Annotated in this window: 89 protein-coding genes; 44 read left to right on the forward strand and 45 right to left on the reverse strand. The window is 60.3% G+C overall.

The genetic code is table 11. The features are described 5' to 3' along the window. Positions 1 to 223: 223 nt before the first annotated feature. On the reverse strand, positions 224 to 673 hold the full coding sequence (cadR, locus tag AACY50_RS21515; protein ID WP_008088440.1) for a Cd(II)/Pb(II)-responsive transcriptional regulator: 450 nt from the start codon (positions 671 to 673) through the stop codon (positions 224 to 226). 84 nt (positions 674 to 757) lie between these two features. Here cadR and AACY50_RS21520 point away from each other — a divergent pair, with 84 nt between their 5' ends. The 7 genes from AACY50_RS21520 to AACY50_RS21550 all read left to right on the forward strand — a co-directional run bounded on the left by AACY50_RS21520 (position 758) and on the right by AACY50_RS21550 (position 10,205). Further along, complete coding sequence (locus AACY50_RS21520) at positions 758 to 3,013, forward strand: heavy metal translocating P-type ATPase (protein WP_339464677.1); 2,256 nt, start codon at positions 758 to 760, stop codon at positions 3,011 to 3,013. 16 nt (positions 3,014 to 3,029) lie between these two features. Beyond that, positions 3,030 to 3,893: a LysR family transcriptional regulator gene (locus AACY50_RS21525; protein WP_339539156.1), complete on the forward strand. Its 864-nt coding sequence runs from the start codon at positions 3,030 to 3,032 to the stop codon at positions 3,891 to 3,893. Between the two features lie 507 nt (positions 3,894 to 4,400). Then, on the forward strand, positions 4,401 to 4,766 hold the full coding sequence (locus AACY50_RS21530; protein ID WP_339539157.1) for a DUF6124 family protein: 366 nt from the start codon (positions 4,401 to 4,403) through the stop codon (positions 4,764 to 4,766). 290 nt (positions 4,767 to 5,056) lie between these two features. Continuing rightward, a complete protein-coding gene (locus tag AACY50_RS21535) occupies positions 5,057 to 6,133 on the forward strand; it encodes a putative 2-aminoethylphosphonate ABC transporter ATP-binding protein (protein WP_339539158.1) in 1,077 nt (358 codons plus the stop codon). Beyond that, a complete protein-coding gene (locus AACY50_RS21540; protein ID WP_339430380.1) occupies positions 6,133 to 7,857 on the forward strand; it encodes a putative 2-aminoethylphosphonate ABC transporter permease subunit in 1,725 nt (574 codons plus the stop codon). Before AACY50_RS21535 ends, AACY50_RS21540 begins: the two co-directional genes overlap by 1 nt. 42 nt (positions 7,858 to 7,899) lie before the next feature. Next, a complete protein-coding gene (locus AACY50_RS21545; protein WP_133335856.1) occupies positions 7,900 to 8,925 on the forward strand; it encodes a putative 2-aminoethylphosphonate ABC transporter substrate-binding protein in 1,026 nt (341 codons plus the stop codon). 146 nt (positions 8,926 to 9,071) lie between these two features. Then, the gene (locus AACY50_RS21550) at positions 9,072 to 10,205 is read left to right on the forward strand and encodes a TIGR03364 family FAD-dependent oxidoreductase (RefSeq protein ID WP_339464679.1); all 1,134 of its coding nucleotides are present in this window, start codon (positions 9,072 to 9,074) and stop codon (positions 10,203 to 10,205) included. 93 nt (positions 10,206 to 10,298) lie between these two features. Here the strand turns inward: AACY50_RS21550 and AACY50_RS21555 are convergent, their stop codons facing one another. Next, on the reverse strand, positions 10,299 to 11,675 hold the full coding sequence (locus AACY50_RS21555) for a GTPase/DUF3482 domain-containing protein (RefSeq protein ID WP_339430378.1): 1,377 nt from the start codon (positions 11,673 to 11,675) through the stop codon (positions 10,299 to 10,301). Next, positions 11,668 to 13,047, reverse strand: a complete 1,380-nt coding sequence (locus tag AACY50_RS21560; RefSeq protein WP_339539159.1) for a DUF2868 domain-containing protein — start codon at positions 13,045 to 13,047, stop codon at positions 11,668 to 11,670. The genes AACY50_RS21555 and AACY50_RS21560 overlap by 8 nt, the downstream gene beginning before the upstream one ends. Before the next feature lie 85 nt (positions 13,048 to 13,132). Here AACY50_RS21560 and AACY50_RS21565 point away from each other — a divergent pair, with 85 nt between their 5' ends. After that, a complete protein-coding gene (locus tag AACY50_RS21565) occupies positions 13,133 to 13,645 on the forward strand; it encodes a dihydrofolate reductase (protein WP_339464682.1) in 513 nt (170 codons plus the stop codon). Positions 13,646 to 13,744: 99 nt separating this feature from the next. Here the strand turns inward: AACY50_RS21565 and AACY50_RS21570 are convergent, their stop codons facing one another. Next, the gene (locus tag AACY50_RS21570; RefSeq protein ID WP_339539160.1) at positions 13,745 to 15,136 is read right to left on the reverse strand and encodes an L-cystine transporter; all 1,392 of its coding nucleotides are present in this window, start codon (positions 15,134 to 15,136) and stop codon (positions 13,745 to 13,747) included. 239 nt (positions 15,137 to 15,375) lie between these two features. Here AACY50_RS21570 and AACY50_RS21575 point away from each other — a divergent pair, with 239 nt between their 5' ends. Further along, complete coding sequence (locus tag AACY50_RS21575) at positions 15,376 to 16,437, forward strand: haloacid dehalogenase-like hydrolase (RefSeq protein WP_339430374.1); 1,062 nt, start codon at positions 15,376 to 15,378, stop codon at positions 16,435 to 16,437. 137 nt (positions 16,438 to 16,574) lie between these two features. On the opposite strand, the gene ilvD is transcribed toward AACY50_RS21575, so the two are convergent. From ilvD to AACY50_RS21600, 5 genes are all read right to left on the reverse strand, one after another. Continuing rightward, positions 16,575 to 18,416, reverse strand: coding sequence for a dihydroxy-acid dehydratase (ilvD, locus tag AACY50_RS21580; RefSeq protein WP_339430373.1), 1,842 nt, complete (start codon positions 18,414 to 18,416; stop codon positions 16,575 to 16,577). Between the two features lie 258 nt (positions 18,417 to 18,674). Further along, positions 18,675 to 19,907 (reverse strand): MFS transporter, encoded by a 1,233-nt coding sequence (locus AACY50_RS21585; RefSeq protein WP_339430372.1) that lies wholly within the window; start codon positions 19,905 to 19,907, stop codon positions 18,675 to 18,677. Next, positions 19,900 to 20,877 carry a diiron oxygenase gene (locus AACY50_RS21590; RefSeq protein WP_339464683.1) on the reverse strand — a complete coding sequence of 326 codons (978 nt, stop codon included), beginning with the start codon at positions 20,875 to 20,877 and terminating at the stop codon, positions 19,900 to 19,902. The genes AACY50_RS21585 and AACY50_RS21590 overlap by 8 nt, the downstream gene beginning before the upstream one ends. After that, positions 20,874 to 21,947 carry a SagB family peptide dehydrogenase gene (locus AACY50_RS21595; protein WP_339464700.1) on the reverse strand — a complete coding sequence of 358 codons (1,074 nt, stop codon included), beginning with the start codon at positions 21,945 to 21,947 and terminating at the stop codon, positions 20,874 to 20,876. Before AACY50_RS21595 ends, AACY50_RS21590 begins: the two co-directional genes overlap by 4 nt. A gap of 453 nt (positions 21,948 to 22,400) precedes the next feature. Continuing rightward, entirely contained in the window at positions 22,401 to 23,597 is a 1,197-nt protein-coding gene (locus AACY50_RS21600) for a class I SAM-dependent rRNA methyltransferase (RefSeq protein WP_339430370.1), read from the reverse strand. Positions 23,598 to 23,897: 300 nt separating this feature from the next. On the opposite strand from AACY50_RS21600, the gene AACY50_RS21605 reads away from it, so the two are divergent. The 3 genes from AACY50_RS21605 (at position 23,898) to AACY50_RS21615 (ending at position 25,928) form a co-directional block, all read left to right on the forward strand. After that, positions 23,898 to 24,710, forward strand: coding sequence for an HDOD domain-containing protein (locus AACY50_RS21605; RefSeq protein WP_339430498.1), 813 nt, complete (start codon positions 23,898 to 23,900; stop codon positions 24,708 to 24,710). Between the two features lie 12 nt (positions 24,711 to 24,722). Then, the gene (mutM, locus tag AACY50_RS21610; protein ID WP_034153682.1) at positions 24,723 to 25,535 is read left to right on the forward strand and encodes a bifunctional DNA-formamidopyrimidine glycosylase/DNA-(apurinic or apyrimidinic site) lyase; all 813 of its coding nucleotides are present in this window, start codon (positions 24,723 to 24,725) and stop codon (positions 25,533 to 25,535) included. 69 nt (positions 25,536 to 25,604) lie between these two features. Then, the gene (locus AACY50_RS21615) at positions 25,605 to 25,928 is read left to right on the forward strand and encodes a multidrug transporter (RefSeq protein WP_339539161.1); all 324 of its coding nucleotides are present in this window, start codon (positions 25,605 to 25,607) and stop codon (positions 25,926 to 25,928) included. Positions 25,929 to 26,060: 132 nt separating this feature from the next. On the opposite strand, the gene AACY50_RS21620 is transcribed toward AACY50_RS21615, so the two are convergent. The 5 genes from AACY50_RS21620 to AACY50_RS21640 all read right to left on the reverse strand — a co-directional run bounded on the left by AACY50_RS21620 (position 26,061) and on the right by AACY50_RS21640 (position 30,731). Next, the gene (locus AACY50_RS21620) at positions 26,061 to 26,312 is read right to left on the reverse strand and encodes a YfhL family 4Fe-4S dicluster ferredoxin (RefSeq protein WP_221732411.1); all 252 of its coding nucleotides are present in this window, start codon (positions 26,310 to 26,312) and stop codon (positions 26,061 to 26,063) included. Between the two features lie 102 nt (positions 26,313 to 26,414). Further along, the gene (gene coaD / locus AACY50_RS21625; protein ID WP_221732410.1) at positions 26,415 to 26,894 is read right to left on the reverse strand and encodes a pantetheine-phosphate adenylyltransferase; all 480 of its coding nucleotides are present in this window, start codon (positions 26,892 to 26,894) and stop codon (positions 26,415 to 26,417) included. Between the two features lie 115 nt (positions 26,895 to 27,009). Continuing rightward, entirely contained in the window at positions 27,010 to 28,605 is a 1,596-nt protein-coding gene (locus AACY50_RS21630; protein WP_339430368.1) for a GMC family oxidoreductase, read from the reverse strand. Between the two features lie 117 nt (positions 28,606 to 28,722). Continuing rightward, positions 28,723 to 29,268 carry a twin-arginine translocation pathway signal protein gene (locus tag AACY50_RS21635; RefSeq protein WP_339430367.1) on the reverse strand — a complete coding sequence of 182 codons (546 nt, stop codon included), beginning with the start codon at positions 29,266 to 29,268 and terminating at the stop codon, positions 28,723 to 28,725. A gap of 32 nt (positions 29,269 to 29,300) precedes the next feature. Continuing rightward, on the reverse strand, positions 29,301 to 30,731 hold the full coding sequence (locus AACY50_RS21640; protein ID WP_339539162.1) for a coniferyl aldehyde dehydrogenase: 1,431 nt from the start codon (positions 30,729 to 30,731) through the stop codon (positions 29,301 to 29,303). A gap of 146 nt (positions 30,732 to 30,877) precedes the next feature. Here AACY50_RS21640 and AACY50_RS21645 point away from each other — a divergent pair, with 146 nt between their 5' ends. Together AACY50_RS21645 and AACY50_RS21650 are read left to right on the forward strand one after the other, a co-directional pair. Then, on the forward strand, positions 30,878 to 31,549 hold the full coding sequence (locus AACY50_RS21645) for a TetR/AcrR family transcriptional regulator (RefSeq protein ID WP_221732406.1): 672 nt from the start codon (positions 30,878 to 30,880) through the stop codon (positions 31,547 to 31,549). A gap of 31 nt (positions 31,550 to 31,580) precedes the next feature. Beyond that, entirely contained in the window at positions 31,581 to 32,435 is an 855-nt protein-coding gene (locus AACY50_RS21650) for a sulfurtransferase (protein ID WP_339464684.1), read from the forward strand. A gap of 37 nt (positions 32,436 to 32,472) precedes the next feature. Here the strand turns inward: AACY50_RS21650 and AACY50_RS21655 are convergent, their stop codons facing one another. The 6 genes from AACY50_RS21655 to AACY50_RS21680 form a co-directional block, all read right to left on the reverse strand. Continuing rightward, on the reverse strand, positions 32,473 to 33,480 hold the full coding sequence (locus tag AACY50_RS21655; RefSeq protein WP_339464685.1) for a hydrolase: 1,008 nt from the start codon (positions 33,478 to 33,480) through the stop codon (positions 32,473 to 32,475). Positions 33,481 to 33,568: 88 nt separating this feature from the next. Then, a complete protein-coding gene (locus tag AACY50_RS21660; RefSeq protein ID WP_339430363.1) occupies positions 33,569 to 35,053 on the reverse strand; it encodes a M16 family metallopeptidase in 1,485 nt (494 codons plus the stop codon). Then, positions 35,050 to 36,390: a M16 family metallopeptidase gene (locus AACY50_RS21665; RefSeq protein WP_339495459.1), complete on the reverse strand. Its 1,341-nt coding sequence runs from the start codon at positions 36,388 to 36,390 to the stop codon at positions 35,050 to 35,052. The genes AACY50_RS21660 and AACY50_RS21665 overlap by 4 nt, the downstream gene beginning before the upstream one ends. Before the next feature lie 113 nt (positions 36,391 to 36,503). Next, entirely contained in the window at positions 36,504 to 37,106 is a 603-nt protein-coding gene (gene rsmD / locus AACY50_RS21670; protein WP_221732401.1) for a 16S rRNA (guanine(966)-N(2))-methyltransferase RsmD, read from the reverse strand. Next, the gene (locus AACY50_RS21675) at positions 37,106 to 38,593 is read right to left on the reverse strand and encodes a M16 family metallopeptidase (protein WP_339430361.1); all 1,488 of its coding nucleotides are present in this window, start codon (positions 38,591 to 38,593) and stop codon (positions 37,106 to 37,108) included. Before AACY50_RS21675 ends, rsmD begins: the two co-directional genes overlap by 1 nt. Beyond that, the gene (locus tag AACY50_RS21680) at positions 38,586 to 39,941 is read right to left on the reverse strand and encodes a M16 family metallopeptidase (protein ID WP_339430360.1); all 1,356 of its coding nucleotides are present in this window, start codon (positions 39,939 to 39,941) and stop codon (positions 38,586 to 38,588) included. Before AACY50_RS21680 ends, AACY50_RS21675 begins: the two co-directional genes overlap by 8 nt. Positions 39,942 to 40,285: 344 nt before the next feature. Between AACY50_RS21680 and ftsY the strand changes: the two genes are divergently transcribed. The 4 genes from ftsY to rpoH all read left to right on the forward strand — a co-directional run bounded on the left by ftsY (position 40,286) and on the right by rpoH (position 44,453). After that, on the forward strand, positions 40,286 to 41,794 hold the full coding sequence (gene ftsY / locus AACY50_RS21685) for a signal recognition particle-docking protein FtsY (RefSeq protein WP_339430359.1): 1,509 nt from the start codon (positions 40,286 to 40,288) through the stop codon (positions 41,792 to 41,794). Beyond that, positions 41,791 to 42,462: a cell division ATP-binding protein FtsE gene (gene ftsE / locus AACY50_RS21690; protein WP_003229148.1), complete on the forward strand. Its 672-nt coding sequence runs from the start codon at positions 41,791 to 41,793 to the stop codon at positions 42,460 to 42,462. Before ftsY ends, ftsE begins: the two co-directional genes overlap by 4 nt. Further along, the gene (ftsX, locus tag AACY50_RS21695) at positions 42,459 to 43,484 is read left to right on the forward strand and encodes a permease-like cell division protein FtsX (protein ID WP_221732397.1); all 1,026 of its coding nucleotides are present in this window, start codon (positions 42,459 to 42,461) and stop codon (positions 43,482 to 43,484) included. Before ftsE ends, ftsX begins: the two co-directional genes overlap by 4 nt. A gap of 114 nt (positions 43,485 to 43,598) precedes the next feature. Beyond that, positions 43,599 to 44,453 carry an RNA polymerase sigma factor RpoH gene (rpoH, locus tag AACY50_RS21700; RefSeq protein ID WP_003229146.1) on the forward strand — a complete coding sequence of 285 codons (855 nt, stop codon included), beginning with the start codon at positions 43,599 to 43,601 and terminating at the stop codon, positions 44,451 to 44,453. Between the two features lie 184 nt (positions 44,454 to 44,637). On the opposite strand, the gene mtgA is transcribed toward rpoH, so the two are convergent. Beyond that, the gene (gene mtgA / locus AACY50_RS21705) at positions 44,638 to 45,360 is read right to left on the reverse strand and encodes a monofunctional biosynthetic peptidoglycan transglycosylase (RefSeq protein ID WP_339464689.1); all 723 of its coding nucleotides are present in this window, start codon (positions 45,358 to 45,360) and stop codon (positions 44,638 to 44,640) included. Between the two features lie 74 nt (positions 45,361 to 45,434). Here mtgA and AACY50_RS21710 point away from each other — a divergent pair, with 74 nt between their 5' ends. The 4 genes from AACY50_RS21710 (at position 45,435) to trmB (ending at position 47,677) form a co-directional block, all read left to right on the forward strand. Beyond that, entirely contained in the window at positions 45,435 to 45,815 is a 381-nt protein-coding gene (locus tag AACY50_RS21710) for a DUF423 domain-containing protein (protein WP_339430357.1), read from the forward strand. 71 nt (positions 45,816 to 45,886) lie between these two features. Further along, positions 45,887 to 46,087, forward strand: coding sequence for a sulfur carrier protein ThiS (thiS, locus tag AACY50_RS21715; RefSeq protein WP_122604433.1), 201 nt, complete (start codon positions 45,887 to 45,889; stop codon positions 46,085 to 46,087). A gap of 60 nt (positions 46,088 to 46,147) precedes the next feature. Beyond that, a complete protein-coding gene (locus tag AACY50_RS21720; protein ID WP_339464690.1) occupies positions 46,148 to 46,942 on the forward strand; it encodes a thiazole synthase in 795 nt (264 codons plus the stop codon). 9 nt (positions 46,943 to 46,951) lie between these two features. Next, a complete protein-coding gene (trmB, locus tag AACY50_RS21725; protein ID WP_007913622.1) occupies positions 46,952 to 47,677 on the forward strand; it encodes a tRNA (guanosine(46)-N7)-methyltransferase TrmB in 726 nt (241 codons plus the stop codon). 130 nt (positions 47,678 to 47,807) lie between these two features. On the opposite strand, the gene AACY50_RS21730 is transcribed toward trmB, so the two are convergent. From AACY50_RS21730 to AACY50_RS21775, 10 genes are all read right to left on the reverse strand, one after another. Beyond that, a complete protein-coding gene (locus AACY50_RS21730; RefSeq protein ID WP_095186985.1) occupies positions 47,808 to 48,131 on the reverse strand; it encodes a DUF3392 domain-containing protein in 324 nt (107 codons plus the stop codon). A gap of 22 nt (positions 48,132 to 48,153) precedes the next feature. Beyond that, on the reverse strand, positions 48,154 to 49,359 hold the full coding sequence (hemW, locus tag AACY50_RS21735; RefSeq protein ID WP_339539163.1) for a radical SAM family heme chaperone HemW: 1,206 nt from the start codon (positions 49,357 to 49,359) through the stop codon (positions 48,154 to 48,156). Further along, complete coding sequence (rdgB, locus tag AACY50_RS21740) at positions 49,356 to 49,952, reverse strand: RdgB/HAM1 family non-canonical purine NTP pyrophosphatase (RefSeq protein WP_339430354.1); 597 nt, start codon at positions 49,950 to 49,952, stop codon at positions 49,356 to 49,358. The genes hemW and rdgB overlap by 4 nt, the downstream gene beginning before the upstream one ends. Then, complete coding sequence (locus AACY50_RS21745) at positions 49,949 to 50,383, reverse strand: DUF4426 domain-containing protein (protein ID WP_221732391.1); 435 nt, start codon at positions 50,381 to 50,383, stop codon at positions 49,949 to 49,951. Before AACY50_RS21745 ends, rdgB begins: the two co-directional genes overlap by 4 nt. A gap of 26 nt (positions 50,384 to 50,409) precedes the next feature. Further along, the gene (metW, locus tag AACY50_RS21750) at positions 50,410 to 51,030 is read right to left on the reverse strand and encodes a methionine biosynthesis protein MetW (RefSeq protein ID WP_339430353.1); all 621 of its coding nucleotides are present in this window, start codon (positions 51,028 to 51,030) and stop codon (positions 50,410 to 50,412) included. Between the two features lie 7 nt (positions 51,031 to 51,037). Further along, a complete protein-coding gene (metX, locus tag AACY50_RS21755; RefSeq protein ID WP_339539164.1) occupies positions 51,038 to 52,177 on the reverse strand; it encodes a homoserine O-succinyltransferase MetX in 1,140 nt (379 codons plus the stop codon). 65 nt (positions 52,178 to 52,242) lie between these two features. Further along, positions 52,243 to 52,533: a DUF167 domain-containing protein gene (locus AACY50_RS21760; protein ID WP_169432301.1), complete on the reverse strand. Its 291-nt coding sequence runs from the start codon at positions 52,531 to 52,533 to the stop codon at positions 52,243 to 52,245. Continuing rightward, on the reverse strand, positions 52,530 to 53,120 hold the full coding sequence (locus AACY50_RS21765; protein ID WP_096817605.1) for a YggT family protein: 591 nt from the start codon (positions 53,118 to 53,120) through the stop codon (positions 52,530 to 52,532). Before AACY50_RS21765 ends, AACY50_RS21760 begins: the two co-directional genes overlap by 4 nt. A 10-nt stretch (positions 53,121 to 53,130) precedes the next feature. Continuing rightward, positions 53,131 to 53,949: a pyrroline-5-carboxylate reductase gene (gene proC / locus AACY50_RS21770; protein ID WP_339430350.1), complete on the reverse strand. Its 819-nt coding sequence runs from the start codon at positions 53,947 to 53,949 to the stop codon at positions 53,131 to 53,133. Between the two features lie 23 nt (positions 53,950 to 53,972). After that, positions 53,973 to 54,659, reverse strand: coding sequence for a YggS family pyridoxal phosphate-dependent enzyme (locus AACY50_RS21775; RefSeq protein ID WP_339495455.1), 687 nt, complete (start codon positions 54,657 to 54,659; stop codon positions 53,973 to 53,975). Between the two features lie 56 nt (positions 54,660 to 54,715). On the opposite strand from AACY50_RS21775, the gene AACY50_RS21780 reads away from it, so the two are divergent. Further along, positions 54,716 to 55,750 (forward strand): type IV pilus twitching motility protein PilT, encoded by a 1,035-nt coding sequence (locus AACY50_RS21780; RefSeq protein ID WP_339539165.1) that lies wholly within the window; start codon positions 54,716 to 54,718, stop codon positions 55,748 to 55,750. A gap of 144 nt (positions 55,751 to 55,894) precedes the next feature. Here AACY50_RS21780 and AACY50_RS21785 read toward each other — a convergent pair whose 3' ends face one another. Continuing rightward, positions 55,895 to 56,512 (reverse strand): C40 family peptidase, encoded by a 618-nt coding sequence (locus AACY50_RS21785; protein WP_339430347.1) that lies wholly within the window; start codon positions 56,510 to 56,512, stop codon positions 55,895 to 55,897. Positions 56,513 to 56,760: 248 nt separating this feature from the next. Here AACY50_RS21785 and AACY50_RS21790 point away from each other — a divergent pair, with 248 nt between their 5' ends. Then, positions 56,761 to 57,195 carry a TM2 domain-containing protein gene (locus AACY50_RS21790; protein ID WP_339430346.1) on the forward strand — a complete coding sequence of 145 codons (435 nt, stop codon included), beginning with the start codon at positions 56,761 to 56,763 and terminating at the stop codon, positions 57,193 to 57,195. 73 nt (positions 57,196 to 57,268) lie between these two features. On the opposite strand, the gene AACY50_RS21795 is transcribed toward AACY50_RS21790, so the two are convergent. The 7 genes from AACY50_RS21795 to gshB form a co-directional block, all read right to left on the reverse strand. Beyond that, a complete protein-coding gene (locus AACY50_RS21795) occupies positions 57,269 to 58,540 on the reverse strand; it encodes a dihydroorotase (RefSeq protein ID WP_339430345.1) in 1,272 nt (423 codons plus the stop codon). Next, positions 58,537 to 59,541: an aspartate carbamoyltransferase catalytic subunit gene (locus AACY50_RS21800; RefSeq protein WP_339430344.1), complete on the reverse strand. Its 1,005-nt coding sequence runs from the start codon at positions 59,539 to 59,541 to the stop codon at positions 58,537 to 58,539. The genes AACY50_RS21795 and AACY50_RS21800 overlap by 4 nt, the downstream gene beginning before the upstream one ends. 26 nt (positions 59,542 to 59,567) lie before the next feature. Beyond that, positions 59,568 to 60,074: a bifunctional pyr operon transcriptional regulator/uracil phosphoribosyltransferase PyrR gene (gene pyrR, locus AACY50_RS21805; protein WP_339464693.1), complete on the reverse strand. Its 507-nt coding sequence runs from the start codon at positions 60,072 to 60,074 to the stop codon at positions 59,568 to 59,570. 97 nt (positions 60,075 to 60,171) lie between these two features. After that, complete coding sequence (ruvX, locus tag AACY50_RS21810) at positions 60,172 to 60,609, reverse strand: Holliday junction resolvase RuvX (protein ID WP_008077844.1); 438 nt, start codon at positions 60,607 to 60,609, stop codon at positions 60,172 to 60,174. Then, on the reverse strand, positions 60,609 to 61,181 hold the full coding sequence (locus tag AACY50_RS21815; protein ID WP_339430342.1) for a YqgE/AlgH family protein: 573 nt from the start codon (positions 61,179 to 61,181) through the stop codon (positions 60,609 to 60,611). Before AACY50_RS21815 ends, ruvX begins: the two co-directional genes overlap by 1 nt. A gap of 86 nt (positions 61,182 to 61,267) precedes the next feature. Next, the gene (locus tag AACY50_RS21820) at positions 61,268 to 62,167 is read right to left on the reverse strand and encodes an energy transducer TonB (RefSeq protein WP_339430341.1); all 900 of its coding nucleotides are present in this window, start codon (positions 62,165 to 62,167) and stop codon (positions 61,268 to 61,270) included. Between the two features lie 77 nt (positions 62,168 to 62,244). Next, positions 62,245 to 63,198: a glutathione synthase gene (gshB, locus tag AACY50_RS21825; protein ID WP_339430340.1), complete on the reverse strand. Its 954-nt coding sequence runs from the start codon at positions 63,196 to 63,198 to the stop codon at positions 62,245 to 62,247. A gap of 225 nt (positions 63,199 to 63,423) precedes the next feature. Between gshB and pilG the strand changes: the two genes are divergently transcribed. From pilG to AACY50_RS21860, 7 genes are all read left to right on the forward strand, one after another. Then, a complete protein-coding gene (pilG, locus tag AACY50_RS21830; RefSeq protein WP_007913673.1) occupies positions 63,424 to 63,828 on the forward strand; it encodes a twitching motility response regulator PilG in 405 nt (134 codons plus the stop codon). A gap of 60 nt (positions 63,829 to 63,888) precedes the next feature. After that, entirely contained in the window at positions 63,889 to 64,254 is a 366-nt protein-coding gene (pilH, locus tag AACY50_RS21835; RefSeq protein ID WP_221732374.1) for a twitching motility response regulator PilH, read from the forward strand. A 10-nt stretch (positions 64,255 to 64,264) separates the two neighbouring features. Beyond that, positions 64,265 to 64,804 carry a chemotaxis protein CheW gene (locus tag AACY50_RS21840; protein ID WP_339430339.1) on the forward strand — a complete coding sequence of 180 codons (540 nt, stop codon included), beginning with the start codon at positions 64,265 to 64,267 and terminating at the stop codon, positions 64,802 to 64,804. Between the two features lie 141 nt (positions 64,805 to 64,945). Continuing rightward, complete coding sequence (locus AACY50_RS21845) at positions 64,946 to 67,006, forward strand: methyl-accepting chemotaxis protein (RefSeq protein WP_339430338.1); 2,061 nt, start codon at positions 64,946 to 64,948, stop codon at positions 67,004 to 67,006. An 11-nt stretch (positions 67,007 to 67,017) separates the two neighbouring features. Further along, the gene (locus AACY50_RS21850) at positions 67,018 to 72,927 is read left to right on the forward strand and encodes an Hpt domain-containing protein (RefSeq protein WP_339539166.1); all 5,910 of its coding nucleotides are present in this window, start codon (positions 67,018 to 67,020) and stop codon (positions 72,925 to 72,927) included. After that, positions 72,920 to 73,390: a chemotaxis protein CheW gene (locus tag AACY50_RS21855; RefSeq protein WP_339430336.1), complete on the forward strand. Its 471-nt coding sequence runs from the start codon at positions 72,920 to 72,922 to the stop codon at positions 73,388 to 73,390. Before AACY50_RS21850 ends, AACY50_RS21855 begins: the two co-directional genes overlap by 8 nt. A 527-nt stretch (positions 73,391 to 73,917) precedes the next feature. Further along, a complete protein-coding gene (locus tag AACY50_RS21860; RefSeq protein ID WP_339464501.1) occupies positions 73,918 to 74,283 on the forward strand; it encodes a DUF6124 family protein in 366 nt (121 codons plus the stop codon). A gap of 164 nt (positions 74,284 to 74,447) precedes the next feature. Here the strand turns inward: AACY50_RS21860 and AACY50_RS21865 are convergent, their stop codons facing one another. After that, on the reverse strand, positions 74,448 to 74,789 hold the full coding sequence (locus AACY50_RS21865; protein WP_339430335.1) for a hypothetical protein: 342 nt from the start codon (positions 74,787 to 74,789) through the stop codon (positions 74,448 to 74,450). Positions 74,790 to 75,214: 425 nt separating this feature from the next. Between AACY50_RS21865 and mdcA the strand changes: the two genes are divergently transcribed. The 9 genes from mdcA to madM all read left to right on the forward strand — a co-directional run bounded on the left by mdcA (position 75,215) and on the right by madM (position 82,441). After that, entirely contained in the window at positions 75,215 to 76,885 is a 1,671-nt protein-coding gene (mdcA, locus tag AACY50_RS21870; protein ID WP_339464500.1) for a malonate decarboxylase subunit alpha, read from the forward strand. Then, a complete protein-coding gene (locus AACY50_RS21875) occupies positions 76,885 to 77,757 on the forward strand; it encodes a triphosphoribosyl-dephospho-CoA synthase (protein WP_339539167.1) in 873 nt (290 codons plus the stop codon). Before mdcA ends, AACY50_RS21875 begins: the two co-directional genes overlap by 1 nt. Further along, a complete protein-coding gene (locus tag AACY50_RS21880; protein WP_339539168.1) occupies positions 77,757 to 78,056 on the forward strand; it encodes a malonate decarboxylase subunit delta in 300 nt (99 codons plus the stop codon). Before AACY50_RS21875 ends, AACY50_RS21880 begins: the two co-directional genes overlap by 1 nt. Further along, the gene (locus AACY50_RS21885; RefSeq protein ID WP_339464498.1) at positions 78,049 to 78,900 is read left to right on the forward strand and encodes a biotin-independent malonate decarboxylase subunit beta; all 852 of its coding nucleotides are present in this window, start codon (positions 78,049 to 78,051) and stop codon (positions 78,898 to 78,900) included. The genes AACY50_RS21880 and AACY50_RS21885 overlap by 8 nt, the downstream gene beginning before the upstream one ends. Beyond that, on the forward strand, positions 78,897 to 79,682 hold the full coding sequence (mdcE, locus tag AACY50_RS21890; RefSeq protein WP_339464496.1) for a biotin-independent malonate decarboxylase subunit gamma: 786 nt from the start codon (positions 78,897 to 78,899) through the stop codon (positions 79,680 to 79,682). Before AACY50_RS21885 ends, mdcE begins: the two co-directional genes overlap by 4 nt. Next, positions 79,676 to 80,296, forward strand: coding sequence for a malonate decarboxylase holo-ACP synthase (locus tag AACY50_RS21895; RefSeq protein WP_339430330.1), 621 nt, complete (start codon positions 79,676 to 79,678; stop codon positions 80,294 to 80,296). Before mdcE ends, AACY50_RS21895 begins: the two co-directional genes overlap by 7 nt. Next, on the forward strand, positions 80,293 to 81,213 hold the full coding sequence (mdcH, locus tag AACY50_RS21900) for a malonate decarboxylase subunit epsilon (RefSeq protein WP_339430329.1): 921 nt from the start codon (positions 80,293 to 80,295) through the stop codon (positions 81,211 to 81,213). The genes AACY50_RS21895 and mdcH overlap by 4 nt, the downstream gene beginning before the upstream one ends. Positions 81,214 to 81,278: 65 nt before the next feature. Then, positions 81,279 to 81,671: a malonate transporter subunit MadL gene (gene madL / locus AACY50_RS21905; protein ID WP_221732363.1), complete on the forward strand. Its 393-nt coding sequence runs from the start codon at positions 81,279 to 81,281 to the stop codon at positions 81,669 to 81,671. 5 nt (positions 81,672 to 81,676) lie between these two features. After that, the gene (gene madM, locus AACY50_RS21910) at positions 81,677 to 82,441 is read left to right on the forward strand and encodes a malonate transporter subunit MadM (protein WP_339430328.1); all 765 of its coding nucleotides are present in this window, start codon (positions 81,677 to 81,679) and stop codon (positions 82,439 to 82,441) included. A 106-nt stretch (positions 82,442 to 82,547) separates the two neighbouring features. Here madM and AACY50_RS21915 read toward each other — a convergent pair whose 3' ends face one another. Further along, positions 82,548 to 83,462 carry a LysR family transcriptional regulator gene (locus tag AACY50_RS21915; protein ID WP_339464494.1) on the reverse strand — a complete coding sequence of 305 codons (915 nt, stop codon included), beginning with the start codon at positions 83,460 to 83,462 and terminating at the stop codon, positions 82,548 to 82,550. A 141-nt stretch (positions 83,463 to 83,603) separates the two neighbouring features. Between AACY50_RS21915 and trhA the strand changes: the two genes are divergently transcribed. After that, the gene (gene trhA, locus AACY50_RS21920; protein ID WP_339430326.1) at positions 83,604 to 84,221 is read left to right on the forward strand and encodes a PAQR family membrane homeostasis protein TrhA; all 618 of its coding nucleotides are present in this window, start codon (positions 83,604 to 83,606) and stop codon (positions 84,219 to 84,221) included. 42 nt (positions 84,222 to 84,263) lie between these two features. On the opposite strand, the gene AACY50_RS21925 is transcribed toward trhA, so the two are convergent. After that, the gene (locus AACY50_RS21925) at positions 84,264 to 84,983 is read right to left on the reverse strand and encodes a 16S rRNA (uracil(1498)-N(3))-methyltransferase (RefSeq protein WP_339430325.1); all 720 of its coding nucleotides are present in this window, start codon (positions 84,981 to 84,983) and stop codon (positions 84,264 to 84,266) included. A gap of 153 nt (positions 84,984 to 85,136) precedes the next feature. Beyond that, a complete protein-coding gene (locus tag AACY50_RS21930; protein ID WP_339430324.1) occupies positions 85,137 to 86,543 on the reverse strand; it encodes an adenosylmethionine--8-amino-7-oxononanoate transaminase in 1,407 nt (468 codons plus the stop codon). A gap of 223 nt (positions 86,544 to 86,766) precedes the next feature. Between AACY50_RS21930 and AACY50_RS21935 the strand changes: the two genes are divergently transcribed. Further along, complete coding sequence (locus AACY50_RS21935; protein ID WP_339539169.1) at positions 86,767 to 88,542, forward strand: flavin monoamine oxidase family protein; 1,776 nt, start codon at positions 86,767 to 86,769, stop codon at positions 88,540 to 88,542. Positions 88,543 to 88,697: 155 nt separating this feature from the next. On the opposite strand, the gene AACY50_RS21940 is transcribed toward AACY50_RS21935, so the two are convergent. Both AACY50_RS21940 and AACY50_RS21945 read right to left on the reverse strand, forming a co-directional pair. Continuing rightward, positions 88,698 to 88,850 carry a hypothetical protein gene (locus AACY50_RS21940; RefSeq protein ID WP_339430322.1) on the reverse strand — a complete coding sequence of 51 codons (153 nt, stop codon included), beginning with the start codon at positions 88,848 to 88,850 and terminating at the stop codon, positions 88,698 to 88,700. Beyond that, entirely contained in the window at positions 88,837 to 90,609 is a 1,773-nt protein-coding gene (locus tag AACY50_RS21945; RefSeq protein ID WP_339539170.1) for an anti-phage dCTP deaminase, read from the reverse strand. The genes AACY50_RS21940 and AACY50_RS21945 overlap by 14 nt, the downstream gene beginning before the upstream one ends. Positions 90,610 to 91,025: 416 nt before the next feature. Between AACY50_RS21945 and AACY50_RS21950 the strand changes: the two genes are divergently transcribed. Further along, positions 91,026 to 91,577, forward strand: a complete 552-nt coding sequence (locus AACY50_RS21950) for a cytochrome b (RefSeq protein ID WP_339430320.1) — start codon at positions 91,026 to 91,028, stop codon at positions 91,575 to 91,577. Between the two features lie 31 nt (positions 91,578 to 91,608). Next, on the forward strand, positions 91,609 to 92,202 hold the full coding sequence (locus tag AACY50_RS21955; RefSeq protein WP_339430319.1) for a YceI family protein: 594 nt from the start codon (positions 91,609 to 91,611) through the stop codon (positions 92,200 to 92,202). Positions 92,203 to 92,404 lie beyond the last annotated feature (202 nt).

The raw sequence follows: 92,404 nt of genomic DNA on the forward strand, positions 1-92,404 counted from the left end.
CCAGATGCATTCTTTATCGGCGCTTGGGTGAAAGGAGGAGGGTGAAATCTCCCACGGTCTGTACTGCGCTAACAGTCAGAATCGAGCCTTGTCCCTCCTCCTCCCTTCAAGTCCTACCATACAAGCGGGCTTGCTCGCGAAGAGGGTGTGTCAGTCAATTATGTGTTGGCTGACACACCGCTTTCGCGAGCAAGCCCGCTCCCACTTTGGTTATCGGGTGTCTTTAGTGGCCATGACTACGGCCCACATGGGAATGCTCAACCTCCGTCGCCACCACCCCGCCACTCACTTCCAGCCGCTGCAAAATCCCGCATTGATCGGCTCCCGGCCCTTCGCCACAGCGTTGGCGCAGGTCGAGCAGTTGTGTCTGCAACGCCAATAACCCGTCAATTCGTGCCTTCACATGCTGGATGTGTTCATCGATCAGCGTGTTGACGCTTTCACACTGATCCTGCGGGCTGTCACGCATGGCCAACAGGCTGCGGATTTCTTCGAGGGTCATGTCGAGGGTGCGGCAGTTGCGGATGAAGGTCAGGCGTTCGGCGTGGGCCTGGGTGTAGACGCGGTAGTTGCCGTCGCTGCGGGCGGGCTCTGGCAGCAGGTTTTCGCGCTCGTAGTAACGAATGGTTTCGACGGCGCAATCGGTCAGCTTGGCCAGTTCTCCGATCTTCATGACGGCAATCTCCAAAAGGGTGCTTGACCCTATAGTGGCTACAGGGTCTTTACTTGGCAACAGGCACCTTCATGGACGCGACCAATGAGCGATTCCCTGCACTCCCACAAACCCCACGCGGGGCACGACCACAGCCATAAATTGCAGCCTGTGCATAAACATGACCACGGCGGCGACGCTTGCTGCGCATCGAAAGCCGCCGCACCTGCACGGGTGCTACTGAGCGAAAAGACCAGCGCCGACGCCCGGCTGAGCAGCTTTCGCATCGAGGCGATGGACTGCCCGACCGAACAGACGCTGATCCAGAACAAACTCGGCAAACTGGCCGGCGTCGAGCAACTGGAATTCAACCTGATCAACCGCGTGCTCGGTGTGACCCACACGCTGCCAGGCACCGAGCCCATCACTGAGGCAATCAAATCCCTCGGCATGCACGCCGAACCGCTGGAGGCGGGCGTCGAGTCGCCAGCCCCGGCCCCCGTGAAAAAACACTGGTGGCCATTGGCGCTGTCCGGCGTCGGTGCGCTCGCCGCCGAAGTGATCCACTTCACCAACGCCGCGCCGACCTGGGTGGTGGCGATCATCGCGCTGGTGTCGATCCTCAGCGGTGGCCTCGGCACCTACAAAAAGGGCTGGATTGCCCTGAAGAACCGCAACCTCAACATCAATGCGCTGATGAGCATCGCCGTGACCGGTGCCGTGTTGATCGGCCAATGGCCGGAAGCGGCGATGGTGATGTTCCTGTTCACCGTGGCCGAGTTGATCGAAGCACGTTCGCTGGATCGTGCGCGCAACGCGATCAGCGGTCTGATGCAAATGACCCCGGAGCAGGCGACCGTATTGCAGGCTGACGGTCGCTGGCTCGAACAGGAAGTGAAAAGCGTCGAACTCGGCGCCCGCGTGCGGGTAAAACCCGGCGAGCGTATTGCGCTGGACGGTGAAGTCGTCAGCGGCCGTTCGACCATCGATCAGGCGCCGATCACCGGGGAAAGCCTGCCGGTGGAGAAAACCGTGGGCGATAAAGTCTTCGCCGGCACCATCAATCAGGCCGGTTCGCTGGAATACGCGGTCACCGCAGCGGCGAACAACTCGACGCTGGCGCGGATCATTCACGCCGTCGAGCAAGCCCAGGGCGCACGCGCACCGACCCAGCGCTTCGTCGATCAATTCTCGACAATCTACACCCCTGCGGTGTTCGTCCTGGCCCTGGCCGTGGCGATCATTCCGCCGCTGTTCATGGGCGCGGTGTGGTTCGACTGGATCTACCGCGCGCTGGTGTTGCTGGTGGTCGCGTGCCCATGTGCCTTGGTGATTTCCACCCCGGTGACCATCGTCAGCGGCCTCGCGGCGGCGGCGCGCAAAGGCATTCTGGTCAAGGGCGGCGTGTACCTGGAGGGCGGTTTCAAGCTCGATTATCTGGCGCTGGATAAAACCGGAACCATCACCCACGGCAAACCGGTGCAGACCGATTACCTGTCCCTCGATCCGACGGCCGACGCCACCGCCCCGGCGATTGCTGCCGCGTTGGCCGGCCGTTCCGATCACCCGGTGTCGCTGGCCATCGCCAACGCCGCTGTGGATAAAAACCTCGCGGCGCAGATTGTGGATAACTTCGAAGCGCTGGCCGGCCGTGGCGTCAAAGGCGAGATCAACGGCCAGGTCTACTACTTGGGCAACCATCGTCTGGTTGAAGAGCTGAACCTGTGCTCCCCGGCGCTGGAAGAAAAACTCTTCGCGCTGGAGAAACAGGGCAAATCCGTGGTGCTGTTGCTCGACAAGTCCGGCCCGCTGGCGCTGTTTGCGGTGGCCGACACCGTCAAGGAGACCAGTCGCGAAGCGATCCGCCAGTTGCATGCGCTGGGCGTGAAAACCCTGATGCTCACGGGCGATAACGTCCACACCGCGCAGGCGATTGCCGCGCAGGTCGGCATCGATCAGGCTCAGGGCGATTTGTTGCCGACCGACAAGCTGCAAGCCATCGAAGCGCTTTACGCACAGGGCCACCGGGTCGGCATGGTCGGCGACGGTATCAACGATGCCCCGGCATTGGCCCGCGCCGAGATCGGTTTTGCCATGGCCGCAGCGGGCACCGACACGGCTATCGAAACTGCCGATGTCGCCCTGATGGACGACGATCTGCGCAAGATTCCGGCATTCATCAGCCTGTCTCGCGATACCGCCAGCATCCTGAAACAGAACATTGCATTGGCGTTGGTGATCAAGGCTATCTTTCTTGGGGTAACCTTCGCCGGGCTCGCCACCATGTGGATGGCGGTGTTTGCCGACATGGGCGTGAGCCTGCTGGTGGTGTTCAACGGTTTGCGCCTGTTGCGCAAATAGACGATGAGGGGCGGTTGTGCTGAGTGCCGAGCTGAAGGCGTTTTACATGGTGGCCCGTCTGGGCAGCATCACTTTGGCGGCGAAAAAACTCGGCCTCAGCCAACCGACCGTGACCACGCAGATTCGTAACCTCGAAAGCCACTATTCGGTAGAGCTGTTCTACCGTGGCGGTCGCCGATTGAGTGTCAGCGACGAAGGCGCGCGGCTGCTGCCGATGGTCAAGGCGTTGTTGCAGCAGGAAGCCGATATCGAGTTTTTCCTGCGCAACAGCGGCCAGGTGCAAGGCACGCTACGCATCGCCGCGACCGCGCCGTATTACATCCTCGATCTGGTGAAAACTTTTCGCGAACGCCTGCCGCAGGTGGACGTGTCGGTGGAAATCGGCAACTCCCAGCAGGTGCTCGAAGCGCTGGAGGATTACCGGGTCGATGTCGCCGCGTCGTCGCAGTTGCTGGATGATGCGCGGCTGATTCGTCGGGTACTCGGCACGGATCCGCTGGTATTGGCGGTGCATCGCAATCACCCGCTGGCGGTGCATGAGCATGTGTCGCTGAGTGCGTTGGTCGGGCATACGTTGCTGATGCGCGAGTCGGGTTCGACCACGCGGCGGTTGACCGAAGAGTTGCTGGCCAGCGCCGGGGTGAGTTTCGGGCCGCTGCTGGAGATCGGCAGCCGTGAATCGATTCGCGAGGCGGTGTTGCGCAACATTGGCATCAGCATCATTGCCCGCCAGGAAGTGCCGCATGATCCGCAGCTAAAGGTGCTGACCCTTGAGCATGCGCCGCAGATTCCCGAGTACCTGTACTGCCTCAAGGAGAGGAAGGGCGCGCGGTTGCCGGCGGCGTTTTTGGGGTTGGCGCAGGAAATGTCCCCGGCCTGAGATCTTTCAGTGCCTGTGCCGGCCTCTTCGCGAGCAAGCCCGCTCCCACATTGGAATGCGTTCCCCCTGTGGGAGCGGGCTGCTCGCGAAGGGGTCAGTCGCCGCAGCAAAATCCGACAGGTAAATCCCCAATCTCTGTAGGGCACTAAACCCTTTCCAGCGCAGGTGTTTAAAGACACTCGGTGTTACGCCCGGCAGCCTACAAATCCTTGCGCCGCTGCCTACGCATGCACCAGAATCCGCCGGCTTGTGCGCCTTGGGCTGGCTGCGTAACTTGGTTCGCATCACTGATTTCCAGTGATCGGGTTTAGTAGCCCGGATCAGTTGACTTACGGCTGCACAAGAATCATCCAGTCGGGCGCTTGCTTGCACTTGATGGTGGCTGTGCGCATGGCATCTTCGGGTGCGCCGGGTCTTGAGTCTTCTGCCGGTCTACTAACTTGCGCACAGCTGCCACCCCTTTCGTTTAGTAGCGAGATGGCTGCGGCTCTACTGGAGAAAGACTCAATGTTCAAACCAACGCCAAACCCGCCGATCTCCGATCCGGCATCCCCCTACGAATCGCCCGATTCAAAGAAATTCCACGAAGCCGCCGAGCGCGCCCTCGACCACTATCTCTGCCCACCGGTCGCCGCCATCATGGCCGCGTCCTACACCCTCAACACGCTCTACATGGCACACCCTGAGGCTGACACCGAATCCCTGCTGGCCGACGCCAGTGAAACGCTCGGCTCCGCCACCGTGATGCTCCACAACCACGCAGCAATGGTTGAAGGCTCGCACCGCAAAACCCTGCAAGGCATCGCCCAGGTGGTGATGCTGGCCGAGCTGGCGGTCAATCGTGTGCTGGACAGGTTAGTGCCGACCGAGTGATCAACGCGCTCAGCGGCGCATGCCCATGTGCCGCTGAGTGGAGGCTAGAGGTGTCGATCGCCTGAATCTTTTGGTGAATGTCTGGGCCTCTTCGCGAGCAAGCCCCACATTGGAATGCGTTCCCCCTGTGGGAGCGGGCTTGCTCGCGAAGGCGTCAGACCAGGCAATGCAGAACCTCAGCCCAAACCAAAATCCCCGAATACCACTATCAGCCGTTTTTGCCTCACTGCCACATGACGGACGCATTACAACGCTAGGATTTGCCTCATCTGCTTGATGAGGTCTGTCCCATGAATCCTGCCATCGCAACCACCCTGACTCACCCCGGCGCACCGATGAAAGTGCGTGGCGTGCAGAAGCGCTTTGGCGCGTTCACCGCACTGGATAACGTCTCCCTCGACGTCGCGGCCGGTGAACTGGTGTGCCTGCTCGGCCCGTCCGGGTGCGGCAAGACCACGTTGCTGCGTTGCATCGCCGGTCTGGAAAAGCAGGACAGCGGCGAGTTGTACCTCGGTGACCGCGATGTCTCGAATCTCGCCCCGCAGGCCCGGGACTACGGGATTCTGTTTCAGTCCTACGCACTGTTCCCCAATCTGACGGTGGAGGCGAACATTGCCTACGGCCTCGCCGGCAGCGGTCGCGATGAAGTGCGCCGCCGCGTCGGTGAGATGCTGGAACTGGTCGGCCTCACCGGCAGTGAGAAAAAGTACCCCGGCCAATTGTCCGGCGGCCAACAGCAACGGGTGGCACTGGCCCGCGCTCTGGCCCCGGCACCGTCGCTGCTGCTGCTCGACGAACCGATGTCGGCCCTTGACGCCCGGGTGCGTGAGCATTTGTGTACCGAACTGCGCCAACTGCAACGCAACCTCGGCATCACCACCCTGATGGTCACGCACAATCAGGACGAAGCCATGCTGATGGCCGACCGTATCGCCGTGATGAATAACGGCCGGGTCGAGCAGTACGCCACCCCGCAGGACATCTACAACCGCCCGGCCACACCGTTTGTGGCCGAGTTTGTCGGGCAGGGTAACTGGCTGCCGTTCCAGCGCAGCAGCGCCAGCCACGCCCGGGTGGGCGGGATGGATGTGCGTCTGGCGGATGGCAGCGTGAGCGGCGCCTCGGGCCGATTGTTCTGCCGCCCCGAAGCGATCAACGTCAATCCGCTGGTGCACGAAGAAAACCTGTTCCCGGCCAAAGTCCGCGAGATCACCTTCCTCGGCAACCGCTGCCGCATGAGCTTCGAACTCGATCAACTGCCCGGCCACGCGCTGCTCGCCGAACTGGCGCCGGAGGCCATGCCGCGCCTCGGCGCCCAGCAGATCATGGTTGCGTTGCCGCCGCGCAGCCTGCAGGTGTTTGCCTGATGAGCAGCCACCTCGCGCTGCCGCTCCCGCATAAGCAGGTGCGTCAGACGTCCCGTGCCGAGATCGGCGACCGCATCTTCGTCGTCGGCGGCAAACTCCTGCTGCTGGTACTGCTTGGCGTTGCGGTGCTGTTGCCGTTGCTGGCGATCTTCTGGCGCGGCTTCAGTAGCGAAGCCGGGCAGGGCGGTGGCTGGCTCGCTGCGAAAGAACTGGCGACCAGCGAGAATTTCCACTGGCTGCTCGGCAACAGCCTGAAAGTTTCCCTCAGCGTCGCAGCCATCGTCGTACCGCTGGCCTACCTGTTTGCCTACGCCCTGCAACGCACGTTGATTCCGGCCAAAGGCATCTGGCGCGGGATATCCCTGCTGCCGCTGATGGCGCCGTCGATGCTGCCGGGGATTGCGCTGGTCTATCTGTTCGGCAATCAAGGCCTGTTGCGCGGGCTGCTCTCGGACAACATCTACGGGTTCTGGGGGATTGTGCTGGGTGAGGTGATCTACACCTTTCCCCATGCGCTGATGATTCTGCTGTCGGCGCTGTCCCTGGCCGATGCGCGGCTGTTCGATGCGGCGTCGAGCATGGGCGCCAGTCCGGCCAAGGCGTTTCGCAGCATCACCTGGCCGGCGACCCGACAGGCTGTGTTCGCCGCGTTCTGTCTGGTGTTCACCCTGACCATCACCGATTTCGGTGTGCCGGTGGTGGTCGGTGGCGACTATCAAGTGTTGGCGCTGGAGGCTTATAAAGCCGTGGTCGGCCAGCAGCAATTCGGCCGTGGTGCGTTGATCGGCATGGTGCTGTTGCTGCCGGCGCTGCTGAGCTTTGGCGTCGATGCGTGGTTGCGTCGACGTCACGGCGACTCCATGAGTGGCCGCGCCCAGGTGTTCAAACCGGCGCCGTCGAAAGTGCGTGATGGCTGCTATCTGGTCATCGTCCTGCTGATCTGCGCGGCGTTGCTGCTGGTGTTCGGCATGGCGGTGTTCTCCTCGCTGGTGAAGTTCTGGCCGTACAACCTGTCGCTGTCGCTCAACCACTATCAGTTCAACGAAACCGCCGGCGGTGGCTGGCTGGCCTACAGCAACAGTTTGAAGATGGCGCTGGGTACGGCGCTGATCGGCAGCGTGCTGATCTTCACCGGCGCGTATCTGATGGAAAAAACACGCACGCAACGCGGCCTCAATCTGGCGTTGCGCATGCTCAGTTTCGTGCCGATGGCGGTGCCGGGGTTGGTGCTTGGTCTGGGTTACGTGTTCTTTTTCAACCTGACCGGCAACCCGCTGCATGTGCTCTACGGGACGATGACCCTGCTGATCGTCTGCACCATTGCGCACTATCTGACCACCGCACAAATGACCGCAACCACCGCGCTGCGCCAGCTCGATGCCGAGTTCGAAGCCGCCGCGCTGTCGCTCAAGGCGCCGCTGTATCGGCATTACCTGCGCGTGACCGTGCCGATCTGCCTGCCGGCGTTGCTGGACATCGTGCGTTACCTGTTCGTCTCGGCGATGACCACGGTGTCGGCGGCGATCTTCCTCTACAGCCCGGACACCATTCTTGCGGCGGTGGCGGTGCTGAACATGGATGACGCCGGCAACGTCGGCGGCGCGGCGGCGATGTCGACCCTGATTCTGTTCACCTCGGCGGGCGTGTCCTTGCTGCTGGCGTGGGCTTCGCGCGGTTTGCTGCGCCGTTCCCAGGCCTGGCGGCAAACCGCGCCCGGTCACTGATGTTTCCCGTAACCCTCAACTCAAAAAGACAGGAAAACGATCATGTTCAAGCCTATGGCCCTGGCCGCTGCTGTGCTCGCCACTTTCAGCCTGAATGCCTTCGCGGCGAAAACCGAGTTGACGGTGTACACCGCCCTCGAAGCCGAGCAACTGAAGTCCTACAAGGACGCCTTCGAAAAGGCCAACCCGGACGTCGAGATCAAATGGGTGCGCGATTCCACCGGGATCATCACCGCCAAACTGCTGGCCGAAAAGGCCCGTCCGCAGGCTGACGCCGTGTGGGGCCTGGCCGCCTCGAGCCTAGCGATCCTCGACCAGCAAGGCATGCTGCAAAGTTACGCACCGAAGGATCTGGGCAAGATCGGCGCGAACTACCGCGACGCCGCCAACCCGCCGGCCTGGGTCGGCATGGACGTGTGGGCCGCGACCATTTGCTTCAACACCGTCGAAGCCGAGAAGCAGGGCTTGAGCAAACCGGTGAGCTGGCAGGACCTGACCAAGCCTGAGTACAAAGGCAAGATTGTCATGCCCAACCCGGCGTCGTCCGGCACCGGTTTCCTCGACGTCAGCGCCTGGCTGCAAACCTTCGGCGAGAAGCAGGGATGGGCGTACATGGACGGCCTGCACCAGAACATCGGCCAGTACGTTCACTCCGGCTCCAAGCCTTGCAAACTGGCGGCGGCGGGCGAGTTCCCGATTGGTATTTCCTTCGAATACCCGGCCGTTCAGTTGAAGCGCCAGGGCGCGCCGCTGGACATCATCCTGCCGAAGGAAGGCCTGGGCTGGGAGATCGAGGCGACTGCCGTGATCAAAGGCACGCCGCATGAAGAAGCCGCGAAGAAACTCGCGGACTTCTCCGCCAGCGCCGAGGCGATGGACCTGTACAAGGAGAACTTCGCTGTTCTTGCCCAGCCGGGGATCGCCAAGCCGCAGACCGAACTGCCGGCCGACTACGAGCAGCGCCTGATCAAGAATGACTTTGCCTGGGCCTCGAAGAACCGCGACGAGATCCTGACCGAGTGGCGCAAGCGCTATGACGGCAAGTCCGAGAAAGTCGTCGCCAAGTAAGCTCTTTATCGACTGACAGGGCCGCTTCGCGAGCAAGCCCGCTCCCACATTGGATCTTCAGTGAACACACATTCTGTGGGCACCCAAAATCCCCTGTGGCAGCGGGCTTGCTCGCGAAGGCGGTCTCCCATTCAGGGAAAATTTCCATGACACAACACAACGACCTGCTGATCGTCGGCGCCGGCATCCTCGGCCTGTCCCACGCCTATGCCGCCGCCAAACGCGGTCTCAAAGTCACGGTTTTCGAACGCACGGCCACGCCCCTCGGCGCCTCGGTGCGCAACTTCGGCCAGGCACTGGTCACCGGCCAGCCACCCGGGCCAATGCTCGAACTGGCCAAGGCCAGCCGCGAGATCTGGGGCGACTGGGCGCAGCTCGCCGGCCTGCAAATCAAGCGTAACGGCTCGTACCTGTTTGCCCGCACTGAAGCTGAAGAACACCTGCTCGAAGCCTTTTGCGCCGGCCGCGCCGTGGAAAACGGTTACAACGTCGACTTGTTGCGCGGCGCCGCGTTGCGCGACCTCTACAGCGGTCAGTTCAGCCATCACCGTGCAGCCTTGCACGGGAGGGACGATCAACAGTTGTATTCGCGTGAAGCGATTCCAGCATTGATCGATTACCTGCGCCGCGACCTCGGCGTCGAATTTCATTTCTCGACGCTGGTGCGCGATGTGGAGCCGGGGCGTCTGCACAGCACGGCCGGTTCGTTCACCGCCAAACAGATCATCGTCTGCTCCGGCCATGATTATCAGACGCTGCTGGCCGAACCGATTGCCACGCTCGACCCGCAAATCTGCCGCCTGCAAATGCTCCGCGCCAAACCGCACGTCGACCTGAACCTGCAACACGCCTTGCTCACGGGGTTGAGCGGCGTGCACTACGGCGCCTTCGCCGACTTGCCGGAAGCGGCGGCGGTGCAGGCGCAGATCCTGCGCGAACAACCGCACCTGCATGAAAACGGCATTCACCTGTTGATCAGTCCGACACCGTATGGCGAGTTGATCATCGGCGATTCGCACCACTACGGCAGCGATCCGTCGCCGTTCAACGCCGAGCAAGTCGACACCTGGATGCTCGAACTGGCCGAACACACCCTCGGCTGCAAGGTGCAAGTGATCGAGCGCTGGCAGGGTGTCTATGGCGCCCGTGGGCCGGGGCCGTTTTCGTTCCTGCGCCCGGCACCGGGGCTGAGTGTGGCGCTGATGCACACCGGCGTCGGCATGAGCGTCGGTCCGGCCATGGCCGAGCGCAATGTCGCGCAGTTGCTGGGGGACATTTGATGGCAGGTCACAAGACCTTCATTCGCGAGCAAGCCCGGGGGAATGCGTTTTTCTGTGGGAGCGGGCTTGCTCGTGAAGAGGCCGGCTCAGGCGCTACAAATCCTCAGCCAAAGACTCAATTTGCTCCTGCCGCTGCGCCTGATTCAACTTCGCATGCGGGTTGAGCGACGACCATTGCGGATGCGCCCGCGCCTTGCTCAGCGCCTCCGGCAACTTGCCCTGTCGCCAGGTTTTGTCCTGCGGTGCGGCAACCTGAACCGCGTCCAGCGCCGCATGCCCGCGCTGATCCAGGGCCAGCAGCAACTGGCGCTGGCGCAACGCCAACAGCCGCAACACGGCATCATCCACCGTCAACTCGCGCTGGCCTTTGATCTTGCCGAGCAAGCGACTGCCATAACTGCGCGCCGTTTGCAGCGCACCGCCAGCAATTGCCCCGGCCAATGCCGCCGCGCCGAGGGTGATGCCGCCCACCAGCAAATCCACGCCAGCCCCGGCGGCTGCCCCGGCAGCGATCCCGCCCCCCACACGCACACCGAGTTGCTTCAAGGTTTCCGGGTTGAACAGGTCATCGCCCCAGCGGCCATCGAGCAACGGTAGATCACTCGCCGCCGCATCCTGCGGGCGAAACGCATACAGCTTGAGCAGCGCTTCGACGCACTTCTGTTCGCGCTGGCGCACAGCCTTGCGCAGTTCGCTGATGGCTTGCTGTTCCTGCTCGGCTTCGCTGACCACGCTGCGGCGGCACGCGGCGCAGTCGATCAGCAATTCGGCAATCAACCGCGCTGCACTGTGCTGCCGGGCGAGTCGCTGTGCCTGCTGATCTGCAATCAAGCGTTCCAGTTGCGGCCGGGCGTTTTCCAGCAACAAGGCGAGGCTTTCATACAGCCGTCGCGCACCATCCTCGGGTGGCGCCACGCTGTCGAAACGCACCAGCGCATGCAGACCAAGACGCGCCAACGCGTCACGCCAATCCGGTTCGCGGTGGTTGGCGCTGCTGACGAAATTGAGCACCGGCAGCAGCGGTTTGCCGCAACTGGCCAACACTTCCAGTTCATCGCGGTACTTGGCCAGCACCGGCTCGCGGGCGTCGATCACATACAAACCGGCGTCGGAGGCGAGCAGTTGCCGCAACACTTTGGCTTCCTGTTCGAAACGCTGGCGCGCCTCGCTGCCGTCGAGAAACCGCGCCAGCCGCGCCGGGCCGTCGAGGCGTTCGCCGGGGCGTTCCAGACGTTCGAGAAAATCCAGCAGGGCGATGGCGTCTTCCAGCCCCGGCGTGTCGTAGAGGTCGAGCAACGGCTCGCCGTCCACCGACAGCCGCGCGCCCTCGACATGCCGGGTGGTACTCGGTCGATGCGAGACTTCGCCGAAACCGACATCGCGGGTCAGCGTGCGCAACAGCGAAGTCTTGCCAACGTTGGTGTGGCCGACCACGGCGAGTTTCAGCGGCGCTTTGAAGGCATCAGTCATGACCGCTCTCCAGCCAGTTCAACGGCGCGCAATCAGCAAAGGGTAGTTCCAACTGTTGCAGTGCGATGTGCCAGTCGCCGAGGCGTTCGGCGTCCAGCGCTTCACCGGGCGGCGCTTGCAGCAGCCAGACGCGGGTGGCGCTGGCGTTGCGCGCCAGTTCGGCGATCAGCGCGAGGCTGCCGCGATCCGGCGAGCGCCGTGGATCGCAAGCGATAACCAGACGTGCCGGGGGGAAGCGGCTGAGTTGTTCGAGCAGTTTGTTGCGTGATTCGCGGCTGTCGAGGATGCCGGCGTTGCTGACGTTTTTCGGCAGCGCCGGCGGCCATGGGCGTTGCTCGTCGAGTTCGATCGCCACCAGCAATGCGCCTTCGCTGGCGTGTTCGCTGACGCTGCTTTCGACGCGGTGCAATTGCTCAGGCGCGGCGTCGGTGACGCCCAGGCGTTCGCTGGTCGGCATCAGGCGTTCGCGCAATTGCGCGTAGCCGGGCAGGTTCAGGTCCAGACGCAAGCGGTCACGTCCCCGTTTCCAGCGCCAGCGGCAGAACAACATCAGTATCAGACGCGGCAAGACGCCATAGATCAGCACCGCGCCCACCAGCCAGATGGCCCACCACTGGCGAACCAACGCACGGTTGTAGTCGGTGTCCAGCGTCACGCGAATCATGTCGACGCGCGGCGCACTCCAACCCAAGGCATGGGGAATGACCGTCAACGCATCCGTCAGGGCGGCGAAGAAGTCGGCGCCTAACAGCGTGCTTTCCCAAATGAAGTCATAGCGCCGGGCAGCCATCATCAACACCAGCATGCTCAAAGCGCTGAGCATGATCAGCAGCCACAGGCCATTGACCAGCGTGCCGATCGCCCAACGATTGAGTTTTTGGCGTTGCAACAAGACGAGCAACGCTGGGGGCAACTGCGCGGCTTTGGCGTCACGGGCGAATTTTTCGCTGAGCCAAAGCCAGAGCCGGCCGAGTGCGGCGCCATGTTCCCCGGCGAACAACAGTCCCAGCGCCCAACTCAACAGCAAAATCAGATTCACCCCGAGCAACGTACCCAACGCCCAGAAAATATTCACCGGGCGCGTGCCGTCACCCAGCGTGGAAAACGCCATGCCGGCACCGGTCACGCAGGCCAGCACCACCATTAACAGCAGCGCCAGACGCGCGCCTTGCAGCCAGTGCTTGAGTGCGTTGGTCAGCCCGTCACGCTCGGCCAGCCACAAGGCACGGCGTTGAATACGGCTCGGCAAATCACCGCCAGCCGCGCGGGCCAGACGATTGGCTTCCAGATCATCCAGAGGCCCCGCGTGTTCTTCGCGCAGGCGCACGGTTTCGGTCAACCAGAGGTTTTGCAGTGGAGTCAGTTGTGTCACGCGGCATCCCGTCGCTCAATTGAGCCGTGAGCATAACCGCTGTGGCGCTTATCGGGTCAAGCGAGGCTCTGGTATCCTCGCCGGCATGACTAAAATACTCCCCTTAAGCCTGATCGCAGCCCTCGGTGAGAACCGTGTGATCGGCGTCGATAACAGCATGCCCTGGCACCTGCCGGGGGACTTCAAATACTTCAAGGCCACGACCCTCGGCAAGCCGATCATCATGGGGCGCAAGACCTGGGATTCCCTCGGTCGTCCGCTGCCCGGGCGCTTGAACATCGTGGTCAGTCGTCAGGCCGATCTGGTGTTGGAAGGCGCTGAGGTTTATCCATCACTCGAAGCCGCGGTGGTTCGCGCCGAGCAATGGGCGAAGGAACAGGGCGTCGATGAACTGATGCTGATTGGCGGCGCGCAGTTGTATGCGCAAGGGTTGGCGCAGGCGGATCGTCTGTACCTGACCCGTGTGGCGCTGAGCCCGGAAGGCGATGCGTGGTTTCCGGCGTTCGATCTTAACCAGTGGAAGCTGGTGTCGAATGTGCCGAATGCGGCCGAGGGCGACAAACCGGCGTACACCTTCGAGGTCTGGGAAAAAGCTTAAGAGCTTCGTCGGAACGCCGCCCGGAGCAAGCCCACACACATTGGATCTGTGATCGACACAAATCCAATGTGGAAGAGGGCAGGTCAGGCAAAGAATAACTTAAGCCTGAGCAAGCTCCGCGTGCTCATCGGCATCGAGCAGTGCTTTATCGGTCTGCTGCATCACCTGACTGGTAATCGCACCGGCGGTGATTGCTCCACTCACGTTCAACGCTGTACGCCCCATGTCGATCAGCGGCTCAACCGAAATCAGCAAGGCCACCAGTGACACCGGCAAGCCCATCGCCGGCAGCACGATCAGCGCGGCAAACGTCGCACCGCCACCTACGCCCGCCACACCGGCCGAACTCAGGGTCACAATCGCCACCAGCGTCGCGATCCACAGCGGATCCAGCGGGTTGATGCCTACGGTCGGCGCTACCATCACCGCCAACATCGCCGGGTACAGGCCTGCGCAGCCGTTCTGGCCGATGGTCGCGCCGAACGATGCGGCAAAACTGGCTACCGATTGTGGAATGCCCAGACGGCGGGTCTGCGCTTCGATGCTCAGCGGAATGCTCGCTGCACTGGAACGGCTGGTGAATGCAAACGTCAGCACCGGCCAGATCTTGCGGAAGAAACGCAGCGGGTTGATCCCGGCCGCCGACACCAGCAGGCCATGAACGACGAACATCAGGCCCAGACCGAGGTACGACACCGCCACGAAACTGCCGAGTTTAATGATGTCTTGCAGGTTGGAGCCAGCCACCACTTTGGTCATCAGCGCCAGTACACCGTACGGGGTCAGCTTCATCACCAGGCGCACCAGGCGCATCACCCAGGCTTGCAGGGTGTCGATGGCGTTGATCACTTTCTGACCTTTCTCGACGTCATCCTTGAGCAGTTGCAGCGCGGCGACACCAAGGAACGCGGCGAAAATCACCACGCTGATGATTGAAGTCGGTTTGGCCCGCGCCAGATCGGCGAACGGGTTCTGCGGGATGAACGACAGCAGCAGTTGCGGCACATTCAGTTCGGCGACCTTGCCGGCGTAGTCGGTCTGAATGGTTTGCAGACGGGCCATTTCCTGGGTGCCGGCCACCAGACCTTCGGCGCTGAGGCCGAACAGGTTGGTCAGGCCGATACCGACCAGCGCCGCAATCGCGGTGGTGAACAGCAGCGTGCCGATGGTCAGGAAACTGATCTTGCCCAGCGACGAGGCGTTGTGCAGGCGGGCCACCGCGCTGAGGATCGAAGCGAACACCAGCGGGATGACGATCATTTGCAGCAACTGCACATAACCGTTGCCGACCAGATCGAACCAGCCAATCGAGGCTTTCAGCACTGGATTGCCCGCCCCGTAAACGGCGTGCAGAGCTATACCGAACGTGACGCCGAGCACCAGCGCGAGCAGGACTTTTTTCGCCAGGCTCCAATGGGTGCGGCGGGTTTGTGCCAGACCCAAGAGCAGGGCGAGGAACACCAGCAGGTTGAGAATCAACGGTAGATTCATGAGAACTCCAGGAAAGACTTTGCCAGCAGCCTTGCGGGGCTGCTGCGAACCGGCAAGCCTAACAGTTTGATTTCAAATGAATTAATACCGAAAACGCAGGGTAATAGTCGCTTTTGGAATAAGTAGGCGTCGCTCTGGGGAATGCATCTGGCGTGATGGAGACGTGGACGGTCGCTGACAGATGAAAACGGTCACACTTATTTGTTACCGTCGGTCTCTTTGATCAGGGAGAAGGGCTTATGAAGTTTGCACCGAAATTTCTGGCTGTCGCACTGACTGTGGGGTTGGGCCTGGCCGGTCAGGCATTCGCCACCGATTTGAAACACTGGCCAGCCGATCAGGCCAAGGCGCTGGACGCGATGATTGCCGCCAATGCCAACAAAGGTAACTACGCGGTGTTCGACATGGACAACACCAGTTACCGCTATGACCTGGAAGAGTCCTTGTTGCCGTTCATGGAAAACAAGGGCCTGATCACCCGCGACAAACTCGACCCCTCCCTGAAACTGATTCCGTTCAAGGACACCGCCGACCACAAGGAAAGCCTGTTCAGTTACTACTATCGCCTCTGCGAAGTCGACGACATGGTCTGCTACCCGTGGGTGGCGCAGGTGTTCTCCGGCTTCACCCTCAAGGAACTCAAAGGCTACGTCGATGAGCTGATGGCTTCGGGCAAACCCGTGCCGGCGACTTATTACGACGGCGATGTGGTCAAGACGCTCGACGTCAATCCGCCGAAAATCTTCACCGGGCAGCAAGAGCTCTACAACAAGCTGATGGAGAACGGCATCGAGGTCTATGTGATGACCGCCGCGTCTGAAGAACTGGTGCGCATGGTCGCCGCCGATCCGAAGTACGGCTACAACGTCAAACCACAGAACGTGATTGGCGTGACGACGATGCTGAAGAACCGCGAGACCAACGAACTGACCACCGCGCGCAAGCAGATCACCGCCGGCAAATATGACGAGAAGGCCAACCTCGGCCTCGAACTGACGCCATACCTGTGGACCCCGGCGACGTGGATGGCCGGCAAGCACGCCGCCATTCTGACTTACATCGACGAGTGGAAAAAACCAGTATTGGTGGGCGGCGACACCCCTACCAGTGACGGTTACATGCTGTTCCACGATGTCGACGTGGCCAAGGGCGGCATTCACTTGTGGATCAACCGCAAAGACAAATACATGACGCAGTTGAACGGCATGATGGCCAAGCACGCTGCGGCGCAGGCCAAGGAAGGGTTGCCGGTGACGGCAGACAAGAACTGGGTGATCGTCAAACCCGAAGACATCCAGTAAGCCCCGATCTTCTGTGGGCGCCCGGATTCCGGGTGCACTGACAGTCCCACAGTTTTGATCTTCAGTGTCTGGGGAATCTGGCCAGACAAAAAAATGCCTCGCACTTGGCGAGGCATTTTTGTTCCTGCGATTGACGCTTACAGCCCGTCAAGCATCGCCTTGTTACGCACAGCACCTTTGTCGGCACTGGTCGCCAGCAGGGCGTAAGCCTTGAGCGCGGTGGTCACTTTGCGTGGACGCACTTCCACAGGTTTCCAGCCTTTTTTGTCCTGCTCGACCCGGCGAGCCGCCAGTTCTTCGTCGCTGACCAACAGATTGATCGAGCGGTTCGGAATGTCGATCAGCACTTTGTCGCCATCGCGCACCAGACCGATCGCACCGCCAGCAGCGGCTTCTGGCGAAGCGTGGCCGATGGACAGGCCCGAAGTGCCGCCGGAGAATCGGCCGTCGGTGAGCAAGGCGCAGGCTTTGCCCAGGCCTTTGGATTTCAGGTACGAGGTCGGGTAGAGCATTTCCTGCATGCCCGGGCCGCCTTTCGGACCTTCGTAGCGAATGATGACGATGTCGCCTTCTTTCACTTCGTCGGCGAGGATGCCGCGCACGGCGCTGTCCTGGCTTTCGAAGATCTTCGCGTTGCCTTCAAACACATGGATCGACTCGTCGACACCGGCGGTTTTCACCACGCAGCCGTCCATCGCGATGTTGCCGTACAGCACGGCCAGGCCACCCTCTTTCGAGTAGGCGTGTTCGAAACTGCGGATGCAGCCATTTTCACGGTCGTCATCCAGGGTTTCCCAACGGGTCGACTGGCTGAACGCAGTCTGGGTTGGAATGCCCGCCGGGCCTGCCTTGAAGAAGTGGTGCACGGCCTCATCGGTGGTCTGGGTGATGTCCCACTTGGCGATGGCTTCTTCCATGCTGCGGCTGTGTACGGTCGGCAGATCGGTGTGCAACAGGCCGCCACGGGCCAGAGAACCGAGGATGCTGAAGATACCGCCGGCGCGGTGCACGTCTTCCATGTGGTACTTCTGGATGTTCGGCGCAACTTTGCACAGTTGTGGAACGCTGCGCGAAAGACGATCGATGTCGCGCAGGTCGAAATCGATCTCGGCTTCCTGAGCGGCTGCCAGCAAGTGCAGGATGGTGTTGGTCGAACCGCCCATGGCGATGTCGAGCATCATCGCGTTCTCGAACGCCTTGAAGTTGGCGATGTTGCGCGGCAATACCGCCTCATCGTTGTCGCCGTAGTAACGCTTGCACAACTCGACGATGGTGCGGCCGGCCTGCAGGAACAGTTGTTCGCGATCGCTGTGGGTGGCCAGGGTCGAACCGTTGCCCGGCAATGCCAGGCCCAGGGCTTCCACCAGGCAGTTCATCGAGTTGGCGGTAAACATGCCGGAGCAGGAACCGCAGGTCGGACAGGCGCTGCGCTCGTACTCGGCAACCTTCTCGTCAGAAGCGCTGGAGTCGGCGGCAATCACCATGGCGTCGACGAGGTCGAGGCCGTGGGACGCGAGTTTGGTTTTGCCGGCTTCCATCGGGCCGCCGGAAACGAAGATCACCGGAATGTTCAGGCGCAGGGCGGCCATCAGCATGCCCGGAGTGATCTTGTCGCAGTTGGAAATGCACACGATGGCGTCGGCACAGTGGGCGTTGACCATGTATTCGACGGAGTCGGCGATGATTTCACGGCTCGGCAGCGAATAGAGCATGCCGTCGTGACCCATGGCGATACCGTCATCCACCGCGATGGTGTTGAATTCTTTCGCTACGCCACCGGCGCGTTCGATCTCGCGAGCGACCAGTTGGCCCAGGTCTTTGAGGTGCACGTGGCCCGGCACGAACTGGGTGAACGAGTTGGCAATGGCGATGATCGGCTTTTTGAAGTCGTCATCTTTCATCCCGGTGGCGCGCCACAGTGCGCGGGCGCCGGCCATGTTGCGGCCGTGGGTGGATGTTTTCGAACGGTAATCAGGCATTGAAGCACTCCGGGCGGCTAATCAGGTATCAAAGGGGAAGTGAGCTTCTATTGACGTCTGGAACACCCGGTAATGGCCGTGTGTCTGGAAGTGGCCGATGACGTTGCGGGATCGCCGCTGGTCTCAGCCTGAGCTCATAAACCCGCCGGGGGATGAATGGCGATGAATCTGGCGATTCTACACCGCTGGCGTCTGGAGGGAATGGCGCAAAGTGTTGTTGCAGTGCCAGCGGCGGTTGCGGGATGACGACTGGCAGGATTATTCGCCATCCGGTTGCGCGGTCGTGTTGATCTTGAGCATGTTGGCGCGGCGGCTCACCCCCCTGTTCAACGCCAGAGCCACGCCACTGAGCAAAACAAAGCAGTAACCCAGCGTGGATTGCAGGTTGGCCGGGCTCAGGCTGATCAATGCACTGATTATTCCGCCGCAAATGAAAATGATCGTGCTGCCAGCCGAAGCCGACGTGCCGGCGTTTTCGGGAAACAGGCCCATGGCCCGCGAGGTGGCTGCCGGTCGTGCGATGGTGGTGCCGGCCGTGCAGATCAGCATCGGAATCAGAACGGTGGCTGGGGCCAGTGCATGGTTGGCCGCCAGATAAAGCATCACCAAACCTGACAGCAGGATCAGACTCAGCCCGGTGATGATCTGCCGGCCCGGCGTGATGCGTCGGTTCAGTACGGTGGCGATGATGCCACCGACGACATACGCAGCGCCGTACACCAGCAGGATCAGCGAAAAATCATAGGCCGACAGTTGCAGTTGATCCATGAAGATCAGTGGGGAAATCACGATAAAGGAGAAATGACAGGCGAATGCGAAGGCTGAAATCAGCCAGTAGCCGACAAAGTCGAAATCTCCCAGCACCCGTCGATAGGCCTTGAGGAAACCCGGGTGCGTGCCGCTGACGACAGGGCGAGTGTTCTCCAGAAACAGCCATGCCTTGATCAGCACCGTGGCGGACAGCGCGATGAACACCCCGAAACTGCCGCGCCAGCCAAGGGTGGCTTGCAGAAAGGTGCCGGCCAGCGGCGACACGGAGATAAAAATCCCGGTGGCGGTGACCATCAGAATACGCAAGCGATCACGCTCCTCGCCTTCGAACAGGTCCTGCACCAGTGCCTGGGACAGCACAAAACAGCCGCAACCCAGTGCCTGCACCACCCGGAATATCAGGAACAGCGTGTAGTCGCCGGTCAACACGCAACCGAGGGCGCCGAGCATCGATACGCTCATACCGGCGAGCAACAAGCCCTTGCGTCCGATCACATCGGATAGCGGGCCGATCAACAACTGGGCAAATGCGATGCCCACGGCGAACAGACTGATTGAAAGCGCGATGTCCGCCGGTGTGCTGCGGAAATGCGCCGCCAGTGCCGGAAATGATGGAAGCAGGACATCCAGTGGAAACACGCCCAGCAGCACCATGGCCAGTAAAAGGCCGACAGCCCCGCGACGCTGGCGTGTGATTACCGCGTACTTTCCGTTATCCATCGATCAGTCCTGCCTTGGCAAAAAGTGTCTGGTTATGGGGCGTTGCGAAAAATCCGGCCTTGCGCAGTGCATCCAGCGTAGCGATGGAGCCTGAACGTGCGCGCGCGCGGTTGGCCTGCACCGTTGCCATGCTGGCGACAATGTCCATCACGTCGCTGTCGGCAATGCCCGCACCGCGCAGGCTCTGTTGCAGCCAGCGTTCGTCGACCTCGAAGAAAAGCCCGATGATCTCCAGCAGCGTTCTGCTTGCAAACGTGCGCTGGCGACTGTTCATCGAAAGCCAGAAGTAATGGAACACTTCGGCAAAGTAGCGGCTGTGGCGGGCTTCGTCGGCCAGGTGATCGCGCAGCATGTCGTTCACGCTGGACACCAGACTGTCGCGACAGACGTCCAGCAGCTCCCGGGCAATGATGGTCTCCGAGACGAAGCCAAGCAGAAGCCATGCCAGTGCACGGTGCTTCTGCGGGGTGCGGACGATCAGTGCGTTCATGCGAGTGATCCGCTTCGGAATCGCCGGACGTGCGCTCATCCCGTAGAACCCGGCGATCTGCTCCGCGAGACGATTGGAGAACAACGCGTGGTAGCCCTCGTCGGTATAAAGTTGCAGCGCCGCGTGTTTCATTGGCAGAGGCACGTAGATAGGCAGTTCCCGATGAACGATGACCTCAACCGCGCGATTGACGATGCGATGTTCGAGCAGGGTGGTGTAATCGAGAAAGTGCACCAGATGGTTGGCCGTCAGTCGGTGTTGCACTTCGCGTCCGGCGGCCTCGATGGCCGGGTGGGCCAGATAAGGCAAAAAGGCCGGTGGAAACCAGTAGCGGGTTTGCAGTTGCTGCAGCACGTCGTCCGGCAATTGATAGTCGTGGGTACTGCTGCGTACCGAGGCGCGGCTGTCCCAATCCCCCAGGGTGAATTTAAGCGCCCATGACACCGGTACTTCGTTCGAATCCGGGATAGGGAGGGTCATGCTTGTACCTCGCGCAAGAGATCGCGCATTTCCTGGCACATCACCTGCCCGTTGCTTTCTCCGCAGCCAACAAAGAACAAAGGTTGTTCAGCGCTTCCCTCGATTTTGAGGAGCGTTTCGACCTGCTTGTCGGCAAATGCACCGGTCAACCAGGTGTTGAGACCCAGTGCTGTGGCGATCAGTTGAAAGGTCTGCGACAGATGACCCGCCTCAATGAATGCCATGCGATAGGCGCGTGAGTGCTCGTACTTCCACCAGAGCCGATCGAATCGAGCGGTGATGAACAATCCCAGCGGCAGGTTGTTGATGAAGTGCTGGCCGCCCAGCAAGTCGCCCAGCGCCGGTTGAGGCAAGGGATTGACCCGGCTAATGGTGTGTTCGGCAGGGTGGTAGGCGTAAATGCCGGGCTCCAGGTCGTCGACGTTGCGCACCAGCAGAAACCCTTCGCATGCATTCAGGCCACCACCGGACGGACTGCTGCGGCGTGCGCCAAGGTCTTGGGCAATGCTGTCGTCGCGATTGAGGTCGCGCTCATGGAGGTAACCGAGAGAAAGGTAAAGCAGGGTGCCGACGTCATCGAGCGTCATCGCTGCGCCGGTGTAGGAGCGACAGGTTTTGCGCTGGAGCAGTGCGTTACTCAGGCTGTCGTCGTTCAAACTGCGCGGGAGGGGCAAAGCGATGCGCTGTCCGGCCACATGCATGGGCCGGTCTGTTGCGGGAGCCGGGGTGGCCAATACTTCGTTGCAGTGCGCCAGATATAGCCTGGACCACTCATGAATATTCTGCGGGCTGTGTTCGCAGGGAATGTTTTGAGTGCCGATGTGATAGATCTTCGACAGTTCATCCCAACCCCATGGCGGGTTGTCTATTTTTGAAACGGTTAGAATGCCGGCGCTTAATAGTTGCGTGTCTATTATGTTGTGTGGGTCGAAGAGGTCTGGGTTGTTTATTAGTTGTGCAAGGCGGGTCGAATAGTTCAGGTCAAGTTCATGTTGGGTGTGCTCTTTGTAGTTCCAGACTATTTGTCCGGGCGAGCGCGGCAATATAAATAGATAAGGGTTTATGTGCATGGTATTCATTCACTCTGGATAAAGTCGAAAGGACGCCGCGTTGCCGGCACTCCACGGCGTCCTGACTCACTTAGCGGGCTTTAGGTGCAACCAGAAAAGCCAGGTTTGCGATTTTGTTGGTTTCCAGAGAAATGCTTTTCATGATGTGAACTCCTTGTTCGTTGATAGTTGAAGTCACCTCGTGGTGACAACTTCATAATAGTTTGTAATGGAATATTGGCAAGTGGATATTAAGTAGGAATGTTCCAGTAATTTTGTCGGAACTATCTTTAGCTGGAGTTGGACTTTGTAGGGTGTTTTTCAATAATTTAAGGGCGTAAGGAAATATCCTTCACGTTAGTAGGAAAGTCCGTGTAGGAAGTCGTGATTGTTGACGTAGAGGTGACGCAGAGTTCGCCAGGGGCAGGCGTAAAGCAAACGGGGAGCCTGCTGGCTCCCCGTCATCCGCATTGATCAGCTGTTAGGCAGCAGGCGGCAGGTGATGCTCTTGATGTAGCGGGTTTCGTTGATCGCCGGGTGTACCGGGTGATCCGGGCCTTGGCCGCCGCGCTCCAGCAACTGGATGTTGCGATCCAGGTGACGTGCACTGGTCAGCAGGATGTTTTGCAGGTCATCTTCCGGCAGGTGCATCGAGCACGAAGCGCTGACCAGGATGCCGTCCTTGTTGAGCAGGCGCATGGCTTGTTCGTTCAGGCGACGGTAGGCGCCTTCACCGTTTTTCATGTCTTTCTTGCGTTTGATGAACGCCGGCGGGTCGGCCACGATCACGTCGAAGCGTTCTTCACTGGCCTTGAGCTCTTTCAAGGCTTCGAAAACGTCACCTTCGATGCAGGTCATTTTGTCGGCGAAGCCGTTCAACGCGGCGTTGCGCTCGACACCGTCAAGGGCAAAGGCCGAGGCATCGACGCAGAACACTTCGCTGGCGCCGAACGCTGCAGCCTGCACGCCCCAGCCACCGATGTAGCTATAGAGGTCGAGGACGCGTTTGCCTTTGGCGTAAGGCGCCAGGCGTGCGCGGTTCATGCGGTGATCGTAGAACCAGCCGGTTTTCTGGCCTTGAATGACCGGGGCTTCGAACTTCACGCCGTTCTCTTCCAGTGCCACCCACTCCGGCACCAGGCCGAATACCGTTTCGACGTAGCGGTTGAGGCCTTCGGCGTCACGGGCGGCGGAGTCGTTCTTGAACAGAATGCCGCTTGGCTTGAGCACTTGAGTCAGTGCGGCGATCACGTCCTCTTTATGCGCTTCCATGGTCGCCGAGGCGATCTGCACGACCAGGATGTCGCCGAAACGGTCGACCACCAGGCCTGGGAGCAGGTCGGAATCGCCGTAGACCAACCGATAGAACGGCTTGTCGAACAGACGCTCGCGCAGGGACAGAGCCACGTTCAGGCGGTGCACCAGCAGCGATTTGTCCAGTGCTACCTTGATGTCGCGCGACAGCAGTCGGGCGCAGATCAGGTTGTTCGGGCTCATTGCCACGATGCCCAGCGGCTTGCCACCCGCCGCTTCGAGGATGGCCTGATCGCCGGCATTGAAGCCATGCAGTGGCGTGGCGGTCACGTCGATTTCGTTGCTGTAGACCCACAAGTGACCGGCGCGCAGGCGACGGTCGGCGTTGGCTTTGAGGCGCAAGCTAGGCAGGGACATGACGTCGCTCCGGAAAAAAGAGCGGGAGTATACCGTGTTGCGAGTTATGTCGGGTTTGATGAGCGATGAAACGCCGATGCGCCTTCGAGAGCCGCGAATTTGCCACCGAGCGGGTTTCGATTATCCGGTCGGTATCAAAAAGTCCGAAGCCAGGGCTTGAATGAAAGTTCCTGACAAATGCCCACCGAGGTGTCGTCTTGCGGTTTTTAAGCGTTAGAATCGCCGCCTGTCCCAGAGTGTGTACTTATGTCCCAAGAGCTGACCACCGAACAGATTCAACAATCCCTGCAAGGCATCAGCGTGCCCGCGCAGCCGCAGATCATGGTGGATCTGCAAATGGAGCAGTACATGCCCGATCCGGACCTGGAGGTGATCGCCAGACTGATCTCCCAGGATCCCGGCCTGTCCGGCTCGCTGCTGAAAATTGTCAACTCGCCGTATTACGGCTTGAGCAACAAGATCACTTCGATCCAGCGCGCGGTGAATCTGCTGGGCAGCCGTTCGATCGTCAATCTGATCAACGCGCAGTCGATCAAGGGCGAGCTGAACGACGACACCATCGTCACGCTCAATCGTTTCTGGGATACCGCCCAGGATGTGGCGATGACTTGCCTGACGCTGGCCAAGCGCATCGGCATTCAGGCCAGTGACGAGGCCTATGCCTTGGGCCTGTTTCACGATTGCGGTGTGCCGTTGATGCTGCAGCGCTTCCCCCATTACATGTCGGTACTGGAAAAGGCTTACGCCAATGCCAGTGCCGAATGTCGGGTGGTGGACACTGAAAACAGAGAGTTCAACACCAATCATGCGGTGGTCGGTTATTACACCGCCAAATCCTGGCGTCTGCCGGAGCATGTCAGCGCGTCAATCGCCAATCACCACAATGCCTTGGCGATCTTCAGGGATGAGTCGTCGCACGACAATCAGATGAAAAACCTGCTGGCGATCCTCAAGATGGCCGAGCACATCTGCGCTTCGTACCGGGTGCTGGGCAACCAGACCGAAGACTACGAGTGGGAAAGCATCGGTCCGATGATTCTCGATTACATGGGGCTGTCGGACTACGACTTCGAAACGCTCAAACAAACGATCCGCGACCTCGGCGCGCGTTGATTCGAGGACACCATGCCTGAACTGCCCGAAGTCGAAACCACCCGCCGGGGCATTGCCCCGCACCTGGAGGGCCAGCGCGTCAGCCGGGTGATCGTGCGTGACCGCCGGCTGCGCTGGCCGATTCCCGAAGACCTCGATGTGCGCCTGTCCGGGCAGCGCATCGTGTTGGTCGAGCGGCGGGCCAAGTATCTGCTGATCAATGCCGAAGTCGGCACGTTGATCAGCCATTTGGGCATGTCAGGCAATTTGCGCCTGGTCGAGGTCGGTTTGCCGGCGCTCAAGCACGAGCATGTCGATATCGAGCTGGAGTCGGGCCTGGCCTTGCGCTACACCGATCCACGGCGTTTCGGCGCGATGCTGTGGAGCAACGATCCGCTCAATCACGAGTTGCTGATTCGTCTCGGGCCTGAGCCCTTGACCGATCTGTTCGATGGCGAGCGGCTGTTCCAGTTGTCACGCGGGCGTTCGATGGCGGTCAAGCCGTTCATCATGGACAACGCGGTGGTGGTCGGGGTCGGCAATATTTACGCGACCGAAGCGCTGTTTGCCGCAGGGATCGACCCGCGCCGCGAGGCCGGTGGCATATCCCGTGGGCGTTATCTGAAACTGGCGATCGAGATCAAACGCATCCTCGCCGCCGCCATCGAACGTGGCGGTACCACGTTGCGCGATTTCATCGGCGGTGACGGGCAGCCGGGCTATTTCCAGCAGGAACTGTTTGTCTATGGTCGCGGCGGTGAACACTGCAAGGTCTGCGGCACCGGGCTGCGTGAAGTGAAGCTTGGTCAGCGTGCCAGTGTTTTCTGTCCGCGCTGCCAGACCTGAAGCAGGAAGCTGAAAAAATCCCACGGTCTATAGTGAGTTGTCTCACTGTTCAGCCCGAAGGATCGTGCCATGAAATCCTCGCAAGTGCTCCTTGTCGCATTGCTGCTGTGTTCCAGCCTGGCTGTTCAAGCCACGGAAAACGGCAGCGGTGATCCGCGCTACACCCTCCAGAACCCATCGGCCTACGCCATGATCGGCGACTTGCTGATTGCCCGACCTTTGTTGGTCGTGGCGACGGTCATCGGGGCGGGCGTGTTTGTTGTGTCGTTGCCGTTTACCGCGCTGGGTGGCGGGATAGGCGATGCAGGGCAGGCGTTGGTGGTTGATCCGGCAAAAGCGGCGTTTGTGCGGTGTCTGGGGTGTACGGGGGAGGGGTTTGAGCAGCGCGAGTGAGGTGTTCTGAATTCGGCGCGGTTGTTGATGGTCCTTTCGCGAGCAAGCCCGCTCTCACCTTTGGAATGCATTCCAGTGCGGGAGCGGGCTAGCTCGCGAAGAGGCCCGAAGAAACGCTACAAAGCGGTCAGATCAGGCCTTGCCGGTGATCTTGTTGTACTTCTCCATCAACTGTTCTTGAGTTTCAGGATGGGCTTCGTCCAGTGGAATGCAATCCACCGGGCAAACCTGCTGGCACTGCGGTTCGTCGTAGTGGCCGACGCACTGGGTGCACAGGTTCGGGTCGATCACGTAGATCTCCTCGCCTTGGGAAATCGCGGCGTTTGGGCACTCGGGTTCGCAGACGTCGCAGTTGATGCAATCGTCGGTGATGATCAGGGACATGCTCACTCCAGCCGGGGCGGCAGGCCCGGGCGCTATAAATCAATGCGCGCAATTGTGCCGCATTGGCGCCCGCAGTGCACGCGGGCGCCGTTTGAACGGTCGTTACTTCTTGAAGCGCAGGGTCAGGGCGTCTGCCACGGCTGGGTGGACGAACTTGCTGATATCGCCGCCCAACGCGGCGATTTCGCGCACCAGCGTCGAAGAAATGAATGAATAACGCTCGGACGGGGTGAGAAACAGGCTCTCCACATCCGGGGCCAATTGACGGTTCATGTTGGCCAGCTGGAATTCGTATTCGAAGTCCGACACCGCACGCAAACCACGCAGGAACACATTGGCGTTCTTCTCTTTGGCGAAATGCGCCAGCAACGTCGAGAAGCCGACCACTTCTACGTTCGGCAGGTGTTTGGTGACCTCGCGAGCCAGTTCGACCCGTTGTTCCAGCGGGAACAGCGGGTTCTTCTTCGGGCTGGCAGCGACAGCAATGATCACATGGTCGAACAGGCGCGAGGCGCGTTCGACCAGATCGCCATGGCCCTTGGTAATAGGGTCGAAGGTACCTGGGTACAACACTCGGTTCATCGCGTCGTCCTGGCGGGAGTCCGTTGGGGAGTCGGATGGTATCGCAGCCGTCCCGGTCGGCCAAGTCGCCTGTTGGGTAAGAAAGCACTATAGACGATGGGAATGATCCGGTTTTTCATGGGTTTTTCAGTCGATCGGCGAGGGACGTCGCCAATTGTGCCGTCAGCCCGTATACCGACAACTGCGGGTTGGCGCCGATGCTGGTGGGGAACAGCGAGCCGTCGTGAATCGACAGATTGGTGAGCTGATGATGACGGCCAAGGCTATCGGCGACGGCGGTTTTCGGCTCTTCGCCCATCGCACAGCCGCCCATGACGTGGGCGCTGCCCAACCGTGTGCGATACAGCTCAAGGCGCAAGCCATCGATCAACGTACGGGCCTCGGCTAGGGTCTTCACATAACGCGCGTCGGCGTGCATCGGCATCACCGCTTTGGCGCCGCCGGCGAACTGGATCTCGGCCATGCTGTGGAAGGCCCGGCGCAACCCCTCCCAGGCATAGGGCGAGACTTGATAGTCGAGCACTGGCGAGCCGTCGCCCCGCAGCTCTACGTTGCCGCCGCTGCTGTCGGGGTGAAACCCATCGCGAAGCAGCGCCAGCGTGACGTGGGTATGTGGCAGATCGGCCATGCGCTGCGCGTTGTCCTGACCAAAACCGCCGAGCAGGGTGGCCGCGAGCGCCGGTTGCAGCGGCGGCACTTCGAGTTTGTAGCCCATGGGGCCGGTGACGCCGTCCTTCCACTGGAAATGGTCGGAATAAATCGACTGCGGCGCGCCGTAGAACGGGTTGATGACGTCATCGAAGCGCCCGGCGGACATGTTCACCAAATGCAGGAATGTGCGTTTGCCCAAGGTTTTGTGTGGGTCTGGCGCGTCTGAACGCAGCAGCAGCGCCGGACTGTTGATGCCGCCGCCGGCGAGCACGTAATGCCGTGCCTTGACCGTGATGGAGCGCCCGGTCGGTTCGACGCAACGCTCGTCCATGGCGACGCATTGCAGGGCGAAAACCTTGTCGCCGGTGATCAACAGCTTTTGCACGCGGGCCAGATAAAGCAGCTCTCCGCCCTTTTCCAGGGTGGCCGGAATGGTCGTGACCATCATCGATTGCTTGGCGTTGGTCGGGCAGCCCATGCCGCAGTAACCGAGGTTCCAGCAGCCGCGCACGTTGCGTGGAATAACGTGCCAGCTATAACCGAGCTGTTCACAGCCTTTACGGATCACGTCGTTGTTGGCGTTGGGCGGAATCAGCCACGGAGCGACGCCGAGACGCTGTTCCATTTTTTCGAACCATGGCGCCATCTCGGCCGGACTGTGGCCTTTGACGCTGTGTTCTTTGGCCCAATGTTCGAGGGTCGGTTCTGGGGTGCGAAAGCTCGATGTCCAGTTGATCAGCGTGGTACCGCCGACCGCCCGGCCTTGCAGGATAGTGATCGCGCCGTCCTTGCTCATGCGGCCAATGCCTTCCTGATAGAGGCTGCTGTAGGCCTTGTCTTCAAGCATTTTGAAATCGGAACTGGTTTTCAGCGGGCCTTCTTCGATCAGCAACACTTTATAGCCGGCGGCGCTGAGGATTTCTGCCGTGGTACCACCGCCAGCGCCGCTACCGATGATCGCGACATCGGTTTCGAGGGTCAGGTCGTCCGTGAGTTGTGCGCCGTTGTAGGTTTTCCAGCCTCGGGCGAGGCCTTCGCGGAACGGGTCGGGTACTGGCATGTTCAGGCTCTCTTGTTTTTGTTGTTCCAGCGGGCCCCTTCGCGAGCAAGCTCGCTTGCACATTGAAATGCAGTCCTCGGTGGCAGCGGGCTTGCCCGCGAAGGGCGCGTCTTGGGTTCAGACAGTCGGCGGGCCGGGATAACCGCAATGCGCCCAGGACTCGGCGCGGGTGTACCAGGCCATCATCACCATTTGCTGAAGCGAGCTGTGGCCCATGCGCAACAGGCTCAACGCGCTGTTTTTCCACCGGTCGAGGAAGTGGCGCATTGCTTCAGGGCTGGCGTTTTCCCAGCTGCCCCAGATGCCGGTGAGGGGCCCGCGCGTCACGGCCATGCCCAGCACGTCGAACAACTGCCGGGTGAGCTTGAGCATTTCCGGCGACAGGTGATCGAGGCTGTAGTCCAGCGACTGGAGCGTGCCGTCGACCGCGCCGGGCATCTTCTCGACGGCCACGGCGCCGTCGAGCATTACCGGAATCAATGCGCGCAGAAACAAAAGATCGCCATCGCGCAAAACAGTGAAACCCTGGGCCGGGACGCTCGACGAACAACCACTGAGGCTGGCGCCGAGCCCGGCAGTGGCGAGAAACGCGGTGGCGCCGAGGCTGAATTTCAGCAGGCCACGGCGCGACAGGGCAGGTGTTTCAGTCAGGCTTGGGTGCATTGTTTTTATTACCCGGCGGCGATGACGAATGATTAGCGGATGAACAGTTTCTGAATCAGTTTCTGAATGGATTTTCCGTACGGTGGGTAAATCAGTCTGGCGGCGTTGAAACGCTGTTTGATCAGTACGCCTTTGGCTTTGCTGAACGTCAGAAAGCCTTCGCGACCGTGGTAGTGACCCATGCCCGAAGCGCCGATGCCGCCGAATGGCATGTCATCCTGAGCCACATGCAGCAAGGTATCGTTCAGGCACACACCACCCGAATGGGTTTCGTGCAGCACGCGGTTCTGTTCGCGTTTGTCGTAGCCAAAGTAGTAAAGAGCCAGAGGTCGTGGCCGCTGATTGATGTAAGCCAATGCCTGCTCCAGATCCTGATACGGCACGATCGGCAGCAACGGCCCGAAAATTTCGTCCTGCATCACGGTCATCTCGTCGCTGACATTGAGCAGCACGCTGTGTGGCATGCGGCGACCCTGGCCTTGGTCGAACAACGGAATCAACAGGGCGCCCTTGCTGGTGGCATCGCTGATGTATCCGTTGAGCCGCGCCAATTGGCGATCGTTGATGATTGCGGTGTAGTCCGGGTTGTCGGCGAGGGTTGGATAAAAGCCCTGCACGGCCTGGCGATAGGCTTCGACGAACGCGCCGACGCGGTCTTGCGGCACCAGCACGTAATCCGGGGCCACGCAGGTCTGGCCGGCGTTGAGGGTTTTGCCGAAGGCAATGCGTTCGGCCGCATCCTTCAACGGTACGTCACGGGAGACAATGGCCGGGGACTTGCCGCCCAGTTCCAGGGTGACCGGGGTGAGGTTTTGCGCTGCCGCGCGCATCACCTGCTTGCCGATGCTGGTGGCGCCGGTAAACAGCAGATGATCAAAGCGCAAACGGGAAAACGCCACGCCGATATCTGCTTCGCCGAGCACCACGCACACCAGATCCTCGGGGAAGATTCGCGCCAGCAATGCCTTGAGCAACAGCCCGGTGGCTGGCGTCGATTCGCTGAGCTTGAGCATCACCCGGTTGCCCGCCGCCAGTGCGCCGACCAACGGGCCGATGGCCAGATACAGCGGGTAATTCCACGGAACGATGACGCCAACCACGCCCAGCGGCTGATACACGACTTTCGCCGAGGCGGGCTGGAAGGCCAGGCCGACCTTGCGCCGCGAGGCTTTCATCCAGCCCTTGAGGTGGCGGCTGGCGTAGTGAATGCCGTGCAGGCTGGGCATCAATTCGGCCAGCAGGGTCTCGTCGGCGCTGCGGTGGCTGAAGTCGGCACTGATCGCCTCGATCAAGGCCTGACGTTCATCGCTCAGCACATCGCGCAGGGCCTTGAGCCATTGCTGGCGCTGGGCAGCAGGCGGCATCGGGTTGGCGGCATACGCGGCCCGTTGCGCGTTGAACTGCCGATCAAGCGCTTCCAGTGGCTGTTGCAGCGTTTGCAGGTAGGCTATATCGGCAGTCATAGTGGGCTCCGGAATTATTGTAATGGGGCAATTTTTAGAGTCTGTACTCTAGAAAGTCAAATGGCTTCCTTGTGCAGCTTTGTTTTATCCATTTCCGGATAGGTCGTAAGATGCCCGTCACCGCACTCTGAATTAAAGCTCAAGCCATGGCCCCACGAATAAAAACCAGCGAACGTATCGTGCTGAACAGCCTCGAACTGTTCAATCAACAGGGCGAGCGCAGCATCAGCACCAATCATATTGCTGCTCACATGGAGATTTCTCCGGGCAACCTGTACTACCACTTCCCCAACAAGCAGGCGATCATCGCCGTGTTGTTCAGTGAGTACGAAAGCCTTGTGGACAGCTTCCTGCGCCCACCTCAGGGACGCGCCGCGACGGTCGAAGACAAGCGCTTCTATCTCAAGGAGCTGCTGTCGGCGATGTGGCGTTACCGTTTTCTGCACCGCGATCTTGAGCATTTGCTCGACAGCGATCCGGAACTGGCGGCCCGTTATCGACGCTTTTCCCAGCGCTGCGTGATTCAAGGCGCGGCGATCTACGAGGGTTTCGTGGCCGCCGGGATCCTCGACATGGACCGTGTGCAGATTGAATCGCTGACCCTCAATGCCTGGATCATCCTGACGTCCTGGGTACGCTTTCTGTGCACCACCCGTGAGAACTCCAACCACCTCAGCGAGCAAGCCATCAAACGTGGCGTGTATCAGGTGTTGGTGCTGGAAGCCGGGTTTGTCACCGAGCAGGCGCGCGATCAGGTCAATGCACTGTTCGAAGAATTCTACGTACCGCTGGCCCAGGCCCTTGAGGACGTGAAGTAAACCGTTCTGTCGAATTCCACAGGAGCCCGTTATGTCGATTGCGCAACTGATCAGCCCTACCGCACTGGATGTCCGCAAGGAGCAGCCGGGGCTGGTGATTCTCGATTGTCGTTTTGCCCTCGATGACCCGGACTACGGTCAGCGCAGCTACGCCGAGGGGCACATTGCCGGAGCGAGTTTCGCCGATCTTGAGCGTGACCTCAGCGGCAAAGTGGTCAAGGGTGTGACGGGCCGGCATCCGTTGCCTGCGCCTGCGGCGCTGGTCGAGCGTCTGCAAGCCTGGGGCATCAACGCTGACAGCGACGTGGTTTTGTACGACGACGGCCCGGGTGCCTATGCGGCCCGAGCGTGGTGGTTGCTGGCGTGGCTGGGCAAGCGTGATGGCGTGTTCATTCTCGATGGCGGGCTCAAGGCCTGGCACGCGGCGGGTCTGCCGCTGAGCCTGGATGCACCGACCACTGTCCGTGGCAGTTTCAGCGGCCAGCCGGACACGACCTTACTGCTCAGCGCCGAGCAATTGCAGCAGCGGCTCGGTCAACCGACGCTGACCCTTCTTGACGCCCGGGCCTTGCCGCGTTTCAAGGGTGAAGTCGAGCCTATCGACCCGATTGCCGGGCACATTCCCGGCGCGCAATGTGCAGCGTTTACCGACAATCTGGGTGGTGACGGTCGGTTCCTGCCGGCCGATCAACTCAAGCAGCGCTTTGCCGCCAGGCTTGGCGAGCGTTCGCCGTCGGCACTGGTCGCGTATTGCGGCTCGGGCGTGACGGCGTGTCACAACCTGTTCGCGCTGTGCCTGGCGGGTTATCCGTTGGGGGCGTTGTATGCCGGTTCGTGGAGCGAGTGGATCAACGAGCCTTCGCGTGGAATCGCTACCGGCGAGTAATTACCACGCCCTTCCTTGTGGGGGCGAGCCTGATCAATCATGACGTCAGGCCCGCCAGCCACTGCGGGATGCGCCTTTCCAGATAATAGCCGGGCTGGCGCAACGAGCCCTCGACGAATCCGACGTGACCGCCGCGAGCCAGCAATTGGAATTCAGTCGTCGCCGACAGTTCACTGGCTTGCGGCAGACTATGCGGGAACACGAACGGATCGTCCGCCGCTTGAATGATCAGGGTCGGTGTGCGGATCTCGCCGAGAAAGTAACGGCTCGACGCGCGGCGATAGTAATCCTCGGCATCGGTGAACCCGTGCAGTGGCGCGGTCACCCGGCCATCGAAATCCCAGAACGTGCGCATGTTTTCCAGCGAGCCGAGCGCCGCCAGTGCGGCCATACCGTCCTCGCGTCCGTCGTGCTGGAATTGCCTTTGCTTGTTCTTGATGTAGGCGACCATCTCGCGCATGAAGTGCGCCTGATAGACCCTGGAAAAACCCTGGCCGATACGATCGGCGCATTGGTCGAGGCGAAACGGCACCGACACGGCCACCGCACCACACACACCGCTGGTGTTGCCGGTTTCCCCGAGGTGCTTGAGCAACACATTGCCGCCCAGGGAATAACCGACCGCATACAGCGGCGCCAGTGGTCGTTTGGCGCGCAGGTGCCGAATGGTTTCGGCGAGGTCCTCGCTGGCACCGGAGTGGTAACTGCGCGGCAGCAGATTCGGTTCGCCTGAGCAGCCGCGCCAGTTCAGGGCGACACTGGCCCAGCCTTGCGCGGCGAGCGCGGCTTGAAGGCCGGCAACGTATGGCGAGTTCGAGGAACCGGTCAGCCCGTGCAGCACCAATACCAACGGAGCTTTGGCACTGTGAGGGCCGTGCCAGTCGAGGTCGAGGAAATCGCCATCTTCAAGCCACAGGCGTTCACGCTGGCGATCAAGATGAACGGTTTTACGCCACAACGGACCCCACAGGGTTTGCAGGTGTGGATTGCCCAGGCCAAAGGCCGGACGGAAACGAAGGGCGGGGGAAGGTGAACGTGGTTGCACGGCAAATCTCGACTAGGTCTTGCGCAAAGCAGCAGACGCCGGTCGTCTGCTGCTTTTCAATTTAAAACCTAACTTGCCACAAAGCCTGCTACGGCGCGACACATGCACTGGAAGATGTGCCGGGCGGTGTGGCCGGTGGTGCAGGCAACGGCTGCTGATCGACGGTTGCACCGATCGTCACCACGCGCCACTGATCGGCAGCCAGGTGTCGGTTCAGCGCCTCTTTGATTTGCTTGAGCGTCAGGCGTTGCACCTGCTGGGCGATGTAATCGATGTCGAGTGGCAGATCATGGCGATTGATGTCCACCAATTGCTTGAGTATTTGTTTGTTGCTGGCGCTGTCCAGGGCGACCATGTTGGTCACTCTAAGCTTGATCTGGTCGAGCTCTTGTTGCGTCGGGCCGTCGCGCAGATAGTCGCGGAACATTGATCGGGTCAACGCCAGAATGCCTGCGCTCAATGACGGGCTGACTTGCAGGGAAATTGTCATCAAGCCCGCGCTGGCCCAGTGACTGTTTTGTGAATGCACGTCGTACACCAACCCGCGCCTTTCCCGTAGTTCGTTCATCAGTCGGCTGTTTGCCGTGCCACCAAAAATCAGGTTGGCCGCGTACAGCGCGGCATAGTCCGGATGCTGGCGCGACACACCGAGCTGGCCCAGTATCAACGAGGTCTGGGTCAGTGGCTGTTCCTCATGGAAGGTCCGTTTGGTGCCCAGCGGTCTTAGCGCAGGCATCGGCGTAGCCCCCGTGCCCGCAGGCATGACCGGTAATGCGTGGCTGACTTGCAGGCTGATGGCTTTTGCCTGGTCCAGCGTCAGGTCACCGACCAGGGTGATCTGTGCATGACTGGCGCCGTAGAAACGTTGGTGGAAGTCTTTGACTGCCTGGCGGCTCAGCGACTGCAAGCCTTGATCCGTGCCATAGAACGGCAGCGAATAGGGGCTGCCCGGGGCAAGCAATGCCTTGACCGACTGCTCGGATGAATTGCCTGCCTGCTCCGACCTGAACAGGAGGTGGTCACGCAGTTCGTTTTTTACCCTCTGCAAGGCCTCGTCGGTCAGCAACGGTTCGCCGAGTATCTGAGTAAACAGGTGCAGTGCCGGGGTGCTTTTTTGAGCATCGCTCAAGCTGCGCAACACCAGGTTGGCACGTTCGTGATCGATCGTCATTTCGAGCTGCGCACCGAGGCCGTCGAAGGTTTCGACGATGGCAGGCAAGTCTTTGCCTGGCACGCCTTCGTTAAGCATGCCAAACGTGGCGGCGGCGAGCCCCGGCGTGCCGCCGTCCCGCGCACTGCCCGCCGCGAAGCTGACATGCAGATCGAACATCGGTAATGCCGTGGTGCGGATGAACAACACCTTGGTGCCGGTCAGGGTCTTCCAGCCCTTGATGGACAGCCCCCGTGGCGTGGCCGGATCAGAAACCGGCACCCGGAGAGACTCCAGGCGTGGCGCGGGGAAGTTTGCCGGCGCAACAATCGAAGTGTCTGCAAACGTTCGGGCGCCGCACAGACAGGCGATCAGGCCGAGACCTGACAATGCGACCCAGGTAGGCCAACGGTAGTCGTTCATGGGCGGGTCTCCTTGAACACATGCGCAACACTCAGGCGTTCGCGGGTCAAAAAGGTCATGGCGGCCTGCTGTATATCAGTGGGTGTCACCTGTGCCAGCTCGTCCGCATCCTGATCCAGCAACTGCCAGGGTTGGCCGATACTCTGCAATGCGGCTAACCCCTGGGCCTGCTCTACGATGGAGTCTTGCGCGTAGATCTGCCGGGCAATCAACTGAGTGCGGGCACGTTCCAGCTCATCGGCGGCTGGCGGGCTGGTTCGCAATTCTTCGATCATTTGCCAGACTCGCTTTTCGGCAGCCTCAAGATCGTCAGGGTGGGCGCTGGCAAGATTGGCGGTCAGCAATAGCAGGCTGTCACCGCGTGTGAGGGTGTCGTAAGAGGTTGCCACCTCGCTGAACAACTGCTCGGTAAATTGCAGGCGCTTTTGCAGGCGTGCACTGTTGGCACCACCCAGCAATGTGTCGATCAGGCGCAGAGCGTGCACGGTTCGCCGATTTTCGGCGGTGACCAACCCCGGCACATTAAAGGTCATGATCAGTTGGGGGGCGGGGACGGGCAGATGCAGGATCAGTCTGCGCTCGCCGGGCTGTTTCAGCTCCGTGGGCCTTAACGCGCCCGGAACGGCTCTTGCTTGCAGATGGCCAAAGTAACGCTGCGCCAACTGCTTGACCTGATCGAGCGTCACGTCACCGACAACGACCAGCGTGGCGTTGCCGGGCGCATAGCGGGTTTCATACCAATGGCGCAGATCGCTGGCATTGAGTTGGTTCAGGTCATGCATCCAGCCAATAGTCGGCGTGCGATAGCTGCTGGCCAAATGCGTCACGGCGGTGAGACGCTCAAGTGCCAGGCCGCTGGGGTCGTCTTCGGTTCGCGAACGCCGTTCTTCGCGAATCACCGCCAGTTCCGGGGTCAGGTCTTCATCGCGCAGGTGTGCAGTTGACATCAGATCGGCCATCAGCTCGAACGCAACACCCAGGTACCTGGGGGTCAGGGTTTGGTGATAGGCGGTGACATCTTTGCTGGTGAAAGCGTTTTCCCGGGCGCCGAGCGATTGCAGAATCGCTGTGGCCTCGCCGGCGCAAGTCTTGCTGCTGCCTTTGTAGAGCATGTGTTCGAGCGTGTGGGAGAGCCCGCTCTGGCCCGGTGCTTCGTCGGCGGAACCGACTTTGAACCAGAGTTGTGAGGTCACCAGCGGCGCGCGATGATCTTCGCGCACGAGCACCTTAAGGCCATTGTCCAGAGTGAAGTGGTGAGTCGGTGGGGGCGGGGCGGCCAGGGACATCAGGGGCGCCAGGCAAAGAAAGAGCAGCATCCGGCTGCAAAATGTGTCCATACGTGAATCGTCCTCAGTGGTTAACGCAGATTGCGGCAACCACTGTGGCGAGATTCGGAGGGGGCTGTGCGGTATCTATTTATCGCAGATCAGCTAACGCATGTTGCTTGTGATCAGGCGCTGCGTTGCCACAGCGCGTAATAGACACGGCCGGATTTCTGCTCGCGGTGCAGACGCCAGTTGGCCGGCAGGCCGAGGGTCGACGGCGCCGTTTCGCTTTCGGTGTACACCCAGGCGTCGTCGGCCAGCCACTGACGCTCTTCCAGCAGCGTGCAGACGGCGGGCAGCAGGTTCTGATTGAACGGCGGGTCGAGGAATACCAGGTCGAAAGCGCTGGCGGTCTGGGTTTCCAGATAACGCAGGGCGTCGGCCGTCTGCACCTGTCCGTTGGTGCAGCGCAGGGTGCCGAGGTGTTCCTTGAGGCTGGATACCGCGATATTGCTCGCATCCAGCGCCTGCCCCATGGCGGCGCCACGGGACAGGGCTTCGAGAAACAGCGCACCACTGCCGGCGAACGGGTCGAGGACCTTGGCCCCCTCCACATAGGGCGCCAGCCAGTTGAACAGCGTTTCACGCACGCGATCCGGCGTCGGGCGCAGGCCTGGCGCGTCGGGAAAGCTCAGCTTGCGGCTGCGCCACTGGCCGCCAATGATGCGTAGCTGGTTCACGCCGTTGTGGACGTTGTGGGCGGGTTTTTTAGGTGCTCGAGTGGCCATTAATGCTCCGGAACCCCGAGCGGTTGCTCGGCAGGTTTATCAGAAGGGGCCGGTAACGGCTTTTGCGGCACGGTCGGGCCAGCGGTGACGATGACCATTTTATCCGTGCTCAGGTGTTTGTTCAGGGCGTCGCGCACTTGCTCCACCGTCAGGCTCTGCGACTGACGCATGAAGTCGTCCAGATAGCTCAGCGGCAGATTATAGAAGCCCATCGCGCCAAGTTGGCCGACGATATCGGCATTGCTCGCGGTAGACAGCGGGAAGCTGCCGGCCAGTTCGCGTTTGGCGTCGTCGAGCTCTTTCTGGGTCGGGCCGGTTTTCAGATAGTCGGCGAGGACGTCCTGCACCAGTTTCAGGGTGCCCTCGCTCATTTCTGCGCGGGTCTGCAGGTTGATCATGAACGGGCCACGGGCCTGCATCGGGCTGAAACCCGAGTAGACGCCATAAGTCAGGCCACGTTTCTCGCGGACTTCACTCATCAATCGAGTACCGAAACCACCCCCACCGAGGATCTGATTGCCCATCGACAGCGCCGCGTAGTCCGGATCGTCACGGTCGATGCCCAGTTGCGCGAGCATCAGGTTGGTTTGTTTGGACGGGAACTCGATGTGGCTGATGCTGGCCTTCGGTTCCTGCGGCTGAGCGATTTTCGCCAGCGCCGGGCCTTTGGGCAGGGCGGCGCTAACCTGATTGGCAATGGCCTCGGCGTCAGCGCGGGACAAGTCCCCGACCAGCGCGATCACCACGTTGCCAGCGGCGTAGGCCTTGGCATGGAATTCACGCAATTGCGCGAGGGTGATCTGCGGGACGCTCTGCGCATTGCCGTCGCTCGAATGAGCGTACGGGTGATCGCCGTATAGACGCTTCATCAGTTCCAGGCTGGCGAGTTTGCCGGGGTTCTGTTTCTGGTACTCGAAACCGGCCAGCATCTGGTTTTTGATGCGCGCGAACGAGTCGGCAGGGAAGGTCGGCTTGCCCACCACTTGCGAGAACAGCTTCAGGGCCGGCTCGCGCTTGTCGGCAGCACTCAGGCTGCGCAGCGAGGCCAGCGCCATGTCCTTGAAGGCGCCGTTGCCGAAATCAGCCCCCAGCCCTTCAAAGCCTTGCGCAATGGCGCCGACGTCCTTGCCGGCGACACCTTCGTTGAGCATGGCGTTGGTCAGCACCGCCAAACCCGGTGTGTTGCCGTCCTGGCTGCTGCCAGCGGCGAAGATCAGGCGCATGTCGAACATCGGCAGTTCATGCGCCTCGACGAACAGCACCTTGGCACCTTCGGCAGTGTTCCAGGTTTGCACGTCGAGTTTGCGGCTGGCCGGGGCTTTGCCGTCGAGTTCGGTCAGCGATTGCAGCTTTTGGCTGGTCCTGGCCTTGTCCAGCGCTTCGCTGGCGTCGGTTTTAGCGCCGGGCGTCAGGACAAACGCCGCAGAGCCGATTACCGCGATGGCGATCAGACCGAGCAACAGGCGTGGGGGTTTACGCTCACTCATGAGTCGTCTCCAGAGGCAGGACGTGGGCGACGCTGAGACGTTCGCGGGTGAAATACAGCTTGGCGGCGTTCTGGATGTCTTGCGGGGTCACGCTTTCCAGGTCGGCGAGTTCAGTGTCCATCAGTTTCCACGACAGACCGACCGTTTCAAGCTGGCCGATGGCGGTGGCTTGGCTGGTGATCGAATCCCGCTCGTAGACCAGACCGGCAATCACTTGCGCACGTACGCGTTCCAGTTCTTCGACGGTCGGCGCGGTGGTTTTCAGTTGTTCCAGCAGTTTCCAGAGACCGGCCTCGGCTTGGGCGATGGTTTTTTTCTTCTGGGTGTTCGGCGTGGCCGACAGGGTGAACAGGCTGTCGCCACGGGTGTAGGCGTCGTAGCTCGACGACCCGCCGGACACCAATTCTTCGCCACGCTCCAGTTGCGTTGGAATGCGCCCACTGTAACCGCCGTCAAGCAGCGCCGAGATCAGGCGCAGGGCATTGACCGAGCGTTTGTCTTCAGTCGTGGCGATGCTTGGCACGTTGAAGCCGAGCATCAGGCTAGGCAGTTGGGTCTGCACATGCAGGGTGATCTGGCGTTCGCCGGGTTCTGCCAGTTCCAGCGGTTTTTTTGCCGGTGGCACGTCGCGCCTGGCGATTGGCCCGAAGTAGCGCTGGGCGAGGGTTTTCACTTCGTCAGGGGTGACGTCACCGACCACCACCAGCGTGGCGTTGTTCGGCACGTACCAGGATTGGTACCAGTGACGCAGCTCTTCGACCTTCATCCGGTCCAGATCAGCCATCCAGCCGATGGTCGGCGTGTGATAACCGCTGGCCGGGTAAGCCATCGCCTTGTAGCGCTCGTAAGCCTTGGACATCGGCTTGTCATCGGTGCGCAGGCGGCGCTCTTCCTTGATGACTTCGATTTCCTTGGCGAACTCGTCGGCCGGCAGGCGCAAGTTGGCCATGCGGTCGGCTTCCAGCTCAAAGGCGACGCCCAGACGATCGCGGGCCAACACTTGGTAATAAGCGGTGAAGTCGTCGCTGGTGAACGCGTTCTCTTCGGCGCCGAGGTCGCGCAGGATCAGCGAAGCTTCGCCGGGGCCGACTTTCTCACTGCCCTTGAACATCATGTGCTCAAGGGCGTGGGACAGGCCGGTCTGGCCCGGGGTTTCGTAGCTGGAACCCACCTTGTACCAGACCTGCGACACCACTACCGGCGCGCGATGGTCTTCGCGAACGACGACCTTGAGGCCGTTGTCGAGGGTGAATTCGTGGGTCGGTTGCGGGTCGGCCGCCAGGGCCGAAAGAGGCAGGCAGACTGTGCTGAGCAGCAGGCCAGCAGCGCGGCGGGCTAGAGCATTCATTCGTTTTTTAACCTGTTGGGCTGCCCGCTTGGTCTTAGCCTAGGCGGGCGAGGAGGTGCTAGGATACTGATCCGTTTTACTGGCGACCACGCCTATCAGGTTTTCAGGCCTGATCCGGCTGCATGGGTTTGCGGCAGAAAGCTGCGGTGTATCGACTAAACTACGCTTTTTCGCCGATTTTGCCGGTTTAGTCCTTCGTTAATACGATTCTTTGGGGTGCCGCTGGTGCCTCGACAAAATGTTGCGCGTGAACAAGCTGGGTGAAACACAGTCTGTTCTGCATCGAATATTTATTTGCCGGGGCGCCCTTATGGCGCGTCGCTACTGTGAGATAGCCGTCCTCCATGTTTGGTTCCAACGACGACAAGAAGACCCCAGCTGCGGCTGGCGAGAAGAAAAGCCTGTTCGGATGGCTGCGTAAAAAACCGCAGGAACCCGTCGTCGAACAGCCGCCCGCGATTCCTGAACCGGTCAACGCACCCGCTCCTGTAATAGAAGAAGAGCCGGCGCCGACCATTCTGCCGATTGCCGAGCCAGTGTTACAACCGGCGGCCGAGCCAGAGCCGGCGCCGGAGGTGGTTGCCGAGTTGCCGCTGACCCCGGTTGCAGAGCCGTGGCTCACCTTGCCAGTGGCCGAAGAGCCGGTGGCGCTGGTGGAAGAAGCCGCCCCTCACGTCACGCCGCCCATTCCAGCGCCAGCCGCGTTCGTTGCCGAGGTGGCTCCGGCGCCTGTGGTTGAGCCGGTTGTCGAGCCTGCGCCGGTTGTTCCTGAGCCTGTTGCGCCCGTGGTTGTTGAGCCAGTTGCTCCAGTCGTCCAGCAACCAGAGCCAAAACCCGCGCCAGGTGTTGCCGCGCCAATCGTTGCGGCGGACGCTGCGCCCGCGCCAGTGTCGGCCGAAGCCCCGCGCACCGAAGAAACCAAAGCCGGCTTCTTCGCCCGTCTCAAACAAGGCTTGTCGAAGACCAGCGCCAGCATCGGCGAGGGCATGGCCAGCCTGTTTCTCGGCAGGAAGACCATCGATGACGAGCTGCTCGACGACCTCGAAACCCGTCTGCTGACGGCCGACGTTGGTGTCGAAGCCACCACGCAGATCATTCAACGCCTGACCCAGAAGGTCGCCCGTAAAGAGCTGGCTGACGCCGACGCACTGTACAAATCCTTGCAGGCTGAACTGGCCGCTATGCTCAAGCCAGTTGAGCAACCCTTGAAAATCGTTTCGCAGAACAAGCCGTTCGTGATTCTGGTGGTGGGCGTCAACGGCGCCGGCAAAACCACCACCATTGGCAAACTGGCGAAAAAACTGCAACTGGAAGGCAAGAAAGTCATGCTCGCCGCCGGTGACACCTTCCGCGCCGCGGCCGTGGAGCAATTGCAGGTCTGGGGCGAGCGCAACAAGATCCCGGTGATCGCTCAGCACACCGGCGCCGACTCGGCCTCGGTGATCTTCGACGCCGTGCAGGCCGCCAAGGCCCGTGGTATCGACGTGTTGATCGCTGATACCGCCGGTCGTCTGCACACCAAAGACAACCTGATGGAAGAGCTGAAAAAGGTTCGCCGCGTCATTGGCAAACTCGACGCCGACGCCCCGCACGAAGTGCTGCTGGTGCTCGACGCCGGTACCGGCCAGAACGCCATCAACCAGGCCAAGCAATTCAACCAGACCGTCGCACTGACCGGCCTGGCGCTGACCAAGCTCGACGGCACCGCCAAGGGTGGGGTGATTTTTGCCCTGGCCAAGCAGTTTGGTCTGCCGATCCGCTACATTGGCGTCGGTGAAGGCATCGACGATTTGCGTACCTTTGAAGCCGAACCCTTTGTCCAGGCGCTGTTTGCCGAGCGGGAGCGTTCATGATTCGTTTCGAACAGGTCGGTAAACGCTACCCGAACGGTCACGTCGGCTTGCATGAGCTGAGCTTTCGAGTCCGTCGTGGCGAGTTCTTGTTTGTCACCGGCCATTCCGGTGCGGGTAAATCCACCTTGTTGCGCCTGTTGCTGGCGATGGAGCGTCCGACCAGCGGCAAACTGCTGCTGGCCGGGCAAGATCTGAGCACCATCAGCAACGCGCAGATTCCGTTTCTGCGCCGGCAGATTGGTGTGGTGTTCCAGAACCACCAGTTGCTGTTCGACCGCACCGTTTTCAACAATGTCGCGTTGCCACTGCAGATTCTCGGCCTGTCCAAGGCCGAAATCGCCAAGCGGGTCGACTCGGCGCTGGAGCGTGTGGCGCTGTCGGATAAAACCGATCTGTACCCGGGCGACCTGTCCACCGGTCAGCAACAGCGCGTCGGCATCGCCCGCGCCATCGTTCACCGCCCAGCGTTACTGCTGGCGGACGAACCGACCGGTAACCTCGACCCGCGTCTGGCGGCCGAGATCATGGGGGTGTTTGAAGACATCAACCGACTGGGCACCAGCGTGCTGATCGCCAGTCACGACCTGGCGCTGATTGCGCGCATGCGTCATCGCATGCTGACCTTGCAACGCGGCCGATTGATCGGCGACGGGGAGGCCGGCGTATGAGTGCGACACGCAGTCCGAAGGTTTCCGAGCGCGTGGCCCCGAAAGCCGCCGATCCACAACCGCCAAAAAAGAAAAAGCACGACGATGACGACGGCCCGGACTTCGCCACGCTGTTTCGCGCCTGGGTCGAAAGCCACCGTGCCAGTCTGCTCGACAGTTTGCGTCGTCTGGGCAAGCAGCCGATCGGCAGTTTCTTCACCTGCATGGTGATGGCCGTGGCGCTGAGCTTGCCGATGGGCTTGTCGTTGTTGCTCAACAACGTCGAGCGTCTTGGCGGTTCGTGGCAGCGTGCGGCGCAGATCTCGCTGTACCTGCAACTCGATGCCAGCCCAGAGCAGGGCGAGTCGCTGCGCGAGCAGATCAAAGCCATGCCCGGTGTAGCTGATGCTGAATATGTTGGCCGTGACCAGGCGCTGGAAGAGTTCCAGCAGCAGTCGGGATTGGGCGAAGCCCTGCGTGAGCTGCCCGAAAACCCGCTCCCGGGCGTAGTGCTGGTGACGCCGGACGAGGTCGATAAAGCGACGCTGGAAGCATTAAGACAAAAACTTTCCGAACTGCCCAAGGTACAACAGGCGCAACTTGATCTAGTCTGGGTCGAGCGTCTGGCCGCCATCCTCAAGCTCGGTGATCGTTTTGTCTTCGGCCTGACGGTGCTTTTGGTGTCTGCATTACTTTTGGTGATAGGCAATACCATTCGTCTTCATATTGAAAACCGCCGCACCGAGATAGAAGTGATTAAACTCGTCGGCGGCACTGACAGCTATGTGCGCCGTCCTTTCCTTTATATGGGCGCGCTGTATGGCTTCGGTGCGGGGCTGTTGTCCTGGGGAGTATTGGCGTTCGGCCTGAACTGGCTGAACGATGCGGTGGTTGGACTGGCCGGCTTGTACGGCAGTGATTTCGCACTGGCCGGAGTGCCAGTTGCCGACGGTCTGTCGCTCTTGCTTGGCGCGGTGCTGTTGGGTTATATCGGTGCATGGATTGCAGTAGCACGCCATCTCAGGGAGCTGGCGCCGAAGTAGAATCTTTTTGCGCGTGATTGGCCTTACGGTTTTTTTGGGAACTTGTACCTGAGTTCCCGGTCAATTTTTCGCAGTGCTGAAAGGCACAAGTATGTAAGCCGGAGGTTTTTTCGTATGACCAATTCTTTGCAACCTGCGTACGCGTTGGTTCCGGGTGCGAACCTGGAAGCCTATGTGCACACCGTCAACAGCATTCCATTGCTGACGCCGGAGCAGGAGCGTGAACTGGCCGAGAGTCTCTACTATGAGCAGGATTTGGGGGCGGCTCGGCAGATGGTGCTCGCCCACCTGCGTTTTGTCGTACACATTGCCCGTAGCTATTCCGGCTACGGTCTGGCTCAGGCTGACCTGATCCAGGAAGGTAACGTCGGCCTGATGAAGGCCGTAAAACGTTTCAACCCGGAAATGGGTGTGCGCCTGGTGTCGTTCGCTGTGCACTGGATCAAGGCGGAAATTCACGAGTTCATCCTGCGCAACTGGCGCATTGTGAAAGTCGCGACCACCAAGGCCCAGCGCAAACTGTTCTTCAACCTGCGCAGCCAGAAGAAACGTCTGGCGTGGCTGAACAACGAGGAAGTCCACCGTGTGGCGGAAAGCCTCGGCGTCGAGCCGCGGGAAGTGCGAGAGATGGAAAGTCGCCTGACCGGCCATGACATGGCCTTCGACCCGGCTGCCGAAGCCGACGATGACAGCGCCTTCCAGTCGCCAGCCAACTATCTGGAAGACCACCGGTACGACCCGGCGCGTCAACTGGAAGATGCCGACTGGAGTGACAACTCCAACCACAACCTGCACGAAGCTCTGGAAGTGCTGGACGAGCGTAGCCGTGACATCCTCTACCAGCGCTGGCTGGCAGAAGAGAAGGCCACGCTGCACGACTTGGCGCAGAAGTACAATGTGTCGGCCGAGCGTATCCGTCAGCTCGAAAAGAGTGCGATGAACAAGCTCAAGTTGTCGATTGCCGCGTAACCGCCCTACAGGCAATAAAAAACGCCCCGATCAGTAATGATCGGGGCGTTTTTTATGGTTCAGTGCAAACCAAATGTGGGAGCGAAAGCGGTAGATCATTGAACATAGATGTTGTCTGACTCCACGCCTTCGCGGGCAAGCCTGGCTCCCACAGGGGCCTTCAGGGCGCTAAGACGACGTTTTGTCATTCGGACCAAGGCGCCCGACGCGAATCATTGAGCCCGAGCAGATAGCTCGTCCCGCCCAGTTGCCTCATCTGCTGGCGAATCCATCCCGCTCGCCGCGAGACATACGCGGTCGGATGGCTTGCGCTCCAAACCCGTGGGTTCGGCAATACGGCTGCCAGATAACTCGCCTGCTGGCGGGACAGCGACTTGGCGCTCACACCAAAGTGATGCCGGGCCGCCGCTTCGGCGCCAAACACCCCGTCATCCCACTCGGCGCTGTTCAGATACACCTCAAGAATTCGCTGCTTGGGCCAGAACACCTCGATCAGCGCGGTAAACCACGCTTCCAGGCCTTTACGCAGATAGCTGCGGCCGGACCACAGAAACAGGTTTTTCGAGACTTGCTGGCTCAAGGTACTTGCGCCACGGATCGAGCCGCCGAGTTCGTTATGGGCCAGCGCTGCCTGAATGGCGCCAAAGTCAAAACCCCAATGCTCGGGAAATTTCTGATCCTCACCGGCCATGACTGCCACTTTGAGATCGTCGGAGATTTCGTTCCACGGCTTCCACGTGCGCTGCAGGTCAATCGGCTCACCATCGACCCACGATTCAATCTTGCGTTCGACCATCAATGCCGTACCCGGCGGCGGTACGAAACGAAACACCAGCACCAGCAAGACGCTGCCGCTGGCGAACCAGAGCAGGGCCTTCGTGAGACGACGGAAAATAGAACGCAGCATAGAGATGGCTTGGCCGAACCGGTGGAGCGGGCCATTATACAGACCCTGCCGATCGAGTCTGAATGGAGTTCCCAATGTTGCGTGGCTTTCTGATGCTGGCCGCTTTCTTTGGTTTTACTGGCGTAGCCTTGGGCGCGTTCGCCGCTCATGGCCTGAAAAGCCGCCTGACGCCCGAGTACCTTGCGATTTTCCACACGGGCGTGACCTACCAACTGCTGCACACCTTGGCGCTGTTTGGTGTGGCGCTGCTGGCCACGCAGATTCAGGGGCGGCTGGTGACCTGGGCTGGCGTTTCGTTCGCTGTCGGTATCGTGTTGTTCTCCGGCAGTCTGTACGTGCTGACCACCACCGGCATCAGCAAGCTCGGCATCATCACCCCATTTGGTGGCCTGGCGTTCCTGGTCGGTTGGGTATGCCTGGGCCTCGCCGCCTGGCGCTTGCAACCAACCGCTTGACGCTTGGTGCTGACCTTTAGGTCATGATCGGGCTAGAATGCCAGCCCCTAAAAATGATGGCGGCGTTACGCATGCGCATTCAGTTGAACGGCGAATCCCTTGAACTGCCCGACGGCGAGACCGTTGCGGCCCTGATCACTCGTCTGGAACTGACCGGGCGTCGAGTGGCAGTCGAACTCAATCTGGATATCGTCCCGCGCAGCCAGCATGCCGACACCACGCTCAACGACGGCGATAACGTCGAAGTGGTGCACGCTATCGGCGGCGGCTGATCGCCCGGTCCGCAAGGGCACAGAATTCTGCAAGACCCTCACCCCTAAAGAGGATTCCCCATGAGCATCGTTCGCAGCGACAAGCCTTTTGTGCTGGCCGGTCGTACTTACCAGTCGCGTTTGCTGGTCGGTACCGGCAAGTACCGTGACATGGAAGAAACCCGTCAGGCCATCGAAGCCTCGGGTGCCGAGATCGTTACCTTCGCCGTGCGCCGCACCAACCTGGGCCAGATCGAAGGCGAGCCGAACCTGCTCGACGTGCTGTCGCCGGATCGCTACACCTTTCTGCCGAACACCGCCGGTTGCTACGACGCGATAGAAGCCGTGCGTACTTGCCGCCTGGCCCGCGAGCTGCTCGATGGCCACAATCTGGTGAAGCTGGAAGTGCTGGCCGACCAGAAGACGCTGTTCCCCAATGTGATCGAAACCCTCAAGGCCGCCGAAACGCTGGTCAAGGAAGGCTTCGACGTGATGGTGTACACCAGCGATGACCCGATCATCGCCCGCCAACTGGCGGAAATCGGCTGCATCGCGGTCATGCCGCTGGCCGGTCTGATTGGTTCCGGTCTGGGGATCTGCAACCCTTACAACCTGCAGATCATCCTCGAAGAAGCGAAAATCCCTGTGTTGGTCGATGCCGGTGTCGGTACCGCTTCCGACGCCACTATCGCCATGGAACTGGGCTGCGACGCCGTACTGATGAACTCGGCCATCGCCCACGCCCAGCAGCCGGTGATGATGGCCCAAGCCATGAAACACGCCATCGTTGCAGGCCGTCTGGCCTACCTCGCTGGCCGTATGCCGAAAAAACTCTATGCCAGCGCCTCTTCGCCGCTGGATGGTCTGATCAAGTAAGAGCCATTGATGACTGAATCGAACGACACGCCTATCCAGACGGAAGAAGGCGACGAGCGCCAACACCGCCGCATCAAGAGCTTCGTGATGCGCGCCGGGCGCATGACCGAAGGCCAGCAACGCGGTCTGGATCAGGGCGCGCCGCTGTACGTGCTGCCGCTGGCCGACGCGCCGGTGGATTACGATCAAGTGTTCGGCCGTTCGGCACCGCGCTCGCTGGAGATCGGTTTCGGCATGGGCCACTCGCTGCTCGAAATGGCCGCAGCGGCGCCAGAGCAGGATTTCATCGGCGTTGAAGTTCACCGTCCGGGTGTCGGCGCACTGCTCAATGGCGTGCTGACCCAGGGCCTGACCAACCTGCGGGTCTACGATTGCGACGCAATCGAAGTGCTCAACCGCTGCATCGCCGACAACAGCCTCGATCGCCTGATGCTGTTCTTCCCGGACCCGTGGCACAAGAGCCGTCACCACAAGCGTCGTATCGTTCAGGCGTCGTTCGCTGAACTGGTACGCAGCAAGTTGAAGGTTGGCGGCATTCTGCACATGGCCACCGACTGGGAACCGTACGCCGAATACATGCTGGAAGTGATGAACGTCGCCCCGGGCTACCGCAACCTCGCTGAAGACGGCAAGTGCGTGCCACGCCCGGCCGAACGCCCGATCACCAAGTTCGAACGCCGCGGCGAACGACTGGGCCATGGCGTGTGGGACCTGAAGTTCGAAAAACTCGCTTAACCATCACGCAATACCCAATGTGGGAGCGGGCTTGCTCGCGAAGGCGCCGTAACATTCGATATCAATGTCGATTGATCTAACGTCTTCGCGAGCAAGCCCGCTCCCACAGTTGTTTTGTGTGTGTTGAAAATCAGCGGCGGTCGGCGACTACGCCGATCAGCACCAGCACCACCAACAGCACCGGTGCCAGGCTGTAGTTGTTGAACTGGCTCAACCCCTTGATCACCCATGGCGTGGCGTAGATCAGTGCGGCGCCACTGCCGATCATGCACAGCAGGGCCATCAGCGGTACGCGCAGGGCGCCGGCGATGCTGCCCAGGCGTTGTTCGACCCAGCCTTTGAAGTCGGCGCCGAACAGCACCAGCAGGCAACCTACCAGGGCCAGGGCGATTTCCGAGAGGTTGCTGCGGCTCCAGCGGGAGACGGTGGCGAGCAGGTCGAGTATCAAATCCATGCGTTTTCCCTTTGGGCTGAAGTCAGTTCAGAAATTGTTGCAGCAAATCGTTTAGAAACAGTTGTCCGCGCTCGGTAGCCGCCAGGCGTGACGGTTCGACCTGCAACAGGCCGCTTTGTTCTGCCGCTGTCCGGCCTTCGGCGAGGCTTTCCAGCGACAGCCCGGTACGCTCCGGATAAAGACGCGATTCCACACCCGCAGTGAGGCGCAGAGCGTTCATCAGAAATTCGAACGGCATTTCATCATTGGTCAGTGCCTTTTCGCCAGCCTGAAAATTTTTCGCCGGGTTGAGGTAGTCCTTCGGCAGGCGCGTCTTCCAGGTGCGCACGATGCGCCCGTCCGGGTGGCTGAGTTTGCCGTGGGCGCCGGCGCCGATGCCGATGAAGTCACCGAAACTCCAGTAATTGAGGTTGTGCCGCGCCGGGCGACCGGGCAGGGCATAGGCCGAGACTTCGTATTGCGCGTAACCGTGTTCGGCCAGCAGCGCTTGCCCGGCTTCTTGAATGTCCCACAGCGTGTCGTCTTCCGGCAGCACAGGCGGCTGGTTCCAGAACACCGTGTTCGGTTCCAGCGTCAGTTGATACCAGGAAATGTGCGTGGGCTTGAGTTCAATGGCCTGGCGCAGATCGCTCAAGGCATCGTCCAGCGACTGATCCGGCAAGCCGTGCATCAAGTCGAGGTTGAAGTTATCGAAACCCGCCTGCCGCGCCATGCCTGCCGCGCGCACGGCTTCATCGCCGTTGTGGATGCGGCCCAAGGCCTTGAGTTTTTCCTGCTGGAAGCTCTGAATGCCGATCGACAGGCGATTGATCCCCAGCTTGCGATACGCAACGAACTTCTCTTGCTCGAACGTCCCGGGATTGGCTTCCAGAGTGATTTCGATGTCGGCGGCGAACGCAATGCGCTGCTCGACGCCTTCCAACAAACGGCCGAGGGCGTCGGCACTGAACAGGCTGGGTGTGCCGCCACCGAAGAAAATCGAACTCAACTCACGACCGTAAGCGGCGTGCAGATCCTCATCGAGATCGGCCAGCAACGCGTCGACGTATTCCTGCTCCGGCAGCACTGGGCTGGCGGTGTGCGAGTTGAAATCGCAATACGGGCATTTGCGCACACACCACGGAATGTGGATGTACAGCGCCAAGGGCGGCAGCGTGGGTAGCGGTGCCCGAGGCGAAGAGGCGGCGCCGCCGATGATCAGCGACGACGCAGAGGGGGTGTCGGTCATTTCAGGCCCAGACGCTGGCGCAGCAGATCCATTGCACGGGCGCGGTGGCTGATCTGGTTCTTGTCGGCAGGGGTCAGTTCGGCGCTTGAGCAATCGCGCTCCGGCACCCAGAACAGCGGGTCGTAGCCGAAACCGTGCTCGCCGCTGGCGGCGGTCAGCATGCGCCCGTGCCACAGCCCTTCGCAGAGGATCGGCAACGGATCATCGGCGTGACGCACCAGCGCCAGGACGCAGACGAATTGCGCGCCGCGTTCGGCTTCAGGTACGTCTTTGAGGGCGTCGAGCAATTTGGCGTTGTTCGCCGCATCGCCCTTGCCGTCGGCATAGCGCGCCGAGTAGATGCCCGGCGCACCGCCGAGGAAATCCACCGCCAGACCGGAATCGTCGGCCAGCGCCGGCAGGCCGGAAATGCGTGCAGCATTGCGCGCCTTGAGGATCGCGTTCTCGACGAACGACAGGCCGGTTTCCTCCGGCTCAACCGTGCTCCACTCGCCGATCGAGCGCAGTTGCACCGATTCGCCGAGCATGGCCTGGAGTTCCTTGAGTTTGCCGGCGTTATGGCTGGCCAGTACGAGTTGCTTGAGGTTCATCATTCGCCGGGAAAAAGTTCTTGGTTGAAATTGATGGTGTCGATCTTGTCACCGGTCTGCACCTTGATTTCAAAGGTGCGGGTTTCTTGCTGAGGTACCGGGTATTGGGCGATGTAGTAGATCGCGCCCTGTTCGGTGACTTGCTTGAAATTCAGCGGCACGCTCTGGCTGGTCAGGTCTTTGACCGTGCCGGTGACGCTGGCGCTCAGTGGTTTGCCGTCCTTGATCACCGAGACATTGATCACGCCCTGGTTCTTGCTGCGGATCAGTTCGGCAGCCTTGGCGATGTCGGGCGTCAGGAAGGTGGAGTTGAAGGTGTTGTAATGCACGGTGACATCACCGAACACTTCCTTGCGCTCACTCTTGATGGCATCGGCAGCCATCGCGGTGGCGCTCAGGCAGGCAGTGAATAACAACAGCGCTAAACGGCCCATGATCGTTCTCCTCGGATTGTCGTGGCTCAGACCGCGACCTTGTGGTCAGCCAGCACGGGGCTGCTGACGCGGTAGATACCAATTTCACCTAACAGATTAGGCCATAGCTTACTGGCCCACCCGTGGCGGTGCTGTTGATCTACGGCAAGCCGATCAATGACCTTCGCGTCACGTTCGCGACAAAGTTCTTCAAAGTCTTCGAAGGTGCAGAAGTGGATGTTCGGCGTGTTGTACCAGGTATAAGGAAGAAACTCGGAAACCGGCATGCGGCCCTTGCTCGCCAGGTACCAGCGGCAGCGCCAGTGGCCGAAGTTCGGGAACGTAATGATGCACTGACGACCGACACGCAGCATTTCGTCGAGGATCTTGTCCGGGTAATGCACCGCCTGCAGGGCCTGGGTCATCACCACGATGTCGAAGCTGTTGCTGGCGAAGTTGCCCAGCCCCTTGTCCAGATCCTGCTCGATGACGTTGACGCCTTTGGCCACACACTCGGCGATGTTGTTGGCGTCGTTTTCCAGGCCATAACCGGTGACCTGTTTATGGTCGCGCAGCCAACTCAGCAACTCGCCGTTACCGCACCCGAGGTCGAGGACGCGGCTGCCAGCGGGGATCCATTCCTGGATGATTTCCAGATCAGCTCTCATGGCTTTCTCACAGCGTGATTCGGTTCATGTAATTGCCGAACGCCTGCAAGTAGCGGGGGATCGGAATCAGGAAGGCGTCGTGGCCCTGTGGCGCGTCGATTTCCAGGTAGCTGACGTCTTTGCGCGCCGCCATCAGTGCATCCACCAGTTCCCGCGAACGGGCCGGGGAGAAGCGCCAGTCGGTGGTGAACGACATCACGCAGAACTTGGCCGTGGCGTTCTCGAAGGTTTTCGCCAGGTTATCGTCGAAGTTCGCCGCCGGATCGAAGTAGTCCAGCGCCTTGGTCATCAACAGATAGGTGTTGGCGTCGAAACGTCCGGAGAACTCTTCGCCCTGATAGCGTAAATAGCTTTCGACCTGGAACTCGACACTGTGGAAGTCGTAGTTGAGCTTCTCGCTCTTCAGGCCGCGGCCGAATTTCTCGCCCATGGAGTCGTCGGACAGGTAGGTGATGTGCCCGACCATCCGCGCCAGCATCAGCCCGCGCTTGGGGATCACACCCGCTTCCTGGAACGAACCGCCGTGAAATTCCGGGTCGGTGAGGATCGCCTGGCGCGCCACTTCGTTGAAGGCGATGTTTTGCGCCGACAGCTTGGGGGCCGAAGCGATGGCCAGGCAATGGCGTACGCGATCGGGGTAGGTGATGGTCCATTGCAGCGCTTGCATGCCGCCCAGGCTACCGCCGATCACCGCTGCCCATTGGCCGATGCCCAGCAGGTCGGCCAGACGCGCCTGGCTGTGTACCCAGTCTTCGACGGTCAGCACCGGGAAATCGGCGCCAAATGGCTTGCCGGTTTCCGGGTTGAGGCTGCTCGGGCCGGTGGAGCCGTTGCAGCCGCCGAGGTTGTTCAGGCTGACCACGAAGAACTTGTGGGTGTCGATCGGTTTGCCGGGGCCGATGCAGCTGTCCCACCAGCCGGGCTTGCGGTCGTCTGGGCTGTGATAGCCGGCGGCATGATGATGGCCGGACAAGGCATGGCAGATCAGTACAGCGTTGCTCGCCTGCGCGTTCAGCGTGCCGTAGGTTTCGTAGATCAGGTCATAGGCCGCCAGCGAACGGCCACAGGCCAAAGCCAGAGGTTCGCCGAAGTGCGCCGTGTGCGGCGTCACCAGACCAACAGAATCGGGGGGGAAGGCAGTTGGCATCGACCCTGCTCTCGTTGAAATGAGGCGTAAGTCTAAAGACCGCTGGGGTTAGCGGCAAGCAACGATCAGGGGCGGCAGAGCCCCGGCAAATCCGGCAACTTCTTCGGCGAGCAGATCTTCACCCGCTTCTGCCGATTCAGCTCACCACTGAGCAAACTGACCTGGCTCTTGGAAACCCCAAAAGCCTTGGCCAGAAAACCCATCAGATAGGCATTGGCCTTGCCCTCGACCGGCGGCGCGGTCAGGCGGATCTTCAAACGATCACCATGCAGCCCGGCGAAATCATCGCTACGGGCCGCCGGTTGAAGATGACATTCGAGGATCAGGTCGTCCCCGTCCCAGCGAAACCAGCTCACATCAGCAGGCGCAGGATTTCCGGCATCATCGTCATCGCCGCGAGGTTGTTGATCACCAGCATGTCGATCAGTTTCAACGCGAGGAAGGCGAAGATCGGCGACAGGTCCAGGCCACCCATGCTTGGCAGGAAGCGACGGAACGGCGCCAGGGCCGGTTCGCAGATCTGGTTGACCAGTTCGGCACCCGGGTTGTGGCTGCCCGGAGCGACCCACGACAGGATCACGCTGATGATCAGGGCGAAGAAGAAAATCTTCAGGAACAGCGCGGTCACGCCGATGATCGACCAGATGAACAGTTGCAGCGGATTGCCGGTGGTGCCGTAGGTCAGCAGCAGGGTCAGCGCCATCAGCGCCAGTTGCACCAGAATCGCCAGCACCAGCGACGACATGTCGAGACCGAACACGCTCGGGATGATCCGGCGCAGAGGCTTGAGCAGTGGCTGGGTGGCCTTGACCACGAACTGGCACAGCGGGTTGTAGAAATTCGCCCGCACCAGTTGCAGGACGAAGCGCAGCAGTACGATCAGCAGGTACAGGCTGCCGAGGGTTTGCAGCACGTAAACCGCTGCGGTGTTCAATCCAATCATGTAAGGCTCCTTATTTGCCCAGTTGTTCGGCCATTTCGGCCGAGCGGTGCGCGGCGGCGCCGAGTGCTTTTTCAACCAGGGCTTCGAAACCACCGGCCTGGAACGATTTGATTGCAGCTTCTGTGGTGCCGGCCGGCGACGTCACGCGGCGGCGCAGTTCGGCGGCATCAACGTCGCTGGAAGCGGCCATGTGCGCGGCGCCGAGGGCGGTTTGCAGGGTCAGTTGTTCAGCGGTTTCTTTTGGCAGGCCGAGTTTGACGCCAGCAGCGGTCATCGCTTCGATCAGCAGGAAGAAATACGCCGGGCCGGAACCGGACACCGCAGTGACCGCATCCAGTTGTTGTTCTTCGTTCAGCCACAGCGCCATGCCGACGGCGGACAGTAGCTCTTCGGCTTGCTGACGTTGCTCGGCGGTCACTGCGTCGGTGGCGTACAAACCGCTGACGCCCTGACGCAACAGCGCCGGGGTGTTCGGCATGCAGCGCACAATCGGCTGTTCGCCGAGCCAGGCGGTCATGCTGGCGCAGGTGATGCCAGCGGCAATCGAAACCACCAGTTGATTGGGTTTCAGGCTCGGGCGGATGGCTTCGCACACGGCTTTCATTGCCTGAGGCTTGACCGCGAGAACGACGACGTCGACGCCGTCGATGGCTTGGGCGTTGTCGGCAAATGTTTCGATGCCATGCGCGGCGCTGACCTTGGCGCGGGTTTCTTCACCCGGATCGCTGGCGCGGATGTGCGTGGCTTCCAGACCCTTGGCCCGCAGGCCGCCGATGAGGCTGGCGGCCATGTTGCCGGCACCGATAAAGGCAATGCGTGTGTTGCTCATGTCAGGTCCTTATCTGGAAATGTTCAGGATTGGGAATAATCTCGGGCGCCAAACAGGGCCGTACCGATACGAACCCAGGTGGCGCCTTGGGCGATAGCCGACTCAAGATCGTGGCTCATGCCCATCGAAAGTGTGTCGAGCGGCAGATTCAGGCTTTCCTGCAAACGTTGCACGGCGGCAAAAGCGGCGTCCTGTTCGGCGCGCTCTTCGGTTGGCTCGGGAATGGCCATCAGTCCGCGCAGCTTCAGGTGCGGCAGGGCGCTGATGGCCAAGGCCAGTGCCGGCAGGTCGGCCGGGGTGCAGCCGGACTTGCTGGCTTCACCGCTGACGTTGACCTGAATGCAGATGTTCAGCGGCGGCAGGTCGGCCGGGCGCTGCTCGGACAGGCGTTGGGCGATTTTCAGGCGATCCACGGAGTGCACCCAGTCGAAATGCTCGGCGATGGCGCGAGTCTTGTTCGATTGAATGGGGCCGATGAAGTGCCAGATCAAGGGCAGGTCGGCCAGTTCGAGCTGTTTGCCCAAGGCTTCCTGCAGGTAGTTCTCGCCAAAGTCACGCAAGCCGGCGGCATGCGCTTCGCGCAGGGCCTGGGCGGGTTTTGTTTTGCTTACCGCCAGCAGTTGGACGCTGTTTTCATCGCGCTTTGCAGCTTTTACCGCTGCCTGGATGCGCGAACCAACCAGTTGGATGTTGTCTGCTATCGTGGACATCAAGAGGCGCCAGCGGTCTGAAGGTTCGCGGCATTCTACTGGAATTGAGGAGCGCTATGGATATCACTGAACTGCTGGCCTTCAGCGCCAAACAGGGCGCGTCCGACCTGCACCTGTCGGCCGGTCTGCCGCCGATGATCCGCGTCGATGGCGATGTGCGACGGATCAATCTGCCCGCGCTGGATCACAAGCAAGTGCACGAATTGATCTACGACATCATGAACGACACCCAGCGAGTCGACTTCGAGAAACACCTGGAAACGGATTTCTCCTTCGAAGTCCCTGGCGTGGCGCGCTTTCGGGTCAATGCGTTCAACCAGAACCGTGGCGCCGGGGCGGTGTTTCGCACCATTCCCTCGAAAGTGTTGAGCATGGAAGACCTCGCCATGGGCGACGTCTTTCGCAAGATCACCGATGCGCCACGCGGGCTGGTGCTGGTCACCGGGCCGACCGGTTCCGGCAAGTCGACCACGCTGGCGGCGATGATCGATTACCTCAACACCCATCGCCATCACCACATCCTGACCATCGAAGATCCCATCGAATTCGTTCACGAATCGCGCAAATGTCTGATCAATCAGCGTGAAGTCCACCGCGATACCCGCAGTTTCGCCTCCGCGTTGCGTTCAGCGTTGCGGGAAGACCCGGATGTGATCCTGGTGGGCGAGATGCGCGACCTGGAAACCATTCGCCTGGCGCTGACCGCGGCTGAAACCGGGCATCTGGTGTTCGGCACGCTGCACACCACCTCGGCGGCCAAGACCATCGATCGGGTGGTGGACGTGTTTCCCGGTGACGAGAAATCGATGGTGCGTTCAATGCTGTCAGAGTCGTTGCTGGCAGTCGTCTCGCAGACGCTGATCAAGAAGGTTGGCGGCGGACGGGTGGCGGCGCACGAAATCATGCTGGGCACGTCGGCGATCCGTAACCTGATCCGCGAGGACAAGGTGGCGCAGATGTATTCGGCGATTCAGACCGGCGGGTCGTTGGGGATGCAGACACTGGACATGTGCCTGAAGGATCTGGTGACCAAAGGCTTGATCAGTCGCGAGCATGCGCGGGATAAGGCGCGTACGCCGGATAATTTCTGAGCGGGCGCTTGTGTCGCTTCCATTGCACCCTTCGCGAGCAAGCTCGCTCCCACCTTTGATTTGTGAACGACACAGATCCAATGTGGGAGCGGGCTTGCTCGCGAAGGGGCCAGTACTGCTTGAACAGATTCTGGATCAGTCAGCTCAGCGCTGAACCACGCGCATCTGCTTCGACTCGTTGGGCAATACGCGTTTGGCCACGACGTAATGCTTCTGCCAGTACGGTTTGTTCAGTGTGTCGATGCTCACCGCTTTGCCACGACGTGGTGCGTGGATGAAGCGGTCGTTGCCCAGGTAGATTGCAACGTGATTGACCCGACGGCTCTTGATGTTGAAGAAGATCAGATCGCCCGGCTTCAGATCCTTGCGCTCGACTTTCACGCCGTGGCCGCTGGCCATGGCATTGGAGGTGCGTGGCAGGTCGAACGTAGCGTCGTTGAACGCGTATTTCACCAGGCCGCTGCAATCGAAGCCTTTACTGGGGCTGCTGCCGCCCCAACGGTAAGGCGTACCGAGGACGTTCACCGCACGGCTGAGGACGTTGCTGCTGGTTTTGTTCGCCATCTGCGGAAGCAGCTTGCTGTGGCCATTGCTGCTCAGGACGGTGTGTTTGACCTGTTTGCTTTTGCTCGATGGCGCAGAAGCATGGGATTTAGGGGTAAAGCCGTTAACGTTGGGAAGACGTTGCTCACGATTGGTGGCGTGGGCGGCCAGTGGCATTAATAGGCAAATAGTTAGCCATGTCTTGAAAAATGGTCGCATTAGGCGTGGCTCTTAGGTGATAGCGCGCAACTTTATAACAGCTTTTTTGTCCCTACCGAGGCCGTTGGTCGATTCAATCGGGAGGCAACGGAACCAAATAAGCTGCAAATTGACGCGATTGTCTGACAGAGGTCCAGTGTTATAAGGGTTTGACGGACGTCACCTTAACATTTGCCATACGTCGGCCACCTGTAAAAAAGTCACAAAGAATTCAAGAATATTTATCTATCGTGTGCAACGAGGTCTTCATGAACAGCTATCGGTTACCCCGTGTGAAGGAAAAAGACACCCACAGCAAAGTGATCGGCTACCTGCTGTGGATTTTCGGTTTTACCGGCGCTCACCGCTTTTATTACGGCAAACCGGTGACCGGGACGATCTGGTTTTTCACCTTCGGTTTGTTAGGGATCGGTTGGCTGATCGACGTGTTTCTGATCCCGGCGATGGACCGCGAAGCGGATCTGCGATTTGCCGCAGGGCCGATCGAATACAACGTGGCGTGGATTCTGCTGACGTTCCTTGGCGTGCTCGGTGTGCACCGGATGTACCAGGGCAAGTGGATCAGCGGCTTGCTGTACCTGCTGACCGGTGGGTTGTTCTTTGTGGGTGTGCTGTATGACTTCTGGACGCTCAATGATCAGGTGTCGCTGCGTAACGCCGAAAATCGCGGCGCCTTCCAGTAAGCCTTCGCGAGCAAGACCGCTCCCACACTGGATTTGTGATCGACACCAATCCAGTGTGGGAGCCAGCCCGGTATCAAGCCTGGTGGCTGATCCGTCCGTCCACCAAGGTATAGCGAACCACACCCGGCAAGCTGTGACCGAGGAACGGGCAGTTCTCGCCCTTCGACAGCCAGCCTTCGCCGGCCACGGTCGAGGCTTTCGGATCGAACAGCACGATATCCGCCGCACCGCCGACCGCCAGTTTGCCCGCTGGCAGGCGCAGCGCCTGCGCTGGGCCTGCGCTCAAGCGTGCCAGCAGGGTCGGTAGATCGAGCAAGCCATCCTCAACCAGCGTCATCGCCAGAGGCAGCAGCAATTCAACACTGCTGATGCCCGGCTCGGTCGCGCCGAACGGTGCCAGTTTGGCGTCACGCTCGTGGGGCTGGTGATGGCTGGAAATCGCCGACACCACACCCGACTTCACGGCTTCACGCAGGCCGTCGCGGTCGGCGCGGGTGCGCAGCGGCGGCTGGACGTGATAGAGGCTGCTGAAGTCGATCAGCGCTTCGTCGGTCAGAATCAACTGATACAACGCCACGTCTGCCGTCACTTTCAAACCACGGGCCTGCGCCTGAGCGATCAGCGCGACGCCGCGAGCGCTGGTCAACTGGCTGAAGTGCGCGCGCACCCCGGTTTGCTCGACCAGCAGCAGGTCCCGGGCCAAGGCCACGGTTTCAGCGGTTTCCGGAATGCCCGGCAGGCCAAGGAAGCTGGCGGTTGGGCCTTCGTGGGCCAGCCCCCCGTCGGCCAGATCGTGATCCTGCGAGTTGAAGATCACCGTCAGGTCGAAGGTGGCGGCGTACTCCAGCGCCCGGCACAGGGTACGGGTGTTGCGGAAACTCTCCAGACCATTGCCGAATGCGACGCAACCGGCGTCACGCAGGGCGATCAGTTCGGCCAGTTGTTCGCCGTCCAGGCCTTTGCTCAGCGCGCCAATCGGGAAGACCTTGGTGTTGCCGGCCTCGCGGGCGCGGTCGAGAATCAGCTCGGCCACGGCAGAGGTGTCGAGCACCGGTTTGGTTTTCGGCGGGCAGCACAGGCTGGTCACGCCACCGGCCGCCGCCGCGCGGGTTTCGCTGGCGATGCTGCCTTTGCGGCTGTAACCCGGCTCGCGCAGGGCGACGTTCAAGTCGACCAGGCCCGGAGCGGCCACAAGGCCTGTGGCGTCGATGGTTTCGACAGCGTTGAAACCGGCCGGCGCCGCGCCCAGGGCGACGATCTTGCAGGCTTGAACGTGAATATCGGTGATTTGATCCAGGCCACTGCTTGGATCGATGACGCGGGCGCCGAGAATGCTGAGCTTCACTGGGCGTTCTCCTGCTCGAATTGACGTTGCGCAGTCTGTCCGCTCATGGCCATCGACAGCACAGCCATACGCACCGCGATGCCGTAGGTCACCTGGTTGAGGATCACCGAGTGCGGGCCGTCGGCCACCGCCGACTCGATCTCCACCCCACGGTTGATCGGCCCCGGGTGCATGACGATGCAATCGGGTTTGGCCCCGGCCAGACGTGCAGTGGTCAGGCCGAACAGGCGATAGAACTCGCCTTCGCTCGGCAGCAGGCCGCCGGACATGCGTTCACGTTGCAGGCGCAGCATGATCACCACGTCAACGTCCTTAAGGCCTTCAGTCATGTCGGTGTACACCTTCACGCCGTACTGCTCGATGCCGATCGGCAGCAGGGTTTTGGGCGCGATCACGCGGATGTCCGGGCAGCCGAGGGTCTTGAGGGCGAGCATGTTCGAACGCGCCACCCGCGAGTGCAGGATGTCGCCGACGATGGCCACCGAGAGGTTTTCGAAGCCGCCCTTGTGCCGACGGATGGTGAGCATGTCGAGCATGCCTTGCGTCGGGTGCGCGTGACGGCCGTCGCCGCCGTTGATGATCGCCACTTGCGGGCAGACATGCTCGGCGATGAAGTGCGCGGCGCCGGAGTCGCCGTGGCGCACGACGAACATGTCGGCGGCCATGGCTTCGAGGTTGCGCAGGGTGTCGAGCAGGGTTTCACCTTTACTGGCCGACGACGTCGACACGTTCAGGGTGATCACGTCCGCTGACAGCCGCTGGGCTGCCATTTCGAAGGTGGTGCGGGTGCGGGTGGAGTTTTCGAAGAACACGTTGCACACGGTCTTGCCGCGCAGCAACGGAACTTTCTTCACTGCGCGGGCACCGACTTCAAGGAACGAGTCGGCGGTGTCGAGGATTTCCGTCAGCAACTCGCGGCGCAGGCCATCGAGTGAGAGGAAGTGGCGCAGCTGGCCCTGATCATTGAGCTGCAGCGGGCGCTTGGTATCTAGAGGCGTCATCGCGAGGGGACTCTCAATAGGGCGGATTAAGGATTCAGGTCTTGCAGTTCGAGCGTCAACGGCTCGGGGCCGGACAGCTTTACGCGCTCGTGGGCGGCCAGCGACAGCGTTGCGCCGACCACGTTCGGGCGGATCGGCAGCTCGCCAGCGTCCAGATCGAGCATGCACACCAGGGTCACGCTGGCCGGACGGCCATAGTCGAACAGTTCGTTCAGGGCGGCGCGGATGGTGCGTCCGCTCATCAGCACGTCGTCGATCAATACCAGATGCTGGCCTTCGATTTCGAAGGGCAGGGCGGACGGACGCACTTGCGGGTGCAGGCCGTTCTGGCTGAAGTCGTCGCGGTAGAAGGAGACATCCAGCGTGCCCAGTGGTGCGTCGCTGCCCAGTTCCTTGAGCAGAGCCTGCGCGACCCAGATGCCGCCGGTGCGGATGCCGATGTAACGCGGTTCGCTGATATCACGCTGTGCAAGGTGCGCCTTGAGGCGGGTCGCCATCTGACTGATCAGATCGGCGGGATTGGGCAGGCTCATGGTTGCTCCTTCTTCAGCCCGAGCCGTGTCCTACCGGACGTGGCTGGGCGTTTGGCCAAAAGAAAAGCGCCGTAGCGCTTTGCAGAATTAAATGCAGTCAGGATTCGAACAATGCAGTGTTTTCATCGAGCCAGCCTTGCAACAGCAGGGCGGCGGCGATGGCGTCCACCGGGTTGTCGCGGTAACTGCCCTTTTGTCCGCCACGTACCAGACGCTCGCCCTTGGCCTCGAACGTGGTCAGGCGTTCGTCGTGGGTATAGAAGGGCACATTGAAGCGGCCGTTGAGGCGGCGGGCGAATTTCTCGGCGCGCAGGCACATCTCGCTCGGCGTGCCGTCCATGTTCAGCGGCAAACCGACCACCACGGCGTCGGGTTTCCATTCCTTTATAAGGGCCTCGACCTGGTTCCAGTCGGGCACGCCGTTCTGCGCTTTCAAGGTGCAGAGTTCGCGGGCCTGGCCGGTGATCACCTGGCCGACGGCAACGCCGATCTGTTTGGTGCCGTAGTCAAAGCCGAGAATCAAGCGCAGGGCCATCAGGCGTGACCTGCCTGGCTGGTCAGCAGGTTGAGGTTGATCCCCAAGTGCCTGGCCGCCGCTTCAAGGCGTAATTCGCTGGTGGTGTTGAACAGGATGTCGGCATTGTACGGGCAGTTCAGCCAGGCGTTGTCGGCCATTTCGGCCTCCAGCTGCCCGGCTTCCCAACCGGCGTAGCCGAGGGCGATCAGGCTTTTCGCCGGGCCCACGCCGTCAGCAATGGCGAACAGCACGTCCTGCGAGGTGGACAGGGCCAGGTCGCCGTCGAGCTGGGCGGTGGCCTGGAACGTCTTGCCCGCCGGGTGCAGAACGAAACCACGATCGGTCTGCACCGGGCCGCCGATGAAGATCGGCACATGCTGGCAGAGGCCGGGCGGGTCGATTTCCGGGCGCAATTGCTCAAGGATGTCTGCCAGATTCAGCTCTTGCGGCCTGTTGACCACGATGCCCATGGCGCCATTGGCCGTGTGCTCGACGATGTAGGTCAAGGTGTGGGCAAAGTTCGGGTCGGCCATGTGCGGCATGGCGATCAGGAATTGGTGCTTGAGGTAGCTGGGGCTGACGTTTTTCATGTGCGCTAGTGTGGCGTTCAAGGGGCGAACTGACAAGCTGGGGATGCTGGCAGCAACACAGTTCCCACAGGGGATTTGCGGTGTGTTCAGTTGCTCGAGAGTTTGTCACCCCGGGCGAATTTCCAGGTGCGGATGATTTCCAGTCGGTCGATATCCGACAGATCGCCGGTAAACGGTGCAAACGGCGCCGCCAGCCGGACGATGCGCTGTGCCGCCTGATCCAGCAGCGGATGGCCGGACGATTCCAGCACCAGCACTTCATACAGCGAACCGTCGCGGTTGATCGAGACCAACAGGCGCAAATTACCGTAGATCTGTTTGCGCCGCGCTTCGTCGGGGTAATTGAGGTTGCCGATGCGCTCGACCTTCTTGCGCCAGTCGTCTTTGTACCAGGCGCCCTTGTCGCGCATGGTCGATGCGGCGCTCAAACGGTGGATGCGCGGGCGTTTGGCGTAGAGTTGTTGTTCCTTGGCCAGTTCCGCTTCGAGGCTGGCGATGTCGCTGGACAACTGGGAGCTGTCGAACTCCGGCGCGTCGACGGTCGGTTTGACTTTGGTTTTGGGTTCTTCTTTCTTGGTTGGCGCTTTTTTCGGCTTTGGCGCGACCGTGGTCACGGCAGCCTTCGGCGCGGCTTCCTGTACTTGCGGTTTGGCGGCCGGTGGCGGGGTGACTTTTTTGACCTGATTGTCCTGGAACGGCGCGACTTCGGTGGTCTTGGGGATCGCCTTCTTGTCGAGGGTGCCGCTGCCTTCCTGATGTTCCTGCGCCAGAAAGTCAGCTTTCTCGGGCTTCTTTTCGCTCTTGAAGGTGGCGAGGGTGATTTCCAGGGTTTTGCTGATCTGCTTGGGCTCGACCATCGTGAAGCCGACGCCAAGCAGCAGCGCCAAATGAATCAGCGCCGCGAGAAACAGGGTAAATCCGAGGCGATCGGCCGGGCGCACGCCGCGATGGGCGAGTTCAGTGGGCAGATCGGACGGGAGGGTCATGACAAGGAAACCAACATCGCGTTTTTCAGAGGCGGGGCATGATAACGCAATGTTGGTCGCATCTTGGTTGTTCTATCTCAACGAGCTTGAAGCTTCTGATCGATGGCATCCATCAACAGGCCACCAATGTCGGTGCCAAACGCGTTATCGATTTCACGGATGCAGGTCGGGCTGGTGACGTTGATCTCTGTCAGGTGCTCGCCGATCACGTCCAGGCCGACGAACAGCAGGCCTTTCTCGCGCAAGGTCGGGCCGACCTGAGCGGCGATCCAGCGATCCTTGTCGGTCAGCGGCCGCGCTTCACCACGGCCACCGGCCGCGAGGTTGCCACGGGTTTCGCCCTGCGCCGGAATCCGCGCCAGGCAGTAATCCACCGGCTCGCCGTCGATCATCAGAATGCGTTTGTCGCCGTCCTTGATGGCTGGCAGGTAAGCCTGACCCATGATCTGCTGGCCGCCGAGAGCGGTCAGGGTTTCCAGAATCACCGAGAGGTTCGGATCGCCCGCACGGTGGCGGAAGATCGAGGTGCCACCCATGCCGTCCAGCGGCTTGAGGATCACATCGCCGTGTTTGGCGGCGAATTCACGCAACACATCCGCGCGGCGGCTGACCACGGTCGGTGGCGTGCACTGCGGGAACAGCGTGGCGAACAGCTTTTCATTGCAGTCGCGCAGGCTCTGCGGCTTGTTCACCACCAGCACGCCCGCGGTTTCGGCTTGTTCGAGCAGATAAGTGGAGTAGACGAACTCCATGTCGAAGGGTGGATCCTTGCGCATCAGGATCACGTTCAGATCGCTCAGCAGGTTGTCCTGCTCGGCGTCCAGTTCGAACCATTTTTCCGGGTTGGCGAAGACTTTCAGTGGGCGCATCCGCGCCCGCGCCTGACCTTCGGCCTGATACAGGTCGCGCTGCTCCATATAGAACAGCTCCCAGCCACGCTTCTGCGCGGCCAGCAGCATGGCCAGCGAGCTATCCTTTTTATAGGAGATGCTGGCGATAGGGTCCATGACAATCCCGACGCGAACGCTCATTGGGTTTTCCTCGAAAATTGGCTACCGGATCGGTATTGAAAAAGTGCCGCCAGAGTGGCTCCGAGCGGGTTTTCGGTCAAGGAAAAACCCGTCGATAGATTGCATCTGGAGACTGTGCTAAAAAGGCTGCCATGCCGTGCTGGCCCTTGAACATCAAGGGTTTCCGGCCATCAGTCATCACAAAACGGACAATTTGATTCGCAAAGGCGACGGTAGAGCCCCCTTATGGAACAGCAGTCCAGCGCCTTGAAGGTCATGGTGATCGACGACTCCAAAACGATTCGTCGCACCGCCGAAACATTGTTGAAAAATGTCGGCTGCGAAGTGATCACGGCGATTGACGGTTTCGACGCGTTGGCGAAGATCGCCGACAACCATCCCGGAATCATTTTTGTCGACATCATGATGCCGCGTCTGGATGGTTATCAGACCTGCGCTTTAATCAAGAACAACAGCGCGTTCAAGGCAACGCCGGTGATCATGCTGTCGTCCAGGGACGGGTTGTTCGACAAGGCCAAGGGCCGGATTGTCGGCTCTGATCAATTTTTGACCAAGCCTTTCAGCAAGGAAGAACTGCTCAACGCGATTCAGGCCCATGTTCCGGGCTTCGCCGCTGTTTTGCCGCAGTAAGACACGCACAGTGACGCTCGGCCAGCGGGCCGGATGTCGACAAGAAAAATGGGGAAAACCATGGCACGTATCCTGATCGTCGATGATTCGCCGACTGAAATGTACAAACTGACCGGCATGCTGGAAAAGCACGGCCACGAAGTGCTGAAAGCCGAGAACGGCGCCGACGGTGTCGCGCTGGCCCGTCAGGAAAAACCTGACGCGGTACTGATGGACATCGTCATGCCCGGCCTCAATGGCTTTCAGGCGACCCGTCAGTTGACCAAGGACGCCGATACCAGCCACATCCCGGTGATCATCATCACCACCAAGGATCAGGAAACCGACAAGGTCTGGGGCACTCGTCAGGGCGCCAGGGACTACCTGACCAAACCGGTCGACGAAGAGACCCTGATCAAAACCCTGAACAACGTACTCAAAGGCTGATCGCGCAACCATGAGCGAATCGCTGACCGCGTTCGAACTGCTCTGGCAGATCGACCAGCGCTGCCGCTTGCTGGCGGCGGACCTGCCGTCGCAACCGGCGCGCCAGGATCGCTGGAGCGGCATCGGCTTTCGCCTCGGCGAGCACTGGTATGTGGCGCCGATGGGCGAAGTCAGCGAAGTGCTGCATGAACCGCGTTTCACTCAGTTGCCCGGGGTCAAACCGTGGGTCAAGGGAGTCGCTAACCTGCGTGGGCGGTTGCTGCCGATCATGGATCTGTGCGGTTTTTTCGGTCATGAACTGTCGCCACTGCGTAAACAGCGGCGGGTATTGGTGGTGGAGCATGGCGAGGTGTTTGCCGGGCTGATGGTCGATGAAGTCTTTGGCTTGCAGCACTTCGATCAGGACAGCTTCGAGCCCATTTCGATCAGTAAACGGCAGGGTTCCAAGGCCGAGTTCGTCAAAGGGTATTTCCGCCGTGAGCAGAACTGGCGGGTGTTCAGCCTGTTTGCGCTGGCACAATCCCCGGTGTTCATGAGCGTCGCAATTTAGTCGAAACACCACAAATCCCATGTGGGAGCGGGCTTGCTCGCAAATACGGTCTGACATTCAATTCGATGCTGGCTGACCCACCGCATTCGCGAGCAAGCCCGCTGCCACATTGAATGCGGCAGGTTTCATAGGCGAGGACCGATGACAAAAGCAAACACAGGCAAGTCGGCGGAAGGATCGCGCAGTCGCTCGCAGATCGTCGTGCTGTTCATCGCACTGATCGTGTTCATCATGCTGCTGTTCGCCAACTTCGCCTACCTCAACACCCAGGCGAACCACGACAAACAGTACATCGGCCACGCCGGGGAACTGCGCGTGCTCTCGCAACGCATCGCCAAGAACGCCACCGAAGCCGCTGCCGGCAAAGCGGCTGCGTTCAAGTTGCTCAGTGATGCGCGCAATGATTTCGCCCAGCGTTGGGGGTATCTGAAAAAGGGTGACCCGGCCACCGGCCTGCCAGCCGCGCCGTCTACCGTGCGCCCGGAAATGCGCGCCGTGCAACTGGACTGGGAGCGCCTGCTGAAAAACACCGACGCCATCCTCTCCAGCGAACAGACCGTACTGTCCCTGCATCAGGTCGCCGCGACCCTGGCCGAAACCGTGCCGCAGTTGCAGATCGAATACGAAAAAGTCGTCGAGATTCTCCTTCAGCGCGGCGCTCCGGCCGCCCAAGTGGCGATGGCTCAGCGCCAATCGCTGCTGGCCGAACGCATCCTCGGCGCGGTCAACACGGTGCTGGCCGGTGATGAAAACTCCCAACAAGCCGCCGACGCCTTTGGCCGCGACGCCACCCGTTTCGGCCAGGTACTCAACGGCATGCTTCAGGGCAACCCGACGCTGAAAATCAGCCAGGTCGAAGACCGCGACGCTCGTGCGCGCTTGAGTGATATTTCCGAGCTGTTCCAGTTCGTCTCCGGCTCCGTGGATGAAATCCTCGAAACCTCGCCGGAGCTGTTCAAGGTTCGCGAGTCGGCCAGCAACATCTTCAACCTGTCGCAAACCCTGCTCGACGAAGCTTCGCACCTGGCCAACGGTTTCGAAAACCTGGCGGGCGGGCGCAACACCGACACCATCGGTGGCTACGTGCTGGGCTTGCTGGCGCTGGCCTCGATCATCCTTATAGGCCTGGTGATGGTGCGGGAAACCAATCGCCAACTGCGCGAGACTGCCGAGAAAAACGAGCGCAACCAGAACGCGATCATGCGTCTGCTCGACGAAATCGAAGACCTCGCCGACGGCGACCTGACCGTGACCGCCTCGGTCACCGAAGACTTCACCGGGACCATCGCCGACTCGATCAACTATTCCGTCGACCAACTGCGCGATCTGGTCGCCACCATCAACCTCACCGCCGGCCAGGTCGCCGCTGCAGTGCAGGAAACCCAGGCCACCGCCATGCATTTGGCGCAGGCCTCCGAGCATCAGGCCCAGCAGATTTCCGAAGCCTCGAGCGCGATCAGCGACATGGCCGAGTCCATCGATCAGGTCTCGGCCAACGCCGCTGAATCCTCGGCGGTGGCCGAGCGCTCGGTAGAGATCGCCAACAAGGGCAACGAGGTGGTGCACAACACCATCCACGGCATGGACAACATTCGCGAGCAGATTCAAGACACCGCCAAACGCATCAAACGCTTGGGTGAGTCTTCCCAAGAAATCGGCGATATCGTCAGCCTGATCGACGACATTGCCGACCAGACCAACATTCTGGCCCTCAACGCCGCGATTCAGGCGTCGATGGCCGGTGATGCCGGACGCGGTTTTGCCGTGGTGGCCGACGAAGTGCAGCGGCTGGCCGAGCGCTCGTCCGCCGCCACCCGGCAAATCGAAACCCTGGTGCGGGCGATCCAGACGGACACCAACGAAGCGGTGATCTCGATGGAGCAGACCACCACCGAAGTGGTGCGCGGCGCACGGCTGGCGCAGGATGCCGGTGTGGCCCTGGAAGAAATCGAAGGCGTGTCCAAGACGCTCGCGGCGCTGATTCAGAGCATCTCCAATGCGGCGCAGCAGCAGACGTCGTCGGCTGGGCAGATCTCGCTGACGATGAACGTGATCCAGCAGATCACCTCGCAGACGTCGTCCGGTTCCACGGCCACCGCCGAGAGCATCGGCAACCTGGCAAAAATGGCCAGTCAGTTGCGCCGCTCGGTGTCCGGCTTCACCTTGCCGGCGGCCTCCGCGTCGGCGACGGATAAAGTGTGATTGGAGCTGCCATGGGTGATCGCCACGACTATGTGGCCCTCGAGTGGGTCAAAGGCGAAATTGCCGAAACGCTGAAACAGGCGCATCGGGCCATTGAAACCGTGCTCGATGATCCGCAGGCGACGCCTGGGCTGGACGAGTGCCTGGATTACATCCATCAGGTCCACGGCAGCCTGCAAATGGTCGAGTTCTATGGCGCGGCACTGCTGGCCGAAGAAATGGAGCAACTGGTCGAAGCCCTGCAACACGAGCGCGTCAGTCATCGCGACGAAGCCCTGCACCTGTTGCTGCAAGCCCTTGGGCAATTGCCGATCTACCTTGATCGCGTGCAGAACGCTCGGCGCGATCTGCCGTTGGTGGTGCTGCCGCTGCTCAACGATTTGCGCAGCGCCCGGGGCGAGAGCCTGCTCTCGGAAACCAGCCTGTTCAGCCCACAACTGCCCGAACTGCCGCCCCTGAACGCACAAGCGCTGGCATTGCTGGCGCCGGCAGAACTGCCAAACATGCTGCGCAAATGGCGCCAGATGCTGCAAATGGCCTTGGTCGGTTTGCTGCGCGAGCAGGACGATCAGACGCACCTCGATTATCTGGCGAAGGTCTTCACCCGCCTCGAAGCCTTGAGCGGCGATGCACCGTTGAGCCCCTTGTGGCAGGTGGCATCAGCCTTGGTCGAAGGCATGCGCCAAGGCGAGATCGCCAACAGCCCGGCGCTGCGCAGCCTGCTCAAGGACGCTGACAAGGAACTCAAACGTCTGCTCGAACAGGGCATGGCCGGCCTCAACCAACCGCCACCGCCGGAGCTGCTCAAAAGCCTGTTGTTCTATATTGCCAAAGCCGAACATCCCACCGGGCAGATGCTGACCATGAAAGATCACTACTCCCTGGACGACGCGTTGCCCGACAGCGCGATGGTCGACGAAGAGCGCACGCGCCTGGCCGGCCCCGACCGCGACGCGATGCGCTCGGTGCTGGCGGCGTTGTGTGAAGAGCTGGTGCGGGTCAAGGAGCGCCTGGACCTGTTCGTGCGCAGCGACCGTCAGCACACCTCGGACCTGGAAGCCCTGCTGGCACCACTGCGGCAGATCGCCGACACCCTCGCGGTGCTCGGTTTCGGCCAGCCGCGCAAAGTCATCATCGATCAACTGGCGGTGGTGCTCAGCCTCGCTCAAGGCCAGCGCGAGCCGAACGACGCCATCCTGATGGACGTCGCCGGGGCGCTGCTGTATGTCGAAGCCACGCTGGCCGGCATGGTTGGCACGGTCGAGCCGCAAAGCCCGGAAGATTCGCGCCTGCCGACCACCGACCTGACGCAGATCCACCAGATCGTGATCAAGGAAGCGCGCATCTGCCTGCAACAGGCCAAGGACATGATCGTCGACTACATCGACGCCGACTGGGATCGCCAGCATCTGCTGCCGCTGCCGGCGCTGCTGACCCAGGTGCGCGGTGCGCTGGCGGTGATTGCGCTCGGTCGCGCGGCCAAACTGGTCGAGGCCTGCAATGGTTTCATCCGCGAACACCTGCTACTTGATTCGCACGAACCAGGCTGGCAGCAACTGGACAACCTCGCCGACGTCATCACCAGTCTTGAGTATTACCTTGAGCGTTTGAGCGATGACCCACTGGCGCCGAGCGAGCAACTGCTGGACGTCGCGCAAAAGTCCCTCGCCAGCCTCGGTTTCTTTCCCGACGAGCAGCCCGACGAACAGCATGTGCCGGTGCTCGAGGATGTGCTCAGCCCCAGCGAAGCGCTGGTGATGCAAGACATGCAGGCGCTCGACGACCCGCACATCGTCCAGTCGCTGGCGGATGTGCTGGCCAGCCCGGTGTCGGCGGTCAACCCGCCGGCACTGATCACCCCCGGCAGCCTGATGCCGCCGCCGGCGGATGAAGAACCGGTCGACGATGAACTGCGCGAAGTGTTCCTCGAAGAGACCGACGAAGTCCTTGAAGTCCTCCACGAGTACTTACCGCGCTGGACGGCCCATCCGCAGGATCGCGCCGCGCTGAGCGAACTGCGCCGTGCCTTCCATACCCTCAAGGGCAGCGGGCGGATGGTGCGTGCGTTGATCCTTGGGGAACTGGCGTGGGCGGTGGAAAACCTGCTCAATCGCGTGCTGGAACAAAGCGTCGAACCCGGTTCGGTGGTGCAGCAACTGCTGGGCGACACCGTGCTATTGCTGCCGGAACTGATCAGCGAGTTCGCCACCCACCGTCAACGCCAGCGCAGCGATGTCGATCAACTCGCCGCCCGCGCCCACGCCCTGGCCAAGGGGGACGAACCGCTGGCCGCCGAAGACACCGATGACGTCGCGGCACTCGACCCCTTGTTGCTGGAGATCTTTCGCAACGAGGCCGAAAACCATCTCGTCAGCCTCAATCGTTTCCTCGATCAAGCCGCCGAACACGTGCCGCTGCAAGCCAGCGACGAGTTGCAACGTGCGTTGCACACCCTCAAGGGCAGTGCATCGATGGCCGGGGTCTCGCCGATTGCCGAACTGGCCGCCCCGCTCGATAAACTCGCTCGCGAATTCAAGGCCCATCAACTGGCGCTGGACCTTGATGAGGTGGAATTGCTGCTTGAAGCCGAAGGTCTGTTTCGGGTCGGCCTGCGTCAGCTCAAGCACGATCCGCTGGCACCGATTGTCGGTGCTCAGTCGCTGATCAAACGCACGGAAACACTGCTCGCCGAACGTCTGGAATCGATCCTCAATGCGCTGAACACCGGCCTGCGCGTCAAGCGCGACCCGCAACTGATCAACAATTTCCTCGCCCAGGGCATGGACATCCTGCTCGACGCCGAAAGCCTCTTGCAGCGCTGGCAGCAGCACCCCGGCGAACGTCAGGAACTCAGCGCGTTGCTGGACGAACTGACCACCCTCGGCGAAGGTGCGCACCTGGCGGATCTGCTGCCGGTCGACGTCTTGTGCGAAGCCTTGCTCGACCTTTATGGGGCCGTCGAAGAAAGCAGCCTGGCGGTCAGCGACAGGTTTTTTCAGGAAGCGCAGAACGCCCACGAAGCGCTGATCAACATGCTCGACGAACTGGCCGCCGGTCAGGAAGTCACGCCGCAGCCTGAGCGGATTCGTGCCTTGCATGACCTGCTCGATGAGAGTCTCGACCCGTCCTCCATGGGCTTGATCCGCAGCGATGGCAGCCGCAGCCTGAGCATCCGCGAGCTGGGTGCGGCGACGGCCGAACTGTCACAAACCGCTGCGTCTGCTGCGCCGGCTGACGAGATTGTCGAGATCTTCCTCGAAGAGGCGGTGGACATTCTCGACAGTTCCGGCCAGGCCTTGCAGCGCTGGTTGAAAGACCCTGACAACACCGCGCCGCTGTCGTCCCTGCAACGCGATCTGCACACCCTCAAGGGCGGTGCGCGGATGGCTGAGGTCGAGGCCATCGGCGATCTGGCTCAGGAACTGGAAAGCCTTTATGAAGGGCTGCTCGATCGGCGCTACAGCCATAACCAAGCCTTGGAGCGCTTGCTGCACAAGAGCCATGACCGGTTGGCTCAGTTGCTTGATCAGTTGCAAAACCATCAGCCGCTGACCCCGGCTCAGGATCTGATTGAAACCATTCGAAAGCTGCGCCAGGGGCAGACGCTGGGCGAAACACAGCCGCCGACGGTGGATCCCGACAGCGCCGGGCACGATCCGGAACTGCTGGAAATCTTCCTCGAAGAAGGTTTCGACATCATCGAAAACTCCGGCGCTGCGCTGCTGCGCTGGCAAGCCGAGCCGGGCAATCGCCAGGAAGTCGAAACCCTGCTGCGCGATCTGCACACCCTCAAGGGCGGCGCGCGGATGGTCGAGATCGGTCCCATCGGCGACCTCGCTCATGAGCTGGAATACCTTTACGAAAGCGTCTCGGCGGCCACGCTGCAAACCTCGGGCGAGCTGTTCGCCCTGGTGCAGCGCGGCCATGACCGACTGGCGCAAATGCTCGATGCCGTGCGCGCCGGGCAACCGTGCCCGCCGGCGGATCGGTTGATCAATGCGATCCAGAATTTCAGTCACCCGGCGAGCCTCGACACGCCGCCGCTGTTGCCTGTGCCGGTAAAAACCGAAACCACGGCGACCGCCCCGGACGCCGGTGCGGACATGGTCAAGGTCTCCGCCGAACTGCTCGACGATCTGGTCAACCTGGCCGGGGAAACCTCGATTTTCCGGGGCCGCATCGAACAGCAAGTCAACGACGCGCAAGTGGCGCTCAACGAGATGGAAACCACCATCGAGCGCATGCGCGATCAATTACGCCGCCTCGACACCGAAACCCAGGGACGTATCCTCAGCCGTCAGCAAGTGGACGCCGAACGCCTCGGTTACGAAGAATTCGATCCGCTGGAAATGGACCGTCACTCGCAGTTGCAGCAACTGTCGCGGGCCCTGTTCGAATCCGCCTCCGACCTGCTCGATCTCAAGGAAACGCTGGATCGACGCAATCAGGACGCCGAAAACCTGCTGCAGCAGCAAGGGCGGATCAACACCGAATTGCAGGAAGGCCTGATGCGCACGCGCATGGTACCGTTCGAACGGATGTTGCCGCGCCTCAAACGCATCGTCCGCCAGGTCGCCGAAGAGCTGAACAAAGATGTCGCGTTCGTCGTTGGCAATGCCGAAGGCGAGATGGATCGCAACGTGCTTGAGCGCATGGCCGCACCGCTGGAACACATGCTGCGCAACGCCGTTGACCACGGGCTGGAAACCGCCGAAGTACGGTTGGCAGCGGGCAAACCTGCGCAAGGACAGATCCGCCTCGACCTGTCCCGCGAGGGCGGCGACATCATTTTCGACATCCGCGACGACGGCGCCGGGGTGCCGCTGGACGCTGTGCGCCGCAAAGCGATCAAGCGCGGCATGCTCGCCGCGCAGGCCGAGATCAGCGACCGCGACGTGCTGCAATTCATCCTCCAGCCGGGGTTTTCCACCGCCGAAAAAATCACCCAGATTTCCGGGCGCGGTGTCGGCATGGATGTGGTTCACGAAGAGGTCCGGCAACTGGGCGGCAGCATGAGCATCGATTCGGTACCGGGGCAGGGCGTGCATTTTCGCATTCGCCTGCCGTTCACCGTGTCGGTCAATCGTGCGCTGATGGTGCAGTGCTTTGAAGACCAGTACGCGATACCGCTGAACACCATTGAAGGCATTGTTCGGGTATTGCCCAATGATCTGGAGGGGCATTTTCGCCAGGATCCGCCGAGCTACCAATACGCCGGGCAACGCTATGAGTTGTGTTATTTGGGCGAGCTGCTGAAAACCGCGCCGCGCCCCAAACTGATTGGCCAGAGCCTGCCGTTGCCGGTGCTGCTGGTGCAGTGCAACGACCGTCACGTCGCCGTGCAGGTCGACGCCATGGCGGGCACCCGCGAGATTGTGGTCAAGAGTCTTGGCCCGCAGTTTGCGGCAGTGCAGGGCGTGTCTGGCGCAACCATTCTCGGTGATGGCCGGGTGGTGCTGATTCTTGATTTGCTGGCGCCGATCCGGGCGATGCAGGCGCGCGTTGCGCAGCATCCGACGCTGCCGGACATCGACAGCGAACCGCACAAGCCGCTGCTGGTGATGGTGGTCGACGACTCGGTCACCGTGCGCAAGGTCACCAGCCGTTTGCTCGAACGTCACGGCATGAACGTGCTGACGGCCAAGGACGGGGTCGATGCCATGTTGCTGCTGGAAGAACACATGCCCGACCTGATGCTGCTCGACATCGAAATGCCGCGCATGGACGGCTTCGAAGTCGCCACCCAAGTGCGCCACGACGAACGCCTGCAACACCTGCCGATCATCATGATTACCTCGCGCACCGGGCAGAAACACCGCGACCGCGCCATGGCCATCGGCGTCAATGACTACCTCGGCAAGCCGTATCAGGAGTCGGTGCTGCTCGAGAGCATTGCCCACTGGAGCAAGAAACATGCATGAGCGCCGGTACAATGCGCGTAACAGCCAACTCACCGGCCTGCTGCTGCCGCTGGCCGATCGCAACCTGATCCTGCCCAACGTCGCCGTGGCCGAGCTGATCGACTACCAGGCCAGCGCGTTCGATCTCGATACGCCACCGTGGTATCTGGGGCGAGTGAGCTGGCGTGAACGGCAGATCCCGCTGCTGAGTTTTGAATCGGCGTGCGGGCAGAAAATCGTCATCGGCGAACGGGCGCGGATCGTCATTCTCAATGCCCTCGGCGGGTTGCCGGAGCTGAAGTTCATTGCGCTTCTGGTGCAGGGGATACCGCGTTCGTACAAACTCGATAGCCAGTTGAGCTATGTCGATGTGCCGTTGTGTGAATTGGAGCAGGCGGCGGTGCAGGTCGGGGAGCAGGTGGCGAAGGTGCCGGATTTGTTGGGGTTGGAGAAGTTGTTGGTGGATGCGGGTCTCGTTGACTGATCCAAGATTTGCGGTGACCAGACTGGACTCTTCGCGAGCAAGCTCGCACAGTAGGTTTATGTCGTACACAAAATCTGCGTTCTCTGAAGATCTCCTGTGGGAGCGAGCTTGCTCGCGAAAGCGCCAGTCGCCACACCTCAATCCGACAGACAAATCCTCAATCTCTGTGCGCAATAAACGCCTTCCAGTCGCGTTGTTTAAAGACACTAGGTGTTACGGCTCCCTAGCCTACAAATCCTTGCGCCGCTGCCTACGCATGCACCAGAATCCGCCGGCTTGTGCGCCTTTGGCATGCTGCGTAACTTGATTCCGTCACTGATTTCCAGTGATCGGGTTTAGCAGCCCGTGGCTAATCTAAGGGTGCACATACATCATCGTCAGGCTCAGCGCCTGCATTCGATGGCGGCTGTGCGCAGGGCGCTTCGGCGCGCCGGCTTCCTTAGGTTCCCCGGTCTGCTAACCTGCGTTCAGCTGCCACCCCTTCTTTTAGCAGAGATGCGGTTCCAGCTTTATTTCGGAACCTGAAGATGATTAAACCTACGCCTAACCCCCCGCTCACAGACCCGGCATCCCCCTACGAATCCCCCGATTCAAAGAAATTCCACGAAGCCGCCGAACGCGCCCTCGACCATTACCTCGGCCCGACCAACGCCGACCTGATGGCCACGCCTTACACCCCCAACACGCTGTACATGGCCAACCCCAATGCCGACACCGAATCCCTGCTGGCCGACGCCAGCGAAACCCTCGGCTCGGCTACGGTCATGCTCAACAACCATGCGGCAATGGTGGAAGGTACGCACCGCAAGACTGTGCAAGGTATTGCGCAGGTGGTGATGGTGGCGGAGATGGCTGTGAATCGTATTTTGGACAAGTTAGTGCCAACAGATTGATCCAGTTTTTTTCAATGATGTTGACTCGTCTTAATGATCGTTCCCATACATAGCATGAGGACGATCATCGGCGGACTGATCCAGCCTTCTTGTGATTTTTGTGCCTTAACTTAACGTGTGCAGCAGGCTAAGTCGGGTTTTAGTTGAGCTGCATGTTTGTGGCATTAGCAAGGGTTATACGTAAGTTTGCCATTGCAATTATTTAGCCCGGTTTCAAGAATCGTATATACCGAAACGCTTTCCTTGTTATATACCGTGTCATTGATTTCTCTCGAGTTGATACGATTCTCAATCTCGCGATGTGTGCTCGAGGCCAGGCAAGTAGCTTCTATCGTACAAATAGCAGCACCTCCAGCCTCATATTTTGTAAGGTTTGATAGTTTGCATGTCTGGGCAGCGCTTGTGGCATCCCATAGTTGCTTACATCCTGCATCGATTTCTGCAAATGCAACATGACTAACAAATGCCGATATTGTCGCCACAATTAAAACCTCAATTTTTTTCATTTCAAACGCTCCATTTTAGAGTTGCGTATGTTCCGATGCTGTAAAACCTTTTGCACGGACATCATTTCACATTTAAAACTTGCGTCCACCTGTCATGTATGACAGGTGTTAATAATGTTAAGAAATAAAAAAGCTGTAGCGCTATAAGAATTTGATCGTCTTGTTCTTGGGATGGTCTGAGGTAATCATTTTTTTGGGACTTTATTTAAAAGGCGTGAATCGCGTCTCAGACATGATTGTTTTAAAATTGAGCTCAATCTCCATAAGGCCGGACACTCAATATTGAATTTCTTGTCCTGTTTAATGCAACGTTGGGTCCAACCAGACCGTTACTTTGAGCGTAATGATTCATCGCCCAGCTTGATTGATGCCCACACTCCACACACCTACCTTAGCTCCACGACAGCGAACCCCGTGGAGTGAGCATGACAACAACAATTTCCCCCGACTCGCGCTGGACGCGGCGGCGCGATGAGAAGCAGCGCCGCCTCGACAAGGTGCGCGGGATGGCCGATGGTGCGGTGTTGCCCACCGACAAAATCGTCGCCGCGCTCGAAGCGTTGATTCATCCCGGCGACCGCGTGGTGCTGGAGGGCAATAACCAGAAGCAGGCGGATTTCCTCTCCCGTTCGCTGGCCAAAGCCGACCCGGAAAAGCTCCACGACCTGCACATGATCATGCCCAGCGTCGGCCGCTCCGAGCACCTCGACCTGTTCGAACGCGGCATCGCCCGTAAGCTCGATTTCTCCTTCGCCGGCACGCAGAGTCTGCGCATCAGCCAGTTGCTCGAAGACGGCTTACTGGAAATCGGCGCCATTCACACCTACATCGAACTCTATGCACGGCTGGTGGTGGACCTGATCCCCAATGTCGTGCTCTCGGCCGGGTTCATGGCCGACCGCGCCGGCAACATCTACACCGGCCCCAGCACCGAAGACACTCCAGCGTTGATCGAACCCGCCGCGTTCAGCGACGGCATCGTCATCGTCCAGGTCAACCAATTGGTCGACGACGTCAGCGAACTCCCGCGTGTGGACATCCCCGCCTCATGGGTCGACTTCGTCGTAGTGGCCGACAAGCCGTTCTACATCGAACCGCTATTCACCCGCGACCCACGCCATATCAAGCCTGTGCATGTGTTGATGGCGATGATGGCGATCCGTGGCATCTACGAAAAACACAACGTGCAGTCGCTCAATCACGGCATCGGTTTCAACACCGCCGCCATCGAGTTGATCCTGCCGACCTACGGCGAATCCCTCGGCCTCAAAGGCAAGATCTGCCGCAACTGGACGCTCAACCCGCACCCGACGCTGATCCCGGCGATCGAGAGCGGCTGGGTCGAAAGCGTGCATTGCTTCGGCACCGAACTGGGCATGGAAAATTACATCGCCGCGCGACCAGATGTGTTTTTCACCGGCCGCGACGGCTCGCTGCGTTCCAACCGGATGTTCTGCCAACTGGCCGGGCAGTACGCGGTGGATCTGTTTATCGGCGCGACGTTGCAGGTCGATGGCGATGGTCATTCTTCGACAGTGACCCGTGGTCGCCTCGCCGGTTTCGGCGGTGCGCCGAACATGGGCCACGACCCGCGTGGTCGCCGTCACGGCACCCCGGCGTGGCTGGACATGCGCCACGACGATTCGCAGCAGCCGATGCTCGAACGCGGCAAGAAACTCGTGGTGCAAATGGTCGAGACCTTCCAGGAGGGCGGCAAACCGACCTTCGTCGAAACCCTCGACGCGGTGGAGGTGGCGAAAAAAAGCGGCATGCCACTGGCGCCAATCATGATCTACGGCGACGACGTCACCCACTTGCTGACCGAGGAAGGCATCGCCTACCTGTACAAGGCGCGTTCGCTGGAAGAGCGCCAAGCGATGATCGCTGCGGTCGCAGGCGTCACCGCCATCGGCCTGCGCCACAACCCCAAAGACACCGAACGCATGCGCCGCGAAGGCCTGATCGCCTTGCCCGAAGACCTCGGCATCCGCCGCACTGACGCCACCCGCGAATTGCTCGCGGCGAAAAGCGTCGCCGATCTGGTCGAGTGGTCCGGCGGCCTCTACAACCCGCCCGCCAAGTTCAGGAGCTGGTAATGCACGCACTCAACCTGCAAGCGAAACCGCTTTCTCTGGCCGAGCACCTGGCTGATCTGGCGGTGGATGCGCTGATCGACGAAGCCGATCTGTCGCCGAAACCGGCGCTGGTCGACCGTCGTGGCAATGGCGCGCACACCGATCTGCACCTGGGCCTGATGCACGCGTCGGCGCTGTCGTTGTGGCCGGCGTTCAAGGAGATGGCTGAGGCCGCCATTGAGATTGGCGAGATCAATCCGACGTTGCGTGAAAGCATTGGCCGCATCGGCCGTGAAGGCGAGCAAGCCATGCTCGCCACCACCCACGGCGTGAACACCCATCGCGGCGCGATCTGGGCCTTGGGCCTGATCGTCACGGCGGCTGCACTGGAAACGAGATCCAGCAGCGCCAGTGCTATCTCTGTGCGCGCCGCACGTCTGGCGTTGCTCGACGACCGCTACGCACCGCGCCCGCTCAGCCACGGCGCGCAAGTCGCGTTGCGCTACGGCGCCCGCGGTGCCCGCGAAGAAGCGCAACTCGGCTTCCCGGCCGTGCTGCAACGTGGCCTGCCGCAACTGAAAAAAAGCCGCGCCCATGGCCACGGCGAACAGAACGCCCGACTCGACGCCTTGCTCGCGATCATGACCGACCTGGCCGACACCTGCGTGCTCTATCGCGCCGGCGAACAAGGCCTGCAAACCATGCAACAGGGTGCGCAAGCGGTGCTCGACGCCGGAGGCAGCGCCAGCCTCAACGGTCGCCGTTGCCTGCACGAACTGGATCAACAACTCATCGCATTGAATGCCTCGCCCGGTGGCGCCGCCGACTTGCTCGCCGCCACGCTGTTGCTCGACCGTATCGAGCACGACGGCATCTTTCAGGGAGCGTTTTGATGGAAACCCTATCGTTTGAATTCCCCGCCGGGCAGCCGCCACGCGGGCGTGCTCTGGTCGGTTGTGTCGGCTCGGGTGATCTGGAAGTGCTGATCGAACCGGGGTTGGCCGGCAAGCTGACGATCAATGTGCAGACCTCGGTCAACGGCGCGCAGCAGCGCTGGCAGCATTTGTTTGCGCGGATGTTCGACGGCACCACGCCACCGGCGATGGCCATCGATATCCACGATTTCGGCGCGACGCCGGCGGTGGTGCGTTTGCGGCTGGAACAAGGTTTCGAGGAGATCGGCCATGACTGACAGCGCAGCGCTTTTGAACAAACACAGCTTCGTCGAACTCGGTGCGCGGCAACGGGCGAAAGCCTTGCTCGACGCCGGCACCTTTCGCGAATTGCTCGACCCGTTTCAACGCGTCATGTCGCCGTGGCTCGAACGCCAAGGCGTGGTGCCGCAGGCCGACGACGGCGTGGTGATCGCCAAGGGCAACCTCGACGGTTTGCCGGTGGTGATTGCCGCCATCGAAGGCGCTTTCCAGGGCGGCAGCCTTGGCGAAGTCGGCGGGGCAAAGATCGCTGGCGCGCTGGAACTGGCCGCCGAAGACAACCGCAAAGGCCTCCCGACCCGCGCCATCCTGCTGCTGGAAACCGGCGGCGTACGCTTGCAGGAAGCCAATCTCGGCTTGGCGGCGATTGCCGACATTCACGCGGCGATTGTCGATTTGCAGCAGTACCAACCGGTGGTGGGCGTGGTGGCGGGCAGCGTCGGCTGCTTCGGCGGCATGTCGATTGCGGCTGCGCTGTGCAGCTATTTGCTGGTGACTCAGGAAGCGCGCCTTGGTTTGAACGGCCCGCAAGTGATCGAACAGGAAGCCGGGATCGAAGAATACGATTCCCGCGACCGGCCGTTTATCTGGAGCCTGGCCGGGGGCGAGCAACGCTTTGCCAGTGGTCTGGTGGATCGCTATGTCGGCGATGATGTGGCGCAGATTCGTCAGCAGGTCGGCGAGTTGTTGCAGCAAGGCTTGCCGGCGCAACCGCGCAGTCAAAGGGCCGAGTGGTTCCTGCAACGTCTGGCTAGCCTGGACACTGACACGCAAATCGAGCCTTCGGTGGTTCGCGATCTGTATCAAGGAGAGCGCTCATGAGTGGTTATTCATTGCGCGGTTTGAACTGGTTCAACGCCTTGTGCGCCGGAGCGAAAACCGTCGAAGGTTTGCCGGCGTCACTGCGGGTGGCGGACACGGCGCTCGGTCGCTTGCTGGCCGTGGTCGCTGACCCGGACAACCGTTTCCCTCGCGCTCGCGATGGCGAAGTCGGCTTGCTGGAAGGCTGGGGTCTGGCCAAGGCTGTCGATGACGCGATCAGCGCCGACCGTGAGCAAACGCACAAGCGTGCGTTGATCGCCATCGTCGATGTGCCGAGCCAGGCTTACGGTCGTCGCGAGGAAGCCCTCGGCATTCATCAAGCGTTGGCCGGTGCGGCAGACAGCTATGCCCGCGCACGTTTGGCCGGGCACCCGGTGATTGCATTGCTGGTGGGCAAAGCCATGTCCGGTGCGTTTCTGGCCCATGGTTATCAGGCCAACCGTTTGATCGCCCTGCGTGATCCCGGGGTGATGGTGCATGCGATGGGCAAAGCCTCGGCGGCGCGGGTGACCTTGCGCAGCGTCGAAGAACTCGAAGCATTGGCCGCCAGTGTGCCGCCGATGGCCTATGACATCGACAGCTACGCCAGCCTCGGATTGCTCTGGGAAACCCTGTCGGTGCAACAGATCGAACAGCCGACAGCGCAGGATCTGGCGCGGGTCACTGAGTGCCTGACCCACGCCATCAGCGATATCTCCAACACGGGGCTGAGCAATCGTCTGGGCGCGAAGAATCGTGCCGCGTCCAGCCGCGTGCGGGAACTGTTGAGGGCGCAGTGGTGAACACACCTCTGGCCCACGATCTGCTCTGGGGCATGACCCCGGCGCAATTGCCCGCGGATGCGCCGGGTTGGGCTATCGAGTCGCTCAGCGCCGGGCAACCGGTGGTGGTGCGCCGGGCCTTGAGCGCTGAGGGTTTTGTCGCGGTGGGTGTGCGCGGTGTCTCGCGTGAGCAGCGCTTGGCGGCGTTCATGGCGGTCGATTCGATGGTCTGTCGGGTCAGCCCCGAGGCGCTGAGTCATGTCGACAGTGAGCGTGATCTGCCCGTCATGCGCGCCCTCAAGCAGTTGCGCCCGATGCTCGATGACTGCGGTTGGGTCTGGGGTGTCAGCGGCAGTGCCGGGTTTGAACTGGCCAGCGGCTTTGCCGCGATGCACGAGGGCAGCGATCTCGATTTGATCCTGCGCACACCGCACCTGATTACCCGTAATCAGGCACGCAAACTGGTGGCGCTTTTCGATCAATCCTCATGCCGGGTCGATATGCAATTGCAGACGCCGTTCGGCGCGGTGGCGCTGCGTGAGTGGGCGGGCGCTTCGGCTCATGTGCTGCTGAAAAACGCGCATCAGGCCTGCCTGGTTTCTGATCCATGGAATCCGCAGGAGCAGGCGGCGTGAGCAGTTTGCTGGTGTTTCCCGGCCAGGGCGCGCAACAACCGGGCATGCTCCAGCGTTTGCCTGGGGAGACGCTGACCGAGGCCAGCGACGTGCTCGGCGAGGATGTGTTGTTGCTCGATTCTGCCGACGCGTTGCGCCGCACAAGGGCGGTTCAACTGTGCCTGCTGATCGCCGGGGTCGCGGCGTCGCGGCAGTTGCTGCGTGAAGGCCTCACGGCCGATTACGTCGCCGGTCTGTCCATCGGTGCTTACCCGGCAGCCGTGGTGGCGGGGGCTTTGCGCTTCAGCGATGCGTTGCATCTGGTCAGCCTGCGCGGTGAGTTGATGCAGCAGGCTTATCCACAGGGCTTTGGCATGACCGCGATCATCGGTCTGCAATTATCCACAGTCGAAACGTTGCTGGCGCAGGTTCACGGCGAGGAGTCGCCGGTTTATCTGGCCAACATCAATGCCGATAACCAGGTGGTCATTGCCGGCAGTGATGAGGCGATGCACGCGGTCGCTGAATTGGCGCGCAGCCGTGGCGCAGGACTGGCGAAACGGTTGGCGGTGAGCGTGCCGTCGCATTGTCCGTTGCTGGATGAGCCCGCGCAGAGACTGGCAGAGGCCTTCGCCAGCGTTGAGCTGAAAAACCCGAAAATCGCCTACCTGAGCGGCAGTCGCGCTCGACCGGTGGTCAAGGTCCAAGCCTTGCGTGACGACCTCGCGTTCAACATGTGCCGCGTGGTGGATTGGCGCGGCACCGTACAAAGCGCTTACGAACGCGGCGTGCGGCTACAGATCGAACTGCCGCCCGGTGCGGTGCTGACCGGGCTGGCGCGCCGGGTGTTTGAGCAGGGCACGGTCACTGCGTTTGACAGTGCTCGCCTGGACACCTTGCAGGCGCTGTTGCGTGAGGAGGGAAGCCGCCAACTCTAAGACCGCCGACTCAAGCTTCGAACAACAAAAACAACATTCGACGATGCAATTTGAGGACTACAACAATGATTATTTACGGTGTGGCGTTTCTGGCGTTTTGTACCCTGGCGGGTATCTGGATCGGTGAAATGCTGGGCAAGTTGATCGGCGTGCCGGCCAATGTCGGCGGCGTCGGTATTGCGATGCTGCTGTTGATCGGTCTGGGCAGTTACCTCAACAAATCCGGTTGGTTCAAGGGCAAGACCGAGCAGGGTGTGGAGTTCTGGAGCGCGATCTACATTCCGATCGTGGTGGCGATGGCGGCCCAGCAAAATGTTTATGGCGCGCTGAAGGGCGGGCCGATGGCGATTCTGGCGGGAACGCTGGCGGTGGTCATTGCCTTTGCCATGGTGCCCGTGCTGGTACGCCTTGGTAACAAGGAACCGGCCGCCGTCATTCCACCCAAGACTGTGGGGTAAGCGCCATGTACGAATCATTGATGAAAGTCATCACCGGTTACGGTCTGATCAGCGGGTTCCTGATTGTCGGCCTGACCATGTGGGTGTCCTACTGGATGTCCAACACCTTCACCAAGGGCCGCTTGCACGGTTCGGCCATCGCCATTTTGCTCGGGCTGTTGCTGTCGTATATCGGTGGTGCGGTGACCGGGGGCCAGAAAGGCGTGGTGGATATTCCGATGCTCTCGGGCATCGGCTTGCTCGGCGGGGCGATGCTGCGTGATTTCGCAATCGTCGCCACAGCGTTCGGCGTGAGTGTCGATGAACTCAAACGTGCCGGATTTGTTGGGGTGCTGGCGCTGTTTGTCGGCGTTGGCACGTCCTTCATCGCAGGCGTCGGCGTGGCGATGGCGTTCGGTTACACCGATGCCGTGAGCCTGACCACCATTGGCGCAGGGGCGGTGACTTACATCGTCGGCCCGGTGACCGGTGCCGCCATTGGCGCCACTTCCGAAGTCATGGCGCTGTCGATTGCGGCAGGGCTGATCAAGGCGATTCTGGTGATGGTGATGACGCCGTTCGTGGCGCCGATGATTGGCCTGAACAGCCCTCGCAGTGCGGTGATCTTTGGCGGGTTGATGGGCACGTCCAGCGGCGTGGCCGGCGGCTTGGCGGCGACGGATCCGAAGCTGGTGCCTTATGGTTGCCTCACCGCCGCGTTCTATACCGCGCTGGGGTGTTTGCTCGGGCCTTCGGTGTTGTTTTTGCTGATGCGTGGGTTGATGGGTTAAGACAGCCTGCTGTCGGGTCTGACGCCTTCGCGAGCAAGCCCGCCTCTACATGGGGAATGCGTTTTCCTGTGGGAGGGGGCTTGCCCGCGAAGGACGCGACTCGGTTTCAGACCTGCCGATTGGCATACATTCGACACTCCGCCAACAACGCCAGCAGATTCGGATCGCGCTCCTTGGCCTTCAAAAACACCACGCCAATGTGCTGCTGCAACCGGTACTTCTCCTGCAACGGGATGAGCTTCACCCGGTTCTCGTACACCGCTGCAATCCTCCCCGGCAGCAACGCATACCCCACACCGGAACTGACCATGCTCAGCAGGGTGAAGATGTCATTGACCTGCATCGCCACTTTCGGCTCGAAGCCTGCCTGTTTGAACACCCGATTGCCGTCCTGATGCGTGGCGAAGCCTTGGGTCAGGGTGATGAAGGTTTCGTTGCGCACCTCTGCCAGATCGACTTCACTGCGCTGGGCAAACGTTGAATCGGCCGGCGTCGCGAGGAAGATGTCATCGCAGAACAGCGCAATCTGCTCGCAGTCCGGGTCGTTGATGCTGTCGTCCAGTGACACCAGAATCGCGTCGACTTCCATGTTTTTCAGCTTGTAGAGCAGGTCGATGTTGGAACCCAGAATCAAATCGATGTTGAGTTCACTGCGGCGGATCTTCAGGCCCATGATCAGTTGCGGCACGGTCTTGACCGTCAGCGAATACAGCGAGCCGAGCTTGAAGCGTTCGGCAGAGAACCCGGCAGCCTCGCGGGTCAGGCGCACGCTTTCGACCACGTCCTGGATCAGCTTCTGCGCGCGCTCTTCCAGCACATAAGCGCTTTCCAGCGGTGTCAGGTTGCGTCCTTCGTGTTTGAACAGCGGGCAGCGCAGGGCGCTTTCCAGTGAATGAATGGCGCGATGCACGCTGACGTTACTGGTTTGCAACTCGGCAGCGGCACGGGCCAGATTGCCGGTGCGCATGAAGGCGAGGAACACCTCGAGTTTTTTCAGGGTCAACTCTTCGTCGATCAGCATGGCGCGGACTCTTTTTGGTATCGGCCGATTGTGCCCAATTACCACGACCTGCGCAGGCTCGTGTTTAACAGAAACATTGCGCTTTTACGCTCAAGGCCCGAGCCTTGCGCGCTGCGGTAATGAATTTGAGGTGAGCGACACATGTATCACGGGGAACGATTGAACGCCTGGACCCATCTGGTCGGGGCGGTGGCGGCTTTTATCGGCGGGGTCTGGATGCTGGTGATCGCCAGCCTCGACGGCAGTCCTTGGAAGATTGTCAGTGTGGCGATTTACGCCTTGACCTTGCTGGTGCTGTACAGCGCTTCAACCGTGTACCACAGCGTGCGCGGGCGCAAGAAAGCGATCATGAAGAAGGTCGATCACTTTTCGATCTACCTGTTGATTGCCGGCAGCTACACGCCGTTCTGTCTGGTGACGCTGCGCGGGCCGTGGGGCTGGACGCTGTTCGGGATTGTCTGGGGGCTGGCGCTGATCGGCATTTTGCAAGAGATCAAGCCGCGCTCCGAAGCGCGGATTCTGTCGATCGTGATCTACGCGGTAATGGGCTGGATTGTGCTGGTGGCGGTCAAGCCGTTGCTGGCGGCGCTGGGCACCACCGGTTTTGCCTGGCTGGCCACGGGCGGGGTCTTGTACACCGTGGGGATTATCTTTTTTGCCCTCGACCATCGGTTGCGCCACGCCCACGGGATCTGGCATCTGTTCGTGATCGCCGGGAGTCTGCTGCATTTTGTGGCGATTCTGTTTTACGTCCTATAGACGCAATCGTCGTGGGAGGGAGCAAGCCCCCTCCCATAAGGGTTAGAAATCACCCCAAAGTTGCTGGGCCACCGCCAGTGCCACCACCGGTGCGGTCTCGGTGCGCAGCACTCGCGGGCCGAGGCGCGCAGCGTGAAAACCATTGCCCTTGGCCAACTCGACCTCGGCATCGGACAAACCACCCTCAGGGCCAATCAGGAACGCCAGCGTCGCAGGTTTTGCATGGCTCACCAGCGGCTCGGCCACCGGATGCAAAACCAGTTTCAGGTCTGCCTGCGTCTGCTTCAGCCAATCGGCCAGCAACACGGGCGGATGAATCACCGGCACCCGCGAACGACCACACTGTTCACACGCACTGATTGCAACCTGACGCCAGTGCATCAGGCGTTTGTCCGCGCGTTCGTCCTTGAGTCGCACTTCACAGCGCTCGCTGAAGATCGGGGTGATTTCAGTGACACCCAGCTCGGTGGCCTTCTGAATCGCCCAGTCCATCCGCTCACCGCGGGACAGGCCCTGGCCGAGATGAATCTGTAGCGGCGATTCAACCTGACCGGGCAACTGTTCGTCGATCTGCACCACGACGCGCTTCTTGCCGACGTCCACCAAGGAACCGCGAAACTCATGGCCGGAGCCGTCGAACATCTGCACCGCATCGCCTTCGGCCATGCGCAGCACGCGGCTGATGTAATGCGCCTGGGCTTCCGGCAGTTCGTGTTCGCCAGTGCTCAGCGGGGCGTCGATAAAGAAGCGGGACAGTCTCATGTCGGATCTCTGGAAAAATGTGAATCAGGTGGATCGGTGTCGACTTCATTCGCGAGCAAGCCCGCTCCCACAGGGAAATGCATTCCAAAATGTGGGAGCGGGCTTGCTCGCGAAAGCGGCAGACCAAACACCGCAAATCTAAAGCAAACCGAATCAGCCCGGATCACGGAAGCCGGGATGGAAATCCTTCGGCACCGCCACACTGACGCTGTCACGCGTCGCGATGTCGATGCCTTCGCTGGCGACCTCGGCGAGGAAGTCGATCTGCTCCGGGGTAATCACGTACGGCGGCAGGAAATACACCACGCTGCCCAGCGGACGCAGCAATGCGCCACGCTCCAGCGCATGCTGGAACACCTTCAAGCCGCGCCGTTCCTGCCAAGGGTAGGCCTCTTTGGTGGCTTTATCCTTGACCATCTCGATGGCCAGCACCATGCCGGTCTGGCGCACTTCGGACACGTTCGGGTGATCGACCAGATGCGCGGTGGCCGAAGCCATGCGCTGGGCGAGGGCCTTGTTGTTTTCGATCACGTTGTCCTGCTCGAAGATATCCAGCGTCGCCAGCGCTGCCGCACAGGCCAGCGGGTTGCCGGTATAGCTGTGCGAGTGGAGGAAGGCGCGCAGGGTTGGATAGTCGTCGTAGAAGGCGCTGTAGACGTCATCGGTGGTCACGCACGCCGCCAGCGGCAGGTAGCCGCCGGTCAGGGCCTTGGACAGGCAGAGGAAATCCGGACGGATGCCGGCCTGTTCACAGGCGAACATCGTCCCGGTGCGGCCGAAGCCGACAGCGATTTCGTCGTGGATCAGGTGCACGCCATAGCGGTCGCAGGCTTCGCGCAGCAGCTTGAGGTATATCGGGTGATACATGCGCATGCCGCCAGCGCCCTGAATCAACGGTTCAACGATCACTGCCGCGACACTGGCATGGTGCTCGGCCAGCGTCTGTTCCATCGCCGCGAACAGGTTGCGCGAGTGTTCTTCCCAACTCATGCCTTGCGGGCGCAGGTAGCAGTCCGGGCTTGGCACCTTGATGGTGTCCAACAACAGGGCTTTGTAAGTCTCGGTAAACAGCGGTACGTCGCCGACCGACATCGCGGCCATGGTTTCGCCGTGGTAGCTGTTGGTCAGGGTGACAAAGCGCTTCTTGTTCGGTTGGCCGCGGTTGAGCCAGTAGTGAAAGCTCATTTTCAGCGCGACTTCGATGCAGGACGAACCGTTATCGGCGTAGAACACCCGGTTCAGGCCTTCGGGCGTCATCTTCACCAGACGCTCTGACAACTCGATCACCGGTTGATGGCTGAAACCGGCCAGAATCACATGTTCAAGCTGATCGACCTGATCCTTGATGCGTTGGTTGATGCGCGGGTTGGCGTGGCCGAACACGTTGACCCACCAGGAGCTGACGGCATCGAGGTAGCGCTTGCCTTCGAAGTCTTCCAGCCAGACGCCTTCACCGCGCTTGATCGGGATCAGCGGCAGTTGTTCGTGGTCTTTCATCTGGGTGCAGGGATGCCACAGCACTGCGAGGTCGCGTTGCATCCACTGGTTATTCAGGCCCATTTACAGTCTCCTCGAGGCGGCTCGCGTCAGGCGCGGGCAAACAATCGCGCAAGCCTATGCAATGCATCGCGCGGGAACAACCCATTGTGTCGATTGAGCTACTTTGTATGAGCCGATAGACGTCGCTGGCGGCGCTTTGATGGCTAACGTATTCTTCGCGGTTCTTTGGGTCGTCTGACCCGCAAAACTGCTTTTTCCTACGTGTATTTCCGGAGTTCGCTGAATGTCTGTCGGTTGGCTGCGCGCCTGTGCGCTGGTGATGTTGGGGCTGTTCAGCGTTACAGCGCTGGCCAAGGATAAAACTGCAATCGTGATCGGCGGCGGCCTGTCGGGTCTGACTGCCGCCTACGAGCTGCAAAACAAGGGCTGGCAGGTGACGTTGCTGGAAGCCAAGCCAAGCCTGGGCGGCCGTTCGGGCATGGCCACCAGCGAGTGGATCGGCAACGACAAGACTCAGCCGGTGCTGAACAAGTACGTCTCGACGTTCAAGTTGAGCACCACGCCGGCGCCGGAATTCGTGCGCACGCCGGGTTATCTGATCGACGGTGAGTATTTCTCCGCCGCTGATCTGGCGACCAAGCAACCGGCCACTGCCGAGGCGATTAAACGCTATCAGAAAACCCTCGACGATCTGGCGCGCTCGATTGACGATCCGCAGAACCCGGCGGCCACCAACACGCTGCACGCACTGGACCAAATCAACGTGTCGAGCTGGCTCGACAAGCAGAACCTGCCGGCCACTGCGCGTCAGTTGATCAACCAGGACATCCGCACCCACTACGACGAACCCTCGCGTCTGTCGCTGCTGTACTTCGCCCAGCAGAACCGCGTTTATCGCGGTGTCTCGGACCGTGACCTGCGCGCCGCGCGTCTGGTTGGCGGCAGCCAGGTGCTGGCCCAGGCTTTCGTCAAACAGATCAAGGTCATCAAGACCAACTCGCCGGTGTCGGCCATCAGCCAGGACAAGGACGGTGTGACCGTCAAAGTCGGCGCTGTGGGTTATCAGGCTGATTACGTGGTGCTGGCCGTGCCGCTGCGCGCCTTGAACAAGATTCAGATGACGCCGGCACTCGACGCTCAGCACCTGGCGGCGATCAAGGGCACCAACTACGGCTGGCGCGACCAGATCATGCTCAAGTTCAAGACGCCCGTGTGGGAAAGCAAGACGCGCATGTCCGGCGAGATCTACAGCAACACAGGTCTGGGCATGTTGTGGATCGAGCCGGCGTTGAAGGGCGGCGCCAACGTGGTGATCAACCTGTCCGGCGACAATGCTCGCGTGATGCAAGCGTTCGGCGACAAGCAGGTGGTCGATCAGGTGCTGATTCGTCTGCACGCGTTTTATCCACAGGCCCGTGGTTCGTTCACCGGTTATGAGATCCGCCGCTACAGCATCGACCCGTCGATGGGCGGCGCCTACCTGGCCTTCGGTCCAGGCCAGATCAGCAAGTTCTGGCGCCTGTGGGAACGCCCGCTGCAACGCATAGCGTTTGCTGGCGAACACACCGACACCTTGTACCCGGGCACGCTGGAAGGCGCACTGCGCACCGGTCAGCGTGCGGCCAGTCAGGTTGAAGATCTGGCGGCAGGCAAATCGTTCGAACCGGCCAAAGTGGTTCCGGCCGCTGCAGCGGCAGGCGCAGCAGGTGCTGTGGCGGCGAAGAAGGGCAACTTCTTCAGCAACCTGTTTGGCGGCTCCGATGACGAGAAGAAGCCAGCGCCAGCCAAGGCCCCGGAACCGGCTCCAGCCCCCGTGGCTCCAGCGCCAACGCCGGCACCTGCGCCAGTTCCGGTGCAAGCGCCGAAGCCTGCTGTTGCGGTAAAAGCTGAGCCAGCGAAGAAAGCGGCGACCAAGCCGGCTGCGAAGAAGCCTGCGGCCAAAACCCAAGCCAAAAAACCTGCGGTCAAGCCTGCAGCGAAAAAGACTGAGCCGGCGAAGAAACCAGTGGTAAAACCTGCCGCCAAGCCTGCTGCAACGACCGAAACCAAGGCGCAGTAAGGCCTTGCGGTAAACAAAAAAGCGCGGCTCTGATGCCGCGCTTTTTATTGGATTGAAACCATGTTTCTATATTCGATGCGGCTATTATTTATATATCAATTATTGCAGTCGGCTCAGTTGTAGGTGCGACCGATAACTCTTATGTTTCGAGCGTATCAACGTTTTTCTTTTTGCTGTGATGGTGTTGAAGCTGCATTGTTATGCTGCGGAGATGCCTTAAGTGCTTCTTGCTTCCAGGACGGCCATTGCTCAACAGTGCGACGAGACTCCGCTAAATGGTTGAGAAAGTCTTCTTTAGTTGGTGTCATTTTGGCTTCCCTCTAGGTACTTTGATAAAAGGTTTGCGGCTATCGTTTCGCGTTCAATGTACGAGCAAGGTAGCATTTGGGTTCGTAATTTAGCATCGTGCTCGCTCCAGTCAAGAGATTGTCCATCGTCAGACTTCCTGATGACAGGATAGCCGCTACCTAGGTTGGTAGAGAATAGATTGAAAAAACTCCTAGGCCCAACTCCGATGAAGGGAGCAAATACGACATTGTCGCTTTGCTGATTTAGTGATATGGAGTCGGAATGAAAGTCCAAGGCTTTGCTCTTCGGGTAAGGTTCAACATATATTACTCTTTTTATTCCGGAGGCGACTATGTGCTTGGCGCAATTGTGGCACGGGAAAGTTGTGCAGTATAAGTCACTGCCAGAGGTGCTGATCCCTAGTCGTGCACTCGAAAGCAACGCTTCCATTTCGGCATGAACGACCCTGCCATATTCCGTAATGTCTTTGATTTTGCTTTTTTTAATGAGGGGGCGAAGCTCTTCACGATACTCCATCGGAATCACCTTCAGAATGCTGTCGATTATCAGCCTTTTTTGAGTGGCATTGGAGTCCTCTCCCTTCATATAATCGCGACCATCTTTTGCGTCTACGATTTCCTGTGTGCTTTCATCTATTTCTGGCCAATATAGTCCGCCGTGTGCTTTTGGTACATCGTTAGCTCCCGTGGAAACTATACATTTATCCTTTGTCAGTACCGCGCCAACTTGTCGGGATAAATCAGCTGATCTCAGCGATGCCGAAAATGCCATGAACATGGCATATTCATCAAATGTTGGCGTTATATAGGGCTTCCCGAAAAGTAAATCAAAAACTCTCCAGATTTGCTTCTTTAGCGAATCTGAGTTTCCGTTATAGTTAATAAAGAAATCTGAAAGATGGTACGTGTCTCGGGTATGCTGGCCATAATCGTCTCGTTCGTCTGCGTCTCTATCGATCAACTTTGACGCCTGCTCCTCGGAAATTGATTTGTCTTTAGTCAGATAATTATGTCTCCTTGTGTGATCGGCATGCACACCAATCAGGAAAAATCCATTTGAGTAAATTTTTCGAAGCCTCTGCACTTCAGCCGGGTTCTTCAAAGAGTTGATAATAAAGGACTTCCTGCGAAATGCTTCCTGCTCTTTTCGAAGTAAATTGATTCTTGCAGCAGCACCTAGTGCCAGTATTGAATTGTCCTTGCTGTTTTTTCTTAGGTTGTTTCCTTCTTCCATGTAAGCAGTAATTCTTCCATACTCGTCTGAGCTGGGAGATGGATTTCCCAGGTTTGAAATTATGTCGGTAGAGATTTTTATACGATCAGCGGTATAGTTGAATTTAAGTAGGCGCTCCTCTATTAATCCTGCGACTTCGGCGAGGTTGGTTCCAATCGTGCCGACTAGGCCGATCACTAGTTCTGAGTCGGAATAAGAATCGTCAAGAAAATAAGTGTCTGGCCCTTGAGAGTCTGCTGAAAGTTCTGCTACAGCAGCCTCTGTTTCAGTGGTGATTTCTCCGGGTTCAGAAATTTCTTCGTGTGCCTGATGATTCAGTAAATCCTCTATCAGCGATTTTAGTTGCTCTGAGGAATTCTGGTCTCCTTGGAAGGTAATGTTTCCCGTCGACGGGTACCAATTCATTATTCCTCTATTGTTGGCTCTGAACTGATGTTGATTTTGGTTGACAGTCCTCCACTCGCCTGCATTTTGCAGTGACAATAATTTTATTTTTAACTCGTCGAATTCGCCGTCAAATCGCATCCCTTATCCCTGTACTGATATTGAACTGGCATCCGGCTACTTGCCGCAGATTCCGGTTCTTGATCATTGGGAGGGTAGTAGACGACTAGTGAGCGGTCTAGCCGCGGCGACAAGGGCAATATTTTTTGCCATTTTTGGCTATAAAAGACGATGTCCTCTAAGCGTCAACCTACACAAAACAAGGTTGATTCCTAATTTTTTGTGGAGATTTCCGACACTGAATCAGTTCTGAGAATGCTTTCTGTGTCAGAATTTTTTCCTGTCGGGATAGGATTGAGGTTTTTGGTTAATTTTTCCTTAACGCGGAGGCCAGAAGCTCTTGATCGTATTTCTCGATATTTCAAAGCGAAATTTTCCGCTTTAATTCGATAGATAACTCGCTAGTCTTGGTTCGCAGTTCTCACAGGATTTGGGCAATGCCGCTACGTAACTCTTCTTCGCGCTATGGTTGGGTCAGCATCTTCATGCACTGGGGCGTGGCGCTGGTGGTCTTTGGACTGTTCGCGCTGGGCTTGTGGATGGTTGGGCTGGATTACTACAGCACCTGGCGCAAAGACGCGCCGGACCTGCACAAGAGCATCGGTCTGGTGCTGCTGGGTGTGATGGTGTTGCGGGTGCTGTGGCGCTTTATCAGCCCACCGCCGCCGACGCTGCAAAGCTACAGCCGCATGACCCGCATCGGCGCTAAATTCGGCCACGGGTTTCTGTACCTGGCGTTGTTCGCTGTGATGATTGCCGGTTACCTGATTTCCACCGCAGACGGTGTCGGGATCCCGGTGTTTGGCCTGTTTGAAGTTCCTGCACTGCTCTCCGGGCTACCGGATCAGGCAGATACCGCTGGGGTGATTCATCTCTGGCTGGCGTGGGTGGTGGTAATTTTTTCCGGCCTCCATGCGTTGGCAGCATTGAAGCACCACTTTATTGATCGTGATGCGACCCTCACTCGAATGCTCGGTCGCAAAGCCTGAAGCTCAACCTCGACTCAAAGGAAAAGAAAGCATGTTGAAAAAGACTCTGGCCGCTCTGGCAATCGGTTCTGCCGTGCTGTCCGCCAACGTAATGGCCGCTGACTACATCGTCGACAAGGAAGGCCAACACGCCTTCGTTGACTTCAAGATCAGTCACCTGGGTTACAGCTACATCACCGGTACGTTCAAAGACATCGACGGCAAGTTCAGCTTTGATGCTGCCAAGCCTGAAGCGAGCAAAATCGAATTCAACGTGCGCACCGCCAGCGTATTTACCAACCACGCCGAACGCGATAAGCACATCGCCAGCAAAGACTTCCTGGACGTGGGCAAATTCGCTGACGCCAAGTTCGTCTCCACCAGCGTCAAGTCCACTGGCAAGAACGCCGCGGGCAAAGACACGGCTGACGTGACCGGCGACCTGACTCTGCACGGCGTGACCAAGCCAATCGTGGTCAAGGCTGTGTTCCTGGGTGAAGGCAAGGATCCATGGGGCGGCTACCGTGCCGGCTTCGAAGGCACCACCAGCATCAAGCGTTCCGATTTCGGCAAGATGATGGATCTGGGCCCACAGTCCGACAACGTCGACCTGTACATCTCGTTTGAAGGTGTGAAAGCGAAGTAACTTTCGCCCGCTACACAAAAACGCCCCCGGTCGTAAGATCGGGGGCGTTTTTTATTGTCTGCATCTCACCACGGTCCCCCGGTGTCAGGATAGTTGTCGCCTCTCCGGTTTTTCCAAAAAAAGCATATCGGGGGCGGAAAGAGACTGGTCGTGCCGTACTATTCACCTGAACGCAGAGCCGCATTACTTAAGATGCTGCTTC

The organism is Pseudomonas sp. RA_15y_Pfl2_54, assembly GCF_963971015.1.
GTDB classification, from domain to species: domain Bacteria; phylum Pseudomonadota; class Gammaproteobacteria; order Pseudomonadales; family Pseudomonadaceae; genus Aquipseudomonas; species Aquipseudomonas baetica_A.

What these genes read in the sequence shown, in the direction of transcription:
- cadR (WP_008088440.1), bottom strand. Translation starts at nt 673, where the DNA reads ATGAAGATCGGAGAACTGGCCAAGCTGACCGATTGCGCCGTCGAAACC.
- AACY50_RS21520 (WP_339464677.1), top strand. Translation starts at nt 758, where the DNA reads ATGAGCGATTCCCTGCACTCCCACAAACCCCACGCGGGGCACGACCAC.
- AACY50_RS21530 (WP_339539157.1), top strand. Translation starts at nt 4,401, where the DNA reads ATGTTCAAACCAACGCCAAACCCGCCGATCTCCGATCCGGCATCCCCC.
- AACY50_RS21535 (WP_339539158.1), top strand. Translation starts at nt 5,057, where the DNA reads ATGAATCCTGCCATCGCAACCACCCTGACTCACCCCGGCGCACCGATG.
- AACY50_RS21540 (WP_339430380.1), top strand. Translation starts at nt 6,133, where the DNA reads ATGAGCAGCCACCTCGCGCTGCCGCTCCCGCATAAGCAGGTGCGTCAG.
- AACY50_RS21545 (WP_133335856.1), top strand. Translation starts at nt 7,900, where the DNA reads ATGTTCAAGCCTATGGCCCTGGCCGCTGCTGTGCTCGCCACTTTCAGC.
- AACY50_RS21550 (WP_339464679.1), top strand. Translation starts at nt 9,072, where the DNA reads ATGACACAACACAACGACCTGCTGATCGTCGGCGCCGGCATCCTCGGC.
- AACY50_RS21555 (WP_339430378.1), bottom strand. Translation starts at nt 11,675, where the DNA reads ATGACTGATGCCTTCAAAGCGCCGCTGAAACTCGCCGTGGTCGGCCAC.
- AACY50_RS21565 (WP_339464682.1), top strand. Translation starts at nt 13,133, where the DNA reads ATGACTAAAATACTCCCCTTAAGCCTGATCGCAGCCCTCGGTGAGAAC.
- AACY50_RS21570 (WP_339539160.1), bottom strand. Translation starts at nt 15,136, where the DNA reads ATGAATCTACCGTTGATTCTCAACCTGCTGGTGTTCCTCGCCCTGCTC.
- AACY50_RS21575 (WP_339430374.1), top strand. Translation starts at nt 15,376, where the DNA reads ATGAAGTTTGCACCGAAATTTCTGGCTGTCGCACTGACTGTGGGGTTG.
- ilvD (WP_339430373.1), bottom strand. Translation starts at nt 18,416, where the DNA reads ATGCCTGATTACCGTTCGAAAACATCCACCCACGGCCGCAACATGGCC.
- AACY50_RS21585 (WP_339430372.1), bottom strand. Translation starts at nt 19,907, where the DNA reads ATGGATAACGGAAAGTACGCGGTAATCACACGCCAGCGTCGCGGGGCT.
- AACY50_RS21590 (WP_339464683.1), bottom strand. Translation starts at nt 20,877, where the DNA reads ATGACCCTCCCTATCCCGGATTCGAACGAAGTACCGGTGTCATGGGCG.
- AACY50_RS21595 (WP_339464700.1), bottom strand. Translation starts at nt 21,947, where the DNA reads ATGCACATAAACCCTTATCTATTTATATTGCCGCGCTCGCCCGGACAA.
- AACY50_RS21600 (WP_339430370.1), bottom strand. Translation starts at nt 23,597, where the DNA reads ATGTCCCTGCCTAGCTTGCGCCTCAAAGCCAACGCCGACCGTCGCCTG.
- mutM (WP_034153682.1), top strand. Translation starts at nt 24,723, where the DNA reads ATGCCTGAACTGCCCGAAGTCGAAACCACCCGCCGGGGCATTGCCCCG.
- AACY50_RS21615 (WP_339539161.1), top strand. Translation starts at nt 25,605, where the DNA reads ATGAAATCCTCGCAAGTGCTCCTTGTCGCATTGCTGCTGTGTTCCAGC.
- AACY50_RS21620 (WP_221732411.1), bottom strand. Translation starts at nt 26,312, where the DNA reads ATGTCCCTGATCATCACCGACGATTGCATCAACTGCGACGTCTGCGAA.
- coaD (WP_221732410.1), bottom strand. Translation starts at nt 26,894, where the DNA reads ATGAACCGAGTGTTGTACCCAGGTACCTTCGACCCTATTACCAAGGGC.
- AACY50_RS21630 (WP_339430368.1), bottom strand. Translation starts at nt 28,605, where the DNA reads ATGCCAGTACCCGACCCGTTCCGCGAAGGCCTCGCCCGAGGCTGGAAA.
- AACY50_RS21635 (WP_339430367.1), bottom strand. Translation starts at nt 29,268, where the DNA reads ATGCACCCAAGCCTGACTGAAACACCTGCCCTGTCGCGCCGTGGCCTG.
- AACY50_RS21640 (WP_339539162.1), bottom strand. Translation starts at nt 30,731, where the DNA reads ATGACTGCCGATATAGCCTACCTGCAAACGCTGCAACAGCCACTGGAA.
- AACY50_RS21645 (WP_221732406.1), top strand. Translation starts at nt 30,878, where the DNA reads ATGGCCCCACGAATAAAAACCAGCGAACGTATCGTGCTGAACAGCCTC.
- AACY50_RS21650 (WP_339464684.1), top strand. Translation starts at nt 31,581, where the DNA reads ATGTCGATTGCGCAACTGATCAGCCCTACCGCACTGGATGTCCGCAAG.
- AACY50_RS21660 (WP_339430363.1), bottom strand. Translation starts at nt 35,053, where the DNA reads ATGAACGACTACCGTTGGCCTACCTGGGTCGCATTGTCAGGTCTCGGC.
- AACY50_RS21665 (WP_339495459.1), bottom strand. Translation starts at nt 36,390, where the DNA reads ATGGACACATTTTGCAGCCGGATGCTGCTCTTTCTTTGCCTGGCGCCC.
- rsmD (WP_221732401.1), bottom strand. Translation starts at nt 37,106, where the DNA reads ATGGCCACTCGAGCACCTAAAAAACCCGCCCACAACGTCCACAACGGC.
- AACY50_RS21675 (WP_339430361.1), bottom strand. Translation starts at nt 38,593, where the DNA reads ATGAGTGAGCGTAAACCCCCACGCCTGTTGCTCGGTCTGATCGCCATC.
- AACY50_RS21680 (WP_339430360.1), bottom strand. Translation starts at nt 39,941, where the DNA reads ATGAATGCTCTAGCCCGCCGCGCTGCTGGCCTGCTGCTCAGCACAGTC.
- ftsY (WP_339430359.1), top strand. Translation starts at nt 40,286, where the DNA reads ATGTTTGGTTCCAACGACGACAAGAAGACCCCAGCTGCGGCTGGCGAG.
- ftsE (WP_003229148.1), top strand. Translation starts at nt 41,791, where the DNA reads ATGATTCGTTTCGAACAGGTCGGTAAACGCTACCCGAACGGTCACGTC.
- ftsX (WP_221732397.1), top strand. Translation starts at nt 42,459, where the DNA reads ATGAGTGCGACACGCAGTCCGAAGGTTTCCGAGCGCGTGGCCCCGAAA.
- rpoH (WP_003229146.1), top strand. Translation starts at nt 43,599, where the DNA reads ATGACCAATTCTTTGCAACCTGCGTACGCGTTGGTTCCGGGTGCGAAC.
- mtgA (WP_339464689.1), bottom strand. Translation starts at nt 45,360, where the DNA reads ATGCTGCGTTCTATTTTCCGTCGTCTCACGAAGGCCCTGCTCTGGTTC.
- AACY50_RS21710 (WP_339430357.1), top strand. Translation starts at nt 45,435, where the DNA reads ATGTTGCGTGGCTTTCTGATGCTGGCCGCTTTCTTTGGTTTTACTGGC.
- thiS (WP_122604433.1), top strand. Translation starts at nt 45,887, where the DNA reads ATGCGCATTCAGTTGAACGGCGAATCCCTTGAACTGCCCGACGGCGAG.
- AACY50_RS21720 (WP_339464690.1), top strand. Translation starts at nt 46,148, where the DNA reads ATGAGCATCGTTCGCAGCGACAAGCCTTTTGTGCTGGCCGGTCGTACT.
- trmB (WP_007913622.1), top strand. Translation starts at nt 46,952, where the DNA reads ATGACTGAATCGAACGACACGCCTATCCAGACGGAAGAAGGCGACGAG.
- AACY50_RS21730 (WP_095186985.1), bottom strand. Translation starts at nt 48,131, where the DNA reads ATGGATTTGATACTCGACCTGCTCGCCACCGTCTCCCGCTGGAGCCGC.
- hemW (WP_339539163.1), bottom strand. Translation starts at nt 49,359, where the DNA reads ATGACCGACACCCCCTCTGCGTCGTCGCTGATCATCGGCGGCGCCGCC.
- rdgB (WP_339430354.1), bottom strand. Translation starts at nt 49,952, where the DNA reads ATGATGAACCTCAAGCAACTCGTACTGGCCAGCCATAACGCCGGCAAA.
- AACY50_RS21745 (WP_221732391.1), bottom strand. Translation starts at nt 50,383, where the DNA reads ATGGGCCGTTTAGCGCTGTTGTTATTCACTGCCTGCCTGAGCGCCACC.
- metW (WP_339430353.1), bottom strand. Translation starts at nt 51,030, where the DNA reads ATGAGAGCTGATCTGGAAATCATCCAGGAATGGATCCCCGCTGGCAGC.
- metX (WP_339539164.1), bottom strand. Translation starts at nt 52,177, where the DNA reads ATGCCAACTGCCTTCCCCCCCGATTCTGTTGGTCTGGTGACGCCGCAC.
- AACY50_RS21765 (WP_096817605.1), bottom strand. Translation starts at nt 53,120, where the DNA reads ATGATTGGATTGAACACCGCAGCGGTTTACGTGCTGCAAACCCTCGGC.
- proC (WP_339430350.1), bottom strand. Translation starts at nt 53,949, where the DNA reads ATGAGCAACACACGCATTGCCTTTATCGGTGCCGGCAACATGGCCGCC.
- AACY50_RS21775 (WP_339495455.1), bottom strand. Translation starts at nt 54,659, where the DNA reads ATGTCCACGATAGCAGACAACATCCAACTGGTTGGTTCGCGCATCCAG.
- AACY50_RS21780 (WP_339539165.1), top strand. Translation starts at nt 54,716, where the DNA reads ATGGATATCACTGAACTGCTGGCCTTCAGCGCCAAACAGGGCGCGTCC.
- AACY50_RS21785 (WP_339430347.1), bottom strand. Translation starts at nt 56,512, where the DNA reads ATGCGACCATTTTTCAAGACATGGCTAACTATTTGCCTATTAATGCCA.
- AACY50_RS21790 (WP_339430346.1), top strand. Translation starts at nt 56,761, where the DNA reads ATGAACAGCTATCGGTTACCCCGTGTGAAGGAAAAAGACACCCACAGC.
- AACY50_RS21800 (WP_339430344.1), bottom strand. Translation starts at nt 59,541, where the DNA reads ATGACGCCTCTAGATACCAAGCGCCCGCTGCAGCTCAATGATCAGGGC.
- pyrR (WP_339464693.1), bottom strand. Translation starts at nt 60,074, where the DNA reads ATGAGCCTGCCCAATCCCGCCGATCTGATCAGTCAGATGGCGACCCGC.
- ruvX (WP_008077844.1), bottom strand. Translation starts at nt 60,609, where the DNA reads ATGGCCCTGCGCTTGATTCTCGGCTTTGACTACGGCACCAAACAGATC.
- AACY50_RS21815 (WP_339430342.1), bottom strand. Translation starts at nt 61,181, where the DNA reads ATGAAAAACGTCAGCCCCAGCTACCTCAAGCACCAATTCCTGATCGCC.
- AACY50_RS21820 (WP_339430341.1), bottom strand. Translation starts at nt 62,167, where the DNA reads ATGACCCTCCCGTCCGATCTGCCCACTGAACTCGCCCATCGCGGCGTG.
- gshB (WP_339430340.1), bottom strand. Translation starts at nt 63,198, where the DNA reads ATGAGCGTTCGCGTCGGGATTGTCATGGACCCTATCGCCAGCATCTCC.
- pilG (WP_007913673.1), top strand. Translation starts at nt 63,424, where the DNA reads ATGGAACAGCAGTCCAGCGCCTTGAAGGTCATGGTGATCGACGACTCC.
- pilH (WP_221732374.1), top strand. Translation starts at nt 63,889, where the DNA reads ATGGCACGTATCCTGATCGTCGATGATTCGCCGACTGAAATGTACAAA.
- AACY50_RS21840 (WP_339430339.1), top strand. Translation starts at nt 64,265, where the DNA reads ATGAGCGAATCGCTGACCGCGTTCGAACTGCTCTGGCAGATCGACCAG.
- AACY50_RS21845 (WP_339430338.1), top strand. Translation starts at nt 64,946, where the DNA reads ATGACAAAAGCAAACACAGGCAAGTCGGCGGAAGGATCGCGCAGTCGC.
- AACY50_RS21850 (WP_339539166.1), top strand. Translation starts at nt 67,018, where the DNA reads ATGGGTGATCGCCACGACTATGTGGCCCTCGAGTGGGTCAAAGGCGAA.
- AACY50_RS21855 (WP_339430336.1), top strand. Translation starts at nt 72,920, where the DNA reads ATGCATGAGCGCCGGTACAATGCGCGTAACAGCCAACTCACCGGCCTG.
- AACY50_RS21860 (WP_339464501.1), top strand. Translation starts at nt 73,918, where the DNA reads ATGATTAAACCTACGCCTAACCCCCCGCTCACAGACCCGGCATCCCCC.
- AACY50_RS21865 (WP_339430335.1), bottom strand. Translation starts at nt 74,789, where the DNA reads ATGAAAAAAATTGAGGTTTTAATTGTGGCGACAATATCGGCATTTGTT.
- mdcA (WP_339464500.1), top strand. Translation starts at nt 75,215, where the DNA reads ATGACAACAACAATTTCCCCCGACTCGCGCTGGACGCGGCGGCGCGAT.
- AACY50_RS21875 (WP_339539167.1), top strand. Translation starts at nt 76,885, where the DNA reads ATGCACGCACTCAACCTGCAAGCGAAACCGCTTTCTCTGGCCGAGCAC.
- AACY50_RS21880 (WP_339539168.1), top strand. Translation starts at nt 77,757, where the DNA reads ATGGAAACCCTATCGTTTGAATTCCCCGCCGGGCAGCCGCCACGCGGG.
- AACY50_RS21885 (WP_339464498.1), top strand. Translation starts at nt 78,049, where the DNA reads ATGACTGACAGCGCAGCGCTTTTGAACAAACACAGCTTCGTCGAACTC.
- mdcE (WP_339464496.1), top strand. Translation starts at nt 78,897, where the DNA reads ATGAGTGGTTATTCATTGCGCGGTTTGAACTGGTTCAACGCCTTGTGC.
- madL (WP_221732363.1), top strand. Translation starts at nt 81,279, where the DNA reads ATGATTATTTACGGTGTGGCGTTTCTGGCGTTTTGTACCCTGGCGGGT.
- madM (WP_339430328.1), top strand. Translation starts at nt 81,677, where the DNA reads ATGTACGAATCATTGATGAAAGTCATCACCGGTTACGGTCTGATCAGC.
- AACY50_RS21915 (WP_339464494.1), bottom strand. Translation starts at nt 83,462, where the DNA reads ATGCTGATCGACGAAGAGTTGACCCTGAAAAAACTCGAGGTGTTCCTC.
- trhA (WP_339430326.1), top strand. Translation starts at nt 83,604, where the DNA reads ATGTATCACGGGGAACGATTGAACGCCTGGACCCATCTGGTCGGGGCG.
- AACY50_RS21925 (WP_339430325.1), bottom strand. Translation starts at nt 84,983, where the DNA reads ATGAGACTGTCCCGCTTCTTTATCGACGCCCCGCTGAGCACTGGCGAA.
- AACY50_RS21930 (WP_339430324.1), bottom strand. Translation starts at nt 86,543, where the DNA reads ATGGGCCTGAATAACCAGTGGATGCAACGCGACCTCGCAGTGCTGTGG.
- AACY50_RS21935 (WP_339539169.1), top strand. Translation starts at nt 86,767, where the DNA reads ATGTCTGTCGGTTGGCTGCGCGCCTGTGCGCTGGTGATGTTGGGGCTG.
- AACY50_RS21940 (WP_339430322.1), bottom strand. Translation starts at nt 88,850, where the DNA reads ATGACACCAACTAAAGAAGACTTTCTCAACCATTTAGCGGAGTCTCGT.
- AACY50_RS21945 (WP_339539170.1), bottom strand. Translation starts at nt 90,609, where the DNA reads ATGCGATTTGACGGCGAATTCGACGAGTTAAAAATAAAATTATTGTCA.
- AACY50_RS21950 (WP_339430320.1), top strand. Translation starts at nt 91,026, where the DNA reads ATGCCGCTACGTAACTCTTCTTCGCGCTATGGTTGGGTCAGCATCTTC.
- AACY50_RS21955 (WP_339430319.1), top strand. Translation starts at nt 91,609, where the DNA reads ATGTTGAAAAAGACTCTGGCCGCTCTGGCAATCGGTTCTGCCGTGCTG.